The sequence below is a fragment of the Mesorhizobium sp. M7A.F.Ca.US.011.01.1.1 genome, assembly GCF_003998295.1.
In the GTDB taxonomy this organism is placed as follows: domain Bacteria; phylum Pseudomonadota; class Alphaproteobacteria; order Rhizobiales; family Rhizobiaceae; genus Mesorhizobium.
The window spans coordinates 1-86,702 of record NZ_RZRT01000024.1; the positions used below are offsets into that span (position 1 = coordinate 1).

At 62.2% G+C, this 86,702-nt stretch carries 85 protein-coding genes, 1 tRNA gene and 3 pseudogenes; 37 read left to right on the plus strand and 52 right to left on the minus strand.

What is annotated here, in order from left to right:
- Nucleotides 1-776 precede the first annotated feature (776 nt).
- From EOA13_RS20830 to EOA13_RS20865, 8 genes are all read right to left on the minus strand, one after another.
- Nucleotides 777-1,079 (minus strand): DUF982 domain-containing protein, encoded by a 303-nt coding sequence (locus EOA13_RS20830; RefSeq protein ID WP_127295490.1) that lies wholly within the window; start codon nucleotides 1,077-1,079, stop codon nucleotides 777-779.
- Nucleotides 1,080-1,217: 138 nt separating this feature from the next.
- The gene (locus EOA13_RS20835; RefSeq protein WP_245490439.1) at nucleotides 1,218-2,216 is read right to left on the minus strand and encodes a dipeptide ABC transporter ATP-binding protein; all 999 of its coding nucleotides are present in this window, start codon (nucleotides 2,214-2,216) and stop codon (nucleotides 1,218-1,220) included.
- Nucleotides 2,213-3,172: an ABC transporter ATP-binding protein gene (locus EOA13_RS20840; RefSeq protein WP_127295492.1), complete on the minus strand. Its 960-nt coding sequence runs from the start codon at nucleotides 3,170-3,172 to the stop codon at nucleotides 2,213-2,215. The genes EOA13_RS20835 and EOA13_RS20840 overlap by 4 nt, the downstream gene beginning before the upstream one ends.
- Complete coding sequence (locus EOA13_RS20845; RefSeq protein ID WP_023813929.1) at nucleotides 3,169-4,140, minus strand: ABC transporter permease; 972 nt, start codon at nucleotides 4,138-4,140, stop codon at nucleotides 3,169-3,171. The genes EOA13_RS20840 and EOA13_RS20845 overlap by 4 nt, the downstream gene beginning before the upstream one ends.
- Nucleotides 4,140-5,156 (minus strand): ABC transporter permease, encoded by a 1,017-nt coding sequence (locus EOA13_RS20850; protein ID WP_127295494.1) that lies wholly within the window; start codon nucleotides 5,154-5,156, stop codon nucleotides 4,140-4,142. Before EOA13_RS20850 ends, EOA13_RS20845 begins: the two co-directional genes overlap by 1 nt.
- Nucleotides 5,157-5,195: 39 nt before the next feature.
- Entirely contained in the window at nucleotides 5,196-6,857 is a 1,662-nt protein-coding gene (locus tag EOA13_RS20855) for an ABC transporter substrate-binding protein (protein ID WP_127295496.1), read from the minus strand.
- 17 nt (nucleotides 6,858-6,874) lie between these two features.
- Entirely contained in the window at nucleotides 6,875-7,780 is a 906-nt protein-coding gene (locus EOA13_RS20860; protein WP_127295498.1) for a proline iminopeptidase-family hydrolase, read from the minus strand.
- 54 nt (nucleotides 7,781-7,834) lie between these two features.
- A complete protein-coding gene (locus EOA13_RS20865; RefSeq protein ID WP_127295500.1) occupies nucleotides 7,835-9,349 on the minus strand; it encodes a leucyl aminopeptidase in 1,515 nt (504 codons plus the stop codon).
- Nucleotides 9,350-9,595: 246 nt separating this feature from the next.
- On the opposite strand from EOA13_RS20865, the gene EOA13_RS20870 reads away from it, so the two are divergent.
- Complete coding sequence (locus tag EOA13_RS20870; RefSeq protein WP_127259028.1) at nucleotides 9,596-10,498, plus strand: LysR substrate-binding domain-containing protein; 903 nt, start codon at nucleotides 9,596-9,598, stop codon at nucleotides 10,496-10,498.
- 244 nt (nucleotides 10,499-10,742) lie between these two features.
- Nucleotides 10,743-12,200: pseudogene (locus tag EOA13_RS20875) on the plus strand (NCS1 family nucleobase:cation symporter-1).
- Nucleotides 12,201-12,238: 38 nt separating this feature from the next.
- Here EOA13_RS20875 and EOA13_RS20880 read toward each other — a convergent pair.
- From EOA13_RS20880 to tpiA, 5 genes are all read right to left on the minus strand, one after another.
- On the minus strand, nucleotides 12,239-12,775 hold the full coding sequence (locus EOA13_RS20880) for a DUF1697 domain-containing protein (RefSeq protein WP_127295502.1): 537 nt from the start codon (nucleotides 12,773-12,775) through the stop codon (nucleotides 12,239-12,241).
- An 18-nt stretch (nucleotides 12,776-12,793) separates the two neighbouring features.
- Nucleotides 12,794-14,431, minus strand: a complete 1,638-nt coding sequence (locus EOA13_RS20885) for a CTP synthase (protein ID WP_127295504.1) — start codon at nucleotides 14,429-14,431, stop codon at nucleotides 12,794-12,796.
- A 137-nt stretch (nucleotides 14,432-14,568) separates the two neighbouring features.
- Nucleotides 14,569-15,696, minus strand: coding sequence for a L,D-transpeptidase (locus EOA13_RS20890; RefSeq protein ID WP_127295506.1), 1,128 nt, complete (start codon nucleotides 15,694-15,696; stop codon nucleotides 14,569-14,571).
- A gap of 211 nt (nucleotides 15,697-15,907) precedes the next feature.
- Nucleotides 15,908-16,378: a preprotein translocase subunit SecG gene (secG, locus tag EOA13_RS20895; protein WP_127295508.1), complete on the minus strand. Its 471-nt coding sequence runs from the start codon at nucleotides 16,376-16,378 to the stop codon at nucleotides 15,908-15,910.
- Nucleotides 16,379-16,548: 170 nt separating this feature from the next.
- Nucleotides 16,549-17,316 (minus strand): triose-phosphate isomerase, encoded by a 768-nt coding sequence (tpiA, locus tag EOA13_RS20900; protein ID WP_127295510.1) that lies wholly within the window; start codon nucleotides 17,314-17,316, stop codon nucleotides 16,549-16,551.
- Nucleotides 17,317-17,461: 145 nt separating this feature from the next.
- On the opposite strand from tpiA, the gene EOA13_RS20905 reads away from it, so the two are divergent.
- From EOA13_RS20905 to glp, 5 genes are read left to right on the plus strand one after another with little or no spacing between them, the layout of a single operon-like run.
- Nucleotides 17,462-19,354, plus strand: coding sequence for a SurA N-terminal domain-containing protein (locus EOA13_RS20905; RefSeq protein ID WP_127295512.1), 1,893 nt, complete (start codon nucleotides 17,462-17,464; stop codon nucleotides 19,352-19,354).
- The gene (gene trpD / locus EOA13_RS20910; RefSeq protein WP_127295514.1) at nucleotides 19,351-20,361 is read left to right on the plus strand and encodes an anthranilate phosphoribosyltransferase; all 1,011 of its coding nucleotides are present in this window, start codon (nucleotides 19,351-19,353) and stop codon (nucleotides 20,359-20,361) included. Before EOA13_RS20905 ends, trpD begins: the two co-directional genes overlap by 4 nt.
- Before the next feature lie 10 nt (nucleotides 20,362-20,371).
- On the plus strand, nucleotides 20,372-21,184 hold the full coding sequence (gene trpC, locus EOA13_RS20915; RefSeq protein WP_127295516.1) for an indole-3-glycerol phosphate synthase TrpC: 813 nt from the start codon (nucleotides 20,372-20,374) through the stop codon (nucleotides 21,182-21,184).
- Between the two features lie 2 nt (nucleotides 21,185-21,186).
- Nucleotides 21,187-21,669, plus strand: a complete 483-nt coding sequence (moaC, locus tag EOA13_RS20920; RefSeq protein ID WP_127295518.1) for a cyclic pyranopterin monophosphate synthase MoaC — start codon at nucleotides 21,187-21,189, stop codon at nucleotides 21,667-21,669.
- Nucleotides 21,669-22,874: a gephyrin-like molybdotransferase Glp gene (glp, locus tag EOA13_RS20925; RefSeq protein WP_127295520.1), complete on the plus strand. Its 1,206-nt coding sequence runs from the start codon at nucleotides 21,669-21,671 to the stop codon at nucleotides 22,872-22,874. The genes moaC and glp overlap by 1 nt, the downstream gene beginning before the upstream one ends.
- 45 nt (nucleotides 22,875-22,919) lie before the next feature.
- Here the strand turns inward: glp and EOA13_RS20930 are convergent, their stop codons facing one another.
- Entirely contained in the window at nucleotides 22,920-23,750 is an 831-nt protein-coding gene (locus EOA13_RS20930; protein WP_127295522.1) for an alpha/beta hydrolase, read from the minus strand.
- A gap of 310 nt (nucleotides 23,751-24,060) precedes the next feature.
- On the opposite strand from EOA13_RS20930, the gene EOA13_RS20935 reads away from it, so the two are divergent.
- From EOA13_RS20935 to lexA, 4 genes are all read left to right on the plus strand, one after another.
- Nucleotides 24,061-25,686, plus strand: a complete 1,626-nt coding sequence (locus EOA13_RS20935; RefSeq protein ID WP_127295524.1) for an AMP-binding protein — start codon at nucleotides 24,061-24,063, stop codon at nucleotides 25,684-25,686.
- A complete protein-coding gene (kynA, locus tag EOA13_RS20940) occupies nucleotides 25,683-26,519 on the plus strand; it encodes a tryptophan 2,3-dioxygenase (protein WP_027036649.1) in 837 nt (278 codons plus the stop codon). The genes EOA13_RS20935 and kynA overlap by 4 nt, the downstream gene beginning before the upstream one ends.
- An 82-nt stretch (nucleotides 26,520-26,601) precedes the next feature.
- Nucleotides 26,602-27,849, plus strand: a complete 1,248-nt coding sequence (kynU, locus tag EOA13_RS20945) for a kynureninase (protein WP_127295526.1) — start codon at nucleotides 26,602-26,604, stop codon at nucleotides 27,847-27,849.
- A 408-nt stretch (nucleotides 27,850-28,257) separates the two neighbouring features.
- Nucleotides 28,258-28,998: a transcriptional repressor LexA gene (gene lexA, locus EOA13_RS20950; RefSeq protein WP_013531746.1), complete on the plus strand. Its 741-nt coding sequence runs from the start codon at nucleotides 28,258-28,260 to the stop codon at nucleotides 28,996-28,998.
- Here lexA and EOA13_RS20955 read toward each other — a convergent pair.
- A pseudogene (locus EOA13_RS20955) lies at nucleotides 28,992-31,441 on the minus strand (ComEC/Rec2 family competence protein). The gene lexA and the pseudogene EOA13_RS20955 overlap by 7 nt on opposite strands.
- Before the next feature lie 102 nt (nucleotides 31,442-31,543).
- On the opposite strand from EOA13_RS20955, the gene gltX reads away from it, so the two are divergent.
- A complete protein-coding gene (gltX, locus tag EOA13_RS20960; protein WP_127295528.1) occupies nucleotides 31,544-32,968 on the plus strand; it encodes a glutamate--tRNA ligase in 1,425 nt (474 codons plus the stop codon).
- A gap of 185 nt (nucleotides 32,969-33,153) precedes the next feature.
- Nucleotides 33,154-34,482 carry a citrate synthase gene (gene gltA / locus EOA13_RS20965; RefSeq protein WP_027036654.1) on the plus strand — a complete coding sequence of 443 codons (1,329 nt, stop codon included), beginning with the start codon at nucleotides 33,154-33,156 and terminating at the stop codon, nucleotides 34,480-34,482.
- A gap of 59 nt (nucleotides 34,483-34,541) precedes the next feature.
- On the opposite strand, the gene lpxB is transcribed toward gltA, so the two are convergent.
- The 13 genes from lpxB to EOA13_RS21030 all read right to left on the minus strand — a co-directional run bounded on the left by lpxB (nucleotide 34,542) and on the right by EOA13_RS21030 (nucleotide 47,658).
- Entirely contained in the window at nucleotides 34,542-35,720 is a 1,179-nt protein-coding gene (lpxB, locus tag EOA13_RS20970) for a lipid-A-disaccharide synthase (protein ID WP_127295530.1), read from the minus strand.
- Nucleotides 35,713-36,630: an LpxI family protein gene (locus tag EOA13_RS20975; protein WP_127295532.1), complete on the minus strand. Its 918-nt coding sequence runs from the start codon at nucleotides 36,628-36,630 to the stop codon at nucleotides 35,713-35,715. Before EOA13_RS20975 ends, lpxB begins: the two co-directional genes overlap by 8 nt.
- Nucleotides 36,602-37,435: an acyl-ACP--UDP-N-acetylglucosamine O-acyltransferase gene (gene lpxA, locus EOA13_RS20980; RefSeq protein WP_127295534.1), complete on the minus strand. Its 834-nt coding sequence runs from the start codon at nucleotides 37,433-37,435 to the stop codon at nucleotides 36,602-36,604. The genes EOA13_RS20975 and lpxA overlap by 29 nt, the downstream gene beginning before the upstream one ends.
- A gap of 13 nt (nucleotides 37,436-37,448) precedes the next feature.
- A complete protein-coding gene (gene fabZ / locus EOA13_RS20985) occupies nucleotides 37,449-37,916 on the minus strand; it encodes a 3-hydroxyacyl-ACP dehydratase FabZ (protein WP_013531753.1) in 468 nt (155 codons plus the stop codon).
- The gene (lpxD, locus tag EOA13_RS20990) at nucleotides 37,909-38,967 is read right to left on the minus strand and encodes a UDP-3-O-(3-hydroxymyristoyl)glucosamine N-acyltransferase (protein ID WP_027036658.1); all 1,059 of its coding nucleotides are present in this window, start codon (nucleotides 38,965-38,967) and stop codon (nucleotides 37,909-37,911) included. The genes fabZ and lpxD overlap by 8 nt, the downstream gene beginning before the upstream one ends.
- Nucleotides 38,968-39,042: 75 nt before the next feature.
- Complete coding sequence (bamA, locus tag EOA13_RS20995; RefSeq protein WP_127295536.1) at nucleotides 39,043-41,412, minus strand: outer membrane protein assembly factor BamA; 2,370 nt, start codon at nucleotides 41,410-41,412, stop codon at nucleotides 39,043-39,045.
- Nucleotides 41,413-41,629: 217 nt separating this feature from the next.
- Nucleotides 41,630-42,772, minus strand: a complete 1,143-nt coding sequence (gene rseP / locus EOA13_RS21000) for an RIP metalloprotease RseP (protein WP_023812928.1) — start codon at nucleotides 42,770-42,772, stop codon at nucleotides 41,630-41,632.
- A 104-nt stretch (nucleotides 42,773-42,876) separates the two neighbouring features.
- Complete coding sequence (locus tag EOA13_RS21005; protein WP_127295538.1) at nucleotides 42,877-43,692, minus strand: phosphatidate cytidylyltransferase; 816 nt, start codon at nucleotides 43,690-43,692, stop codon at nucleotides 42,877-42,879.
- Entirely contained in the window at nucleotides 43,689-44,423 is a 735-nt protein-coding gene (locus tag EOA13_RS21010; protein WP_127295540.1) for an isoprenyl transferase, read from the minus strand. The genes EOA13_RS21005 and EOA13_RS21010 overlap by 4 nt, the downstream gene beginning before the upstream one ends.
- A 34-nt stretch (nucleotides 44,424-44,457) precedes the next feature.
- Nucleotides 44,458-45,012 (minus strand): ribosome recycling factor, encoded by a 555-nt coding sequence (frr, locus tag EOA13_RS21015; protein ID WP_013531759.1) that lies wholly within the window; start codon nucleotides 45,010-45,012, stop codon nucleotides 44,458-44,460.
- 100 nt (nucleotides 45,013-45,112) lie between these two features.
- The gene (gene pyrH, locus EOA13_RS21020) at nucleotides 45,113-45,835 is read right to left on the minus strand and encodes a UMP kinase (protein WP_013531760.1); all 723 of its coding nucleotides are present in this window, start codon (nucleotides 45,833-45,835) and stop codon (nucleotides 45,113-45,115) included.
- A gap of 148 nt (nucleotides 45,836-45,983) precedes the next feature.
- Complete coding sequence (locus EOA13_RS21025) at nucleotides 45,984-47,090, minus strand: aldo/keto reductase (protein ID WP_127295542.1); 1,107 nt, start codon at nucleotides 47,088-47,090, stop codon at nucleotides 45,984-45,986.
- 40 nt (nucleotides 47,091-47,130) lie between these two features.
- The gene (locus EOA13_RS21030; RefSeq protein ID WP_127295544.1) at nucleotides 47,131-47,658 is read right to left on the minus strand and encodes a nuclear transport factor 2 family protein; all 528 of its coding nucleotides are present in this window, start codon (nucleotides 47,656-47,658) and stop codon (nucleotides 47,131-47,133) included.
- Nucleotides 47,659-47,774: 116 nt separating this feature from the next.
- Between EOA13_RS21030 and EOA13_RS21035 the strand changes: the two genes are divergently transcribed.
- Complete coding sequence (locus tag EOA13_RS21035) at nucleotides 47,775-48,701, plus strand: LysR family transcriptional regulator (RefSeq protein WP_127295546.1); 927 nt, start codon at nucleotides 47,775-47,777, stop codon at nucleotides 48,699-48,701.
- Between the two features lie 21 nt (nucleotides 48,702-48,722).
- Here EOA13_RS21035 and tsf read toward each other — a convergent pair whose 3' ends face one another.
- The 5 genes from tsf to EOA13_RS21060 form a co-directional block, all read right to left on the minus strand.
- Nucleotides 48,723-49,643 (minus strand): translation elongation factor Ts, encoded by a 921-nt coding sequence (gene tsf / locus EOA13_RS21040; protein WP_023812936.1) that lies wholly within the window; start codon nucleotides 49,641-49,643, stop codon nucleotides 48,723-48,725.
- A gap of 109 nt (nucleotides 49,644-49,752) precedes the next feature.
- Nucleotides 49,753-50,541 carry a 30S ribosomal protein S2 gene (gene rpsB / locus EOA13_RS21045; RefSeq protein WP_023812937.1) on the minus strand — a complete coding sequence of 263 codons (789 nt, stop codon included), beginning with the start codon at nucleotides 50,539-50,541 and terminating at the stop codon, nucleotides 49,753-49,755.
- A gap of 202 nt (nucleotides 50,542-50,743) precedes the next feature.
- On the minus strand, nucleotides 50,744-51,022 hold the full coding sequence (locus EOA13_RS21050) for a DUF4031 domain-containing protein (RefSeq protein ID WP_127295548.1): 279 nt from the start codon (nucleotides 51,020-51,022) through the stop codon (nucleotides 50,744-50,746).
- A gap of 59 nt (nucleotides 51,023-51,081) precedes the next feature.
- Nucleotides 51,082-52,380, minus strand: coding sequence for a hypothetical protein (locus EOA13_RS21055; protein WP_127295550.1), 1,299 nt, complete (start codon nucleotides 52,378-52,380; stop codon nucleotides 51,082-51,084).
- 113 nt (nucleotides 52,381-52,493) lie between these two features.
- Nucleotides 52,494-53,321: a cell envelope integrity EipB family protein gene (locus EOA13_RS21060; protein ID WP_127295552.1), complete on the minus strand. Its 828-nt coding sequence runs from the start codon at nucleotides 53,319-53,321 to the stop codon at nucleotides 52,494-52,496.
- A 138-nt stretch (nucleotides 53,322-53,459) separates the two neighbouring features.
- On the opposite strand from EOA13_RS21060, the gene EOA13_RS21065 reads away from it, so the two are divergent.
- The 4 genes from EOA13_RS21065 to EOA13_RS21080 all read left to right on the plus strand — a co-directional run bounded on the left by EOA13_RS21065 (nucleotide 53,460) and on the right by EOA13_RS21080 (nucleotide 56,465).
- A complete protein-coding gene (locus tag EOA13_RS21065) occupies nucleotides 53,460-53,924 on the plus strand; it encodes a RidA family protein (RefSeq protein ID WP_023812941.1) in 465 nt (154 codons plus the stop codon).
- Between the two features lie 14 nt (nucleotides 53,925-53,938).
- Nucleotides 53,939-54,667 carry a glycerophosphodiester phosphodiesterase gene (locus EOA13_RS21070; protein ID WP_127295554.1) on the plus strand — a complete coding sequence of 243 codons (729 nt, stop codon included), beginning with the start codon at nucleotides 53,939-53,941 and terminating at the stop codon, nucleotides 54,665-54,667.
- Nucleotides 54,668-54,717: 50 nt separating this feature from the next.
- On the plus strand, nucleotides 54,718-55,932 hold the full coding sequence (locus EOA13_RS21075; protein ID WP_127295556.1) for a GNAT family N-acetyltransferase: 1,215 nt from the start codon (nucleotides 54,718-54,720) through the stop codon (nucleotides 55,930-55,932).
- A 98-nt stretch (nucleotides 55,933-56,030) separates the two neighbouring features.
- Complete coding sequence (locus tag EOA13_RS21080; protein ID WP_127295558.1) at nucleotides 56,031-56,465, plus strand: HIT family protein; 435 nt, start codon at nucleotides 56,031-56,033, stop codon at nucleotides 56,463-56,465.
- Nucleotides 56,466-56,467: 2 nt separating this feature from the next.
- Here the strand turns inward: EOA13_RS21080 and EOA13_RS21085 are convergent, their stop codons facing one another.
- The 5 genes and pseudogenes from EOA13_RS21085 to EOA13_RS21105 all read right to left on the minus strand — a co-directional run bounded on the left by EOA13_RS21085 (nucleotide 56,468) and on the right by EOA13_RS21105 (nucleotide 61,604).
- Nucleotides 56,468-57,463, minus strand: coding sequence for a phosphatase PAP2 family protein (locus tag EOA13_RS21085; RefSeq protein WP_245490440.1), 996 nt, complete (start codon nucleotides 57,461-57,463; stop codon nucleotides 56,468-56,470).
- A 90-nt stretch (nucleotides 57,464-57,553) separates the two neighbouring features.
- A pseudogene (locus tag EOA13_RS21090) lies at nucleotides 57,554-58,093 on the minus strand (chloramphenicol phosphotransferase); the annotation flags it as partial.
- A gap of 79 nt (nucleotides 58,094-58,172) precedes the next feature.
- Nucleotides 58,173-60,641, minus strand: a complete 2,469-nt coding sequence (gene clpA / locus EOA13_RS21095) for an ATP-dependent Clp protease ATP-binding subunit ClpA (RefSeq protein WP_127295562.1) — start codon at nucleotides 60,639-60,641, stop codon at nucleotides 58,173-58,175.
- A 6-nt stretch (nucleotides 60,642-60,647) separates the two neighbouring features.
- Nucleotides 60,648-60,977: an ATP-dependent Clp protease adapter ClpS gene (gene clpS, locus EOA13_RS21100; protein ID WP_023812950.1), complete on the minus strand. Its 330-nt coding sequence runs from the start codon at nucleotides 60,975-60,977 to the stop codon at nucleotides 60,648-60,650.
- Nucleotides 60,978-61,274: 297 nt separating this feature from the next.
- Nucleotides 61,275-61,604, minus strand: coding sequence for a phasin family protein (locus EOA13_RS21105; protein ID WP_013531776.1), 330 nt, complete (start codon nucleotides 61,602-61,604; stop codon nucleotides 61,275-61,277).
- 285 nt (nucleotides 61,605-61,889) lie between these two features.
- Here EOA13_RS21105 and EOA13_RS21110 point away from each other — a divergent pair, with 285 nt between their 5' ends.
- Nucleotides 61,890-63,299: a D-alanyl-D-alanine carboxypeptidase gene (locus tag EOA13_RS21110; protein ID WP_127295564.1), complete on the plus strand. Its 1,410-nt coding sequence runs from the start codon at nucleotides 61,890-61,892 to the stop codon at nucleotides 63,297-63,299.
- A 46-nt stretch (nucleotides 63,300-63,345) separates the two neighbouring features.
- On the opposite strand, the gene EOA13_RS21115 is transcribed toward EOA13_RS21110, so the two are convergent.
- The 4 genes from EOA13_RS21115 to EOA13_RS21130 form a co-directional block, all read right to left on the minus strand.
- Nucleotides 63,346-64,044, minus strand: a complete 699-nt coding sequence (locus tag EOA13_RS21115) for a DnaJ domain-containing protein (protein WP_127295566.1) — start codon at nucleotides 64,042-64,044, stop codon at nucleotides 63,346-63,348.
- On the minus strand, nucleotides 64,044-64,775 hold the full coding sequence (locus tag EOA13_RS21120; RefSeq protein ID WP_164780220.1) for a VWA domain-containing protein: 732 nt from the start codon (nucleotides 64,773-64,775) through the stop codon (nucleotides 64,044-64,046). The genes EOA13_RS21115 and EOA13_RS21120 overlap by 1 nt, the downstream gene beginning before the upstream one ends.
- An 84-nt stretch (nucleotides 64,776-64,859) precedes the next feature.
- Nucleotides 64,860-65,297 carry a DUF1489 family protein gene (locus tag EOA13_RS21125; RefSeq protein ID WP_013531780.1) on the minus strand — a complete coding sequence of 146 codons (438 nt, stop codon included), beginning with the start codon at nucleotides 65,295-65,297 and terminating at the stop codon, nucleotides 64,860-64,862.
- A 76-nt stretch (nucleotides 65,298-65,373) separates the two neighbouring features.
- Nucleotides 65,374-66,777 carry an L-serine ammonia-lyase gene (locus tag EOA13_RS21130; RefSeq protein WP_127295570.1) on the minus strand — a complete coding sequence of 468 codons (1,404 nt, stop codon included), beginning with the start codon at nucleotides 66,775-66,777 and terminating at the stop codon, nucleotides 65,374-65,376.
- A 179-nt stretch (nucleotides 66,778-66,956) separates the two neighbouring features.
- On the opposite strand from EOA13_RS21130, the gene EOA13_RS21135 reads away from it, so the two are divergent.
- On the plus strand, nucleotides 66,957-67,670 hold the full coding sequence (locus EOA13_RS21135; protein ID WP_027161543.1) for a DUF599 domain-containing protein: 714 nt from the start codon (nucleotides 66,957-66,959) through the stop codon (nucleotides 67,668-67,670).
- Here the strand turns inward: EOA13_RS21135 and EOA13_RS21140 are convergent.
- From EOA13_RS21140 to EOA13_RS21165, 6 genes are all read right to left on the minus strand, one after another.
- On the minus strand, nucleotides 67,649-68,440 hold the full coding sequence (locus tag EOA13_RS21140; protein WP_127295572.1) for a YdcF family protein: 792 nt from the start codon (nucleotides 68,438-68,440) through the stop codon (nucleotides 67,649-67,651). The genes EOA13_RS21135 and EOA13_RS21140 overlap by 22 nt on opposite strands.
- Before the next feature lie 125 nt (nucleotides 68,441-68,565).
- Nucleotides 68,566-70,131: an amidase family protein gene (locus EOA13_RS21145; protein WP_023812956.1), complete on the minus strand. Its 1,566-nt coding sequence runs from the start codon at nucleotides 70,129-70,131 to the stop codon at nucleotides 68,566-68,568.
- Complete coding sequence (locus tag EOA13_RS21150; RefSeq protein ID WP_023812957.1) at nucleotides 70,131-70,586, minus strand: GNAT family N-acetyltransferase; 456 nt, start codon at nucleotides 70,584-70,586, stop codon at nucleotides 70,131-70,133. Before EOA13_RS21150 ends, EOA13_RS21145 begins: the two co-directional genes overlap by 1 nt.
- A gap of 8 nt (nucleotides 70,587-70,594) precedes the next feature.
- Entirely contained in the window at nucleotides 70,595-70,882 is a 288-nt protein-coding gene (gatC, locus tag EOA13_RS21155) for an Asp-tRNA(Asn)/Glu-tRNA(Gln) amidotransferase subunit GatC (RefSeq protein ID WP_023812958.1), read from the minus strand.
- 118 nt (nucleotides 70,883-71,000) lie between these two features.
- On the minus strand, nucleotides 71,001-71,417 hold the full coding sequence (locus EOA13_RS21160; RefSeq protein ID WP_127295573.1) for a hypothetical protein: 417 nt from the start codon (nucleotides 71,415-71,417) through the stop codon (nucleotides 71,001-71,003).
- A gap of 24 nt (nucleotides 71,418-71,441) precedes the next feature.
- The gene (locus EOA13_RS21165; protein ID WP_127295575.1) at nucleotides 71,442-72,149 is read right to left on the minus strand and encodes a metal-dependent hydrolase; all 708 of its coding nucleotides are present in this window, start codon (nucleotides 72,147-72,149) and stop codon (nucleotides 71,442-71,444) included.
- 121 nt (nucleotides 72,150-72,270) lie between these two features.
- Between EOA13_RS21165 and ruvX the strand changes: the two genes are divergently transcribed.
- Nucleotides 72,271-72,777, plus strand: a complete 507-nt coding sequence (ruvX, locus tag EOA13_RS21170; protein WP_127295577.1) for a Holliday junction resolvase RuvX — start codon at nucleotides 72,271-72,273, stop codon at nucleotides 72,775-72,777.
- On the opposite strand, the gene EOA13_RS21175 is transcribed toward ruvX, so the two are convergent.
- From EOA13_RS21175 to EOA13_RS21185, 3 genes are all read right to left on the minus strand, one after another.
- The gene (locus EOA13_RS21175; protein ID WP_127295579.1) at nucleotides 72,695-73,036 is read right to left on the minus strand and encodes a DUF6105 family protein; all 342 of its coding nucleotides are present in this window, start codon (nucleotides 73,034-73,036) and stop codon (nucleotides 72,695-72,697) included. The genes ruvX and EOA13_RS21175 overlap by 83 nt on opposite strands.
- Nucleotides 73,036-73,605: a hypothetical protein gene (locus EOA13_RS21180; protein WP_127295581.1), complete on the minus strand. Its 570-nt coding sequence runs from the start codon at nucleotides 73,603-73,605 to the stop codon at nucleotides 73,036-73,038. The genes EOA13_RS21175 and EOA13_RS21180 overlap by 1 nt, the downstream gene beginning before the upstream one ends.
- Before the next feature lie 194 nt (nucleotides 73,606-73,799).
- The gene (locus EOA13_RS21185; RefSeq protein ID WP_127295583.1) at nucleotides 73,800-75,428 is read right to left on the minus strand and encodes a DNA alkylation response protein; all 1,629 of its coding nucleotides are present in this window, start codon (nucleotides 75,426-75,428) and stop codon (nucleotides 73,800-73,802) included.
- Between the two features lie 193 nt (nucleotides 75,429-75,621).
- On the opposite strand from EOA13_RS21185, the gene EOA13_RS21190 reads away from it, so the two are divergent.
- From EOA13_RS21190 to EOA13_RS21210, 5 genes are all read left to right on the plus strand, one after another.
- Entirely contained in the window at nucleotides 75,622-76,581 is a 960-nt protein-coding gene (locus tag EOA13_RS21190) for an aspartate carbamoyltransferase catalytic subunit (protein ID WP_127295585.1), read from the plus strand.
- Nucleotides 76,578-77,864, plus strand: a complete 1,287-nt coding sequence (locus EOA13_RS21195) for a dihydroorotase (protein WP_127295587.1) — start codon at nucleotides 76,578-76,580, stop codon at nucleotides 77,862-77,864. The genes EOA13_RS21190 and EOA13_RS21195 overlap by 4 nt, the downstream gene beginning before the upstream one ends.
- Before the next feature lie 57 nt (nucleotides 77,865-77,921).
- Nucleotides 77,922-78,509, plus strand: coding sequence for a glycerol-3-phosphate 1-O-acyltransferase PlsY (gene plsY, locus EOA13_RS21200; RefSeq protein ID WP_127295589.1), 588 nt, complete (start codon nucleotides 77,922-77,924; stop codon nucleotides 78,507-78,509).
- A 17-nt stretch (nucleotides 78,510-78,526) separates the two neighbouring features.
- Nucleotides 78,527-79,666, plus strand: a complete 1,140-nt coding sequence (gene dprA / locus EOA13_RS21205; RefSeq protein ID WP_127295617.1) for a DNA-processing protein DprA — start codon at nucleotides 78,527-78,529, stop codon at nucleotides 79,664-79,666.
- A 247-nt stretch (nucleotides 79,667-79,913) separates the two neighbouring features.
- A complete protein-coding gene (locus tag EOA13_RS21210) occupies nucleotides 79,914-80,384 on the plus strand; it encodes a nucleoside deaminase (RefSeq protein ID WP_164780222.1) in 471 nt (156 codons plus the stop codon).
- 68 nt (nucleotides 80,385-80,452) lie between these two features.
- Here EOA13_RS21210 and EOA13_RS21215 read toward each other — a convergent pair.
- Nucleotides 80,453-80,519: transfer RNA gene (locus tag EOA13_RS21215), tRNA-Lys, on the minus strand.
- Between the two features lie 126 nt (nucleotides 80,520-80,645).
- Between EOA13_RS21215 and EOA13_RS21220 the strand changes: the two genes are divergently transcribed.
- From EOA13_RS21220 to EOA13_RS21265, 11 genes are all read left to right on the plus strand, one after another.
- Nucleotides 80,646-81,851, plus strand: coding sequence for an integrase family protein (locus tag EOA13_RS21220; RefSeq protein WP_127295593.1), 1,206 nt, complete (start codon nucleotides 80,646-80,648; stop codon nucleotides 81,849-81,851).
- The gene (locus EOA13_RS21225; RefSeq protein ID WP_127295595.1) at nucleotides 81,848-82,384 is read left to right on the plus strand and encodes a hypothetical protein; all 537 of its coding nucleotides are present in this window, start codon (nucleotides 81,848-81,850) and stop codon (nucleotides 82,382-82,384) included. Before EOA13_RS21220 ends, EOA13_RS21225 begins: the two co-directional genes overlap by 4 nt.
- Before the next feature lie 66 nt (nucleotides 82,385-82,450).
- Nucleotides 82,451-82,648, plus strand: coding sequence for a hypothetical protein (locus EOA13_RS21230; protein WP_127295597.1), 198 nt, complete (start codon nucleotides 82,451-82,453; stop codon nucleotides 82,646-82,648).
- Nucleotides 82,648-82,836, plus strand: a complete 189-nt coding sequence (locus tag EOA13_RS21235; protein ID WP_127295599.1) for a hypothetical protein — start codon at nucleotides 82,648-82,650, stop codon at nucleotides 82,834-82,836. Before EOA13_RS21230 ends, EOA13_RS21235 begins: the two co-directional genes overlap by 1 nt.
- A complete protein-coding gene (locus EOA13_RS21240) occupies nucleotides 82,837-83,205 on the plus strand; it encodes a hypothetical protein (RefSeq protein ID WP_127295601.1) in 369 nt (122 codons plus the stop codon).
- Nucleotides 83,205-83,987 carry a helix-turn-helix domain-containing protein gene (locus EOA13_RS21245; protein ID WP_127295603.1) on the plus strand — a complete coding sequence of 261 codons (783 nt, stop codon included), beginning with the start codon at nucleotides 83,205-83,207 and terminating at the stop codon, nucleotides 83,985-83,987. Before EOA13_RS21240 ends, EOA13_RS21245 begins: the two co-directional genes overlap by 1 nt.
- Before the next feature lie 216 nt (nucleotides 83,988-84,203).
- The gene (locus tag EOA13_RS21250; RefSeq protein WP_127295605.1) at nucleotides 84,204-84,545 is read left to right on the plus strand and encodes a hypothetical protein; all 342 of its coding nucleotides are present in this window, start codon (nucleotides 84,204-84,206) and stop codon (nucleotides 84,543-84,545) included.
- A gap of 58 nt (nucleotides 84,546-84,603) precedes the next feature.
- Nucleotides 84,604-85,125: a hypothetical protein gene (locus tag EOA13_RS21255; RefSeq protein ID WP_127295607.1), complete on the plus strand. Its 522-nt coding sequence runs from the start codon at nucleotides 84,604-84,606 to the stop codon at nucleotides 85,123-85,125.
- A gap of 6 nt (nucleotides 85,126-85,131) precedes the next feature.
- Nucleotides 85,132-85,761 carry an ATP-dependent Clp protease proteolytic subunit gene (locus EOA13_RS21260; RefSeq protein WP_127295609.1) on the plus strand — a complete coding sequence of 210 codons (630 nt, stop codon included), beginning with the start codon at nucleotides 85,132-85,134 and terminating at the stop codon, nucleotides 85,759-85,761.
- Nucleotides 85,758-85,925 (plus strand): hypothetical protein, encoded by a 168-nt coding sequence (locus EOA13_RS37960; RefSeq protein WP_164780224.1) that lies wholly within the window; start codon nucleotides 85,758-85,760, stop codon nucleotides 85,923-85,925. Before EOA13_RS21260 ends, EOA13_RS37960 begins: the two co-directional genes overlap by 4 nt.
- Entirely contained in the window at nucleotides 85,922-86,680 is a 759-nt protein-coding gene (locus tag EOA13_RS21265; protein WP_164780226.1) for a hypothetical protein, read from the plus strand. The genes EOA13_RS37960 and EOA13_RS21265 overlap by 4 nt, the downstream gene beginning before the upstream one ends.
- Nucleotides 86,681-86,702: the final 22 nt, after the last annotated feature.

Here is an 86,702-nt window from a genome sequence, read left to right on the forward strand (position 1 = left end):
TTCGCGAAGATCCATCGAATAAGGCTTGCCCATCCATGCTGACCTCCTTGCCCAGCATGAAGGTTGAATCAGATTTGCACGCCTAAGGGAATCCCAAGCCGATTCAGTCTCATTTCATCCCGCTCTAGCACAACCTCAAACCGACCTTCGGTATCGGCCACGTCCGCTTTCAGGCGGCGGCTGCGGGTCTTGGACGGCCGAGATCGGGCGCAAAGCGGTCGCTCGCTCTCGTCCGAAGGTGTTTCGACTTCGGGCAAGAATCTCCCGCCCCACCATATTTTGATGCACGCAGAAAGGTGCACACGCCCAACACCGAAGCAAATATCTCGGGACCCTGCGAGTGGGGGAAAGGCGGTAGCGCTCTCCCGACTCGAATCTCCGATGGCGAGCGAACTTTTTCGATGATCACGTTTGTCCCTCAGCGTGACCGGGCGTCCCAATTCTTTCATAAGCACGCGCACTGAGGAGTAAGACAGAACGTTCGAACTTCCAAGAACCAAGAACCCGTTAGGCAAACCGAACGCGGCGGCGGACAATGAGGGTCATGGATATCTCGGCGGACATCCGCGGGGGCGGTCAATATCGTCGGCAGAAGAGCGTCGAAAAGGGCTGTCGGCGGCTCCGTTGAGGGAACGAAAAAAGGAAGAGAAGCAGAACTTTCAAGTGCGATTTTTGCACACAGCCTCCCGCAACTATCTGATTTCCTTCACATAACGCGGCACAACGGTCCCGCGCCCTGCAGCGCGGGACCTTGTGGGGACCGTCAGGACAACAGCCTATCGCCGCAACGCGTGTACGCTTGCCTTGCTTTCGCCGGGCACCGGCAACGCCATGTCGTCATCGAGAAGACGCGTGATGCGGGCAAAGCCGGTGAACGCTTTCCTTGCTTCCTCGGCCGACATCTGGCCCGACAAGGCGGCCGAGCAACAATTCAGCGCGCACTGATAAACCGGACCGCGCCGTCCCGTCGGCCATTTCCGCAAGAACATCATGGCTTCGGCAACACTATCGATTTCTTCCACAGGGTGTCCCTGCCCGCGCGAAATCCGCACGGGCGAAAAGAAATGCAATTGATCCATCGTTTCCTCCCGGTCGACCGCAATGCGCTCGATCGAACCCCACCAAACGCGCCAATAGCCGGTTGGTTCCAGGCAAAAATGGAATTTTTTAGAAATTTGTCAGGCGAAGGCGATCACCCGTGCGGTGGTGAGTGTCGCCTACATCGTGGGGAAGTGGCAGGCGACTTTGCGACCGGGCCGGTATTCCCGTAACTGCGGCCGCTCCGAACGGCAGCGCTCCGCCGCGATCGGGCATCGGGGATGGAAACGGCAGCCGGTTGGAGGGTTCAGGGGGCTCGGTACGTCGCCGGTGAGGATGATGCGCTTGCGCGTCCCACCGGGCGTCGTCTCCACGACGGGAACCGCCGAGATCAGCGCCTGGCTATAGGGATGGGCTGGTGCTGCAAACACTTCTTCCGCCGACCCTTCTTCGACGATCGAGCCGAGATACATGACCGCGATGCGGGTTGAAACCTGACGTACCACAGACAGGTCGTGGGCGATGAAGATGTAAGTGAGGTTGAGCTTCTCCTGCAGATCGGCAAGCAGATTGACGATTTGCGCCTGCACCGACACGTCGAGCGCGGAGACGGGTTCGTCCAGGACCACGAGGTCCGGGTTCAGGGCAATAGCCCGCGCGATGCCGACGCGCTGGCGTTGTCCGCCGGAAAATTCGTGCGGAAACCGCATGACGTGATCCGGCAGCAAGCCGACAAGGTCGAACAGTTCCGCCACGCGTTTGGTGATCTCGCTCGACGAGAGCCTGCCATGGATGCGCAGCGGCTCGGCCACCAGGTCGCCGACGCGCCGGCGCGGATTGAGCGATGCCGACGGATCCTGGAAAACCATTTGCAGGCGGCGCCGCAGCGGCCTGAGTTCAGACAGCGACTTCGAGGTGATGTCGTTGCCTTCGAACAGAAGCTCGCCGTCCGATATGTCGTAGAGCCTCACTAGGCAGCGCGCCAGCGTGGACTTGCCGCATCCGGATTCGCCGACCAGCCCGACCGTCTCGCCGCGCCACACGGTCAGGGAAACATTGTCGACCGCATGAACGGTTCGCTTGCCCTCGGCGGAAAAGCGGCTGCCGATGGAAAAGCGCTTGCCCAGCGAACGCGTCTCGAGGATTGGGCGGTTCTTGTCGATCATCGGTCCGCTCATGCCTGTGTCACCCTGAAGCATGCCGCGGCATGGGTGCCGCTCCCGAGGTCGGGCTTGCCGGCCTCGCAGGGCTCGTAGTGAACCGGGCACCGCGGACCGAACGCACAGCCCTGCGGCAATCGCAGCAATGACGGCGGCGAACCGGGAATGGCCGGCAGGCGCCGTGGTTTTTCGCCGGTCAGCGGCGGGATCGAACCCAGCAGCGCGCGCGTATAGGGGTGTCGCGGATCGGAAAACAGCTCCGCGCGACTGCCGCGCTCCACCACGCGGCCGGCATACATGACCATGACCCGGTCGGCGAGTTCGGAGACCACGCCCATGTCATGCGTGATGAAGACGACCGCCGACTTGTGCGTCGCGCGCAGCTTGCGCACCAGATCGAGAATACCGGCCTGTACGGTGACGTCGAGCGCCGTGGTCGGTTCGTCAGCCACCAGCAGCGCCGGATTGCAGGACAAAGCCATTGCGATCACCGCCCGTTGACGCATGCCTCCGGACAGTTGGTGCGGGTAGCGCGACATTGCCTCGTGCGGGTTGGGAAAATTCACCTCGGCCAGCAGTTCCTCGACGCGCTCCATCGCCTTGGACTTGCTGATGTTGCGATGCGCGCGGATCTGTTCGGCGATCTGCCAGCCGATCGTGTAGACAGGCGTCAGGGCGGTCATCGGATCCTGGAAGATCATCGCGATCTCGTTGCCGCGCAGCCGCCTGAGTTCGCGCGCGGGCAGTCCCACGAGTTCGCGGCCCTTGTAGCGGATCGACCCTTCGATGGTGGCGTTGGGATCGGTGATGAGACCCATGACGGCCAGCAGCGACACGGTCTTGCCGGAACCGGACTCGCCTACGACGCCGAGGATTTCGCTCTCCTCGAGGTCGAAGGAAACGCCATCGATGGCCCGCACCAGGCCATCATTTGTGCGGAAGGAAACCCTGAGGTCGCGCACCGACAGTATCATGATGTCCTCAGGCGCGGATCGAGAAGGATGTAGACGAAATCGACGACCGCATTGGCGATAACCACGAACATGGACGCATACATCACCGTCGCCATGATCATCGGCAGATCGAGATTCTGCAGAGCGTCATAAGTGAGCTTGCCGATGCCGTGCAGCCCGAACACCACCTCTGTGAGCAAGGCCGAGCCTCCCACCAGCGCGCCGAAATCCAGGCCGAACAGAGTGACGAAGGCGATGAGCGACGTGCGCAAGGCATGGCGCAGCAGGATGCGGGTTTCCGACAGCCCCTTGGCCCGGGCCGTGCGGATATAGTCTTCCTGCAGCGATTCGATGATTGCCGCGCGCAGCACGCGCCCGTAAATGCCGATATAGAGAATGGACAGTGTGATCCAGGGAATGACCAAGGTCAGAAACCAGCCCTTCGGATCGTCGGAGAAATTCTTGTAGCCGAGCGGTGGCACCCAGGAGAACGCCCAGCTGTCGTGGTAGCGGCTCTGGGTGATCAGGTTCATCACTTCGCCCAGCCAGTACACCGGCATCGAAATACCGAGCAGCCCCAGCGCCATCAGCAGCTTGTCCAGCCAGCTGCCGCGCGTGGCGGCGGCGGCGATGCCGATGATGATGGAGACGACCACCCACAGGATCGCCGCTCCGAACACCAGCGAGAGTGTAACCGGGATCGAATCCATGACCGCCGGCACCACCTTCCAGCCACGATTGACGAAGGAGGTCAGATCGCCGGTGACGAAGATCTTCTCCATCATCGTCACATATTGCACGTAGAGCGGCCGGTCGAAGCCGAAGCTGTGGCGTACCGCCTCCAGCACTTCGGGCGATGCATTGCGGCCGGCGATGCGCGCAGCCGGGTCGGCGCCCGGCGTTGCGAAGAAAATCAGGAAGACGATGACCGAGATGCCGAACATCACGAACAGCATCTGGCCGAAACGGCGCAGGATGGCGTAGATCATCAGTCGCGCCCCAGCCGAACCTTGGAGCGCGGATCGAGCGCGTCGCGCAGGCCGTCGCCAAAGACATTGAGCGCCATGACGGAAACCGCGATCGCCAGCCCCGGCACCAGCGCCACCAATGGCCTGGTGTAAAGCAGCGCCTGCCCGTCCTGGATGATGGTGCCCCAGCTCGCGGCGGGCGGCTGCACGCCGATCGACAGGAAGGAGAGTGCCGATTCCGTAAGCATGTTCAGCGCCATCATCAGCGGCACGAAGACGATGAGCGTGGTGGTGACGTTGGGCAGGATGTCGCGCCACAGGATGCGCCACCCCGGCACGCCCAGATTGATCGCGGCCAGCACGAACTCGCTCTTGCGCAGCGCCAGAACCTGCCCGCGGATTGGGCGGGCCACATAGGGCACGTAGACGATGCCGATGATGATGACAGGCAGCCACAGACTGCCGGACTCGATCTGGATCGGTCCGATCGTGATGCCATGCGCGATGGTGACGATGGAGAGCGAAATCGCCAGCAGATAGATCGGGAACGCCCACAGTATGTCGAGGAACCGCGACAGCACCGTGTCGGTGACGCCGCCGAAATAGCCGGCGATCAATCCCGCCGCCGTGCCCAGGATCAGGGTGAAGATAGTGGCTGCTCCGGAGATCAACAACGAGCTCAGCCCGCCGTAGAGCATCCTGGCCATGACATCGCGGCCCTGGCTGTCGGCGCCGAGGAAATAATTGCCCAGCCGCCAGGTCGGGCCGAGCGGTGTGTAGCCAAGCCCCAGCCCTTCCGTCGATTGTTCCATCACCGGAACGTCGGCACCGTCGATCTGGATGACGGCGTCGAGCGTCGAGGCGAAGGGATCCACGCCTGCCCATTTCGCATAAAGAGGCGCACTGAGGCAGGCAAGGACGATGAGGAGGAACACGGCCAGCGACGCCATGGCAGCCCTGTCCCTTGCCAGCTTCGTAAACGCGACGGCCCAGGGCCCTCGCGTCTTGCGCGGCGCGGCGACAGCTACGTTCGACACGGACGTGCCCCTCCGCGGTTCGTTACTGCACCCAGGCCATTACTGTACCCAGGATTGGGTGATCATCCAGTTGAACTGCCGGTTGAACTTGAAATTGCCGAGACGTTTGCTGACAAAGTCAAGCCGCTTCGGCGTGAAGAGGCCAACGGCGGGTGCCTTGTCGGTGACTTGCCTGTCGATTTCAGCCCACATTTTGTCGGCGGCTTTCTGGTCGGTGACGCCGAGGTCCAATGCTTTTTGCATCTTGGCGTCGATTTCCTTGTCGCAGAAGCCGGCGATGTTAATCGAGGCATCCGAGCCTTCACGGAAGGAGGCGCAGCTGAACAGGATGTTCAGGAAGTCCGAAGCCGCAGGATAGTCCTTGTACCACTGGGTGACGGACATCTGCACCTTGTTGTTGGTGTTCTGGATGTAGGTGAACTGGATGTTCGACGAGATCGGCTTGACGTCGGCGACATAGCCGATGCTGGTCAGCACGCTCTGCAGATAGACGCCGATGGAGCGTGAAATGGCGGTGTCCTCGACGATAATGGTCACCTTCTGGCCCTTGGTGCCGGAGTCCTCGACGAGCTGCTTTGCCTTGTCGAGGTCGGGGGCCGACCATTTGGCGCCCGGATTCTTGGTGAAGGGGCAATAGTCTTCATGGCCGGGGAAGTCCGGCGGCAGGACCTGGCAGACCGGCGAGGCCAACACCTTGCCGCCGAACAGCTTGACCAGCGTGTTGCGATCGATCGCGTAGGCAACGGCCTGGCGGGCTTTTTCATTGTCGAAGGGTGCGAGACGGTTGTTCAGCGGCGCGTACCACCAAGCCGAAAGCGGTGAGATGTGCAGCTGGTCCATGGATTTGCTGCCGAGTTCGCCGAGGCGGTCGCTCGGCAGAGCGTCGAACATCCAGTCCGCTTCGCCGTTCTGGATCGCGGTGACGGCTGCCTCTTCGGACAGGCCGAAATCATATTGGACGACATCCGGATAGCCGTCCGGCTGGGCTTCTTCGCTCCACTGCTTGAAATTGGGGTTGCGGGAAACCGTCATGCCCTTGTTGGGGTCGAAGGCGGAGATCATGTACGCGCCGGTGCTGGGAATGGGCTTGGAACCCATGTCTTCGGCGGGCGTGTCCGCCGGCAGGACCACGGCATGCGGCAATGCCAGCTTGTAGAGCAGCTCGGCATCCGGCTTGTTGATGTTGATGGTGATGGTGCCGCCCGCTTCGTCGCCGACAACGCCGCCTTCCAGCGTGCAGCTCTTGGTGTCGGCCAGGCATTTGTCGGCACCGACGATACCGGCATAGAACGTGCCGGAGGTGGGTCCGGAAACCTTGAAGATGCGCTGGAAGGAAGCGACGACGTCCTTCACGCCAAGATCCTGGCCGCTGGAGAACTTGATGCCCTTGCGCAGCTTGAAGGTGAAGGTCTTGCCGTCATTGCTGACCTGCGGCAGGGCCTCGGCCAGATCGGGAACGATGGTGAAGCCGTCCATGCCCTCGGCCTTGCGGAAGGCCACCAGGCCGTCATAGATCGGCTGGTACATCTGCCAGCCCTGGTCTGTGTAATTGATGTGCGGATCGAGCGTTCCGGCCGCGGAGCGGGCCAGCAGGCGGATGGTGCCGCCTCGGTGCTCCTTGAGATATTCGGCCTGTGCCGGGGCCAGCCATGTACCGGCCAGCAATGCCGCGGCTGTTGCCGCCAGAAGCAGTTTCTTCATGTCTTGATTCCCCTTTTTCAGTTATCGTTGTGATCCAGGAAGTCTCCCACCACCCGCATGCACGCATCTTGCTCTTCGACATGCGGCATGTGGCTGGAATGCTCGAATATCTCCCAGCGAGACCCCTTGATGCCGTCCTTGTAGGGCTGCACGGTCGCGGGCGTGGCCTCGTCGTGACGTCCGGAGATGATCAGTGTGGGAACATCAATGGCCGGCAGGCGCTCGACGATGCTCCAGTTCTTCAGCGTTCCGATGACATGGAACTCGTTTGGCCCATTCATCAGATTATAGACGGTCGGATTGCGAACGACCTGGGCGAAACTTTCCGTGACTTCCGGCGGGAAAGGCACGACGCGGCAGACATGCCGCTCGTAGAACACCATTGTCGCCGCCTGGTACGCCGCATCGTCGGTCGTGCCGGCCTGCTCGTGTCGGGTCAGAGTCTCCTGCACATCGGCAGGCAGATCGGCACGCAACCGGTTGGCCTCTTCGACCCACAGCGTCATGGACGCCGGTGAGTTGGCAATGGTCAGCGACTTCAGACCCTGCGGCCGCGTCACCGCATATTCGGCGCCCAGCATGCCGCCCCAGCTCTGGCCGAGCACGTGGAAGCCCGCCCTAATACCGAGGTGGTCGACCAGGTTTTCAAGCTCGTCGATGAACAGCCCAGGTGTCCAGAAATCGGCGCCTTTCTCAGGCAGCAAGGTGGAATTGCCGCAGCCCAACTGGTCATAATGAATGACGGCGCGATCCCTGCGCGCAAGAAGCTTGTAGGCGTCGACATAATTGTGGGCGACGCCCGGTCCGCCATGCAGGATCACCACCGGCGCCTTTTCGCCACCGAGTTCGCCACTGACCCGATACCAGGTCTCGTAGGCACCGAAAGCGCCCCGTCCTTCCATGCCGATGATCTCAGATGACATCCCAGTTCCCAGTGCGGTTGAAGGCATCTTGTATTTGTCCGTGACGACGGGCGCCTAACTCATGTTGCGGGTGACCTGCACCCACTCTTCCAGCATCTGCACGCCAAATGCCGTGGCGCCTTGCCTGCCGAGAGGCCGATCGGTGTCGGTCAGTTCCTTGCTGGCGATGTCGAGATGCACCCAGGGGCGATCTTCCGTGAAATGGCGCAGGAAGGCCGCGGCATAGGGAGCGTCGCCATCTTCCATGTCCTTGGCATGATGCCTGAGGTCCGCGAACGGCGATTGCAGACCCTCATCATAGGCCCGGTCGAGCGGCAGCCGCCAGAACCGTTCGCCGACCGCTTCTCCGGCCGCGATCATCTGTGACGCGATGGTATCGTCGGTGCTGAACAGGCCGGCGAATATCGACCCCAGGCCACGCGTCACCGAATAGGTCAGCGTCGCCAGATCGACGATCACCGAAGGGTTGAAGCGCGTGGCTGCATAGTGGAGGCAGTCGGCCAGAAGCAGGCGTCCTTCCGCGTCCGTGTCGAACACTTCCACGGTCTGTCCCGAGGCCGTGGTGATGATGTCGCGCGGTTTGAGCGCGGTGCCCGATGGCATGTTCTCGGCGATGCCGAGAACACCGACAACGTGTACCGGGCTGCCTTGCCGGGCGAGCGCGATCAGCAGGCCGACCACAGCGGCCGCTCCGCCCATGTCGGCCTTCATGTCGAACATCTGCGCTCCGCCTTTGATGCAGAGGCCTCCCGAATCGAAGCAGACGCCCTTGCCGACGAAAGCGAGTGGTTGGGCGGGAGCACCCTTGCCCCGGTAGCGCAGGACAGCGACCCGCGGCGGGCGCGCCGAGCCCGATCCAACAGCAAGAAGCGCGTTCATGCCGAGCTCCTTCAGTTGCGCGGCATCGAGCATTTCGATGTCGATGCCGGCTTCACGCAACGGCTCCAGATGGTCATGGAAATTGTCGGGGTGGAGATGGTTCGGCGGCAGGTTGACCAGGGTGCGTGCATATTCCACGCCGTCGGCGATGGCATTGATCCGCGCCAGCGCCGCGGTCAGATCCGGGCCGCCGGCCCCGACCAGTTTCACCCGCAAGGTTCGATCCGCTCCTGCTCCTTGCCGCCGGTTGCGCATGTCGAAACGATAGCGGCGCAGCCGCATGCCAAGCGCGACACGCGCCAGGATTTCGGCTCCGGGCAGGTCAACGCCGGCGATGGGGTCCAGGACCAGGGTGGCCGCGCATTCTCCCTTGCCCTCCAGATGCGCGGCAAGCAGACCGCCGGCGCGTGCCAACGACAGGGCGGTTACGACTTCAGCTTTGCCCAAGGCCAGGACGACCACGCGCTTGGTCGATACGGCCTGCGGAGCAATAAGATCGATGCAGGTGCCGGATTCGGCCAAGGCGGCCGGGTCGGAGCAGGCGCGAGAGAGAATTCCGCTCATCTCGGCATCCAGGGCGACTGCCCGCGGGCCAAAGCCCGTGTGGGCAGTTTGCAAAATCACGACGACAGAGGCTTCGGCGGAAATCTCGTCCGCGGTCTCGAAAACCGGCGCTGGCGATTGAGGCATAGGCTGGCGCTCTCTCCAATTGCGGCAATACCAGCCGGTAGCGAGCAACGCTTCGCTCGCCCCGGTGGAGACTGGTCAAGCCGGTCTCCGCCATTCGTGGTATAATGCCGGTCCCCAAACAGTCGCTTTCTTGAGACGACTTAATTGCTCTTGTCTTCTGGGTATCCCCTAACGGGGCAGGCGATCAAACGCGAATTCTGCCCATGTCGATTGACAAAAACTCAACTGACAATTCATGATCGGCCAATGGCCCTTCCCTCACTCAATGGCATGCGCGCTTTCGAGGCCGCCGCTCGCCTCGGCAGCGTCAAGGACGCGGCGGAAGAACTGCATCTGACACCCTCGGCTGTCAGCCGCCACATCCGCGCGCTTGAACGAAATCTCGGCCAGGACCTGTTCGAACGCGGTTTTCGCCAGATAACGCCAACCATCAGGGGCTCCTACTATGCACGCAGCCTCTCGGAGGCGTTCGAAGCCATCTGGCGCGCCACCGATGACGTCAGCCTCTCCGAGGGGTCGCGCCACGGCAAGATCCAACGGGTCCGGGTCTTGTGCGTGCCCACCGTTCTGAACCTTTGGCTGGCGGACCGGTTGCCGAACTTTCGCCGGTTGCATCCGTCGGTGGATCTGGAGATCTCCACTTCAGGCAAGCGCGCCAACTTCGATTTGGCCATTGTCGACGAGTTCGTCTACAAGGCCGGCCCGGCTTTGACGCTGCTGATCCCGCTGCTTTTGACGCCGGTCTGTGCGCCTTCGCTTCTGGAGGGGCCCGTGCCGCTACGATCGCCGGCCGATCTGGTCAATCATCATCTGATCCATGAATGCGAAACCATGAGATGGAAGCGTTGGCTGGAGCAGGAAGGCGTTCTGGAAACGACGCCAAAATCCAGCACAACACTTGATGATTGCACCTTGATCATGCGCGAAGCGATCAATGGGGCGGGAATAGCGCTCGCGGACACGATCATGGCGCAAGATTTTCTGCAGCAAGGCAAACTGGTCGCCCCGTTCCATGCCCGCCACACATATCCGGCCGGCATCTACCTGCATCAGCGTCGCAGCATCGGCAACAAACCAGGCACCGGCCTGTTTCAGGATTGGCTGCTCGCCGAAGTCGCGGACCACAAGCAGGTGATGGCCATCGCTTAGATGGCCCCCTACCGAAGGTGTCGGCAGCCACCGCTTCAGATTGGAAGCCCAGCGTCGAACTTCGAATCATCCGTGCCGGGTTCAGCGATGACCCACCATCGCCTTGCATCGATAATCGCAGTTCTCATTGAATATCTTTAAGGCCAAAGCCGGCAAATAGGTTGCTTGTCGGTTCCCCTGCGGCAGGCTTAACCTGCACGCGGCCAACGCGTGAGGGCGCGTGCTGCAAAAGGGGAACATTGCCATGACAATACAGGGTGCTTCACCTGATCTGTACAACGAGGATCTGGCTCCGGCCAAAGTTCGAAACTGGGGACCATTCTCGATCTTCAACGTCTGGACGTCGGACGTCCACAGCCTTTGGGGCTACTATCTTGCCGCCAGCCTGTTCCTGTTCTGCGGCGGCTTCGTCAATTTCATCATCGCCATCGGCATCGGATCGCTGATCATCTACGCGCTGATGAACATGGTCGGCTATGCCGGCGTGAAGACGGGCGTGCCCTACCCCGTGCTTGCCCGCGCCTCTTTCGGCATCTGGGGCGCCAACATACCGGCACTGGTGCGCGCCATCGTCGCCTGCTTCTGGTACGGCGCGCAGACGGCCGCCGCCTCGGGCGCGATCGTGGCGCTGCTGATCCGCACGCAGTGGTTCGCCGATTTCAACGCCAGCACGCATTTCCTCGGCCATACCGGCCTGGAGGTGATCTGCTTCGTGGTTATCTGGGGGCTGCAACTGCTGATCATCCAGAACGGCATGGAAACGGTGCGCCGTTTCCAGGACTGGGCCGGCCCCGCGGTGTGGGTGATGATGCTGATCCTGGCGATCTATCTCTGCGTCAAATCCGGGAGATTTGCCTTCACCAGCGACATCCCGATGGACGTGTTGCTGGACAAGACGAAGGACGCGGGCGTGCCCGGCACGCCCGGCTCGTGGACTTCGCTGTTTGCGGTGGCAGCAATCTAGGTCACCTATTTCTCGGCGCTCTATCTCAACTTCTGCGATTTCGCCCGTTACGCGCCGGACAAGGCATCGCTGCGCAAGGGCAACATCTGGGGCCTGCCGATCAACCTCATCCTGTTCTCGCTGGTCGCCGGCGTCACCACCATTGCCGCCTTTGACGTCTATGGCGAAGTGCTGCTGCATCCCGACCAGATCTCGGCGAAATTCGACAGCTGGTTCCTGGCGGCGCTCGCAGCCCTGACCTTTGCGGTTGCGACCCTGGGCATCAACGTGGTCGCCAATTTCGTCTCGCCGGCCTTCGACTTCTCCAACGTCTTCCCCAGGCAGATCGACTTCAAGAAGGGCGGCTATATCGCGGCCGTCATTGCCCTGCTGCTCTATCCCTTCGCGCCATGGGAAGGCAGTGCCGCTTCCTTCGTCAACATCATCGGCGCGACGATGGGGCCGATCTTCGGGGTGATGATGGTCGACTACTACCTGATCCGGAAGGGTGAGGTCGACGTTGAGGCGCTTTACCGCGAAAACGGCGAGTTCCGTTTCCAGGGCGGCTGGCACGTCAATGCCTTTATCGCCGCCGGCATCGGCGCCATCTTCTCGTCGATCCTGCCCAACTTCACCAACTGGCTGCCGTCCTGGTGGGGCGTCTATGGCTGGTTCTTCGGCGTGGCGATCGCCGGCATCATCTACTACGTGCTGCGCACCGCCGCTTTGGGCGCCGGCGCCAGGACCGCGAAAGCCTGACAAGGTGAATTTTGGGGCGGCGAGAGCCGCCCCAAAACCTACCCGAGCATCTCGGCCAATCTGCGCACTGTGTTCCAGTTGCGCGACGTGCCCGTGCCCATGCGCTTGTGATTCATCGCCGCAAGCAGCCGCGAGCTTGGCCTCTCGCGTGAAAAGACGACCCAAATGTCGCCGCCGACCGAAGTCACTTTTTCATCCTCGCCGGCATAGGCTTGGAGCCCCTTCACGGCCTCCACGGGCGCAGGCTTGCGCATCACCCGTACGGCCGCCTGATCGCCTGCTTTAGCCGAATCGGCCGGGAACGGATTGCTGGCGGCAAGCTTCAGCCAGTCCTCGGCACCGCGCACGAGGATATCGACATGGCGGCCGAAGGTTTTTTCAAAGGCTGCCTCCAACCACCGTTCGAGGTCGGCGATATCAGTTGCCGGTGCCTCGAAGACCAGATTGCCCGTCGCCACCAGCGTGCGCGGGTTGTTCAGCCCGAGCTCTTCGGCCATGGCCTTGAGGTCGGCCATGACGACCCGGCGGCCCTCGCCCAGGATGATGCTGTAAAGCAGCGCGACATAGGTCTGCATTGCCGCCCGACCTGATCGCTACACCAACCGGCTCTGCTCCACCGCCGCCTCGATGAAACTGGCGAACAGCGGATGCGGGTCGAGCGGCCGGCTTTTCAGTTCCGGATGATATTGCACGCCGATGAACCAGGGGTGGTCTGGATACTCGACCGTCTCCGGCAGCACGCCGTCGGGCGACATGCCGGCAAACACCAGGCCGCAATCTTCGAGCCGCTCCTTGTAGTCGACATTGACCTCGTAGCGGTGGCGATGGCGCTCGAAAATCTGTGTGTCGCCGTAAATCTCGGCGATCTTGGAGCCCTTGGCGAGTTCGGCCTGATAGGCGCCGAGCCGCATCGTGCCGCCGAGATCGCCGGTTTCGCGGCGCTTCTCCAGCATGTTGCCTTTCAGCCATTCGGTCATCAGGCCGACGACCGGTTCCTCGGTCGGGCCGAACTCGGTCGAAGACGCATGCTCGACGCCGGCCAGCGACCGCGCCGCCTCGATGCAGGCCATCTGCATGCCGAAGCAGATACCGAAATACGGCACTTTTCGCTGGCGTGCGAATTTCGCCGCCAGGATCTTGCCTTCGGAACCGCGCTCGCCAAAGCCGCCGGGAACCAGGATGCCATGCACCTTTTCCAGCCAGGGCGTCGGATCCTCCTTTTCGAAGATCTCCGATTCGATCCAGTCGAGCTTGACCTTGACGTGGTTGGCCAGGCCGCCATGCGACAGCGCCTCGATCAGCGATTTGTAGGCATCCTTGAGGCCGGTATATTTGCCGACCACGGCGATGGTGACCTCGCCTTCCGGATTGTGGATGCGGTTGGACACCGCCTGCCAGGGCTCCATGCGCGGCTTCGGCGCCGGATCGATGCCGAAAGCGGCCAGCACTTCCGAATCGAGCCCTTCCTTGTGATAGGCCATCGGCACATCGTAGATATGCGGCACGTCGAGCGCCTGGATGACCGCACTTTCGCGCACATTGCAGAACAGCGACAGTTTTCTGCGCTCTTCCTTGGGAATGGCGCGGTCGGCGCGGACCAGCAGGATGTCGGGCGCGATGCCGATGCCGCGCAGTTCCTTGACCGAATGCTGGGTCGGCTTGGTTTTCAGCTCACCCGCCGTCGGGATGTAGGGCATCAGCGTCAGATGGACGTAGACGGCGTTGTTGCGCGGCAGATCATTGCCGAGCTGTCGTATAGCCTCCAGGAACGGCATCGCCTCGATGTCGCCGACCGTGCCGCCGATCTCGCACAGCACGAAATCATAGTCGTCATTGCCGTTGAGAACGAAATTCTTGATCTCGTCGGTGACGTGCGGAATGACCTGCACGGTTGCGCCGAGATAATCGCCGCGCCGCTCACGCTCAATGATGTTCTTGTAGATGCGGCCGGTGGTGATGTTGTCCTGCTGATTGGCGGAGCGGCCGGTGAAGCGCTCGTAATGGCCAAGATCGAGATCGGTTTCCGCGCCATCATCAGTGACGAAAACCTCGCCATGCTGGTACGGCGACATCGTGCCCGGATCGACATTGAGGTAGGGATCGAGTTTTTTGATGCGTGCGCGATAGCCTCGCGCCTGCAGGAGAGCCCCAAGGGCCGCTGCGGCTATGCCTTTTCCAAGTGAGGAAACCACGCCGCCTGTGATGAATACATATCGCGCCATGGGAGTCATCGCTTAACGCGGCCGGATTGATTCCGCCAGAGAAAAAACCACCGCGAAGGTTTTTTCCCAAGAAGGCGCTCGGATCGTGAACAGGGCAAAACAAAAGGGCCGGCTGAGCCGGCCCTTTCGGCAGGATGACGAAAACGTCAGATGATGACGACCTTGGTGCCAACCCTGACGCGGCTGTAGAGGTCCATGACGTGCTCGTTGATCATGCGGAAGCAGCCATTTGAGGCGCTGGTTCCGATCGACTGCGGCGCGATGGTGCCGTGGATGCGCAGATGCGTGTCCTTTTTGCCGTCATAGAGATAGATGGCGCGCGCGCCGAGCGGATTCTGGCCACCGCCGGGCATGCCGTCCTTGTACTGGCCGTAATGCTTCGGCTCACGCTTCTGCATGTCCAGCGTCGGGATCCAGCGCGGCCATTCCTGCTTGTCGCCGACCGCAACCGTACCCTTGTACTGCAGACCCTCGCGGCCGACCGCAATGGCGTAGCGGCGGGCGGTGGAGGACGATTCGACGAGGTAGAGGCGCCGCGCGCTGGTGTCGATGACGATGGTGCCCGCATCGTAACCGCTGAATTCCACGTCCTGCGGCACGAATTCCGGCTTCACCTTGAACTGCTTCTTGGCTTCCCTCTTGGCGAGCACCTGGTCGAGAGCCCGTGTCTCAGGGAGATAGCTTATCGAAGACCCGGACGAGGTGCCGCCGAAGAGACCGGCGAACAGACCACCGCTGCTCGGCTGCTTCTGGCCGATGACCTCGCTGCGCAGCTCGCCATTGTTGCCGGTCAAGGCGACGTTCATCGCCTCTGCCGGAAGCGGCTCTGCCGACTGGATCGGCGCGATCGGTTCGATAGGCTCGATGATCTTGGCAACCTGCTTCTTGGCCGGCTTGGCATCGGCCACCTCGGTCGCCGGCGCGCTCTTGCCCTTCTTGGCCAGGAACGCCTGCCGTTCAGCGTCGGCCCTGGCCTTGGCCGCCTCCCGCATCGCCAGTTTCCTGGCTTCGAGCGCCTTGGCTTTGGCGGCCTCCTTGTCGGCAACGATCTTGGCCTCGATCTTCTTGATCTGGGCGAGGTCGTCGGGCGTCGGGTTTTTCTTCTTCTTGAGAAGCTTCAATTGCGACGAGTCACTTTTGACGGCGACGTTGATGGCGGAGGTTGTTTCAACCGAAGGCTGTGCGGCCATATTGGCCGGAACGCCAGCGAAAGCGGGGGAACTGATGCCGATTGCGGCACAAAGTCCCAGGAAAATGAAGCTGCGAAGCTGCATGGCGAAGATCCGATCGTTCTATGCTTGTTGCCCACGGCGTCGCCCAGCGCCCCCCAAGGGCGCCGGAAGTGCCGCGCGCAATCTATAGTCGAATAAGCGCGGGGGCCTCAAGCGCGAGGCCCCGCCTCACCCAGTCGAATCTTTGTGATCTCGCTGCATTTGCCGCGACTGTGTTCAAACGAGCACAGATCGCGGCTTCAGCCGCCGAAGACTACTGGTTTGGAACCTGCGGGGTCGCCGGCGCGGCGGGAGCCGTGCCGTTGGTCGCCGGCGACGTCGAACCGGCGGCAGGCGCCGTGGCCGGGGCAGTCGCCGGAGCCGCGGCGTCGTTGCCGGACGGCGGCGTCGGCGTGGTGCTGCCGGCGGGCGCCGGGGTGGTCGTGCCGGGCAACTGGTTGAGCACGCCTTTGCCTGCACCGTCCGATGTCGCCGGCACGCGGTCGAGGATATCGATCGGCTTCTCGCCGTAGCGGGCGACGATCGACAGGGTCAAGGACGTGGCGAAGAAGGCGGCCGCCAGGATCGCCGTCGCACGCGTCAGCGCATTGGCAGCACCACGCGCGGTCATGAAGCCGGATCCGCCGCCGATGCCGAGGCCACCGCCTTCGGAACGCTGCAGCAGCACCACGCCGACAAGGGCGAGCACGACCATGAGATGGATGACGATCAGTACGGTTTCCATAGTTTATCCTGGCAAGGCCTTGCCCGGCCGCGGACACGACCGGTGAATTGGAGGCGGCTCAATACAATGCTTTGACGGCATTTCCAAGCCCGTGGCCGGAATATGGGAAGCAGCCCGCCCTTTGCAACGATTTCCGGCACCGGAAGCCCTGTCCGGCGTGACGAATGTCTTCAACCGATATTGCGATAAGCCTCGGCGATGGCGAGAAAATCCGCCGCTTTCAGGCTGGCGCCGCCGACCAGTGCACCGTCGACATTCCTGACGCCGAGCAGTTCGACCGCGTTGGAGGGTTTGACCGAGCCGCCATAGAGAATGCGCACCTTCGCCGCGACGCCGCCGAGCTTTTCCGACAGCCTTTCGCGGATATGTGCGTGTGCTTCGGCAACATCGGCCGCGGTCGGCGTCAGGCCGGTGCCGATCGCCCATACCGGCTCATAGGCGATGATGGTGTTGGACGGGGTGGCGCTTGGCGGGACCGAACCATCGACCTGCCGCGACAGCACGTCCAGTGTGGCGCCCGCTTCACGCTGTTCATGCGTTTCGCCGACGCAAATGATGGCAACAAGCCCGGCACGCCATGCGGCGGATGCCTTGGCCTGGACTGTGGCGTCATCCTCGCCGCGCTGCTCGCGGCATTCGGAATGGCCGACGATGACATGGCTCGCACCGGCATCCCTGAGCATTTCCGCAGAGATGCAGCCGGTGTAGGCGCCGCTCTCCTTGGTATGGCAATCCTCACCGCCGGCATGCACCGGCGTGCGTGACAGGATCTCCGCGGCGTGGGCAAGCAGGGTTGCGGGAACGCAAACCAGGGCTTCGGTCTCCGCATCAAGTCCGCTCATGAAACCGTTGCCGATCATCCTGAGCTCGTTGAGCGAGGCACTGGTGCCGTTCATTTTCCAGTTGCCGGCGACGAGCGGGCGAATTCCTGGCGTCATGGGTTTGCTTCTCCGGGCGATATCGGGGCTCTGGCCCTCACTACCAAAATCAGGCCACAAAGCAATCGACAGTGGGCCGGAAGGGCGCTATTGCGCTTGTTTCAGACTCGGCGCATGCGAAAATGCGCATAAATCGGAAGTAAAAATGCTTGGTATATTGAGAAGCGCGGCAGGCACCTGGGTCGCGAAGGGACTGTTGGTGCTGCTGGTGCTCAGCTTTTTGGTCTGGGGCGTTTCCGGACGGCTGATGGGCGGTTTGGCCGGCCATGATTCGGTCATAACGGCTGGCGGCACCAAAGTGTCGATCAACGAATACCGTCTCGCCTACGATCGCCAGCTCGCCGTCATGTCGCAACAGTTCGGCCAGCGTCTCAGCCACGAACAGGCAAAGGCGCTCGGCGTCGACAACCAGGTGTTGGCTCAGCTCGTCTCTGGTGCCGTTCTCGACGAACAGGCCCGCAAGCTGGGCCTCGGACTTTCCAAGGACCGACTGGCCGAGCTGACACGCGAAGACCCGGCCTTCAAAGGCCCAGGTGGCCAGTTCGACCGCAGAACGTTCGAATATATGCTGCAGCAGATTGGCATGCGGCCCGAGGACTATCTGAAGAACCGTGCCCAGGTGGCGGTGCGCCAGCAGATCGTCGAGGCTGTCTCGGATGGCCTCAAGGCTCCGGACACTTTCTTCAAGGCTGTTGCGCTCTATCGCGGCGAAGACCGCACCATCGACTATTTGACGCTGCCCAAGGCACTGGTCGAGCCGATCGCGGCACCGTCCGATAGCGTGCTCTCGGCCTATTTCGAAGCCAACAAGAAGACATATGCGGCACCCGAATACCGCAAATTCTCCTATGTCCGCCTCGAACCTGTCGACATCATGGATACGACCGCCGTCACCGACAGCCAGGTCAGCGACGACTACAACAAGAACAAGGCGCGTTACACCACGCCGGAACTGCGCACCGTCGAGCAGCTCGTGTTCAAGACGCCGGATGCGGCCAAGGCCGCACTCGATTCGCTCAAGGCCGGCGCTACTTTCGACAAGCTGGTCACGGCGGAAGGCAAGACGCCGGCCGACACGCTGCTCGGCACGCTTGCCAAGGACAAGATCGCGGACAAGGCGGTCGCCGACGCGGCCTTTTCGCTCAATGCCAATGAAGTCAGCCAGGTCGTGCAAGGCGCCTTCGGTCCGGTGCTGCTGCGCGTCACCGAGATTAAGCCCGAGGTGGTGAAGCCGCTGGCCGAGGTGTCCGATCAGATCCGCAAGGATCTGGCGCTGGGCGAGGCAAGCCGCATCCTTCTGGACGTGCGCGACAATTACGATGACACCCGCGCCGCCGGCAGTTCGCTGGCAGAGGCCGCGGCCAAGCTGAAGCTGAAGGTCGTCACCATCGACGCCATCAATCGCAGTGGGCTGCGGCCAGATGCAAGCATCGTCAAGGACCTGCCGCAATCGCCGGAGCTGATCAAGGCGGTCTTCGACGCCGAACCCAACACGGAAAACGATGCCTTGACCACAGCCGACAACGGCTTCGTCTTCTATGAGGTGGCGTCCATCACGCCGGCTCGCGACCGCACGCTGGATGAGGTTCGTCAGAAAGTCGTCGCCGACTGGACGGCGGCGGAAATAAGCAACCGGCTGGCCGCCAAGGCTGACGAGCTGGAAAAGCGGCTCAAGGCCGGCGCAACGCTCGATGTCATCGCCAGCGAACTGAAGCTCGAAAAGCAGACCAAGCGCGGCGTCAAGCGTGAGGCTGACGACGTCGACTTCGGTAAGGAGGGTGCGGCAGCGATGTTCGGCGTTGGCGAAGGCGGCACCGGCCTGATCCCCTCGCCCACCGGCGACGGGCAGATCCTGTACAAGGTCGCCGAAGTGTTCGAGCCCGCCGGGGCCGATGCCAGCTCGGTGCCGGACGATGCGCAGAAATCCTTCACCTCCGGCATGTCGGATGATCTGCTCGATCAGTTGGTGGCGCAGTTGCAGACGCAGTACGACGTTCGCATCGATCAGGCCGCCGTTGCCCAAGCCTCGACAAGATGAGCGCGCTGAAAACCCATATCGCCAAGATCGCGACCGGTAGCGCGCTTTCCTTTGAGGAAGCGCGCGAGGCCTTCGACATCATCATGTCGGGTGACGCGACCCCCGGCCAGATCGGCGGTTTCCTGATGGCGCTGCGCGTGCGCGGCGAGACGGTGAGCGAGATTTCCGGCGCCGTCGCAACCATGCGGGCCAAGATGCTGCACGTCGACGCGCCCACCGATGCCGTCGACATCGTCGGCACCGGCGGCGACAATTCTCACAGCGTCAACATTTCGACGGCATCGGCCTTCGTCGTTGCCGGCAGCGGCGTGCCGGTTGCCAAACACGGCAATCGCGGCCTGTCGTCGCTGACGGGGGCAGCCGACGTGCTGGTTGCGCTCGGCGTCAAGATCGACATCTCGCCCGAATTCATCGGCCGCTGCATCCACCAGGCAGGCGTTGGCTTCATGTTCGCGCCCGCGCATCATCCTGCGATGAAGCATGTCGGCCCGACCCGCGTCGAACTCGGCACCCGCACCATATTCAACCTGCTCGGGCCGCTCTCCAATCCGGCCGGCGTCAAGCGGCAGCTGGTCGGTGTGTTCCTGCCGGAATGGATCCTGCCGGTTGCCGAGACGCTGAAGGCGCTGGGCGCCGAGCATGCCTGGGTTGCCCATGGCGACGGCTATGACGAGATCACCACCACCGGCGAGACGCAGGTCGCCGAACTGATCGGCGGCGAGATCCGCAGCTTCACCCTGACCCCTGAAGCGGTTGGGCTGGCGCGCCACAGCAAGGACGAATTGCGCGGCGGCGATGCGGACTACAACGCCAAGGCCTTGCGCGATATGCTGGGCGGCGCTGCCGGCGCCTATCGCGACACCGTGCTGATGAACGCCGGTGCCGGACTGGTTGTGGCCGGCAAGGCGACGACGCTTGGCGACGGCATCGCGCTCGCCGCGCAAGCCATCGACAGCGGCCGGGCCCTGCAAGTACTCGACAGGCTGGTCGAGATTTCGAACGGATAACGGATAGAGCGTGTCTGACATTCTTCGCAAGATCGAGGCCTACAAGCGCGACGAGATCGCGGCGGCAAAGGCACGCGTGCCGTTGGCCGAAATCAAGGTCCGGGCAAAAGATGCCGACGCACCGCGCGGTTTTCTTGCCGCACTGGAAGCGAAGCGCAAATCCGGCGCTTTCGCGCTGATCGCCGAGATCAAGAAAGCGAGCCCCTCCAAGGGTCTGATCCGTGCCGATTTCGATCCACCGGCTCTGGCGCAGGCCTATGCCAAGGGTGGTGCTGCCTGTCTTTCGGTGCTGACCGATGCACCGTCCTTCCAGGGTGCGCCTGAATTTCTCACCCGGGCGCGAGCCGCCGTCGTGCTGCCGGCGCTGCGCAAGGATTTCCTGTTCGATCCGTATCAGGTCTACGAAGCCCGCGCCTGGGGCGCGGATGCCATCCTGATCATCATGGCCAGCGTCGACGACGCCCTGGCGAGCGAGCTCGAGGTGACGGCGTTCGAACTCGGCATGGATGCACTGGTCGAAGTGCATGACGAGGCCGAGACGCAACGCGCGCTAAAATTGTCGTCGCGGCTGATCGGCATCAACAACCGCAATCTGCGCACATTCGAGACCAGCCTCGACACTTCAGTGCGGCTGGCGACGATGGTTCCGGCCGACCGCTTGCTGGTCAGCGAGAGCGGTATTTTCTCGCATGACGACTGCCTCAGGCTGCAAAAGAGCGACATCGGCACTTTTCTTGTCGGCGAGAGCCTGATGCGGCAACAGGACGTCACCGCGGCGACGCGCCTGCTGCTGACAGGCAAGGCTTTGGCCGAGGCTAGCTGACGATGGTATCAGGCCTTACCCATCTCGGCGTGCAGGGCGAGGCCAACATGGTCGATGTCGGCGACAAGGCGGAGACGACGCGCACGGCGATTGCCGAAGGCTTTGTCGCGATGCAGCCCGAGACGCTGAAGATGATCCTCGCCGGCAACGCCAAGAAGGGCGATGTGCTCGGCACCGCGCGCATCGCCGGCATCATGGCGGCGAAGAAGACGCATGAACTGATCCCGCTCTGCCACCCGCTGCTTTTGACCAAGGTTTCCGTCGACATCGAGCCCGACCATGCTTTGCCGGGCCTGAAGGTCACCGCGCTGGCGCGCGTCACCGGCAAGACGGGTGTCGAGATGGAAGCGCTGACCGCCGCTTCGGTAGCTTGCCTGACCATCTACGACATGGCGAAAGCAGTCGACCGCGCCATGGTCATCACCGGCATCCGCCTGGTCGAAAAGACGGGTGGCAAGTCGGGTGACTACAAGGCGAGCGCCTGATGGCGCTGGTTCCTATCGCGGAGGCGCTTGAACGCCTGCTTGATGGTGCGGCACCTTTAGCCGGCGAAAGCGTTCCTCTGTTCGAGGCGGTGGATCGTGTTCTGGCGGAACCGGTCGTTGCACTTCGCACCCAACCTCCTTTCAATGCTTCCGCCATGGACGGCTATGCGGCGCGCGCCGGCGACGTCACGTCGGTCCCATCCAGGCTGTCGGTGATCGGCATGGCGCCGGCCGGGCGTGGCTTTGACGGCACGGTCGGCAAGCGCCAAGCGGTGCGCATCTTCACCGGCGCCCCGCTGCCCGAAGGCGCCGACACAATCGTCATCCAGGAGAATGTTCGGGATCTCGGCGGCGGTGATATCGAAGTGATCGAGCCCACCGCGGAGTGGCGCAACATCCGCCGCATCGGCCTCGACTTTTCAACAGGCGATGTGCTGCTGGAAAAAGGCCGCGTGCTCGACCCGGCGGCACTGTCGCTGGCGGCATCGGCCAACCACCCTCGGGTCAACGTGGTGAAGCGGCCGCTGGTCGCCATCATCGCCACCGGGGACGAATTGCTGCCGCCGGGCAGCGACCTAGGCCCGGACCAGATCATCTCGTCCAATGCCTATGGCGTGGCTGCGGCGGCGCAATCGGTCGGCGCCCGCGCGCTCGATCTCGGCATTGCCGCCGATCGCAAGGAGGCTATCGCTGCCCTGATCAGACAAGCGGTCGCGGCCGGTGCGGATGTCATCGTGACGCTTGGTGGCGCCTCGGTCGGCGATCACGATCTGATCCACGAGGTGCTGATCGGCGAAGGCATGACGCTCGGCTTCTGGAAGATCGCCATGCGCCCCGGCAAGCCCCTGATGTTCGGCCGCCTCGGCGACATCAGGTGCATCGGCCTGCCCGGCAATCCGGTGGCAAGCCTGGTCTGCTCGCAGTTGTTCCTGAAGCCGCTGCTGGCGCGGCTCGGCGGCCGCAATCATCGCCAGGACGTTCGCCAAGCGCGATTGGGCGCCGCAATGCCGGCCAATGATTTGCGCCAGGACTATGTCCGAGCCGTGGTCAAGGAAGATGACGGCGTGCCGGTGGCGACGCCGTTCGGTATCCAGGATTCCTCGATGCTGAGAATGCTGGCCGACGCCAACGGGCTGATCGTGCGGGCGCCGTTTGCCCCTGCAGCAGCCGCTGGCGAGGCTTGCAGCGTGCTTATGCTGCGCTGAGGAATCCAAGACAACTTCATAACACACAAGAAAACGATCTCGGCGCTATTCCGAGATCAAGGCGCGTGTCAGCGGATGCGCCGAATCGGCAAGGCCATCGACAATGCTGTAATGATGCCGGTCGGGCTCGACCACGACGCTGGTGGTGGCGCCGAGGCCGGTCCAGATGTTGGCAAGCAACGCATTCTGACGCAGGAACTCGGCGCGCTCGCCACCGCCGACCCAGCAAGTGATGCGGGCACCATCCATCGGCCGCAGCAGCGCCGGGCTTTCAGTCAGCGCCTCGTGCTCGTCGATGGCCAGCGCCGCGTTCATGCCGGTGCGCATGAGCGGACGCAGGTCATGCAGGCCTGAAATCGAGACGACATGGCGTATGCGCCGCGCCACATCGGCGGCCAGCGGCGTGCTTGTCGTCACCATCCGGGTGGCGAGATGGCCGCCGGCCGAATGTCCGGTCAGCATCAGCGGTCCCCCGACCATTGCCGCTGCCTCGCCGATTGCCGCCCCAATCTCCCTGACGATGCCGGCGATGCGTATGTCCGGGCACAGCGTGTAAGAGGGCATCGCCACGGCGAAGCCGCTGCCGACCGCGCCATTGGCGAGGTGCGACCACAAGCTCTTGTCGGTCTCCAGCCAGTAACCGCCATGGATAATCACCACCAGCCCTTTGGGCGCGGCCCTGGGAAGGAAAAGATCGAGCCGATTGCGCGGCCCGTCGCCATAGGCGACGTCGAGCCGCGCCCGGCCCTGCGCCGACAGCGCATCGCGGAATGCTTGCGCCGGCTCCGCCCACGCAGACGGCCAGCGATCACTGCCCGCGATGTTGGCGCCGTTGGCATAGGCATCATCCCAATCGACGATGTGACGTTCGAACATCTGCGCCCTTCCCCAAGACGGCATCGCTACTTGCTAGCAATGGCCACCGCCATGCCATGCGTCAATGCCCTGAGCAAAAAACATTTTAGGCTTGAAACAAATTTCGACTGGTGCGATCCTGCCCCAACGAACAGCCGACAATGGGAGGTCTGCTGTGCTGCCCGAACCTGCAGATGTTCACCCTTTCTGGGCGCATCCCAGCAGGTGCGATGGGTAGTACGAAGCTTCCTCAGAGCAGGACCTTAGGATCCACTACATCTGGCCAAGGCGCATCGCGCACTGGCCAGGCAGCAGACGGGAGAGCGGCGACATGCTTGGGCCTTCAGCGCATATCGACACGTTCACGCGCGATCACCTGCCACCGCCGGAGCAATGGCCCGATATCCTGCTCGAGGGCTTCGACTATCCCGAACGCCTCAACGCCGGTGTCGAACTGACCGACAGGCTGGTCGAAAAAGGTCTCGGCGACCACACCGCTCTCATCGGCAATGGCCGCCGCCGCACCTACAAGGAACTGTCCGACTGGACGAACAGGCTGGCCCACGCGCTGGTCGAGAATTACGGAGTCAAGCCGGGCAACCGGGTGCTGATCCGCTCGGCCAACAACCCCGCCATGGTCGCCTGCTGGTTGGCTGCCACCAAGGTCGGTGCCGTGGTCGTCAACACCATGCCAATGCTGCGCGCCGGCGAACTCGCCAAGATCATCGACAAGGCGGAAATCACCGTCGCGCTCTGCGACACAAGGCTGATGGACGAGATGACCGTTTGCGCCAAGGACAGCGCATTCCTCAGGAAGGTCATCGGTTTCGACGGCACCGCCAACCATGATGCCGAACTCGATCGTGCCGCTCTCGACAAGCCGGTGACGTTCACCGCAGTCGACACCGGCCGCGACGATGTCGCCCTGCTCGGCTTCACCTCGGGCACGACAGGCGTTCCGAAGGCGACGATGCATTTCCACCGCGACCTCCTGATCATCGCCGACGCTTACGCCCGCGAAATCCTGGAGGTGACACCGGACGACATCTTTGTCGGCTCGCCGCCGCTGGCCTTCACCTTCGGCCTTGGCGGGCTCGCTATCTTTCCCCTGCGCTTCGGTGCGGCGGCGACGCTGCTGGAACAGGCGACGCCGCCCAACATGATCCACATCATCGAGACCTACAAAGCGACCATCTCCTTCACCGCACCGACCGCCTACCGCGCCATGCTGAAGGCCATGGATGAAGGGGCCGACCTGTCATCGCTGCGCGTTGCCGTTTCGGCCGGAGAAACCTTGCCCGCTCCGGTTTTCGCGGAATGGACGCAAAAGACCGGCAAGCCGATCCTCGACGGCATCGGCGCCACCGAAATGCTGCACATCTTCATCTCCAACCGCTTTGGCGACATGAAGCCCGCGTCGACCGGAAAGCCGGTAGGCGGCTACGAGGCGCGCATCGTCGACGACGAGATGCGCGAGCTGCCGCGCGGTGCGACCGGCAGGCTGGCGGTGCGTGGTCCTACCGGCTGCCGCTACATGGCCGATGCCAGGCAGAAGGAATACGTGCGCGACGGCTGGAACATCACCGGCGACACCTTCACGCAGGACGAGGACGGCTTCTTCCATTTCGCCGCACGCTCCGACGACATGATCGTCAGCGCCGGCTACAACATCGCCGGTCCCGAGGTCGAGGCGGCGCTGCTGGCGCATCCGGACGTCGCCGAATGCGCGGTGATCGGTGCAGAGGACGCCGAACGCGGCCAGATCGTCGAGGCGCATGTCGTGCTGGTGCAGGGCGTCGTGCCCGACGCCCTCACCACCAAGCGCCTGCAGGACCATGTCAAGGCAACGATCGCGCCCTATAAATATCCGCGATCGGTAAAATTCATCGCCGCTCTGCCCAAGACCCAGACCGGAAAGATCCAGCGCTTCCGGCTGCGCACGGAGAAAATCAATTGAGCGAACCGTACGATCCGGCGTCCGAAGGCGCCCAGATGTCGTTCAAGGAGCGCATGTCCTACAGCGACTATCTCCACCTGGAGAAAGTGCTGGAGGCCCAGACGCCGCTGTCATCGGCGCATGACGAGATGCTGTTCATCATCCAGCATCAGACCTCTGAACTCTGGATGAAGCTTGCTCTGCACGAGATTGGCGCCGCGATCCGCTCCATCCGCGCCGACCGGCTCGAGCCAAGCTTCAAGATGCTGTCGCGCGTTGCGCGCATCTTCGAGCAGCTGAACAATGCCTGGGACGTGCTGCGGACGATGACGCCCAGCGAATACACCGAGTTCCGCGACGCGCTCGGCCAGTCCTCGGGCTTCCAGTCCTGGCAGTATCGCGCCATCGAGTTCATGGCCGGCAACCGCAACCTCGCCATGCTCGGGCCGCACAAGCACCGGCCGGACCTGAGCGGAAAGCTGGAGGCGATCCTGGCCGAGCCGTCGCTCTATGACGAGGCACTGCTGCTTTTGGCGCGCAACGGATTCGACATCGGTGCCGATGCCAGGCGCACGGACTGGCGTGAGACCCGAACCGAGAATGAAGAAGTGCTGGTCGCCTGGCAGACCATCTACCGCGATCCGCAGCGCTACTGGATGTTCTACGAACTGGCCGAGAAGCTGGTCGACTTCGAGGACTACTTCCGCCGCTGGCGCTTCAACCACGTCACCACGGTGGAGCGCATCATCGGCCTGAAACGCGGCACCGGCGGCACGTCGGGTGCTTCGTATCTGAAGAAAATGCTCGAGGTCGTGCTGTTCCCGGAACTGTGGACGGTCCGCACCCGGCTCTGACATCATCGAAATGAGAACAGGCACATCGAGGGGACGCGCTGTGGCGGAAAACCCTTCGCGAACAACCGGGGACTGACCGACCATGAGTGGAATTCCTGATCTCGCCGCAGTCGAAGCGATGGATGCCACGGATCCGCTGCGGGCCATGCGCGACCGTTTCATTCTGCCGGAGGGGATGATCTATCTCGACGGCAATTCACTGGGGGCAGCGTCTCATGCCGTTTTCAGCGAGCTGCAGCAGGCGGCGACCCAAGAATGGGCCCAGGATCTCATCCGAGCTTGGAACACGGCCGGATGGTTCGAGATGCCAATCGAACTCGGCGACCAGCTCGGACGCCTGATAGGAGCCGCGGCCGGCCAGACCGTTGTCTGCGACACGACATCGACCAACATCTACAAGGTGCTGCACGCGGCGATGGAGATGCGGCCCGGTCGGTCGGCCATCGTCGCCGAAGGTGACAGTTTTCCCACCGACCTGTACATCGCCGAAGGCGTGGCCTCGACCCGGGATGGCGTCCTGCTGCGCCTCGCGGGTGTCGACGCGCCGACCATCGAAGAGCTGATCGACGAAAACGTCGCGGTGGTGCTGGTCAACCACGTCAATTACAAATCGGGTGAACTGCGCGACATGGCGGCGCTGACGCGCAAGGCTCATGCGGCCGGAGCGCTGATCGTCTGGGATCTATGCCACACCGCGGGCGCTCTGCCGGTCGAGCTCGACCGCGCAAATGCCGATTTCGCTGTCGGCTGTACCTACAAATACCTCAATGGCGGTCCGGGCGCGCCAGCCTTCATCTATGCCGCCCAGCGCCATCACGGCGAGATCAGCCAGCCACTCAGCGGCTGGTGGGGGCATGCACGGCCCTTTGCCTTCGAACGGGGCTATGTGGCCGGCACCGGCATCCGACGCTTTCTGTGCGGCACGCAGCCGGTCCTGTCGATGCGGGCGCTCAAAGGTGCGCTTGCGATCTGGGACGACGTCGACATGGCGGCATTGCGAAAGAAGAGCGTCGCCCTGACCGAACTGTTCATCCAGCTCGTCGAAGCCAGGTGCGGCGCCTATGGCCTCGCGCTGGAGACCACCCGCGACGCGACCAGGCGCGGCAGCCAGGTGTCGTTCCTTCACGATCACGGCTATCAAATCATGCGGGCGCTGATCGAGCGCGGGGTGATCGGTGATTTTCGTGCGCCATCGACCATCCGTTTCGGCTTCACGCCGCTCTATGTCGGCTACAAAGATGTGTGGCTGGCGGTTGAGGTGCTGGAGGATATTCTGCGCACGGGCGCATGGAAGGACCGCCGTTTCGCGGTCAAGGAAGCCGTTACCTGACGCAACGATCCCCGCGATCCGCCGCCGCCGCCCTCACTGCCTGGCAGATGACGGAGAGCTGAATTTCCAGCCACAAATGCCAACAGACGTTGGCGTTTTGGCTCCGTTTCGTTCACGGCAAACGAACGTCCCGAAGATTGATCGTCCTTTGTGGAGGTCGATAGACTGATAATGCCAAGCCTTGGGTCGAGGATGAGCCACAGGTCATTAACCATAATAATTTCAATGTGAGCAGGCGCATCGCCGTGCTTGGCGCCTGTGATCGCGACCCGCTGGCAAGCGCCAAATAATTTCAGCAGCCTTAACAAATTCATTAAACTTTAAACGGTTGCAGAACACAACTGGAACAGATAGGGTTTGTTCTGGGTTTGTTTTTCGATTCTGGTTTCAGGTAACCTGGGGGCCGCCATGCTGACGCGCAAGCAACATGAACTGCTGATGTTCATCCATGAACGCCTGAAGGAGAGCGGCATTCCGCCATCCTTCGACGAGATGAAGGAGGCGCTCGACCTTGCCTCCAAATCCGGGATTCATCGGCTGATCACCGCACTTGAGGAGCGCGGCTTTATTCGCCGGTTGCCCAACCGGGCACGCGCGCTGGAAGTGCTGCGATTGCCGGACTCGATCGCGCCCGGCCTCAACGCGGCAAAGAAGTTTTCGCCAAGCGTCATCCAGGGCAGTCTCGGTCAGGGTGGTGCCCTTGGCCGGCAGATCAAGCCGGCGCCTTCGCGGATGCCCTCGCCCGGCAATGATGACGATGCGGTCTCCGCCGTGTCGATCCCGGTCATGGGCCGTATCGCCGCCGGTGTGCCGATCGATGCCATCCAGCATCAGACGCATTCGATCTCGGTGCCGCCGGACATGATCATGGGCGGCGCCCACTATGCGCTGGAGGTCAAGGGCGACTCGATGATCGAGGCCGGTATCTTCGACGGCGACACCGTCATCATCCGCAATGCCGACACGGCGAGCCCCGGCGAGATCATCGTGGCGCTGGTCGATGAAGAGGAAGCGACGCTGAAGCGGTTCCGCCGCAAGGGCGCTTCGATTGCTCTCGAAGCCGCCAATCCAGCCTATGAAACCCGTATTTTCGGCCCGGACAGGGTCAAGGTGCAAGGCAAGCTCGTCGGCCTGATCCGCCGCTACTGAGGCGGCTGTGGGTTGGCCGCTGGCTTCTCCGGTTTCTTGAAGGGTGCCAGCCCCCTCGCCTCACGAGAGTATTTGCGTTGCGTGTGCCAGGGCCGATATGGGCTGTCCACCGCGAAGCTGATCGTCGCCGGCGTGGTCGCCGATTGGCGATCGAAGAAGACCGCGGCACTGCCTTTGCGAGCCAGTTGCCGCTTGGTGATGACGAGGACCAGCGGATTGTGACAGGCGTCATACGCGGTGGCGTCATTGATGACGATCAGCTCGGCGAAGCCGCAGGCTTTCCAGGTGTCCTTGCGGTCCTCGACATACGCAATGATCGCACCGGACATGTGCCTGGCCACGCAAACGCCTGAGGAGCAATAGAACGGGGATCCCAGCGGCAGATCAACGGCATCCGCGACATCGAATTGCCCATCGCTGTTGTCGAACACCTCTGGCACGACGATGGTTTCTGATGTCAGGGCGCGTTTCCAGTTGTCGACGGTGAATTCGTTCGGCCGCTCCCGGCTGACGGCAAGCTCACCGCCACCGATCGGCAACGCCACCAGCCGGGCGTCTTCCGAGATCAGCACATCCGGCGTGCGCGTATCCGAGACGGTCAGCAAGCCTGCCAGCGCGAATGGCAGAGCAGCGAGCCGCAGCCAGGTTGTCGCCATCGTCGCGATGACCAAAGCAATTGCCACCAACAGGACCGACTGTTGCGAAATCAGCCCGACCCCGTCGACAGGCGAACGCTCGGAGATCCAGCCGGATATGGCGATCATCATCGTCAGGCCCTTACCCATCAGGTAGAGAGCCGGCCAATCCAATCCGAAAGGCATCAGCAGCGCGCTGGCGACGGCCAGGAACATGACGACGGTGACGATCGGCATAACCGCGAGATTGGCAAACAGGCTAAGCGGCGAGACACGCTGAAAATGCCAGATGGCAAACAGCGTCGTCGCGCTTCCCGCGATGATCGAGGTCATGGCAAGGCCGGTTGCCGCCAGCAGGAATTTTCGCGTCAGGAAACCGGGCATGGATCGCTTTGGCGGCGGCGGTCTTGCTCTTCCCGCGCGGTGATCCGCCCAGCCGGCATAGGCGCCGACCAGAGCCGCGGTCGCGGCGAACGACATCTGAAAACTCGGGCCGACCACCTCATGCGGCGACACCACGATGACGGCGATCGCCGAGATCGCCAGATTGCGCATGGTGAGTGCTGCTCGATCGAACAGCACGGCAATCAGCATCACCGCCAGCATGATGAAGCTGCGCTCGGCGGCAACGACGACTCCAGAGATGATGAGATAGGCCGCGATCGAGAACAGCGCGGCGGCAGCGGCATACTTCTTGACCGGGCGACGCGCGGAAAAGTCGGGAAACAAGGCGAAGGCGCTGCGCAGCAATCCCATGATGGTGCCCGCGACCAGCGCCATGTGCAGTCCCGAAATGGAGATGATGTGGTAGATGCCGGTACGTCGCATCGCCTCATTGATCTCATCGGGAATGCCGGCGCGCACGCCGACGATGAGCGCCGCGGCGATCTCGCCTTCGGCGCCGCCGACGCTCGCCCTGATATGGTCGGCGATGCCTTCACGGGCTTTTTCCACGCTAGAGGAAATTCGGGCCGGCAGCGGCATGTCGCCATCGTCGCTAACGACAAGCTTTGGATTGCCGAGAAAGAATCCGCTGCGCCGATGCCGGCAAAATAGCTGTCGAAGGAGAAATCATAGCTGTCCGGCCGCACCGGCCCGGTCGGCGGCAAAAGCTTGGCATATCCGGTGATGAGGGAGCCGGCGGTCACGTCAGCCGGGATCTTGCGTGCCGAAAGCCGCACCCGTTCCGGCGCATAGCGCAGTTTCGGCCGGGCGGTCGAGGTCACGTCGATGGTCAGCCGGATACGGCCGCTCTCCATGCGGTCGAGCGAAACGACGCGGCCGGTGATTTGCGTCGAAATTTCCGAGCCCAACATTTGTGTGCCCGCACGCCACGTCTCGACCTTGGCAGCAAGCAGTCCTAGGGCGCACAAAAGTGCCGCCATGAAACACAGATGGGTCTTTGGCCATGAGCGCGAGACCAGCGCACAGATCCCCGTCAGAATGACAACCGCGACAGGTCTCGCAAAGTCGGGTTCAGCCGTCAGCGAAAAATAGCCGATCGCTCCGATCGCCAGGCAGACCGGCACCAGCAGGAAGGCCACGCCCCGGTCGAGTTCCAGGCTCGCCGCCATGTTCACGCTGTGGCGCAGGCGAGGCAGCGATGTCAGGCTGATTTGCCGGCGCACGCGAACGATCCTGCCGGTTTCGGCAACAGGAACAGAGGCGGCGACATCCGCTTGTAACGGCGCTTGGCCGGGATCCGGCAGGAGGGGCGACGGCAATGGCCGAGGCGCAAACAGGGACCGTTCGCTGACGCCAATGGCAGCGTCCTCGCCCTGATCCGAGCCCCAGCCTCGTCCAGCCATCAGGTCTGCCCCTTGCGCCCTCGACACCCTATGCTACATGAACGCGCAAAGCGCGAAAGTCCGCGCGACCGCACCCCGCTTCAGATGGTTTCCGAGAGTTCCATGTCCGACAAGGTCGTCACCCGTTTTGCCCCTTCGCCCACCGGCTATTTGCACATAGGCGGCGCGCGCACGGCGCTGTTCAACTGGCTGTATGCAAAGCACACCGGCGGCACGATGCTGCTGCGCATCGAGGACACTGATCGCGAACGCTCCAATGAAGCCGCGACGGCTGCCATCCTCGACGGGCTTTCCTGGCTTGGCCTGAGTTGGGACGGCGAGCCGGTGTCACAGTTCGAGCGTGCGCCGCGCCACCGCGAGGTGGCCGAGGAACTCGTACGCATGGGCAAGGCCTATTATTGCTACGCCACGCCAGCCGAATTGGAGGCAATGCGCGAGGCCGCCAGAGCCAAGGGGCTGCCACCCCGCTATGACGGCCGCTGGCGCGACCGCGACCCCTCAGAGGCGCCCGCAGGCGCCAAGGGCGCCATCCGTATCAAGGCGCCGACCGAAGGCGAGACCATCGTCCATGACCGTGTCCAGGGCGACGTGCGCTTTCCCAACAAGGATCTCGACGACTTCATCATCCTGCGTTCGGACGGCAATCCCACTTACATGCATGCCGTAGTCGTCGACGATCATGACATGGCCGTCACCCACATCATTCGCGGCGATGATCATCTGACCAATGCCGCCCGCCAGACCGTCATCTACAACGCCATGGGCTGGGACGTGCCGTCCATGTCGCATATCCCGCTGATCCACGGCGCCGATGGCGCCAAGCTGTCGAAGCGGCATGGCGCGCTTGGCGTCGAGGCCTATCGCGCCATGGGCTACCTGCCGGAGGCGCTCCTCAACTACCTGGCGCGCCTCGGCTGGAGCCATGGCGACGACGAAATCATGTCGATCAAGGATATGATCTCGTGGTTCGATATCGGCGATGTCAACAAGGGCGCGGCGCGCTTCGACTTCGCCAAACTGGAAGCGATCAACGGCGCGCATATGCGCCGTATGAGCGATGCCGAGCTGTTCGATATCTTCATCGCCACCCTGCCCCATCTCGAAGGTGGCCCGGCGATTGCCGCACGCCTGGACGACAGCACCAAGGCGCAGTTGCTGGCAGCGCTTCCGGGCCTGAAGGAGCGCGCCAAGACGCTGGTCGAGCTCGTCGACGGCGCAGCCTTCCTGTTTGCCACGCGACCGCTGCCGATCGACGACAAGGCGGCCCTTCTGCTCACCGACGATGCCCGCAAGATCCTGCGCAGTGCTCACGAAGCTTTGAACGGGCTTGCGAGTGACTGGACAGCCGCCTCGGCGGAGGCGGCGATCCGTGAGGTGGCAGCGGCCGGCAGTCACAAACTCGGCGCGGTGGCCCAGCCTTTGCGCGCCGCTTTGACCGGCAAAAGCACCTCGCCGGGCGTGTTCGATGTGCTCGCCGTGCTCGGCCGCGAGGAAAGCCTGGCGCGCATCTCAGATCAAATCGATTAGGAGCAAACTGGCCCAAGAAGATTGGCATTGAAAGGCGGGTTTCGCAGTGCAACATTAGGCCTTGGCCCAATCTGGCACGCACCTCCTGAAATGCGGTGGCGAATACGCGCATTGCGGTGATTTTCGACGTGTCGCTCTGCAGAATTTTGCCTTTGCCGGCATGAGGAAACAAGAAGGAGTTTGCAATGACCGAAGCTGCGAAAAAAATGGATTTGGGCGGCAAGACCCAGGAGGCCACGGCAACGCTTGCATTCGCCGGCAAGACCCATGAATTCAAGGTGCGAAGTGGTTCGGTCGGGCCTGATGTCATCGACATCGCCTCGCTCTACTCCACCACCGGCGCTTTCACCTACGATCCCGGCTTCACCTCGACGGCAAGCTGCGAGTCCGAAATCACCTTCATCGACGGCGACGCCGGCATCCTGTTGCACCGCGGCTATCCGATCGACCAGTTGGCCGAACACGGCGACTTCCTCGAGGTCTGCTATCTCCTGCTCTACGGTGAATTGCCGACCAAGGCGCAGAAGGACGACTTCGACTACCGCGTGACGCGCCACACCATGGTGCATGAGCAGATGTCGCGCTTTTTCACCGGCTTCCGCCGCGACGCGCATCCGATGGCGGTGATGTGCGGCGTGGTCGGCGCGCTGTCGGCCTTCTACCACGACTCCACCGACATCTCCGACCCCTACCAGCGCATGGTTGCCTCCATGCGGCTGATCGCCAAGATGCCGACGATCGCGGCGATGGCCTACAAATACCACATCGGCCAGCCCTTCATTTACCCGAAGAACGAGCTGAACTTTGCCGCCAACTTCCTGCATATGTGCTTTGCCGTGCCGTGCGAGGAATACAAGATCAACCCGGTCCTGGCGCGCGCCATGGAGCGCATCTTCATTTTGCACGCCGACCACGAGCAGAATGCCTCGACCTCGACCGTTCGTCTCGCCGGCTCGTCGGGCGCCAACCCGTTTGCGTGCATCGCAGCCGGCATAGCCTGCCTGTGGGGACCCGCGCATGGCGGCGCCAATGAAGCGGCGCTCAACATGCTTGGCGAGATCGGCCATGTCGATCACATCCCCGAATTCATCGCCCGCGCCAAGGACAAGGACGACCCGTTCCGCTTGATGGGCTTTGGCCACCGCGTCTATAAGAACTACGATCCGCGCGCCAAGATCATGCAGAAGACGGCACATGAGGTTCTGGGCGAACTCGGCATCAAGGACGATCCGCTGCTCGACATCGCCATGGAGTTGGAAAAGATCGCGCTGACCGATTCCTATTTCATCGAGAAGAAGCTCTACCCGAATGTAGACTTCTATTCCGGCATCACGCTGAAGGCGCTGGGCTTCCCCACCACCATGTTCACCGTGCTGTTCGCGGTCGCCCGCACCGTCGGCTGGATCGCGCAGTGGAAAGAGATGATCGAGGATCCGCGCCAGAAGATCGGCCGCCCGCGTCAGCTCTATACCGGCGCACCCGAGCGTGACTACGTGCCGATCGCCAAGCGGTGAATTGGGAGTAGGATTGGGCAGTAGGCAGTAGGCAGTAGGCTGGTTAACTTCCCTACTCCCTACTGACTATTCCCTCTCTTGATATACCGCATCACCACCTGCGCGGCGATCTCGCCGGACGGTCTATCCGTCGCCATGCGCCGCGTGATCTCTGCAAATCCATTCTTCTGCCAGGCGCGCATGCCGCTGTCGGCGAACAGGGCTTCCAATTGTCGGGCCAGATTGTTCGGCTTGATGTAGCCGTCGTAGAATTCCGGAATAAGCGCTCGATCCGATATCAGATTGGGCAGCAGCGCCGACCAGACGGAAACGAGGTACGGCGCCAAGACGCGCGCGACCGGGTCGAGCCTGTAGCAGGAAATCATCGGCACGCCGGCCAGCGCCAGTTCCAGCGATACCGTCCCGGACGCGATCAGCGCCGCATCGGCTTTGCCGAAAGCCTGCCATTTGCGCTGGGGGTCGACGATGATCTCAGGCTTTTCATCCCAGCGGTTGACGGAGGATTTGACGAGGTCGGCGACATGCGGAACGGTCGGTAGCAGCAGCCGTAGGCGGTGGCCACGCGCACGCAGAATCGACACCGTCTCGCCGAACGGGTCGAGCAGCCGCCGTACCTCGCCACGCCGCGAACCGGGCAGGACGAGCAGGGTCTTGACGCGATCAGGAGAAAGGTCGCGCGGCAGCTCCTGCGCCTTGGCTGCGGCCAGCAAGCCCGCATCGTGGGTCAGGCGATGCCCGACATAAGTGCCCGGTGGCCCGCCGAGCCGCTCGAGCTCCTTGACCTCGAAAGGCAGGATGCAGAGGATGTGGTCGACATAGGGCTTCATCGCCGCCGCCCTGCCCGGCCGCCACGCCCATACGCTCGGGCAGACATAGTGGATGATCGGAATCGACGGGTTGGCCGCACGCACCTTTTTGGCGACGCGCAACGAAAAGTCCGGACTGTCGATGGTGACAAGGCAGTCCGGCTTTTCGTCGGCAACGGTCTTGGCCAGTTGGCTGATCCGCCGTATCAGGCGCGGCAGGTCGCGCAGGACGGCACTGAACCCCATGAGGGCGATCTCACCGGCATCGAATGGCGAGACCAGTCCCAGCGCCTGCAAATGACGGCCGCCGAGGCCGACGAGTTGCACCTCGCGCCCGGCCGCCTGCCTGAGCGAGCGTACTATGTCGGCGCCGAGCAGGTCGCCGGACTCCTCTCCGGCAACGATCGCGATCTTCAATGCCCTGTCAGCCATTGCGCGGCTCCGTGGCGATAGGCAGGCCAAGGACGAACAGGCCGAGTGCATTGGCGCGTGCGATGGTTTCAGGACCTTCGAGGATCAGCGAGCGTCCCGCCTCGACGGCAATGCCGGCGAGCCCGGCCGCGTGCGCTGCCTCGACCGTCTGCGGACCGATGGATGGAAGATCGGCGCGCAGTTCCTGACCAGGCTTGGCGCACTTGACGAGGACGCCGCGGGTCTTGCCCGCAATACGGCCGTGGCCGCGCAGCAGCTTCGCACGATCAAGCAGGCCGGCTGTTCCTTCGATGCCTTCCAGCGCGATTGCCCGGCCGCCAACGGCGATCGCCGCCTGGCCGACATCCAGCGCCCCGATGGCCTTTGCTGCCGCAAGGCCCGCCTCAATATCGCGCCAGTCCAATTTTCGCGGTTCGGCCTTGGTCAGCACGCCTTCGGCGGCGACAAGATTCGGCACGACTTCGTGGGCGCCAACGACCTTTATTCCACGCGCTTCGAGGCCCCGTGCCAAGATCTTTAGAAGACCATCATCGCCACGCGCGAGCGCCATGACGACCAAAGGAATCACCGCGAGCAGGCTGAGACTGGGGCGCAGCGCAAGCAATCGCGGCCGGCGCTTGATCTCGCCTGCAAGCACCAGATGGGTGATCCGGTGCCGCCGCAGCAATGGGACGAGCGAGCCTATACCTTCCAGAGCGAGGTTTTCGTGATCGTATCGGGAGAGTTCCGCGATGCGGTCGACTTCGCCTTCCATCAGGATGACGAAGGGCGGATAACCTTGTTCAGCCGAACCGGCCGCGACTTCGACCGGCAGACTGCCGCCGCCGGCAATGATGCCGACCCTGGAGCCCGGCGGAAGATCAAGACGCGCTGCCGCTGTCTCAGTCTTCGTCATCGACATCGTCGCCATCGCCGCCCTTGAGCGACGGCACAGCATAGTGCCGCTTGCCGCGACTGGTGATGAAATCGATGATCTTCATGGCGGTCGGCGACGACGCGAACTCCGCTTTGGCGAATTCGATGTTCTCGCCAACGGTGCGGGAACGATCGAAGATCATCCTGTAAGCCTTGCGCAGCACAAGGATTTCGGACCTCGGCAGGCCGGAGCGCTTGAGGCCGATGATGTTGAGACCGCGCAGGCTGGCGCGGTTGCCGACCGCGATGGCAAAGGGGATGACATCGCCGACGATCGCGGAGCAACCGCCCAGAAAGGCGTTGTCGCCGATGCGGACAAACTGATGCACTGCGGTCAGGCCGCCGATATAGACATTGTTGCCGACCTCGCAGTGGCCGCCCAGCGTTGCGCCATTGGCGAACGTCGCATTGTTGCCGACGACGCAATCATGGGCGATATGGGCGTAGGCAAGGAAATTGCCGTTGTCGCCGACCGTCGTTTCGCCGCGGCTGGAATCGGTGCCGAGATGAATGGTCACGCCTTCGCGGATCGTGCAGTTCCTGCCGATGACCAAGGTGGTGCGGCCGCCCTTGTGCTTGGTGTTCTGCGGCGGTGCGCCCAATGTCGCCATCGGATAGACCTTGGTCGAGGCACCGATCGACGTCGCGCCCATCACCGAGACATGACTGACCAGTTCGACGTCGTCGCCGATCACCACATCGGCGCCGACATGGCAGAACGGCCCGATGCGCGCGCCTTGGCCGATTTGGGCGCCTTCCTCGACAATGGAGGAAGCATGAATGGATGTCTTGATTTTCATAAGCACTCGATCGTCAGTCGCTGGTGACCATCATGGCTGAAATCTCGGCCTCGGCCGCCTTGGCGCCGTCGACCATGGCTTCACAAGCGAATTTGAGCAGGTTGCCGCGTTTCTTGATTTTCTTGACATAGATCTTCAACTGGTCGCCGGGAACGACCGGTTTGCGGAATTTGGCGTTGTCGATGGTCAGGAAATAGACCAGCGACGGCTTTTCGGTACCCAGGCTGCGGATGCAGATGGCGCCGGCCGTCTGCGCCATCGCCTCAACGATGAGCACACCCGGCATGACCGGCTGCTCAGGGAAATGGCCCTGAAAATGCGGCTCGTTTATGGTCACGTTCTTGATGCCGATGGCGGATTCGTCGCCATCGATGTCGACGATACGATCGATCATCAGGAACGGATAGCGGTGCGGCAGGAGCTTCATCAGCCCCATGATGTCGACCGCTTCCAGCGTCGTCGACGCGATCATGTCAGCCATTGCCTCCCTCGCCCTGTTTGCGGGTCCTGGCGAGCTTGCGCAGCATGGCTATCTCCCGCATGGCTTCCGCCATCGGCTGTGCCGGATAGCCGCCCCAGATCTCGCCTGCAGGGACATTGCTCATAAATCCACTTCTGGCGGCAAGCTTGGCCCCTGTCCCTATGGTCAGGTGATCCGCAAGCCCGACGCCGCCGCCCATGGTGACATTGTCACCCACGACCACAGAACCCGAAATACCCGAAAGCCCGGCTATTATGCAATTGCGGCCGATGCGGACGTTATGAGCGATCTGCACGAGATTGTCGATCTTGGTGCCTTGACCGATGATCGTATCGGACATGGCGCCGCGATCGACGGTGGTGTTGGAGCCGATCTCGACGTCGTCCTGAATAACGACACGGCCGATCTGCGGCACGCGTTCGGGACCCTTGGCCCCACCAACGAACCCAAAACCATCCTGGCCTATCCTGGCTCCGCCGTGAATGATGACCCGATTGCCGATCAAGGCATACTGGATGCTGGCGCCTGGACCGACATAGCCGTCGCGGCCGATCTGGCAGGATTGTCCGATGACCGCATTTGGAGCGATGACAGTACCGCTGCCGATCGAAGCACCTGGCCCGATAACCGCGCCGGCCTCGATGACGGCACCGGCTTCGACATGCGCGGTCGCATCGACATGAGCGTGCGGCGAGACGCCGGTTTCACTGGTCATCGGCCCTGGTGTCGCCGCCCTCGGAAACAGCAGCCGTCCGATCAGCGCGAAGGCCTGTTGCGGACGCGGATGAATGAGAACGGCAACGCTTGCCGGCGCCTTGCCGGCAAATTCCGCCGGGCACAGGACCGCGGCTGCCCGCAGCGACGGCATCAGCGCGGAATTGCGCTTGCCGTCGACAAAGACGAGCGCATTCTCGCCGCCCTCGCTGGCCGGCGCGAGCGCTTCGATCGAAATATCGGAGTGGCCGGAATCGACGAGCACCGAGCCGGTCAGATTCGCGACTTCGCCCGCCGTATACCGGCGTGATGGCGCGAAGAACACCGGATCGGTCATTCCAGAAGCTATATCCAGCTAGGTCGGAACATTTCCCCCGGGCCTGATAGACCCGGGAGCATCGTTAACCGCCGATCAGAAGCGGGTCGATATGCCGAAGTTGAATTCCTGCACGTCGTCGCGCGCTTCCTTCTTGACCGGGATCGCATAGTCGATACGGATCGGACCGAACGGCGACGCCCACATCAGGCCGAGGCCGACCGAGGCACGCAACTTCATGCCGACCGAGTCCTGAACGACTCCAGCGGTGTCGACCTTGCTGCCATAGAGCGTTGCCGCATCCGCGAAGACGGCGCCACGCAGGCCGAAGCTCTCCGGCACGACCGGCAACGGGAACTGGGCTTCTGCGGAGGCATTGAAATAGGTCGTGCCGCCGAGATGGTCGCCCGTATCAGTATCGACAGGACCGATGCCGCCATAGGCGAAGCCACGGATCATGCGATCGGTGCTCTGGAATTGATCGAAGATCCGCAGACCATCGCTGCCGTATCCTTCAACATGGCCAGCGCCACCTGAAACGAGCCCGACTAGGTCGTACTGCTCCGACAGCGTCTGGTAGATGCTGCCGCGCCCCGTGACCTTCACGAACTTGGCATCACCGCCGAGGCCTGCGACTTCCACCGTCGTGGTGGCGTAGATACCCTCGTGCGGGCTCTTCATATCGTCGATGGTGTTATAGACCAGCCCGAGGCTGACCGACGACTTGATCCAAGGGCTTTGTTCGATGCCGTCGAGGATAGCGGTGGAAACATCACAGCCGGCATCAGGAACCCCGTCGCCATTTGCATCGCAACTGTCATCCAGCTCATATTTCTCTTGCGAGATGTTATACGCCAACTGGGTCGAGATGCTGTCGGTGATCGGCAGACCGAAGCGCACCGTCGCACCCGTGGTATCGCTGTCGTAGTTGTCGTATTCCCTTGTCGATTTGAAAATGTCGAAACCGGCGGCAATGCGCCGTCCCAGGAAATAAGGCTCGGTGAAGGACAGGCTGTAGTCGCGTGAATTCTTGCCACCGCCCGCCGACAGCTTGATGAACTGGCCACGACCGAGGAAGTTGCGCTCGGTCACCGAGCCTTCGACCGACGGGCCGGCCGTGTCGCCACCGGTCGAATAACCAGCGCCGACCGAGAACTCGCCGGTCGATTTCTCGACCACATCGACCACCAGAACGACCTGGTCAGGCTGCGAGCCCGGCACGGTCGAGATGTCGACTTTCTCAAAGTAATTCAAGTTTTCCAAACGCTTCTTTGCACGCTGGATGAGAACCTGGTTGAAAGCGTCGCCTTCGCTGACGTCGAACTCGCGGCGAATGACATAGTCACGCGTGCGATCGTTGCCGCGGATCTCGATGCGTTCGATATAGGCCTTGGTGCCCTGGTCGATCGTATAGACCACCGAAATGGTGTGGTTCTCGAAATTGCGGTCGCCGCGCGGCGTGACCTGCGCGAAGGCATAGCCGGAACCGGCCACCTTTTCGGTCAGCGCGATGATGGAATCCTCGACGTTCTTGGCGTTGTAGACGTCACCCTTGTGGGTCTCGATCACCGATTCCAGCGACTTGCCGTCGACTTCAGGGATCGAGCTCTCGACGCTGACATCACCGAAGGTGTAGCGGTCGCCTTCCTGGACGGTGATGGTCACCGTGTACTTGTTCGTCGCGCTGTCGAGTTCACCGACAGCGGACACGACCTGGAAGTCGGCATAGCCGTGATTGTAGTAGAAGCGGCGCAGCAGCTCCTGGTCGGCGCGCAGCTTGTCGTCGTCATAGACGTCGTCGCGCAGGATGAACGAAACCCAGGACGAACGCTTGGTGTTGATGATATCCGACAGGCGGCGGCTGGAATAGGCGCTATTGCCAACGAAATTGATCGCCGCGATCTGCGTGCGATCGCCTTCAGCGACGTTGAAGACCACGTTCACGCGGTTGTCGCCAAGCTGCATGACCTGCGTGGTCACGGTCACATCGTCGCGACCAATGCGTTTGTAGGCTGCCTTGACCGATTCCACGTCGGCATCGAGCGTCGCCTGTGAGAACGTTCCGCGCGGCTTCAGCTGCACCGCCGCCGCAAGCGCATTGTCCTTGAGCTTCTTGTTGTTCTGGAACAAAACCTGGTTGACAACCTGGTATTCGGCAACCTTGACCACCAGCGTCGAGCCGACCTGGTTGATCTGCACGTCCGAAAACAGGCCTGTGCCGAAGAGCGCCTTGACCGCACCGTCGATATCGGAACTGGAGAAAGCCTTGCCCGGCTTGATGGTGATGTAATTGCGGATGGTCTCAGCGTCGATACGCTGGTTGCCGCTCACTTCGACTCTGCTGACGACAGCGGCTTCAGCCGCCGATGTGGCAACGAACTGCACTGCGAGCGCGCCTGGCACGACCATGGCCGCGGACAGGGTCACCGCGGACGCGGCGCTTAGAAACTTGGATGCTGCCTTCATCGGGCTTAATAACCTTTTCTCGTAGTCCCCACGGCGAGAAAACCGGACGTGCGGTAATTTCCCCTACCGTATTAACCGGATTTTCCCTACACGCAAGGCTTCTGGTTAATTTGTATTTACTTAACCCTGCGGCGTGGCTTTCGCGTCACTCATATCCCCTTGCATGGTAAACGGCGTCTCAACATCGTCCATGCAGAAGCCAAATTTCTTCATGATTTCAGCACCCAAACAGATCGTTCCAAAAAACGAACCCCATGAAGCACAGCACCAGAAGCAACCCGGCCCGATAGGCCATTTCCATCATCCGTTCCGACACTGGACGGCGAATGACAGCCTCCACCCCGTAGAACAAGAGGTGACCGCCGTCGAGGGGGGGAATCGGCAAAAGGTTCAGAATTCCGATGCCAACGGATAGCAGTGCAACCAGCTGCACGAGCCATTCGAATCCCAGTTTCGCAGCCCTGCCCGCCATGTCGGCTATCTTCACCGGACCGCCCAGCTGACATTTGTCTTCGCGCCCGACAACAAAGCGCTGCAGGAACTGGCCGGTGCGCTGGATGACGTGACCGGTTTCCTCGACCGCCGCCGCGACCGCTCCGACCGGCGTGTAGGTGATGAGCCTCGGCTGGCCGAGTTCCTTGTTGTTGACGACACCGATCACGGCGACCTTGACCTTGTTGCCGAGCGCGTCTTCCTGTTCCATCAGCCGCGGCGCCGCGGTCACAGTGACCTCCTGGCCGTCGCGCAGCATGACGAAGGTGATTGCGTCGTCGGCACGGCCCGAGACCAGGCGTTGGACGTCGCCAAAGGTTTCGACCTTGTTGCCGTCGACGCTGACGAATCGGTCGCCGGGAAGAATGCCGGCCTTCGCCGCCGGGCTGTCGGCGGTCACCTCTGCCACCATGGGCTCGGCGACATAGCGGCCATAGGCGGTGAACAGCACGGAAAAGACGACGATCGTCAGCAGGAAATTGAACAACGGTCCGGCCACCACCGTTGCCGCGCGCTTCCAGATCGGCTGCGTGTGGAAGGCGACCTTGCGCTCTTCCTCGGTCAGCGTTTCAATTTCTTCCGACGTGGGCTGGCTCGATGTAGCGTTCATGTCGCCGACGAATTTTACATAGCCGCCAAGCGGTATCGCACACAGTTTCCAGCGCGTGCCGTGGCTGTCGTTGAAGCCGAAGAGTTCCGGGCCGAAGCCGATCGAGAAGGCCCTGACGCCGATGCCGCACCAGCGCCCGACAAGGTAATGGCCCATTTCATGGACGAACACGACCACTGTCAGCACGAAGAGGAATGGCACCAGCGTGCCCAGGACAAAGCCTTCTGTGCTGAAAAGCGCGTGAAGAATCTCGTTCAAGACAAACCCTCAAATTCTTCCACGGCGCAGACTGCGCCGTGACTGTGACACCAATCCGGGCGAATCCAAGGCGCACCGCGCAAAGGACCCTGAAATGACATCGCTCAAACGGGAAACAGACCCTGCGCCGGATGATCGGCGTTCGCCGAAATCCAGCCGATGACGTATAGGGCGAATGCCGCTGCGACAAGCCCGTCGATACGATCCATGACGCCGCCATGGCCCGGGATGAGCGCCCCCGAATCCTTGCGGCCATGGCGGCGCTTGATCCAGGATTCGAACAGGTCGCCTGCCTGCGAGACAATCGACAGCACGAGCGCGACCAAGCCGAGCAATACCAGATTGCCGACACCGGCAGCTGCGGCGAGGACCAGCCCGGCGACGACGCCGCCGACAGCGCCGCCGAGTGCGCCGCTGCGCGTCTTGCCGGGCGAGATAGAGGGCGCCAGTTTCGGGCCCCCAACGGCTCGGCCAACGAAATAGGCAAGGATATCGGTGGCCCAGACGACAGCGAACAGGAACAGGATGGCAATGAGGCCTGAATGATCGCCATCTCGCAGCAAGGCGAGCGACAGGCCTGAAACCGCGGCATAGGCAAGGCCGCTCGCATCCCATTGTCCGGTCTTGCGAACCGAGGCGGCTATCGCCGTTGCGGCAACAATGGCCGCCACAAGCGGCAGCAGCCAGGAGGCGGCCAACCCGCCAATCAAGGCGCCAATGAAGACAACCAGCAGGGCTTCCGGCAGGAAACCCAGACCCGTTGCCCCGGTTGGCCGCGACATGCGGGTCCATTCATAGAAGATCGCCGCTACGATCACGGCACACAGCAGCCGGAACGGCAAACCGCCGATCCAGGTCAAGCCGAGAGTGATGATGGCGAGCACGATCGCCGAAACGATACGCAGTTGAAGATTGCTCATCCCGCGGCCGGTCGCGAAGCGACGTCCTGGCCTCCAAGTCCGCCGAAACGGCGTTCGCGGCCAGCAAACTCACGCAAAGCTTCCGCAAGGTGCTCGCGGCTGAAGTCGGGCCAATAGCAAGGCAGGAAGACGAGTTCGCTATAGGCGGCTTGCCACAGAAGGAAGTTCGACAGCCGGAGCTCGCCGCTGGTGCGGATGACCAGTTCCGGGTCGGGAATGCCTTGCGTATCAAGCGCGCCGGCAAAGCTTTCGGCTGATATCGACTCGGCGTCGAGTTCGCCACGCGCCACGGCCGCCGCAAGCTTTTGCGCCGTGCGAACGATTTCGTCTCGTCCGCCATAGTTGAAGGCGATCACCAGCGTCAGCGATTCGTTTGCGGCCGTCAGCGTTTCGGCCTCATCGAGCAGTCCCCTGATATCAGACTGCAGCCCTGCCCGGTCGCCGATGATTCTAACTCGCACACCGCTCTGGTGCAGTTCGGCAAGGTCACGGCGGATGAACATTTTCAAGAGGCCCATCAGGTCGCTGACCTCGGACTTCGGCCGCGACCAATTCTCCGACGAGAAAGCATAGACGGTCAGGTAGGAAATGCCGAGCCCAGGTGCCGCGCGCACCGTCTTGCGCAGCGCCTCGACACCGGCACGGTGGCCCGCAAGACGGGGCATGCCTCGCGCCTTGGCCCAGCGTCCGTTTCCGTCCATGATGATCGCGACATGCGCGGGCGTTGCCATGTTCTCGCTTTCGGGTCAGCCGGCGGCCATGACCCTAAACCTGCATGATTTCAGCTTCCTTATCGGAAAGCAGGTGGTCGATGGTGCTGATCGTCTCGTCGGTAAGTTTCTGGACCTGGTCCGAGCGCTTGCGCTGATCGTCTTCGCTGATGTCGCCGTCCTTCTCCGCCTTCTTCAGGAAGTCCATGCCGTCGCGGCGCACATGGCGCGCGGCGACACGGGCGTTCTCGGCGTAGGTGTGCGAGATCTTGACCAGTTCCTTGCGGCGCTGTTCGTTAAGTTCGGGAAGTGGAATCCTGAGATTGGTGCCGTCCACGATCGGGTTGAACCCCAAATTGGATTCGCGGATCGCGCGGTCGACCGCGCCAACCATCGACTTGTCCCATACCGATACCGAGATCATGCGCGGCTCCGGCACCGAGACGTTGGCGACCTGATTGATCGGCATGGTGGTGCCGTAGGCCTGCACCTGGATCGCATCGAGCAGATTGCTGGAGGCGCGACCGGTCCGCAGCGAGGCCAGATCATGCTTGAACGCGGCAATAGCCCCATCCATGCGCCGCTTGAGATCGTCGTACTCACCACTCATCTTTATCTCCTCGACCCGTCTAATGCGGGCTCACTGCTTCGGGGCCGTCTTCGAATCGAACTTTCGAAAACCGGCTTCCCTTTTCGGGTCAGGTCGCCGATCAATCGTCCGCGACGACCGTGCAGCGGCCGCCGCCCCTCAGAATATCGCCGAAACCACCTTTTTCGTGGATCGAATAGACGATTATCGGAATGTTGTTTTCGCGCGCAAGTGCAATCGCAGCAGTATCCATGATGGAAAGGCCGCGATTTATGACTTCGCCATGGCTGATGCGCTCGAAACGCGTCGCATTCGGGTCCTTCTTCGGGTCCGCCGAGTAGACGCCGTCGACCTGAGTGCCCTTGAACAGCGCGTCGGCGCCGATTTCAGCGGCGCGAAGGGCTGCGGCCGAATCAGTGGTGAAGAATGGATTGCCGGTGCCGCCGGCAAAGATCACCACCTTGCCCTGGTTCATGTAGGCGGTCGCCTGGCGCTGCGAAAAGCTCTCGCAAAGTTCGGGCATGGCGATCGCCGAAAGCACCACGGCGTCGACGCCGATCTTGTTCAATGACGTGCGCAGCGCCAGCGAGTTGATCACCGTGGCCAGCATGCCCATGTGGTCGCCGGTGACACGGTCGCCGCCCTTGGAGGCAACGGCCACGCCGCGAAAGATGTTGCCGCCGCCGATGACGACGCCGACCTCGATGCCCAATGCGCGCGCCTCGGCGATGTCGCCGGCGATGCGATCCACCACTGACACGTCGATGCCGAAATGCTGCTCGCCCATCAACGCTTCGCCCGACGCTTTCAGCAAGACACGTCGGTAGAGGGGCTTCACCGTCATCTGGGCCTCTTCATTTTGCGTGTGGCGCGTTCCAGGTGGCTACCCTCGCGCTAGTGCCGCCTCGAAACAATGGCGTTCCGATACACGAAGGGCGCCGCGATGTCACGCGGCGCCCAAACGGCAAATTGCCGGTTTCCCGTACCATCAATCAATTGGTGGACACGCTGGCCGACTCTCCTTCGATAAGCACCGGTGACGCGTAGTTGGAGGGCTTGTCGCCGGTTGTCGCGCCGCCGGTAACGCGCGCCTGTATCTGCGAACCGAAATAGGAATAGGGAAACGGCGCTGGAGTTCTGCTGGCTCTCTCCAGCCGGTCGCGATGCGCTTTCGGAATCTCGAAATCCAGCGCGCCAAGATTGTCATGCATTTGGCTGAGCGTCGTCGCACCGAGGATGACGGTTGCGATCCCCGGCTGCGTCGCCACCCAGTTGAGCGCGACCTGAGGCATGCTGCGGCCGATCTCGGATGCGACCTTCTCGAGTTCGGCCACGATAGCCCAGTTGCGTTGCGTGAACTTTTGGAAACCCGGATGCGTCGAGTTGCGAAATCCGTCGAGGCGGCCGTTTCCGGTCTGGGCCGGTCGATACTTGCCGCTCAGCAAACCGCTGGCCAGCGGGCTCCACACCATGATGCCGGCGCCATGGCGCGTGCCGAATGGCACGAACTCGTTCTCGATCGCGCGTTCGGCCAGCGAATATTCGAGCTGTAGCGCCGAAACCGGCTCATATCCTCGCAATTCGGCGATCGCCTGTGCGCGACCCGCGTACCAGGCGGGCACATCGGAAAGTCCCACATGGCGAATCTTGCCCATCCGAACCAGGTCGTCCAGCGTGCGCATGACCTCTTCAGCCGGGGTCAGCCTGTCCCAGACATGCATGAGATAGAGATCGATATAGTCGGTCCCCAACCGTTTCAGCGAAGCATCGACGGCCCGCATTATGTTCTTGCGGCCGTTGCCGCCAGCATTCGGATTGCCGGGCTGCATGTTCATGGTGAACTTGCTGGCGATCACCGCCGTGTCGCGCAGCCCGCGCTCGGCGATGAATTCACCAAGCCAGGCTTCGGCCGTGCCGTCTGTGTAGAGATCCGCCGTGTCGAAGAAATTGCCGCGCGCCTCGACATAGGCGTCGAAAATCGCCCGCGCCGTATCCCTGTCGGCTCCCCAGCCCCATTCCTTGCCGAAAGTCATCGTGCCCAGTGCCAGTCGGCTGACCCTGAGGCCGCTGTTGCCAAGAGTGTAGTAGGTCATGGTCATGATCGTCTTCCAATGCTTGGTGATAGATACCCCCCGCGCGTCACTGGCCCGGAGTGTTCTTGACCCAGGGATTGCCGCGCTCGTGTGTCATGTGGAACGCGAAGCCATCGACCTTCCAGCCATCCGCAAAACGCGTCAGGTGATGCTCATAGGTGCCCCAGACCTCCCAAAGCGGGTCGCCATTGCCTTCCATCCGGTTCCAAGCATAGCCGTTCGACAGGACAGTCGCCGTGTCCGCCTTGAGAACGATCTGGTGATTGGTGCGCAGATGCAGGCTTGTCTTGTTGCCCTTGAGGTTGGCCGCCCAAGCGCCAATCAGATCGTCGGAGGCGATGTTGGCCGCTGGCTGTCCGGAGAGACTGCTGAAGTCGGCGGTGATCCGATCCGCAAAATAGCCGCGTGCAAGTTTCCAGTCCTGGGCGTCGACGGCCCGGTCGATGGCATCGGCAATGCGAATGACCGCGCGTTCGTCTGCGAGGGCCCGCCAGTCTGATGGCTCCGTCCCACCGGCATCCATCGGCGCCAACGCCATGCCTGCCGTGAAAGTTACGTGCTTTAACGTGTTCATGTCTCGTCTCCTCAGTGCCATCAGCCGATCGCCGGTGAGTTGGCGACAATGTGGACCACCGCCTTGGCATCGATAAGGTTGCATTGTTCGCAAAGACCATGCGATATCATTCATGAATGGATCGCGATCTGCTCAGCCATCTTCCGGTCGTGGTCGCCGTTGCGCGGCGTGGCGGCTTCGCGCTTGCCGCCGCCGAACTCGGCATGAGCCCTTCGGCGGTCAGCCATGCGGTGCGCATTGTCGAAGAGCGGATCGGCCAGCCCTTGTTCGCCCGCACGACGCGCAGCGTTTCGCTCACCGAGGCCGGCAAGGCGCTGGTGGAAACGGCGGCTCCGGCCCTCCAGGATATTGCCGAGCGGATGGACCGCATCCGCAGCGTCAAAGGCAGGCCGTCTGGCCTGCTCAGGATCAACGCCTCCAACATAGCGATACCATTGGCGGTGACTCCGGTGGTCGCGGCGATGGCCGAGCGCTATCCGGAGGTTACGGTCGAGGTCTTCGCTGACCAGGGTCTGGTTGATATCGTCGGCGAAGGCTTCGATGCCGGCGTCCGGCTTGGCGAGATGATCGCTCAGGACATGGTTGCGGTCCGGCTGACGCCGCCATTCTCCGTCGTAATCGTCGCCTCGCCCGCCTATATCGGAAGGCACGGCCGTCCCGGCGGCGTTGCCGACCTGGCGAACCACAATTGTATCGGCTACCGGCTCGTCCGCTCCGGCGCACTCTATCGCTGGGATTTGATCGAGGATGGCAAGGACATCGCCATGGAGACGCGGGGCAGCGTTGTCGTGACGGATTCGCTCGCAGCAATCGATCTTGCGCTTGCAGGCGTCGGGCTTGCCTATGTGTTCGAGCCGCTGGCGCGCGCCGATCTTGCCGCGGGCCGCCTCGTCCAGGTGCTGCCGCAGACGGCGATCGAGGAACCGGGGCTATTCCTCTATTTCCCTCGCCGGGCGGCGATGGCGCCGAAGCTCAGGGCCTTTATCGACACCGCACAAGAAATCGGCCGGGCCTCCTTGCGGACACCCGGCCGAGTTGCCTGAGTTCGTGAGCCCTGGAAAGGGCTATTTCTTGACCGCTGCAGCGACTTCCGCGGCGAAATCGGTCTCTTCCTTCTCGATGCCCTCGCCCAGCGCAAAGCGCAGGTAGGCGGTGATCTTGGCCGGCGCACCGATCTCCTTCTCGGCATCCTTCAGCGCCTTCTCGACAGTGATGTCGGGATTGAGCACGAAGGCCTGCTTCAGGAGCACGACTTCCTCGTAGAACTTGCGCAGACGGCCCTCGACCATCTTCTCGATGATCGCTTCCGGCTTGCCGGACTGGCGCGCCTGGTCGGAGAAGATCGCCTTCTCGCGTTCGACCGCGGCCGGATCGATCTGCTCTGCGGTCAGCGCCAGAGGGTTGGTGGCGGCAACATGCATGGCCACCTGGCGGCCAAAGGCGTTGGCGGCATGCTCATTGCCCGTGGTCTCGATCGCGACCAGCACGCCGAGCTTGCCAAGGCCGTCGGCAACCGCGTTGTGAACGTAGGTAGCGACAGCGCCGTGCGGAACGGTGAGCTTGGCCGAGCGGCGGAAGCCCATGTTTTCGCCGATGGTGCCGACAGCGTCCTTGATGGTGTCGGCAACCGACTTGTCGGACCCCGGATACTTTGCGGCGGCCACAGCCTCCGTCGTGCCATAAGCCAGCGCAACCTTGGCAACGTTGGCGACGATTTCCTGAAACGCGGCGTTGCGGGCCACGAAGTCGGTCTCGGAATTGACTTCCACGACGGCAGCTTCGCGCACGCCATTGTCGACGCCGATCAGACCTTCAGCCGCGGTGCGGCCAGCCTTCTTGTCGGCCTTGGAGATACCCTTCTTGCGCAGCCAGTCGACGGCCTCTTCCATGTTGCCGTTGGTCTCGGTCAACGCGGCCTTGCAATCCATCATGCCCGCGCCGGTCAAGTCGCGGAGTTCTTTGACCTGTGCAGCCGAAATGCTCATTGTCGCCTCTTTGTTTTAAATGCACCGACGCACCATCGGTATTCGATGGTGCGTCTGTTTAGCGTGCCAGAATATGAGAAAGATGAAGGCCGCAACCGGCCTTCGATTATCAAGCTTCGGGAGCTTCCGACGCCGGGGCCGGAGCCGGGTCGAGCGCGGGTTCGACCGGAGCTTCGACCGAAGCGCCGATGTCGACGCCGAGCGCGCCCTGCTGGCGGGCGATGCCGTCGATCGCAGCCTTGGCGATCAGATCGCAATAGAGCTGGATGGCGCGGGCCGCGTCGTCATTGCCGGGGATCGGGAAGTCGATCTTGTCCGGATCGCAGTTCGAATCGATGATGGCGACGACCGGGATGCCGAGGCGCTTGGCCTCGAGGATGGCGATCGCTTCCTTGTTGGTGTCGATGACGAACATCAGGTCGGGCGTCGAGCCCATGTCCTTGATGCCGCCCAGCGCCTTGTCGAGCTTCTCGCGCTCGCGGTCGAGGTTCAGGCGTTCCTTCTTGGTCAACCCTTGCGCCTCGCCGGCCAGCATCTCGTCGAGCTTGCGCAGGCGTTGGATCGAATTCGAGATCGTCTTCCAGTTGGTCAGCATGCCGCCGAGCCAACGCGAGTTGACATAATACTGAGCCGAACGCTGTGCCGCGTCGGCGACGATGTCGGAGGCCTGGCGCTTGGTGCCGACGAACAGCACGCGGCCACCCTTGGCGACGGTGTCGGAAACCTGCTTCAGCGCCTGGTGCAGCAAAGGCACCGTCTGCGACAGATCGATGATGTGGATGTTGTTGCGGGCGCCATAGATGTAGGGCGCCATCTTCGGGTTCCAGCGGTGGGTCTGGTGGCCGAAGTGAATGCCAGCTTCCAAAAGCTGGCGCATGCTGAAATCAGGCAGTGCCATTCAAAGTTCCTTTCCGGTTAGCCTCCACGGACACAGGCATTTTTGGACTTTGTCCTCGAACGCCACCGGAGGTTTCAGCCGGATTTCTCCCGGGCAGACACCAAAGTCCGTGTGTGGAATGAGCGCGCATATAGAGGGGATGCGCGATAAACGCAAGCGCCGCGGGATCCGTGGTGCTGCGTGCGACGATCCGCGCCCTGCGTCAGCGCTTTATCTTCCCGTTCGGCACCCGCACCCGCCGGAAGACCGCGACGATCTCCTCGCGGTTGCATTCGATGGCGCCGAGCCGCACCGCACGATCACGCTCGAAGCCCGTTATGTCATAATGCGGCGCCGAAGTCTTGGGCGGTCCCTGGTACGATGAACGCTTGACGCCGAGCCGGGCGGCAAAGCGATGCAACTCGTCGGTGTCGTCGGCCAACAGATGGCACCAGCGATGGCCGGCCCAGTTCCAGATCGCTGCGTCGACATAGACTGCCATGAGGCTTGCTGTCTGCCTTCCATCCTTCACGACAGTCGGCCACATGGCCCGTCCGTCCGTCAGTGACGATAGAATGGATTCGGATAGAAAATGAAGCTGCCTTTGGCCGCAAGCTCGGTCACGGTGCTGGTGACGGTTTCCTGCATACGACGGTGCAGCTCGGCAACCGCATCGTCGATCGAGCCCGGATATTCATGCAAGCCAAGTGGATCGGGCACCCGGATATGGGCGCAACGCGGTCCGGCCGGCTGCGGAATGAACCGGTTGATCGTGTCACGCAGTCCGCCCCGGCAATAGTCGTTGCGGACCCGCTTCAGATGTTCGGCGGTCTCCTCCTGGGTGATGCGCGGGTTGGCCGCGGCCCAGGGCCCGACGCGTTGCAGCCTCTGAATTGTGTCGGCGAGCGCGCGGACCTGCCTTTGCCGTTCCGGATCGTCGGTGTTTTCGCGCTGCCAGCGACGCGCATGCCGCAGAAGCTCTGCGGTGTCGGTGATGGCAGCGTCGAATGAGATGCTTTCGCCGAGTCGGCGGCCAAGTTCAGCAACCAACGCCTGCCGGCGCTCGGCATAGGTTGCGCCTTCGTCGGATGGCATGCCCGATGCTGCTTCATCGCGGGCCAGCAGCGTCGAATAGACATGGTGGATGCGCTGCGGCAGCGTATCGGTCGCCTGGCGTTCTATTTTGAGGTTTTTCTCGACATAGGCGCATTCCTTCGCCAGCGCCGCTTCGACATTCCCGGTGAAGGCCAGCTTCCAGACGACTGGCGCGATCCAGACCTTGAAATCGGGATCCGTGGCCCGACCGCGCTTGAGGGCCTCCAGCCCCATCTCGACGGCACCCGGCAGCAGGGGCGCAACGACATTGCTATGCCAGCCGACGCCACCTTCGGGATGCAGCAGCACGCCATGGCCTTTCAAGGCCCAGGCGACGGAGTGTTCCTTCGCTGCCCCGCTGTTGCCGGGAATCTGGGCGATCAGATTGTTGGCCAGCCAGAACTTCTGCATCAGCCGGCCAAGGCCGTTGACGACACCGTTCGTCGCCCATGAGGCGGTGAGCGGGCTGACCTGCGACACAATCTCCTTGTCGATCATCCAGTCGGTGAAGAACTCGGGATGATTGGGCGTGATGAAGGTCGCCTTCTCTGCCCCGCAACTGGCCTTCAGCCGCTCAAGATCGGCGTGGGGAAGGTCGATATGGCGGACATTTGAGACGCCGCGCAGACCGGCCAGGCGATTGAACGGCAACAGATCCCGAAATCCGGGAACTCCGCGCAGCATGACGATCCGGTTGACGGATGTCATGGCCCTGATCAGTGCCGGGTTGGGCCGCGGCGCCACGAATGTATCGATCCTGCTCAAGCTGATCCCCCTCGCGCCTGGACGCTGGGAGAGGTTGAGAGACGATTGCGGCACGTTCAAGTCGATCGTTATGACCACGCCGTGTCGTGGTAAATCAACTGCCTAGACCGGCACTATTTGGCGGGACAGGGTTTCGTCTGGTCGAACAGCGACAGGTTGACCAGCTTGCCGGTCATCGAGAAGTCGCCATAGTCCATGACGAGATCGCGGGTGATGCCGTTCTCATGCAGCTTGAAGCTGATACGGTATTCCGGCACCTCTTCGCCCGTCTTGTTGGTGTCGTCGAAATAGGCGATGTCGACCGGCCAGTATTTGTCGGTGGCGAGCTTTGCCAGCGCCGAAGCTTCCGGGTCGGCCTTATCGGCATCGGTTTTCTTGCCGACCACGACGGTGGTGGTCATCACCTTGTTGGCGTCTTCGGAACCATCGAACAGGTTCGTTTCGTAAAAATTCTCGCCCTTTTCGGCCTTGCCGATCAGCTCGACCAGATGCTGGGTCGGGAATTGGGTTGTCGCCAGTTCGACGCTGTTCTTTTCAGGCTTGTCGATATCGACCTTCAGGCCCTTGGTCTCTTTCGTGGCGATGCCCCTGACCTCCTTGTCGAGATTCTGGTCGACGAAGGATTTTGTCACGAACGAAAAAGTCTTGCCTTCGGCGTCCTCGAAAGTGGTCGTCTGCTGGTCGGTCAACCTGGTGTTGTCGGCGGTGACGATCTGGGTGACGAAGCGGAATTTCACCGTATAGCCTTCGCAGGCCGAGCCATTGAACTCATAGACCATGCGGCCGGATATGCCCGTGATGCCGGACTGATCGGACGCTTTTTTCAGGGTAAGATCATAAACGGCGCGGTGGGCTTGCAACGCCGGCGCTGCGAAGGCAGGGCCTATCGAGAGGGCTCCCGACAACAGGACGGCATGGAATGCGAGGCGCGTTGCGCGCATGAGGTACTCCGATCGTCGCGACTGATGGCAGGCCGCAGGGAAAGATGGTCCAGCTTAAAAAAAGTCGTGGCGGAAGCGAGGCAAAAATAGCAATTTCGGCCCGGCCGGCGCGGCGTCACCAAGCAATAGGGAAATACCATGAGTGAAACAATCGAAAAGCGGCTAAGCGATCTGGGTGTGACGCTTCCCGTCGCCGCCGCGCCCGCCGCCAACTACGTGCCCTACTGCCGGACCGGCAATTTGCTGTTCACCGCCGGGCAATTGCCGCTCAAGGACGGCAAGCTGCAGGCGAGCGGGCTGTTAGGCCGCGATCTCGATACCGCGGGCGGCAAGGACGCGGCAAAATACTGCGCGATCAACATCCTGGCGCAGGCCAAGGCAGCACTCGGCGACCTCGAGAAGATTAGCCGTCTGGTGAAGATCACCGTTTTCGTCGCCTCGGCACCTGAGTTCGTCGAGCAGCATCTGGTTGCCAACGGCGCCTCCGATTTCCTGGTGGCGGCCCTTGGCGAACGTGGCAAGCATGCGCGCTCCGCCGTCGGCACCGCCTGCCTGCCGCTTAATGCCGCAGTGGAAATCGAAGCCGTCTTCGAAATCGAATGAGCCAGGGGATAGATATGACCGACCTATCCTGGCTGACCGCCCGGCCCGTCGCCCATCGCGGCTTCCACGACATGAACAAGACGCGCTGGGAAAACACGCTGTCGGCCTTCGCCGCGGCCGCCGAGCGCGGCTATGCCATCGAATGCGATGTCCACCTGTCGTCCGACCGCGTTCCAGTCGTCATTCATGACGGTGATCTCAAGCGCCTGACCGGCCAGGATGGTTTCGTCTGGCAGCGTACCGCAGCTGAACTCGCGGCGCTCAGGGTCGGTGGCACGGCGGACCATGTGCCGACGCTGCAGGAAGCGCTCGACCTGGTGAACGGCCGCGTGCCATTGGTGGTCGAGTTGAAAGGCACGCCCGGCTATGACGAAGGCCTGGTGGCAAGCGTCGGCAAGATGCTCAAGCGCTACAAGGGCAAAGCGGCGATCATGTCGTTCGACCACTGGCTGGTCCGCGATTTTCCGAAGGACGCGCCGGGTATCCCAGGGGGGCTCACCGCCTACGGCAAGGACGTCGGGCTGATCGAGGCGCATTTCGCCATGCTGGCGCATAAGATCGCCTTCACCTCCTATGCCGCAGGCGACCTGCCGAACCCATTCGTCAGCTTCGTGCGCGAAAAGCTGAAAATGCCTGTTATCACCTGGACGGTGCACGACCAGCCGGCGGTCGACCTGACCTTCAGATATGCCGACCAGATGACGTTCGAGGGGTTCGAGCCCGATCTGGTCAAAGTCGCATGAGTGTCTGAAACGTGACTTGTACCAGGCCGGACGGAGCTTAAATAAGCCTCATGGATCAGGGCGACGAGGGCGACGGACAAACGGCCAATGCGGACTATTCGATCCGCGTCGCCGCTGGCATTGGCGCCTTCACCTGTGATGAATGGAACAGCTTTGCCGGAACCGCGCGCGGAGATTCAGAAACCAGTTACAATCCTTTGGTTTCCTTCGCTTTTCTAAGTGCGCTCGAAGATTCTGGATGCGCCGTGCGGCGTACCGGCTGGCAGGGCCATCACCTCAGGCTGGAGGACGGGCAAGGCAGATTGCTGGGCGCGGTGCCCTGTTATCTCAAATCGCACAGCCAGGGCGAATATGTGTTCGATCATGGCTGGTCGGATGCCTTCGAGCGCGCCGGCGGCCGTTACTATCCCAAACTGCAAAGTGCCGTGCCGTTCTCCCCGGTCACCGGCCCTCGCCTGCTGGTCAGCAAAGGCGAGGACAGCGCCAAAGTCAAGGCCGCTCTCGCGGCGGGCCTGAAGGCAGTGACGCAAAAACTCGGCGTCTCTTCCGCGCATGTCACCTTCGCGCAAGAGAGCGATGTGGAGGTGCTGGAAGCGGCAGGCTTCCTGCACCGCACCGACCAGCAATTCCATTTCTTCAACGAAGGCTTTTCGACCTATGACGACTTCCTCGCCACCCTTGCCTCGCGCAAGCGAAAGGCGATGAAGAAGGAAAGGCGTGAAGCGCTTGCCCCAGGCATTTCGATCGACCGGCTGACCGGCAAGGACCTCACGGAGAAGGCCTGGGACGATTTCTTCGCCTTCTACATGGACACCGGCAGCCGCAAATGGGGTCGGCCCTATCTCAACCGTCAATTCTTCTCGCTGATCGGCGAGCGCATGGCCGACGACATCCTGCTGGTGATGGCCAGGCGCAATGGGCGCTATATCGCCGGCGCCATCAATTTCATCGGCTCCGACGCACTCTATGGCCGCAACTGGGGCTGCATCGAGGACCACCCTTTCCTGCATTTCGAGGTCTGCTATCACCAGGCGATCGACTTCGCCATCGAGCGCAAGCTGAAAGTGGTCGAGGCGGGCGCGCAGGGCGAGCACAAGCTGGCGCGCGGCTACCGGCCGGTGACCATGCATTCCGCGCACTACATTGCACACCCAGGCCTGCGCAATGCCGTCGCCGATTATCTCAGGCGCGAACGCCACGAGGTGGAGCGGATGAGCGAATATCTCGAGGGGCACACCCCGTTCCGCAAGGATCTCGAGGAGTAGCAACAGGGCTGCCTGACGAGCAGGGCTGACTTCGCCCGATCGTCTTGTCGATTTTCCACCGTTTCGCTACACGAAAGGCACAATCCGGAGCGTTCACCATGACAGAGGCCGCCTACGATACCGACAACATCTTCGCCAAGATCCTGCGCGGCGAAATTCCTTCGCACCGCGTCTACGAAGACGAAGCGGTCATCGCCTTCATGGATGTGATGCCGCAGGGGCCAGGCCATACGCTCGTAGTGCCGAAGGTGCCGTCGCGCAACCTGCTTGACGCCGATCCGTCAATTTTCGGTCCGCTTTTCACGGTCGTTCAGAGGATAGCACAGGCGGTAAAAAAGGCCTTCAGTGCCGACGGCGTCACCGTCATGCAGTTCAACGAGCCGGCCTCGGGGCAGACCGTGTACCACCTGCATGTGCATGTGATCCCGCGCTTCAACGGCGTCCCGCTGAAGCCGCACACGGGCGAGATGGAGAAGTCGGAGGTGTTGGCCGAAAACGCCGGTAAGATACGGGCGGCGCTGACGACGAATTGACGTCAGGTCTCGATCGCCGGCACGGCGTATCCAAGCCGAGGCAGACGGCGATCTTGTGCTTCGAACACCCGCAGCCCGAGCCACCAGGATATCACCGTGATCACGGTTCCGCCGAGCACATCCATGAGATTGTGCCCGCCATGGATCAGAATAGCCGGCAGCAAAGCGGTGTTGACGAGAATCAGCGCGAGACGCGCAAGCCTGTACGGCCAGATTGCGATTAGAGACATCAGCGCCATCACCGTGTGAAATGAAGGGAATCCCACAAGCCCCGTCACCTGCAACTCTGAAATGTCTGTGACGCCCTCAACCAGCAGCCGATTCAATTCCGAACCGTAAGCTGAATTGACCACCGGCCGAACGATCCGGTCGATTTCAGGCGCCAAGGTCCAATAGGCGGACGCCCCGCTGGACGGAAACAGCGCCCAGCAAAAGATGGTGGCCAGAGATCCGAATACCGTCGCCAAGGCTGCCGCGTGCAGCCGCCGTCGATCGTTGGCCATACCCAGGAAGAGAAAGGCAAACAGGATCTGGGCCAGCGTCAGGGTATAGACCTGCCTGAGAATGTCCGAGAGGCGTGGATAACGGGAAATCCATGCACAGGCATCAGGCCAGGAATAGCCGAGCCAAGCATCCATCCGCACGAGCGTAGCGTCGATCGGCGCGAAAGGCCGCGGCAAGAGCAGAAGGTTGAAAAGCGCGGCCGGCACTGAATAGAAAACAAACAGGGCCAGAACGTGTGTGGAGAGCGCGATCCGCTCAGCCTTGCGAACACGACGGTAGAATTGGCCAATGGCAATCATCACAACCGCAAAGCCGACGGAAAAACCATAACCGTCAAGCGCGAGGGTAACGTTCTTGTCCCAGGCAAGGAACATGCAAACGGCAACCAGCGCCAACGCGACAGTCAGGATCGTCCGTTCTGCGGGAAGTAATACCATTGTCGAAAAATGGCCGGATGGCGTTAATTTGGAGTGAAAAAAGCCGTCGGATGGCAATTCTGACCCAGGACGACCGATGCCATAACAAGGACGGGTCCGAAAGCCTTTGAAACGCCGTCAACTCCGCCGCCCCGAAGAAAGCCACAGGCGGATCGCATCCGCGCATTGCACAGGGTTCAGGAGCGAGGTGTCGACCTCCAGATCGTATATGCCTGGCCGGTGAACCTCTTCCTGCCACAGACGCACGGGCAATGGCACGGGATCGTCGGGCGAGCCGGTCACATATCTCTTGTCCGTCGCGCTCACCGCTCGCCTCTCCATGATGATTTCGATCGGACAGCGAACACCGACAAGCAGCACCGGCAGGCCGGCGAGACGGCGAGCGCAATCGGCCACAATGTGAAGTGGTCTCGAATAAGCATCGTGATGGCCGACATCCGCAACGACATTTAGCTCCAACCGGCTATGAGCGGCTATCGATTCGTAGAGCGCGGCGTACAATCCGGGCACGGAGGCCTCAAGGTCCGGACGCTCGCCGCCAGGCCGCAATCCTATCCCAGGCCGATAGCGTGGCGGCGTGGCCTGCTCGTAGACGTCGACACCGAGATTGAGCCAGACACCGTCGAAGCTCTCCTGAATAGCCCTCGCGATGCTTGATTTTCCCGATCGCGGCGCGCCGTTCAGGATATGATCTGCCCGGCCATGCGTCCTCCCGCTCCAATGAAAAAAGCCCCGTTTCCGGGGCTTTTTTCGACTTTCGTCAAGGTCAGTTCTTTCGGGGCAGTTGCGGCACGAGGCTGCGCTTGCCGCCGTCCTTGCCCTTGGCTTCGGGCTTCTGCGCCACCAGCTTCTTGGCCGCGGGCTTTTTCGTCACGGCCTTTCTGGGCTTCGGCGTTTCTTCCGGCTCTTCCTTCTTCGGCTTCACCGGCGCCTCGTCGGCGAGCGATTCGAGCTTCAGGCCGGTCTCGCCGGTTTCCTTCTTCTCGACGGTGACGCGCACCGTGCCGCCCTTCTTGAGCTTGCCGAACAGCACCTCGTCGGCCAACGGCTTCTTGATGTGCTCCTGGATCACACGGCCGAGCGGCCGCGCTCCCATGCGCTCATCATAGCCCTTGTCGGCGAGCCAGGCGATCGCATCCGCCGACAGGTCGAAGGTGACGCCACGCTCGGAAAGCTGGGCCTCGAGCTGCATGACGAACTTCTGCACCACCTGATGAATGACCGGCACCGGCAACGAGCCGAAGGGGATGATCGCATCGAGACGGTTGCGGAATTCCGGCGTGAACAGCCGGTTGATCGCCTCGACATCGTCGCCTTCGCGCTTGGTCGAGCCGAAGCCGATCGCCGCGCGCTGCGCATCCGACGCGCCCGCATTGGTGGTCATGATCAGGATCACATTGCGGAAGTCGATCTGCTTGCCGTTGTGGTCGGTCAGCTTGCCATGGTCCATAACCTGCAACAGGATGTTGAACAGGTCCGGATGCGCCTTCTCGACCTCATCGAGCAACAGCACGCAGTGCGGATGCTGGTCGACGCCGTCCGTCAAAAGACCGCCCTGGTCGAAGCCGACATAGCCGGGAGGCGCGCCGATCAGCCGCGAGACGGTGTGGCGTTCCATATATTCCGACATGTCGAAGCGGATCAGCTCGACGCCGAGCGACGCGGCCAACTGCTTGGCCACTTCGGTCTTGCCGACGCCGGTCGGGCCGGAGAACAGGTAGGAGCCGATCGGCTTCTCCGGTTCGCGCAGGCCGGCACGTGCCAGCTTGATCGCCGAGGTCAACGCGGTGATCGCGGTGTCCTGGCCATAAACGACGCGCTTCAGCTCGATATCGAGACCCTGCAGCACCTTCTCGTCATCGGCCGAAACCGTCTTCGGCGGGATGCGGGCCATGGTGGCGATCGTCGCCTCGATCTCCTTGATGCCGATCGTCTTCTTGCGCTTGGCTTCCGGAACCAGCATCTGCGAGGCGCCGGTCTCGTCGATCACGTCGATCGCCTTGTCCGGCAGCTTGCGGTCGTTGATGTAACGTGCCGACAGCTCCACCGAGGCCTTGATCGCCTCGTTGGTGAACTTCACCTTGTGGAACTCCTCATAATAGGGCTTGAGGCCCTTCATGATCTCGATGGCGTCCGCGATGGTCGGTTCGTTGACGTCGATCTTCTGGAAGCGCCGCACCAAAGCACGGTCCTTCTCGAAGAACTGGCGGAATTCCTTGTAGGTGGTCGAGCCGATGCAGCGGATCGCACCCGATGACAGCGCCGGCTTCAACAGGTTGGACGCATCCATGGCGCCGCCTGAAGTAGCCCCTGCGCCGATGACCGTATGGATCTCGTCGATGAACAGCACGGCACCGGGATAGTCCTCGAGCTCCTTGACGACCTGCTTCAGCCGTTCCTCGAAATCGCCGCGATAGCGCGTGCCGGCGAGCAGCGTGCCCATGTCGAGCGCGAAGATGGTGGCGTTGTGCAGCACTTCGGGAACGTCGCCCTCGACGATGCGCTTGGCCAGACCCTCGGCGATCGCCGTCTTGCCGACGCCGGGATCGCCGACATAGAGCGGGTTGTTCTTCGAGCGGCGGCACAGCACCTGAATGGTGCGGTTGATCTCGGACTCGCGGCCGATCAGCGGGTCGATCTTGCCGGCCTTGGCCTTGTTGTTGAGATTGACGCAATAAGCCGTCAGCGCATCCTGCTGCTGCTTCTTCTTGCCGCCTTCCTCTTGTGGCTCGGCGCCGTTCTGGCCGCCCTGCTCGTCATCGGCACCGCGCGGCGAGCGTGTCTCCGACGCGCCCGGACGCTTGGCAATGCCGTGCGAGATGTAGTTGACCGCGTCGTAGCGGGTCATCTGCTGTTCCTGCAGGAAATAGGCGGCATGGCTCTCGCGCTCGGCGAAGATGGCGACGAGGACGTTGGCGCCCGAAACCTCCTCGCGGCCAGACGACTGCACATGGATCACCGCGCGCTGGATGACGCGCTGGAAACCGGCGGTCGGCTTGGAGTCCTCGTCGTAACCGGTGACGAGGTTGTCCAGTTCGGTGTCGATATAGGTGAGAACGGTGTGCTTGAGCTCATCGAGATCGACATTGCAGGCGCGCATGACGGCGGCCGCCTCGGTGTCGTCGATGAGCGCGAGCAGCAGATGTTCTAGGGTTGCATATTCATGATGCCGCTCATTGGCGAGCGTCAGCGCCTGGTGAAGCGCCTTTTCCAGGCCTTGGGAGAAAGCCGGCATGTTACCTCACTTCTTCTCCATCACGCATTGCAGCGGATGCTGATTCTGTCGGGCGAAATCCATGACCTGGGACACTTTGGTCTCGGCCACCTCGAATGTATAGACCCCGCACTCGCCCACTCCATGATTGTGAACATGAAGCATGATGCGTGTGGCGGCTTCGCGATCCTTCTGGAAAAAACGCTCCAGCACGTGAACCACGAACTCCATCGGAGTGTAGTCGTCGTTGAGGATGAGGACCCGATAAAGGCTGGGCTTCTTGGTCTTGGTTTTGGTGCGCGTGATGACGGCCGTCCCACGGCCGGCCCCATTGCCGTTACCGTCGCCGTCTTGCATCCGCACCACTCGTCTCGTGGCAGTCAAACCGATCGTCACGTATTCCTGCCTCTTTCGATTCCCCATGCGAGTTCGACATGTAGGTGTTCGATGTACGATTTTAAGCCCTTCTGGTTAGCTGACAATATGGCTAGGTCACCAAACTTGGACGATTTTCGCAATCGTGAAGGGGCGCGAGGCTCTGGAACGGAAATTGACACGAAAAAGCCCGGCCGCGTTTCCGTGGCCGGGCTTTTTCTCGGGTTCAAAGGCTGAATCTGGGGTCACGTCAGGCGAAATCAATTCGCCCGGGCAAAATTACTTTGCCTTGGCAACGATCGATTCGAATGGCTTGTAAGCTTCCTTGGCGAGTTCGGCATAGAGATCGCCGATCTTGGTGGCCTCGGCGACGAACGCCTCATAGGACTGCTTGGCGTAGTCCGACTGGATCTCGATCGCCTTTTCCAGCGACTTGGCTGAAAACAGCTTCTCCACAGTGGCGCTGCCGGTTTCAAAACTCTTCTTGGTGTATTCACCAGCTTCGGTGGCAATCGCCTGCGCGCCCTTGGACAGCGACGCAAAGCTCTTCAATCCGGTGTCGGCGAACTCTTTGCCGTATTTGCTGAAGTCCTCATAGGTCTGGGTCATTTCACGATTCCCTTGACGGTTGAAGCGTCCTTCTTCGGGGCGCCCTTGTGCAATGCAAGATAATATATTGTGCGCCGCACAAAAGTCAAGATTTCGGGGGCTTGCGGACCCGCCTGCGCAGCCAATGGCTAAAAATCGAATAAAGAGAGCTTCAAGCCCGAAGAAAATGGTGAACGCGGCGGTTACCATAAACGGATTGGTAACACTGCGCCGGTAGCTTGACCGGAAGCGAGGCAGGACCCTTTGCCGCCTCCAACGCAACGAAGAAATCCAAGGGAAGTACCAGTGCGTAAGGCGTTGTTGGGCATCGTTTCAAAATCCACCTCCCCTCTCAAAACGATGATCATCATCGCCCTGGCGATGACATTCGTTTTTGGCGACGTTGCCTCGTCGCTGGCGGCCAGGCAGGCGGCCATCGTCGTGGATGCCAAGACCGGCAAAGTGCTCTACTCCGCCGACGCCAACGGCAGGCGCTATCCGGCTTCGCTGACCAAGATGATGACGCTGTATCTGACCTTCGAAGCGATGGCGAAGGGCAAGATCAGCAGGAACACGCCAGTGGTGTTTTCCGCCAAGGCCTCCGCCGAGGCGCCGACGAAACTTGGCGTGAAGCCGGGCGGTTCCGTCACGGTCGAGACCGCGATCCTGTCGATCGTCACCAAGTCGGCGAATGACTCGGCCACCGCGCTCGGCGAAATGCTCGGCGGCAATGAAACCACTTTTGCCCGCATGATGACCGCCAAGGCGCGTGCGCTGGGCATGAACGGCACCGTATTCCGAAACGCCAATGGCCTGCCCGACCCCGGCCAGTTCACCACCGCGCGCGACATGGCAACGCTCGGCATCGCACTGCGCGAGCATTTTCCCCAGTATTACGGCTACTTCTCGCAGCGATCCTTTCTCTACGGGCGCCAGCGCATCAACGGCCACAACCGTCTGCTTGGACGCATCAAGGGCGTCGACGGCATCAAGACGGGCTACACCCGCGCCTCCGGCTTCAACCTCGTCTCATCGGTTTCCGATGGCAATCGCCGCATCGTCGGCGTGGTCATGGGCGGCACCTCGGGCGGCAGCCGCGACAATCAGATGGCCAGCTTGATCAACACCTATCTGCCGAGGGCGTCGACTCGCGGTGGCGGCGATCTGGTCGCCAAGGCCGGTGGCAACAACCCGATCACCGCCCTTGCCAAGGTTCTCCTGCCCAAGCATGACGCTCCGACACCGGACGACAAGCCTGTCATAGCGCAGGACGATGCCACCGTTGCCGAGGACGCCACGGTCGCGGAAGACGATACCGCGCAGGCCGAAGAAGCAGCCCCCGTCGTCAAGACCAGAAAGGTCAAGACCGTCATCGTTTCAGCCCCCCAAGTCGCGACGGCCCAGGTTGTAGCGGCCTATGCCGAGCCGACGCCGGCGGCTGTCGACCCGGTCAACACCGCGTCGGTGCCTTCGGGTTGGGCCATTCAGGTCGCCTCGTCGCCCAAGCAGTCCGAGGCCCAGGCCTTTCTCGACAAGACCACCAAGGAGGCGCCCAAGGTGCTGGCGGACGCTTCCGGTTTCACTGTCGCCTTCGACAAGGATGGCGTCACCTACTACCGCGCCCGCTTCGGTGGCTTCGGTTCGAAGACCGCCGCCTGGAAGGCCTGTACCGCTTTGAAGAAGAAGAACATCGAGTGCTACGCCGTCCAGCAGTAGGACGGCGTGCAAGCCATCTCCCGGAAAAATTCTGCGTCGAAGGAGACTAGTTGTGATTGGAGAGCAAGACGTCCTTGGCTTCGTTGATCCGCGCCGCCAGGAAAGACGTGCCGCCGACATCGGGGTGCAGGCGCTGCATCAGGCGGCGGTGCGCCTTGCGGACATCCGCCGCGGCGGCCCCCGCTTCAAGACCAAGGACCTTGTAGGCCTCCTCCTTAGTCATGGCGCCCGGACCTGGCGCAACACCCAGCCCTTCGCCACCGTTCGTCTCAGCGTTTTTGCGCCAGACGGGAAATCTGCCGTCAAGATACGTCTCTAGCAGCTGTCGGCTCTCCGGATCGCCGGAGAGTTCGCGGTAGAGGTGTTGCAATTCCGCCAGCCCCATCGCGCCAAGCATCTTGCCTTCGTGGCGGCCAGCCAGGACCAGTCCTTCGAGGCCGCCAGTATCGTGATCGAGTTCCATTTCCAATGCCGCTGTGCGCACTGTCGAGCGTTTGCCCGGTGCAAGCCCGGCCGGCTGGCGTTTCATGCGCATGGAACCATACCAGGCAATTGCGCCGGTGAGAATCATGCCGCCGATGCCTTCCCGGCCGACCACAAGCACGGCGACGCCGACAAGTGCCAGAAGAGCCGGCCCGAGCGTTCGCAGCGTGCTCGCCAGTTTCGCCGGCTCGGCACGCAGAAAGATCGTCACCGCGCCGAGGAGCAGCAGAAGCAACGCTACAAAAGCGATGATCGCGCCCATTATTTTCCGCCGACCCGCAGATACTCGATCATCAGCCGGTCTTCCGGCCTGCCCCTGGCTTCGAGCGCCTTCAACCCGCCTGTCGCAAACACGGCGACGGCCGAAAGCAGTCCTGCCAGGGTCGCGGCAGCCCGCCGATCAAATCTAAACCAAGCCCCCTTGGACAGCCGCGCAATCTCTTTGAACGCCTTTTCTGCGCCGGAATCATGGCCTTCCTGAAACACGAAGACGGGAACGCCATGAAGGCCGAGGCTGCCGGCCTTTTCGGCCAGATCGTCGATATTCTCTTCCATCGCATCGCCGATGTAGACCAGCGCATTGACCTTGGCGGCCGCCGTCTGTTTCAACGCATGCGTCAGGACCTTGCCGATCTGGGTGTGGCCGCTGCGGCATTCGATCCGCGTCATCAGCTGCTTCAAGGCATTGGTGTCGCTCACGAAAGCGGACGAACGGCACTCGCCGAGACCACGAAAATAAACCAGTTGCACGCTTAGGGTTCCGGCCTTGCCGACAGCGTCGAACATCTGGCCTTGCAGCTCACAAGCCAGATCCCAGGTCGGCTGGCGGCTCATTGTTGCGTCGAGAGCAAGGATCAGCCTGCCCGAACCGGTCGCCGACGCGGCAAGTGTCCTCGCCTGACGAATGAAGGCGTCGATCTCGCCGGCGTTGGATTGAGGCTTGATCGGCGCAGGATTGGTCCTCGCTGGCACAGGCTGCTTCTTATCGCTCATGAAAAACAAGATGTGGCGTTGCCACATCGCTTGCAAGCCCCACATCGGGCAGTGCAAAGGGCCAGGCGGTGATGCCACCTGGGGTCAGAGCAGACCGAGATCGGCCAGCTCGCGCCTGAGTTTCGGCGGCATCTCGATCAATCCGGCCTTGCCCTTACCCAGATCGAGCGGCGCGTCCGCCGGCTTCAGGTAGCGCCAGCCCTGAAAAGCCCGGCGCGGCTGCCAGTCGGTGCGTACAACCTCGGGGTCGAGTATCAGATGGCAACGGCCTATGCCTTCACTGTCGGTGAACGGCCGGATTTCGGTGATCAACTGGCGGCACTGCACATTGCCTTTGATCACCCAATAGAGCGAACCGCCATCGGTAACCTCGGCGCCGCGCGTCGGCATCATACGGGTGGTGTGATACTGCTCGACCGGCTCACCGGCGCGCCGCCGCTCGTCGAGGCGGAAGGCGATCCACTCTTCGAGATCCTCGACGCTGTCGCAGCCGACACAGAGTTTTATGAGATTGAGAGACATCGCTTAAGGTTAGTCCTGCACGCGAACGCGTCAACGACCGGATCGACTTCTCCACAGTGGCGGTTTAGGCCAGCCTTCAGCACTCCACGACGTTGACTGCAAGCCCGCCAAGGCTGGTTTCCTTGTACTTCTCGTTCATGTCGAGGCCGGTCTGGCGCATGGTCTCGATCGCCGCATCGAGCGGTACGAAATGGATGCCGTCGCCCTTGATGGCCAGTGACGCTGCGGTCACCGCCTTGACCGCGCCCAGCGCATTGCGCTCGATGCACGGCACCTGCACCAGCCCGCCGACCGGATCGCAGGTCATGCCGAGATGATGTTCGAGCGCGATCTCGGCGGCATTCTCGACCTGCTCGGGCGTGCCGCCCATGACGGCGCACAGGCCGGCCGCCGCCATCGCCGATGCCGACCCGACCTCGCCCTGACAGCCGACCTCGGCGCCCGAGATCGATGCGTTGGTCTTGATGATGCCGCCAACGGCGGCAGCCGTTAGCAGGAAATCACGAATGCTCGGCTGGTCCGCCTCGGGATGGAAATGCAGCCAGTAGCGCAGCACCGCCGGCAGCGTGCCGGCAGCGCCATTGGTCGGCGCGGTGACGACGCGGCCGCCCGCGGCATTTTCCTCGTTCACGGCCATGGCGTAGATCGACAGCCAGTCATTGGCGAGCAAAGGATTGGGCTTGTTCTGCTGCCACTGCTCCTGCAGCTTATCGTGCAGCATGCGGGCACGGCGGCGCACCTTCAGCCCACCCGGCATGATGCCATCCTGCGACAGGCCACGGTCGATGCAGCCCTTCATGGCGCTCCAGATTCCGTCGAGGCCGGCGTCGAGCTCCTCGCGCGTCATCTGCGTCTCCTCGTTGACGCGTTTCATGTCGGCGATGGAAAGGCCGCTTTTGCCGGCCATGGCCAGCATCTCGACCGCATTCTTGAACGGATAAGGCACTTTCTTGCCTTCGGTTGTCACCGAACCCTTGGCTTTCATCCGCTGCAGTTCTTCTTCGGAAACCACGAAGCCGCCGCCGATCGAATAATAGATGCGCTTGAGCAGCAGGCGGCCGCCGGAATCATAGGCGTAGAACGCCATGCCGTTGGCGTGACCGGTGAGCGGCGTTTTGCGGTCCAGCACCAGATCGGTGGCCGGATCGAAGCGATAGGCGGGATGGCCGGGCGGCGAAATGCGCTTTTCGGCGGCGATGCGGCTGGCAATGCCATCGGCCTGGTCGGGATCGACCGTCTGCGGCGTCAGGCCGGCAAGGCCGAGCATGACGGCGCGATCACTGCCGTGGCCAATACCGGTGTAGGCGAGTGACCCGTGCAGACTTGCGCCAAGCCGGTCGACCTTGACGCCCGCCGGACGCGGCCAGTCATTTCCCGCGACCTCGTCGAGAAACCGCGCAGCGGCGGTCATCGGCCCCATCGTGTGCGAACTCGAGGGTCCTATGCCGATCTTGAACAGGTCGAAAACCGAAAGGAACACGCGGCGTTGTCTCCTGGCGTCAGGTCGATGACTACATATAGGAATTCCCACGATGTTTCCGCTCTTTTGGAAATCGCGGCGCTGCATCCGCCGACCTTGTTTGCTCCGGCAGCGACATTGGTGCCTATCGCTGTAGGCGGACATCGAAGCGATCGCGCTGAATGTGCTAAATTCAGGCCATGGGCGATTCCCTCGATCTTTCGACAGCCGATCTCGCGGCGCTGGCCTTCTTCCTCGTCGCGTGGCTGCTGCACACGTTCGCCTCCGACGGCAAGCTGGTCAGCCGCATGTCGCTGACGACGGCGATGAATGCACAGCGGCAAGCCTGGATGCGGACCATGGCCGAGCGCGAGATCCGCATCGTCGATACCGCCATCATGAGCGGTCTGCAGCAAGGCACCGCCTTCTTCGCCTCCAGCTCGCTGATCGCCATCGGCGGCTGTTTTGCCCTGCTCGGCGCATCCGACCGGGTTCTTGAAGTGCTCAGCGACCTGCCCCTAGGTGGCGCGCCGTCGCGCGCGGCCTTCCAGATAAAGGTGTTCGGGCTGGTGCTGATCCTGGCGTTTTCGTTCTTCAAATTCGGCTGGGCGTACCGGCTGTTCAACTATTGCACGATCCTGATCGGCGCCGTGCCGATCCCGCATGGCGAAGCCTCACGCAATCCGGTCACCGAAACGGCGGTGTGGCGTGCGGCGCAAATGAACATGCTGGCCGGAAAGCACTTCAACTCCGGCCTGCGCGGCGTGTTCTTCTCGATCGGTTATCTCGGCTGGTTCGTCGACCCAATGGTGTTCGTGTTGTCGACGCTGTTGCTGCTGGCCGTGCTGGTGCGGCGCCAGTTCTTCTCGGCCGCCAGGCAGGCGGTGATCGGTCAGCCGCCTGGAAAAGGTTGATCGATCCGACCTGACAGCCAATAGGCAAAAAGCCCGATCCATTCGCGGATGGCCATGGTGGTGGCCTGCAGCGAATCGGCTGGATTGTCGCGGAACAGCCCGATGCCTTCTTTGCCCGAGGTGCGATAGTCGACCGGCCAGGGAACGGTGGCGAAGCCGGCCTTGTCGAACAGCGCCTTGGCGCGCGGCATATGGAAGGCCGAGGTCACGAGCAGCCAGGTCTCGCCGGGCTTCGGCGTTACAAACTCCTTGGTGAAGACCGCGTTCTCATAGGTGTTGCGGGACTTGTTCTCCAGGATCAGACGATCGGCGGCCACGCCAAGCGCGGTGAGCAGGCGCGGCGCGGTTGCGGCATCGCCCTCGCCATCGAGAAACAACGCGCCGGTGCCGCCGGAGACGACCACCTTGGCGGTAGGAAAGCGCCGGGCCAGAACTGCGGTCTCGACCATCCGATCTCCGCTGCTGTTCAACTCATAGCCGCCGCGCGCCAGATTGATGGCGCCCTCGAAGCCGCCGCCGAGCACGACGATGCCGTCGACCTTTGCCGGCAGCGGCGGGCGCGCGAAGCGCTCTTCCAGCGGATTGAGCATCATGGCGCCGAGCGACGTCCACGCTGACAGCGCAAGGACCAGAAATGCCAGCACGCTGCCGGTAGCCGCCAGCCGCCGGCGCCCGATCATGGCCGCGAGCAATCCCGCCAGCAGCAGGAAGATCGCCAGGTTCAGCGGCTGGATGAAGAACCAGAAAATCTTGGACAGGTAGAAGAACATCGCTCACCCCATTGCAGCGCCGCGCGGGCGTGGGCGCTCAAAGGACGCTAACACTTTGATTTCGCGCAGGATCCTTTCGAAAATCGATTCCGACTTTCAGGGCACGCGCTAGACGAGCGACGTCCCTACCACCACTTCTCCGGCTGGAACGTGCCTGCGGCCTGCTCGATGACGGCAGCGGTCTGGAACAGGGTTTCCTCATCGAACGGCCGGCCGATCAGCTGCAGGCCGAGCGGCAGGCCCTTGGCGTCGAGCCCGGCGGGCACAGCGATGCCCGGCAGGCCGGCCATGTTCACAGTGACGGTGAAGATGTCGTTCAGGTACATCTTGACCGGATCGGCAGCCATGTCCTCGTCGGCGATGCCGAAGGCGGCGGACGGCGTTGCCGGGGTCAGGATGACATCGACGCCGGCGGCGAAGACAGTCTCGAAATCCCGCTTGATCAGATTGCGCACCTTCTGCGCCTGCAGATAGTAGGCGTCGTAATAGCCGGCCGACAGCACATAGGTGCCGATCATGATGCGGCGCTTGACCTCGCGGCCGAAACCCGCGGCGCGGGTCTTCTCATACATGTCGACGATGTCCTTGCCCGGCACGCGCAAGCCGTAGCGGACGCCATCATAGCGGGCGAGGTTGGACGAAGCCTCGGCCGGCGCCACGATGTAATAGGCGGGCAGCGCGTATTTTGTATGCGGCAGGGAAATGTCGACGATCTCGGCGCCGGCGTCTTTCAGCCAGGCAATGCCCTTCTGCCACAGCGCTTCGATCTCTTCGGGCATGCCGTCGACGCGGTATTCCCTGGGAATGCCGACCTTCATGCCCTTGATCGGCTTGCCGATCACCGCCTCATAATCCGGCACCGGCCGGTCGACCGACGTCGTGTCCTTCGGATCGACGGAGGCCATCGATTTCAACAGGATCGCGGCATCGCGTACGTCGCGCGCGATCGGGCCGGCCTGGTCGAGCGACGAGGCGAACGCGACGATACCCCAGCGTGAGCAGCGGCCATAGGTCGGCTTGATGCCGACCGTCCCGGTGAAGGCGGCCGGCTGGCGGATCGAGCCGCCAGTGTCCGTCGCGGTCGCGCCGGCGCATAGGAAGGCGGAGACTGCCGTGGCCGACCCGCCAGAAGAGCCACCCGGCACCAACTGCGCATTGTCCAGGCTGCGCACGGTCCTCGTGCCGCCGGCCGAAACGAAGCCGCCGTCGCCCTGATGCGTCGTCGGCATCACCGCAGTATCGAGGCGCGAGCGCCGCCACGGATTGATGACCGGGCCATAGTAGGACGTCTCGTTGGACGAGCCCATGGCGAACTCGTCCATGTTGAGTTTGCCGAGCATAACGGCGCCGTCGGCCCACAGATTTGACGTAACGGTCGATTCGTAGCGCGGCTTGAACCCGTCGAGCACATGGCTGCAAGCCTGCGTGTGGACGCCTTCGGTGCCGAACAGGTCCTTGATCCCCAACGGAATGCCTTCCAGCGCACCGCCCTCGCCCTTGACCAGCCTGGCGTCGGACGCCTTGGCCATGTCGCGCGCCTTGTCGCCGGTCACGGCGACATAGGCATTGAGCGCCGGATTGGCGCGCTCGATAGCGCCGAGATAGGCCTCGGTGATCTCGGTCGCGGTGATTTCCTTGTCGCGCAGCTTGGCGCGGGCCTGTGAAATCGTCAGCTGGGTCAGGTCGCTCATCAAAGGCTCTTTTCGTAAAACACCGACCACTCAGAATCGGGATAATCCAGCACCGGGCCGCAGCGCGAAAACCCGGCGCGTTCGTAGACTGTCCACGCCGCGGGATGACGATCGCCCGTCTCCAGCACCAGGCGCTTCAGCCCCTCGTTGCGCGCCAGCGATTCGACCCGCTCAACGATTTTCGCGCCGATCTTCTGCCCGCGATGCGACGGCCTGATATACATGCGCTTGACCTCGCCAATGGCGCCGTCATGACGCTTCAGCGCGCCGCAGCCAATGGCCAGGCCATTATCGCGGGCGATGAAAACCGTCGTGTCCTCACCGGCCATCTGCTCGACCGTCAAATGGTAGCAATGCTCCGGCGGCGTCAGTTCGAGCAAGGTCTCGTTGAGTTCCGTGACCAGCCTGCGCACGTCGTCCTGGAGCGGCTTCTCAATGGCGATCTCGATTGCCATCGGCCGACTTACTCCACGACCTTCGGCACGAGGAAGAAATTCTCTTCGGTCGCCGGCGCGTTAGCGACAATGTCGGCCGCCTTGCCGCCGTCGGTGACGACATCGCTGCGCTTCTTCATGTCCATCGGCGTCACCGAGGTCATTGGTTCGACACCGGAAACATCGACCTCGTTCAGCTGCTCGACGAAGCCCAGAATGGCGTTCAGCTCGCCGGTCATCCGTTCGGCATCTTCTTCGCTCACCGCGATGCGGGCGAGATGCGCCACGCGCTTCACTGTCTGAAGATCTACGGACATGTTTTTGCCTCGGGGAAAACCAGTTCGGGCTATAGCGGCGCCGCGCGCGCTGCGCAACATGCATCGTGCGAGAGACCAGGCTGTGCCGGCGGCCCGCCCGTGGGCCCTCAGAATACGTCTATGGCGGAGCAACGCCTTCGCACAGATAGTAGCTGCCGCTGTTGCCGCTTGCTTCGCTTTCGTCGTCGACGGGCCGAACCGACACGAGATCGATCTGCTTGGCGTTCATTTGCGTCACGGAGAGAACGTCGGGAAAGACATAACCCGGTTCCTGGCAGATGGCCGTCACCGCCCAGCTCGGCGAAGCCGTGGCCTTGCTGATCTGCAGAAACTCGCAATTGTATTCGACGCTCTGCAGGCCGTGCGCCGAAAGCACGATGTTGCCTGCGTCGATCAGCGTTTGCAGCGTGTCCTTTTTGGCCTGTTTGCAAAGCTCCTCGGATTGCAGGTAGAGGCCCTCGATGAAATCATCCGCAGCGAGCGCGGGCGACGCCGCGACCAACATCGATACACAAAGAGATTTCCTCAAAGCCATGGTCTTATTCCGCTTTCGCCACGCCTAGATCGTAATCGTCTCACCGATATCAGGCGATGCCACCGTCACGCCGGACCCTTCCATGCCGGCCTCGAACTTGTCGGCGGTGGGGTCGATCATCGGAAACGTGCCGAAGTGACAGGGAACCACGGTATCGAATTTGAAGAAGCGCCGGCAGGCAAGTGCAGCCACAGCGCCGCCCATGGTAAAGCGGTCGCCGATCGGCACCAGGCCGACCTTGGGTTCATGCAACTCGTTGATCAGCGCCATGTCGGAGAAGATGTCGGTGTCGCCCATGTGATAGAGCGTCTTGTCTTCCGGGAAATGCAGCACGAGGCCGCCCGGATTGCCGAGATAGGTGTTCTGGCCGCCCTCGCCCGGGAACGAGGATGAGTGCAGCGCCTGGACAAAAGTGGTGGTGAAGCTGCCGCAATCGACGGTGCCGCCGATATTGCCCGGGTTGATCTTCTCGTCGCTGACACCCTTGCCGACCAGATACATGCAGATCTCGAAATTGGCGACCAGTTGGGCGCCGCTTTTGCCGAGCACTTCCACCGCGCCGCTGATGTGGTCGCTGTGGCCGTGCGTCAGCAGCACATGCGTGATCCCCTCGGCTGGTCCTTCCCAGCCGCCGGTCCAGGACGGATTGCCGATCAGATAGGGATCGATAAGGATCTTGGCATTAGCGGTCTCGATGCGAAAGGCCGAGTGGCCGTACCAGGTCAGTTTCATGAACGCATTCCTCGATTTTTGGCTTGCCAAAGGATAGAACGCCGATGGCCCCGAGATCAAAGGGTACTTGTCCGCCACGCGTTTGACAAAACACCTGGTGGTGAAAGGCAAAGGACGGCCGGTGGGCATTATCACGATCGAAGAATTGCCGGCGCGGTTGACCGGCGGCAAGACGCTGGCGGGGCTTGACCTCGGCGACAAGACGATCGGCGTCGCGGTCTCGGACCAGAGGTTTTCCTTCGCCCATCCGCGCCCGGTGATCATGCGAAGGAAATTCTCGCTCGATGCGGCGGCGCTGCTCGCCTTGCTGCACAAGGAGAATGCCGGCGCGGTGGTGATTGGGCTGCCGATCAACATGGACGGTTCGGAAGGTCCGCGTGCGCAGAAATCGCGCGCCTTCGTCCGCAACATGGCACAGATGAGCGACCTTCCCTTCGTGCTCTGGGATGAAAGGCTATCGACGGTCGCGGCCGAAAGGACGCTGATCGAAATGGATTTCTCGCGCCGCAAGCGCGCCGGCAAGATCGATTCGGCGGCAGCCGCGTTTATTCTGCAGGGAGTTTTGGACCGGCTTCAGTCGCTCCACGCATCCGCTCGAACGGAACCGGACCCGCCCAGCGCTGTTTGACCCAGACGGCGATTTCGCGGCGACGGCGGAAGGCCCAAAGCGCCATCAGCAGAAATCCATCGAAGACGCACGTCTTCGCCACCATGCCGGGAATGATCGCCGGATCGATGCCGAGCATCTGGCCATAGAGTTGGAAAAAGAAGTCGTGCATCTGTCGGGTGAGCATCGTGTAGCCGAAATTGATGTCATTGGCCGACAGATAGAACCAGCCCCAGAAAATCGCCATCGGCGCCGCCCAAAATCCGAAGATGTAGCGCATCAGCGGCCTCCCCTGGGATTGGAGCCGGTCTTGGAGACCGTTCGGCCTGATATGAGTGAAAGCAGCGAATTGTGGGCCGCGGCTTTTGCCATGCCATGCGCGACGGCATGGATATCGCTTTCGCCGGAAGCCACTGCCGCAACCACGGACCGCCGCTCGGCAAGCATGGCGACATAGGACGCCAGAAGTGCCGCCAGTTGCACGGCGACAGCCATGAACAGCCCGTTGATGCCTTGCGCGGCGCCACCGACGACGATCAGCGACAACACGCCGGACGCGCAGATGAAGGCGATGCGGGCGACGCTGTCGGCGCCCGCGCTGGTCGCGTCGTTGACCAGGGCTTCGACAAAGGTCCAGAAAAACAGAACCGCGACGACAAGCAATGCGGTGGCGAGCGGCGCCACGACGACGAAATTGTCGAGGTCGACGAAGCGGGTACCCTCGATTGTGGCACCCAGCACGCCGAGCGCCGCCGCCAGACCCCGGTTTCCGTCGATGCAGATGAGCGCAAGCAGGGCGAAAACAATCGCCCAGTGCAAGGCCAGAAAAGAGGTCAGTACCTGTCGCATCGGCGTTCCTGCTTCGCAGAGCAAGAGACGGCCAATCTGAACCATTCCCTGCTTGTACTGGGACAGTGGGCCTTGCCGTCCGCCATCGCAACGGAAACCATTTGTTAAGGTTAACGGCGATTAGCCATACGCGTGAAGATGCCCGCCAACGCGTCAAAACTGTGGATGGCGCCGGTTTTTGCGATGCTCGCGGCTCAGTTCACAGGCGGATAGAGCGTGTCGATGATCATGCGTGCATCGTGGCGCGAATCGATCATGCCATAGGTGTTGCGCCATTGGCCGGCCAAACGCGTCTCGACGAAAGCGTCGGCGATCCGCCCTGCCCCCAGACGGCGCAATTCCGCCGCCGCAGCCGACAGCGCCAGCTGCTCGGTCAGCAGCCGGGCAGAACCTTCGTCGGTTGAAGCAACCTGCATCGCCGCCTTCAGCACGCCGATCGTGCCGCGTCCGCCGGCGCCGAGATCACGGTCGATGCCCGCCAGCACATCCTCGAACAGGCCGGGCGCACGGCCGAGCACGCGCAGCACATCAAGCGCCATGACATTGCCCGAGCCTTCCCAGATCGCGTTGACCGGGGCCTCGCGATAGTAGCGGGCGAGTGGCGCCTCCTCGACATAGCCATTGCCGCCGAGGCACTCCATAGCCTCATAGAGCAAAGGCGGTGCGATCTTGCAGACCCAGTATTTGACGACCGGCGTCATGGCGCGGGCAAACGCCGCCTCGCCGCGATCGCTGGCCGCCTCGTCGAAGGAGCGCGCCAACCGGAACGACAGCGCGGTGGCGGCGGCGACATCGAGCGCCATGTCGGCCAGAACGCGCTGCATCAACGGCTGCTCGATCAGGGTCGAACCGAACACCTGGCGGTGGCGGGCATGGTGAACGGCCTCTGCCAGGCCAGCGCGCATGATCGCCGACGAGGCGATGGCACAATCGAGCCGGGTCAGGGTGACCATGTCCATGATGGTCTTCACTCCGGTACCGGGTTCGCCGACCATCTCGCCGATGGCATTGACGAATTCGACTTCGGAGGATGCGTTGGAACGGTTGCCGAGCTTGTCCTTCAGCCGCTGGAAGCGGAAGCCGTTGCCCGAACCGTCACCGAGAACGCGCGGCACGAGGAAGCACGATAGCCCCTCAGGCGCCTGCGCCAGCACCAGGAAGGCATCCGACATCGGCGCCGACATGAACCATTTGTGCCCGTTCAGACGATAAAAACCGCTGCCGGCGCGTTCCGCCCTCGTCACATTGGCGCGCACATCGGTGCCGCCCTGTTTCTCGGTCATGCCCATGCCGAGCGTCAGCCCGGTCTTCTCGACCGGCGGCTTCTGGCTCTGGTCGTATTTGCGCGTCGTCACGCGCGGCGCCCATTCGCGAAACAGTTTCGGGCTGGCCATCAAGGCCGCCAGCGAAGCGTTGGTCATGGTGATGGGGCACAGATGCCCGGTCTCGAGCTCAGCCGTCAGATAAAACCGGGCGGCGCGGACCTGATGGCGGCGGCCGATCTCGGTGTCGCCGTTTTCCCACACCGAGGAATGCAGCCCGTTGGCCACAGAGCGGCGCATCAAGGCGTGATAGGCGGGATGGAACTCGACCACGTCGATGCGCCGTCCCTGGCGATCATGCGTCCTGAGCTTCGGCGTCTCGACATTGGCGAGGCGCGCCAATTCCTGCGCCTCCTGCGTCAGCACAAAGCGGCCGAGACCGTCGAGATCCTTGCGCACCGGATCGGAAAAACGCTCCGCTAGCTGGATCAGCAACGGATCGCCCCGCCAGGCGTTGCCGCCCGTCAGCGGCGGCGGCTGGTTCGTCACGTCGTCGGTCACGCCCAATCCTTCTATCGTCAGAAAGCCACGAATCCGAGGCTGTCGGCTAGATATAGCCAAGCCATGCAGCGCGCGCGATGAAAATACCGGCCGATACAATCGGCCATCTACACGAAAAAATTGAGGAGAACGGCTGCAATGCAAAGCTGGCGCTTGCAGCCGCAAAGTCTCCACCCTATAGCAGCGCCTTGAGATGACCGACGCTTCGTCCCCCTATCCTCATCGCCATCTTCTGGGCATCCGCGACCTTTCCCCCGCCGATATCGAGCTGTTGCTCGACAGGGCGGACCGGGCGGTCGCGATCTCGCGGCAGTCCGAGAAGAAAACCTCGACGCTGCGCGGCCGCACACAGATCAACCTCTTCTATGAAGCCTCGACGCGCACGCAGTCGTCGTTCGAGTTGGCCGGAAAGCGGCTTGGCGCCGATGTGATGAACATGTCGGTGGCAAGCTCTTCGGTGAAGAAGGGCGAAACGCTCATCGACACGGCGATGACGCTGAACGCCATGCGGCCCGACATCCTGATCATCCGCCACCAATCGGCCGGTGCCGCCGCGCTTCTGGCGCAGAAGGTCGGTTGCTCGGTGGTCAATGCCGGCGACGGCGCGCATGAACACCCGACACAGGCGCTGCTCGACGCGCTGACCATCCGTCGCGCCAAGGGTCCGCTGTCGAAGCTCATCGTGGCAATCTGCGGCGACATCCTGCATTCGCGCGTGGCGCGTTCCAACATCATGCTGCTCAACGCGCTCGGCGCGCAGGTGCGCGTCGTCGCACCGTCGACGCTGCTGCCCACCGGCATCGAGAAAATGGGCGTCATCGTCACCCGCTCGATGGCCGAGGGCCTCAAGGACGCCGATGTGGTGATGATGCTGCGCCTGCAGCGCGAGCGCATGGAAGGCGCCTTCGTGCCTTCGGTGCGCGAATATTTCCGCTATTTCGGCCTCGATGCGGAGAAACTGAAGGCGGCCAAGGACGACGCGCTGGTGATGCACCCCGGGCCGATGAACCGCGGCGTCGAGATCGCCTCGGAAATCGCCGACGGTCCGCAAAGCGTCATCCAGGAACAAGTTGAAATGGGCGTTGCTGTGCGCATGGCCGTCATGGAAGCGCTGCTCGATCCGCGCCGCAACCACGAGGGCCGTGGGGCATGAGCATAACGGTCTTTGAGCGCGCTCGCATCGTCGACCCCTCGCGCGGCATCGATGAAGTCGGCGCCGTCATCGTCGATGGCCGCAAGATCGTAGCCGCCGGCAAAGCAGCGCTGAACCAGGGCGCGCCCGAGGGCGCCACCGTTATCGACTGCGCTGGCAAGGCGATCATTCCAGGCCTGATCGACGGCCGCGTCTTCATCGGCGAACCGGGCGGCGAGCATCGCGAGACTATCGCGTCGGCAAGTGTCGCGGCGGCGGCCGGCGGCGTCACCTCCATCGTCATGATGCCCGACACCGATCCGGTGATCGACAATGTGGCGCTGGTCGAATTCGTGCTGCGCACCGCCAAGGACACGGCCATCGTCAACGTCTTTCCGGCTGCGGCGATCACCAAGGGCCTCGACGGGCGCGAAATGACCGAGTTCGGCCTGCTGCGCGAAGCCGGCGCCGTCGCCTTCACCGATGGCCGTCACACCATATCGAGCGCGCTGGTGATGCGCCGCGCGCTGACCTATGCGCGCGACTTCGGCGCCACCATCGTGCATGAGACGCAGGATGCGGACCTCGGTTCATCCGGCGTGATGAATGAAGGCCTCTACGCCAGCTGGCTCGGCCTCTCCGGCGTTCCGCGCGAAGCCGAATCCATCCCGCTGGAGCGCGATCTGGCCTTGGCCCGGCTGACGCGTGGTTCGTACCATGCAGCAAAGATCTCGACGGCGATGGCGGCAAACGCCATAACGCGTGCGAAAGCCGACGGCGCGACGGTGACGTCAGGCGTGGCGATCCACAATCTGTCGCTGAATGAAAACGATGTCGGCGAATACCGCACCTTCTTCCGCCTGACGCCGCCTTTGCGCGCCGAGGAAGACCGGCTGGCGATGATCGAGGCGGTCAGGGACGGCACGATCGACATCATCGTCTCCTCGCATGATCCGCAGGATGTCGACACCAAGCGCCTGCCCTTCGCCGATGCGGCGGCCGGCGCCATAGGGTTGGAGACGCTGCTGGGCGCCGCACTGCGGCTCTACCACAATGGCGATGTGCCGTTGCTCCGGCTGATCGAAACCCTGTCCACCGCTCCCGCAAAACTGTTCGGCCTGCCCGGCGGCACGCTGAAGCCGGGCGCTGTCGCCGATCTTGCGCTTGTCGACCTCGACGAACCCTGGATCGTCAGCGAAAGCGGCATTCGTTCGCGGTCGAAAAACACCTGTTTCGAAGGCGCGCGACTGCAAGGCAAGGTCTTGCAAACGCTGATTGCGGGCCGCACAGTGTTTTCCGCCTGAACCGGCCACGGCGCACCGCGCCTGATCCGGCCGAACTGGGGAAATGCGGGGGAAACAATGATTTACAGCCTCATCCCAGCGCTCGTGTTCGGCTATTTGCTTGGCTCGATTCCGTTCGGGCTCCTGCTCACCCGCGCGGCTGGCCTTGGCGATGTGCGCAAGATCGGCTCCGGCAATATCGGCGCCACCAACGTTCTGCGCACCGGCAACAAGGGCCTTGCCGCCGCGACGCTGCTACTCGACGCGCTGAAGGGCACGGCCGCCGTGCTGATAGCAGGCCATTTCGCGCCTGACTTGGCGATCTGGGCCGGTCTCGGCGCCTTTCTCGGTCATCTCTTCCCGGTCTGGCTCGGTTTCAAGGGCGGCAAGGGCGTCGCCACCTATCTCGGTGTGCTGATCGGCCTTGCCTGGCAGGTGGCGCTGATCTTCGCCGTCGCCTGGCTGGTGATGGCATTCCTCTTCCGGTATTCCTCGCTTGCGGCGCTGACAGCGGCGGTCATCGTGCCGATCGCCCTCTATGGGCTGAGCACACCACAGAATGCGGCCTTGTTCGTGCTGATGAGCATCATCGTTTTCATCAAGCACCGGGAAAACATTTCGCGCCTGCTTACCGGCACCGAAGGAAAGATCGGAGCCAAGGGTTGAGCGATCACGCCACCGTGGTGAGTGGGCCGACCGCCGGGCCGCGGCTCAGCGACCGGCAGCGGCTGAGCTGGCTGCGGCTGATCCGCACCCAGAATGTCGGCCCCGCATCCTTTCGCGACCTCATCAACCGTTTCGGTTCGGCCGAGGTGGCGCTGGAGATATTGCCGGAACTGATGATTTCGGGCGGCGCCATCCGGATCGCTCGCATCCCTTCCGTTGCCGAAGCCGAGGCGGAACTGGAACTAGCCGGAAAGGCCGGCGCCCGCTTTGTCGGGATCGGTGAGACAGACTACCCACCCCTGTTGCGCAACATGGACCATCCGCCGCCCCTGCTGGCGGTAAAGGGCAACGCAGCTGTTTTCCGGCTGCCGGGTGTCGCCATCGTCGGGGCACGCAACGCGTCGCTGGCCGGCATCAAGATGGCACGCATGCTGGCGGCCGACCTCGGCCGCGACGGCTACGCAATCGTCTCCGGCCTGGCGCGCGGCATCGACACCGCGGCGCATCAGGGCAGCCTGGCGACCGGCACGATCGGCGTGCTGGCCGGCGGCCTCGACCTGCCTTACCCGCCTGAAAATGCCGGCCTGTGCGAGGAAATCGCCGAGCGTGGCGCCATCATTTCAGAGATGCCGTTCGGCTGGCAGCCGCGCGCCCAGGATTTTCCGCGCCGCAACCGCCTTGTTGCGGGTGCGGTCCTTGGGCTGGTGGTGGTCGAGGCAGCGCAACGCTCCGGCTCACTGATCAGCGCCCGGCTTGCGGGAGAAATGGGCCGGCTGGTCTTCGCCGTGCCGGGCTCGCCGCTCGATCCTCGCGCCGCCGGTACCAACGGCCTGCTCAAGGATGGCGCCACCCTGGTCACCGAGGCATCGGATATTTCCAGGGCAATCGCCCCGCTGACCGGCATGCGAGCGCCCGACGTGCCGCCGTTCGAAGAGCCGCCCGATTTCTCGGCCACACCACCGCCCGGCGAAAGCGACCGCGCCCGCGTCATCGAGGCGCTCGGCCCGACGCCAGTGGCGGTCGACGAGATCATCCGCCACACCGGCCTGCACCCGGCCCAGGTCTTCATGGTGCTGCTGGAACTCGACCTCGCCGGCCGGCTCGAACGCCACGCCGGAGGCCATGTATCGCTGGTGTTCGGGGAGCCTTCCGTCTGAGGCTGTTCGCATCTCGCGCCGCCAAACTGCTTCGAGAAGCTCGGCGAGGATGGCCTTTCATCTGGCTTTCCGCTTTGCCGCGCCTGCGCTCATCTGTTCGACGCCGGTCGGCGATTATAGGCAAAGATCTGACATCCCGACGCAAAGGCCTCAAGCGGCGGTTTGCTCTTGCCACTCGCTTTCGTTGGCAGCAATCTTCGTCCAAAGAGCCGCTATCGGTTGGATGCCGGCGTCGCAGGATTTCGCCATGACACGCGATCAGATGCTCGCCCACCTTCGCTCCGCCGACGCGGTCGCGCGCGAGGCGGCGACGCATGGGCATCATCCGTTCGGTTGCGTTCTGGTCGGACCGGACGACCGCGTGCTGATGCGGCAGGGCAATCTCGACACGGTGCGCCACGCCGAGACGGAGCTCGCCCGGCGCGCCGCGGCAGCCTACGAGCCGGAGTTCTTATGGCAATGCACGCTGGTCTCAACCGGTGAGCCCTGCGCGATGTGCACCGGAACGCTCTACTGGGCGAATATCGGCCGGCTGGTCTACGGCTTCGAGGAGACCGAGCTGCTGGCGCTCACCGGGGATCACGCAGAGAATCCGACGATGAGCCTCTCTTCGCGCACCGTCCTCGACTCCGGCCAGAAAAAGATCGAGGTCTTTGGCCCCTTCCCCGAAATCGCCGACGAGATGCTCGCACCGCACCGCGCTTTCTGGAAGCGTTGACGGCTTCCCCACCGGTTGTGGTGTGCCCTTCCCGAGAGATGGGTGACAGTTTATCGCGTGGATTTGGTGAGCGCGATGGGATTCGAACCCATGACCTACTGATTAAAAGTCAGGCCCTCACCTCTAAGGTGCGCTAAGCAGGGCTAACGCGACCGTTGCATAACATACTGAAAAGGCATATTACTTCATTCCAGCTTAGCTGACTTTAGTTGTCCTTATCGGCACCGATTGTTAGCCAGCCGTTAGCCGGAAGGAAGTCCTATGACCCGCAGGCGCAAGTTTTCCGATACCGGCGTTGAGGCGCTGAAGCCAAAGGCGGCGCGGTATACCTCCCCCGATCCCGAGTTGCGCGGGCATTACGTCCGCGTCATGCCGTCCGGGGCGAAGTCGTTCGTTGCCGTGGCGCGCGACCCGAACAGCAAGCAGGTCTGGGCAACCATCGGCGCCGCCGACAAGATGGGCATTGAGAAGGCGCGCACGCTGGCAAGGGACGCCATTGAGCGCATCCGCCAGGGTTTGCCACCCGTCGAACAAAAGGCCGCTCCGGTGACCTTCAATGACGTTTCAGACGGCTATCTCAAACGCCACGTTGTCGCCAAGGGTTTGCTCTCAGAATATGAAATCCGCCGCTGCCTTGACGTGTATGTCATCCCGCAGTGGGGCAAGCGGGAATTCGTCTCGATCCGGCGCGGCGACGTTGCCGCCCTGCTCGACAAGATCGAGGACGAGAACGGCGCCCGGCAGGCGGATTCGGTGCTGGCGATCGTTCGCGGTGTCTGCAACTGGTTTGCCGCTCGCAACGATGATTATGTCTCGCCGATCGTCCGGGGAATGCGCCGCACGGTTCCGAAGGATAGGGCTCGCGAGCGCATCCTTACCGACGATGAAATCCGCGTCATCTGGAAACATTCGGAAGGCCCTTTTGGCGCGATGATGCGGTTTGCCCTCGCGACCGCTCAACGCCGCGAAAAGCTGATGACGATCAAATGGGACGACGTTTCCGTTGATGGAGTCTGGCACGTGCCGAGCGACGACCGCGAGAAGGGAACGGGCGGCGACCTCAAGCTCTCGGCCCTCGCCCTCGAAATCATCCGCAGTCAAAGCCGCATGGGTAAAAACCCCTACGTCTTCGCTGGTCGCGGCGACGACGGCCATTTCAACGGCATGTCGCGGGCAAAAATCAACTTCGACAAGCGAGTGAAGGAAGCGCAAGCGAAGCTAGCGCCGTGGGTGATCCACGATCTTCGGCGCACGGCGCGCTCTCTCATGTCCCGTGCTGGCGTCCGACCCGACATCGCCGAGCGTGTCATGGGCCACGTGATTGCCGGCGTTGAGGGGATCTATGATCGCCATGCCTACCGTGACGAGAAGGGCGATGCTCTGGAGCGTCTCGGCGCCCTCCTCGATACCATCATCAAGAACGACCCTAGCGCCAACGTGGTGCCGATCAGGAAGGCAGCACAATGAACCACCAAGAGTTCTATGACGGCTACCTCAATGGATGGAAAAAACATTGGGAAGAAACCGGTTTGCTTCCGATCCTTTTCAGCGCTGTCGGGATGTGCGGCGAATGGAAAATTCCGCTGCCTGAATGGGCATCGGTGGCGGTTCTCAACCTGATCATTGACAACTTCAACACAAAATCCATGCCAGGGGTTAAAGGCCCTCACGCCCGCCTTAAGAGCCGGATGACAAAGGACTATGCGCACTATCTCCGATGGTCGGCTGTAAGAAGCTGCCTGTTTCTTGCCGGGCTCGATGAGCTGCCAGAGCCGGCCAAAAAGGGCCGGCCATCTATCAACAGCAAGAGTGACGGACCGACCAGAGACAGCCTGATCAAGGAAGCAATGCAGTTGCTCAGCAAAAACAAATATGCGCAATCGGTGACGCGGGAAGCCGTTGAGGAGAGTTACACCACCGTGAGCGATTCAAGGGCCGCTGGCGAAGACCGCTTTCGCTTCGAAGACTTCCAATTAATTGCGCCTCAAAGCGCTACTTAAAGCTTTTTATTTTCCGCTAAGACCGACGTATCTGGGTGGCCTCTCGCTCAACCAAAGAGGCACCAGATGACTACGTTTCTCCGCTTCAAAGACCTTCAATCGCGCGGCATCGTCCAAAACTGGCCGACCCTGCTCGACTGGGTCAAATTCGAAGGCTTCCCTCCCGGCCGTTATTTCGGCGCTAACACTCGCGTCTGGGCTGACGACGAAATCGAAGCCTGGGTAGCGTCACGCCCCCTCGCCAACAACGGCGAGGCCGCATAATGACCAGCGGCATCGATCACGAGAACACGGCGTTGATTGGCGAGGCCGCTCTATGGCTCGCCACTACGCCGAAGCAAAGCCGCCCCCGCCCCGCAATTGTCGACATCAAAGAGCGGTTCGGATTGACCGCTCTGGAGGCAATCCAAGCCATCCGTGAAGCCGACCTCATCAAAGCGAGGGCGAGCTAAATGGATCAGCAAAACGAAAAACCGGCGGCGTGTGCAACCACGCTCACCGGCTTCGAAACGTCATCAACCTACCCGGCATGTGACGCTTCGGAACATAGCAAACCTACCCTTAAACGGCAAGCACCAGACACGCCGCAGGGAAGGTGGAAGGCCGCCAACCAATGGGCTGTCTGGTGCCATTCCGCCCTCGATGCCGCCATTCGCCGGGGCTTGGTGAAGCGGGAGCCGTGCCGGATCTGCGGCGAACCGAAAACGGACGGGCACCACGCCAACTATAGGAAGCCTGCCGATGTGGATTGGCTGTGCCGCAAGCATCACAAGCTCGTCCACCGCCGCGCGTTGAAGGTGAAGCCGGGAGGCCGCTCTTAATGGCCGCCGCTCCCAAGCAAACTTACTCGCCTGTGCCGACGCGTGCGATCGGCGACAAGACACTCAACCGCGAAGATTTTCGGGTGTTGATCGCGCTTGCCGCTCACGACCGTTTTGGCGCCAATGGTGTCGGCTGCTATGCCAGCCATCCCCGCCTGGCAACCCTTGTCGGTTGCCATCTCAAAGCATTGTCGCGGTCGCTTGGCGTGCTCGCCGGCCGAGGCTACATCACTGCCAAACAGCACCCCTTAAACCGCCGACTCAGGGTCTATTCGATCGTCTATACCGAGTTCGACGCGACCTATCTCAAGGGTGGGATAGGTAGCGGTCCCGTTACCAATGATGACGCCATAGGTAGCGAGACCGTTACCCATGACATGCCGACAGGTAGCGGTGCCGTTACCGAAATTGCCCCGATAGGTAGCGGCAATTTTGGGAATAGTGAACAGGATCAATCACTTCCTGAGGTAAATATATTAGGTGAAACCTATAATAGATCCCGTGAAACGATCTTAATAGATCCCGTAGAAACGGCGTCATCGACGCAGGCGCCCTTCGAAAAAGGGGCAAGGAACGCGGTGAGCACGATCAGCGTTGGCGCCATGCTGGCGATGGCCGAGCGTTCGATGAAGAACGGGGCCGACAGTTCAAGGCTGCGCTACTGGCTCGACTGGCTGGACGGACTTGTTGGCGAGCGTGCCACGCTGAACAACAACGATCCTAACTTCGGTCGGGCGCGTCGACTGCTCGATGAGATCGGAGGGCACCTCGATGCTGCATGACACCTTGACCGCTGTCATCCACCAGATTGCTCAGGGCCTCCTCGACCTCCTGCGCTGCCAACTCGATGACCTCGAACTGTCTGATGAACTGAAATCTCAGAAGCGCGAGCCTCGCAGCGCGGTAAATGGGTCCGCTCCACGCGATTTCGGGGCTCAAGTTCGGGGTAGAATTCGCCAGTCTGCCTTTCGTTCCGGTGCAAACTACTGGGGGGCCGTATGACGGCCGCCGCGCGTTCAATCGCAATCCTTTCCGACGACGAAGCCAACCGGCAGCGTTCACTATGGCGTGCTGCACAAGATCGCAGGCGTTCGCGAGAGAAGGCCAAAGAATCGGTTTTTGGTCTCAGCCTCAATCCGGATCTCGTGGCTGCTGCCATCCTGGCCAAGTACCCCGACATCGACAGCGCCAAGCTCGCCAGCCGAAACATATGCGAGGGCGCGCTGGCTCTGATCGTTACCCAGGAGCTTGTCTCAATCGTTCGCTCATCTGCTGAGCCCGTCCTCAGAGAACGGGAGCTGATGGCCGCCATCAAGCGGAAAGATTTTAGTCATGCATGACGGGTCAAGCCGGATGCCGGCGCGTAGATTCACTGTGACAGAAACCACGGAGCGCCGCATGCTTGCCCGCCTGAAATCTGCGCCTGCCACAGACTTCGAGAAATTGCTTGTCGTGCCTCAGAGGCCGCCCTCGATCGCCGAAGCCGAGGCTGCACTCCGAAACGCCACCGCAGCGCGTGAGGAAGGCCAGCAGCGCCATATCGAGGCAGGCCGGCGCCTCCAGAACCAACCTCTCGGGCAACCTCCGTCGATCACCCATGCCGAAGTCGAAGAACTCGGCCAGGCGCTGGCGCCATTGTTCGAAGCCGAGGCTGCAGCGAAAGCTCGACGCGACGAAGCGGTCCGCGCCTACGAGGCGAGCATCGCGCCTGCACTGGCCGAACCGATCGCGCAGCTTCGCGAGGCCATCGAAGAGTCGATCGAGAATCTGGAAAGGCTGCTCGGCTACGGTGCGGCATTCCGCGCCCGAGCCGGTAGCCTGGACCTCGCCAAGATCAGCCGTCTTCCGGGTGTCTGCGCCCCTGCGATCGAACGCCTTCGCCTCGTCCGCGCGGCGCTACAGCACGCCGATCGGAACTGATCCCATATGTTTATCAAAATGCTCGCAGATCCTGGCGATCAGCCTGGTTGGTTCGGAACCTCATCGGTCGAATTGGCTGAGATGCGGGAAGAAGCTTCCAGAGCCCGCGCGAATGGTTCTGCCGGACCTGACCACATCGACATCGACATTTATGGCGACATCACCCGTGAGACCTTCGAACGCGTCAAAGCCAAGCTCGACGCAGCACCCTTCGCCAAATCGATCGACATACGTATCGACAGCCGAGGCGGAGAATGTTTGCCCTCCGTCGACTTGTTCGTTGTGATCGAACGACACCCGGCCGACAAAAAGGTTGCGATACTTAAGCAGTGCGCCAGCGGTGCGGTTCTCGTCGCCATGGCCGCCGATATCAGGCTAGCCGCTCCAGGCTGCGAAATCTTGCTCCACCCATCGTCGATGGTCCTGGTGGACGATGGAAGGCGGTACACAGCCGAAGAACTGCAGCGTCAGGCTGATTTCATGCGCAAGGTTGATACCGACATCCTGACCGTGATCGCTCAACGATCGGGCGCCGATCCTGCGATTCTTGCAGCCGAAGCCGCAACGGAATTGCCGTCGACATTGGCTTGGTGCCAGCAGCGCGGCATCGTTCATGAAATCGAGGAAGCCAAATGATGACAAACAAACGGGTCCGGCAAGTGGCGCTCAAAGGCACTCTACCGCCGAAGAAGGAAGTCTCGGTCAGCCTCAACGAGACGGAAGCCGAGCGCAAGCGTCGCCGGAGCATGGAGCGCTATCGCCATGAGCGCGAACTCGCCGGATGGAAGCGTTCGAAATGACCAAGCGACCCGTCATTGTCGACCAGCGCCAAGCCGACTTGAGAAAGATCGACGTCGAGATTGAACGCCTCGAAAGGCAGATCGCCGAGAAAGAGGCTGCGCTGGATGCCGATGCCAAGAAGCATCTGGCCGAGATGGACCACAACCTACAGCAGCGCCTCGGTCAGCAGATCGTTGCGCTCCGCAGCCACCTCAAAAAGCTGCACGACGATCGCTTCAATGTCGAACTCGGTGACTTGGCGGAGCCCAAGCAAAAGGCGGTGGTTGCAGCGGCGCCTGTCCAGCGGCGGGCTTGGGATATCAACGAAAAGGTTCTCAAACGCGGGCCCCCAGAATACCCCGACATCATAAGGGGCAGCCACGCCGATAAGGATGACGTGTTTTTCAAGGAGTACGACCGCTCCGTTGATTATTGGGTCGCGAAGATTCAGGACGGCTTTAGGCAAGATGGCCTCCATCCCGACGTGAAGGTCGGGCTGGACTTCCTGGCCGCGATGATCGGAGCGCAGAAGGCGAGCTTTCTATGGCTGTCGCGTCGATGCATGTCCTTGGAGACGCGCCTCGCCGAGATCGAGAGCCGCCCTCAGCTTGAATATCGCGGCGTCTGGAAATCAAGCGACGCCTACAAGCGCGGTGATCTGACCACCTATGACGGATCAATGTGGCATGCCCAAGTCGGATCTCAGGGCTTGGTGCCGGGACAGGGCGAAGGCTGGCGGCTCTGCGTCAAGAAAGGCAAGGACGCCAGGTCATGAGGACGTTCGCCAATGACAACAC

Bases quoted from the DNA above. Each gene is read 5' to 3' on its own strand.
- lpxB (WP_127295530.1), bottom strand. From the start codon at position 35,720: ATGGCTGACAGGGCATTGAAGATCGCGATCGTTGCCGGAGAGGAGTCC.
- EOA13_RS21150 (WP_023812957.1), bottom strand. From the start codon at position 70,586: ATGGCAATCGAGATCGCCATTGAGAAGCCGCTCCAGGACGACGTGCGC.
- secG (WP_127295508.1), bottom strand. From the start codon at position 16,378: ATGGAAACCGTACTGATCGTCATCCATCTCATGGTCGTGCTCGCCCTT.
- EOA13_RS20890 (WP_127295506.1), bottom strand. From the start codon at position 15,696: ATGCAGCTTCGCAGCTTCATTTTCCTGGGACTTTGTGCCGCAATCGGC.
- EOA13_RS21065 (WP_023812941.1), top strand. From the start codon at position 53,460: ATGAGTGAAACAATCGAAAAGCGGCTAAGCGATCTGGGTGTGACGCTT.
- tpiA (WP_127295510.1), bottom strand. From the start codon at position 17,316: ATGACGCCAGGAATTCGCCCGCTCGTCGCCGGCAACTGGAAAATGAAC.
- EOA13_RS21080 (WP_127295558.1), top strand. From the start codon at position 56,031: ATGACAGAGGCCGCCTACGATACCGACAACATCTTCGCCAAGATCCTG.
- EOA13_RS21195 (WP_127295587.1), top strand. From the start codon at position 76,578: ATGAGCATAACGGTCTTTGAGCGCGCTCGCATCGTCGACCCCTCGCGC.
- frr (WP_013531759.1), bottom strand. From the start codon at position 45,012: ATGAGTGGTGAGTACGACGATCTCAAGCGGCGCATGGATGGGGCTATT.
- tsf (WP_023812936.1), bottom strand. From the start codon at position 49,643: ATGAGCATTTCGGCTGCACAGGTCAAAGAACTCCGCGACTTGACCGGC.
- EOA13_RS20865 (WP_127295500.1), bottom strand. From the start codon at position 9,349: ATGCCTCAATCGCCAGCGCCGGTTTTCGAGACCGCGGACGAGATTTCC.
- rpsB (WP_023812937.1), bottom strand. From the start codon at position 50,541: ATGGCACTGCCTGATTTCAGCATGCGCCAGCTTTTGGAAGCTGGCATT.
- fabZ (WP_013531753.1), bottom strand. From the start codon at position 37,916: ATGGCTGACATGATCGCGTCGACGACGCTGGAAGCGGTCGACATCATG.
- glp (WP_127295520.1), top strand. From the start codon at position 21,669: ATGGCGCTGGTTCCTATCGCGGAGGCGCTTGAACGCCTGCTTGATGGT.
- EOA13_RS21135 (WP_027161543.1), top strand. From the start codon at position 66,957: ATGGGCGATTCCCTCGATCTTTCGACAGCCGATCTCGCGGCGCTGGCC.
- EOA13_RS20975 (WP_127295532.1), bottom strand. From the start codon at position 36,630: ATGGCGACGATGTCGATGACGAAGACTGAGACAGCGGCAGCGCGTCTT.
- EOA13_RS20835 (WP_245490439.1), bottom strand. From the start codon at position 2,216: ATGAGCGGACCGATGATCGACAAGAACCGCCCAATCCTCGAGACGCGT.
- EOA13_RS21145 (WP_023812956.1), bottom strand. From the start codon at position 70,131: ATGAGCGACCTGACCCAGCTGACGATTTCACAGGCCCGCGCCAAGCTG.
- EOA13_RS21210 (WP_164780222.1), top strand. From the start codon at position 79,914: ATGACACGCGATCAGATGCTCGCCCACCTTCGCTCCGCCGACGCGGTC.
- EOA13_RS21075 (WP_127295556.1), top strand. From the start codon at position 54,718: ATGGATCAGGGCGACGAGGGCGACGGACAAACGGCCAATGCGGACTAT.
- EOA13_RS21115 (WP_127295566.1), bottom strand. From the start codon at position 64,044: ATGGGCGCGATCATCGCTTTTGTAGCGTTGCTTCTGCTGCTCCTCGGC.
- EOA13_RS21140 (WP_127295572.1), bottom strand. From the start codon at position 68,440: ATGTTCTTCTACCTGTCCAAGATTTTCTGGTTCTTCATCCAGCCGCTG.
- EOA13_RS21175 (WP_127295579.1), bottom strand. From the start codon at position 73,036: ATGCGCTACATCTTCGGATTTTGGGCGGCGCCGATGGCGATTTTCTGG.
- EOA13_RS21235 (WP_127295599.1), top strand. From the start codon at position 82,648: ATGACCAGCGGCATCGATCACGAGAACACGGCGTTGATTGGCGAGGCC.
- EOA13_RS20860 (WP_127295498.1), bottom strand. From the start codon at position 7,780: ATGTCATCTGAGATCATCGGCATGGAAGGACGGGGCGCTTTCGGTGCC.
- EOA13_RS20930 (WP_127295522.1), bottom strand. From the start codon at position 23,750: ATGTTCGAACGTCACATCGTCGATTGGGATGATGCCTATGCCAACGGC.
- lpxD (WP_027036658.1), bottom strand. From the start codon at position 38,967: ATGACCGATCCGGTGTTCTTCGCGCCATCACGCCGGTATACGGCGGGC.
- EOA13_RS21245 (WP_127295603.1), top strand. From the start codon at position 83,205: ATGGCCGCCGCTCCCAAGCAAACTTACTCGCCTGTGCCGACGCGTGCG.
- EOA13_RS21060 (WP_127295552.1), bottom strand. From the start codon at position 53,321: ATGCGCGCAACGCGCCTCGCATTCCATGCCGTCCTGTTGTCGGGAGCC.
- gatC (WP_023812958.1), bottom strand. From the start codon at position 70,882: ATGTCCGTAGATCTTCAGACAGTGAAGCGCGTGGCGCATCTCGCCCGC.
- EOA13_RS21240 (WP_127295601.1), top strand. From the start codon at position 82,837: ATGGATCAGCAAAACGAAAAACCGGCGGCGTGTGCAACCACGCTCACC.
- gltX (WP_127295528.1), top strand. From the start codon at position 31,544: ATGTCCGACAAGGTCGTCACCCGTTTTGCCCCTTCGCCCACCGGCTAT.
- EOA13_RS20845 (WP_023813929.1), bottom strand. From the start codon at position 4,140: ATGATCTACGCCATCCTGCGCCGTTTCGGCCAGATGCTGTTCGTGATG.
- EOA13_RS21030 (WP_127295544.1), bottom strand. From the start codon at position 47,658: ATGAACACGTTAAAGCACGTAACTTTCACGGCAGGCATGGCGTTGGCG.
- EOA13_RS20885 (WP_127295504.1), bottom strand. From the start codon at position 14,431: ATGACTCCCATGGCGCGATATGTATTCATCACAGGCGGCGTGGTTTCC.
- EOA13_RS21260 (WP_127295609.1), top strand. From the start codon at position 85,132: ATGTTTATCAAAATGCTCGCAGATCCTGGCGATCAGCCTGGTTGGTTC.
- moaC (WP_127295518.1), top strand. From the start codon at position 21,187: ATGGTATCAGGCCTTACCCATCTCGGCGTGCAGGGCGAGGCCAACATG.
- EOA13_RS21220 (WP_127295593.1), top strand. From the start codon at position 80,646: ATGACCCGCAGGCGCAAGTTTTCCGATACCGGCGTTGAGGCGCTGAAG.
- EOA13_RS21265 (WP_164780226.1), top strand. From the start codon at position 85,922: ATGACCAAGCGACCCGTCATTGTCGACCAGCGCCAAGCCGACTTGAGA.
- EOA13_RS20905 (WP_127295512.1), top strand. From the start codon at position 17,462: ATGCTTGGTATATTGAGAAGCGCGGCAGGCACCTGGGTCGCGAAGGGA.
- EOA13_RS21050 (WP_127295548.1), bottom strand. From the start codon at position 51,022: ATGGCAGTCTATGTCGACGCAGCGATCTGGAACTGGGCCGGCCATCGC.
- EOA13_RS20880 (WP_127295502.1), bottom strand. From the start codon at position 12,775: ATGCAGACCTATGTCGCGCTGCTTTACAGCATCATCCTGGGCGAGGGC.
- bamA (WP_127295536.1), bottom strand. From the start codon at position 41,412: ATGAAGGCAGCATCCAAGTTTCTAAGCGCCGCGTCCGCGGTGACCCTG.
- clpA (WP_127295562.1), bottom strand. From the start codon at position 60,641: ATGCCGGCTTTCTCCCAAGGCCTGGAAAAGGCGCTTCACCAGGCGCTG.
- EOA13_RS21125 (WP_013531780.1), bottom strand. From the start codon at position 65,297: ATGTCTCTCAATCTCATAAAACTCTGTGTCGGCTGCGACAGCGTCGAG.
- plsY (WP_127295589.1), top strand. From the start codon at position 77,922: ATGATTTACAGCCTCATCCCAGCGCTCGTGTTCGGCTATTTGCTTGGC.
- EOA13_RS21160 (WP_127295573.1), bottom strand. From the start codon at position 71,417: ATGGCTTTGAGGAAATCTCTTTGTGTATCGATGTTGGTCGCGGCGTCG.
- EOA13_RS21250 (WP_127295605.1), top strand. From the start codon at position 84,204: ATGACGGCCGCCGCGCGTTCAATCGCAATCCTTTCCGACGACGAAGCC.
- EOA13_RS21010 (WP_127295540.1), bottom strand. From the start codon at position 44,423: ATGGCAACGCCCGCGCATGTCGCGATCATCATGGACGGAAACGGACGC.
- EOA13_RS21120 (WP_164780220.1), bottom strand. From the start codon at position 64,775: ATGAGCGATAAGAAGCAGCCTGTGCCAGCGAGGACCAATCCTGCGCCG.
- EOA13_RS21025 (WP_127295542.1), bottom strand. From the start codon at position 47,090: ATGACCATGACCTACTACACTCTTGGCAACAGCGGCCTCAGGGTCAGC.
- EOA13_RS20935 (WP_127295524.1), top strand. From the start codon at position 24,061: ATGCTTGGGCCTTCAGCGCATATCGACACGTTCACGCGCGATCACCTG.
- EOA13_RS21165 (WP_127295575.1), bottom strand. From the start codon at position 72,149: ATGAAACTGACCTGGTACGGCCACTCGGCCTTTCGCATCGAGACCGCT.
- EOA13_RS21035 (WP_127295546.1), top strand. From the start codon at position 47,775: ATGGATCGCGATCTGCTCAGCCATCTTCCGGTCGTGGTCGCCGTTGCG.
- EOA13_RS21225 (WP_127295595.1), top strand. From the start codon at position 81,848: ATGAACCACCAAGAGTTCTATGACGGCTACCTCAATGGATGGAAAAAA.
- clpS (WP_023812950.1), bottom strand. From the start codon at position 60,977: ATGCAAGACGGCGACGGTAACGGCAATGGGGCCGGCCGTGGGACGGCC.
- EOA13_RS21190 (WP_127295585.1), top strand. From the start codon at position 75,622: ATGACCGACGCTTCGTCCCCCTATCCTCATCGCCATCTTCTGGGCATC.
- EOA13_RS21230 (WP_127295597.1), top strand. From the start codon at position 82,451: ATGACTACGTTTCTCCGCTTCAAAGACCTTCAATCGCGCGGCATCGTC.
- lexA (WP_013531746.1), top strand. From the start codon at position 28,258: ATGCTGACGCGCAAGCAACATGAACTGCTGATGTTCATCCATGAACGC.
- EOA13_RS20870 (WP_127259028.1), top strand. From the start codon at position 9,596: ATGGCCCTTCCCTCACTCAATGGCATGCGCGCTTTCGAGGCCGCCGCT.
- EOA13_RS20855 (WP_127295496.1), bottom strand. From the start codon at position 6,857: ATGAAGAAACTGCTTCTGGCGGCAACAGCCGCGGCATTGCTGGCCGGT.
- gltA (WP_027036654.1), top strand. From the start codon at position 33,154: ATGACCGAAGCTGCGAAAAAAATGGATTTGGGCGGCAAGACCCAGGAG.
- EOA13_RS21105 (WP_013531776.1), bottom strand. From the start codon at position 61,604: ATGACCCAGACCTATGAGGACTTCAGCAAATACGGCAAAGAGTTCGCC.
- EOA13_RS21005 (WP_127295538.1), bottom strand. From the start codon at position 43,692: ATGAGCAATCTTCAACTGCGTATCGTTTCGGCGATCGTGCTCGCCATC.
- kynU (WP_127295526.1), top strand. From the start codon at position 26,602: ATGAGTGGAATTCCTGATCTCGCCGCAGTCGAAGCGATGGATGCCACG.
- trpD (WP_127295514.1), top strand. From the start codon at position 19,351: ATGAGCGCGCTGAAAACCCATATCGCCAAGATCGCGACCGGTAGCGCG.
- EOA13_RS21180 (WP_127295581.1), bottom strand. From the start codon at position 73,605: ATGCGACAGGTACTGACCTCTTTTCTGGCCTTGCACTGGGCGATTGTT.
- EOA13_RS21255 (WP_127295607.1), top strand. From the start codon at position 84,604: ATGCTTGCCCGCCTGAAATCTGCGCCTGCCACAGACTTCGAGAAATTG.
- EOA13_RS20840 (WP_127295492.1), bottom strand. From the start codon at position 3,172: ATGATACTGTCGGTGCGCGACCTCAGGGTTTCCTTCCGCACAAATGAT.
- EOA13_RS20830 (WP_127295490.1), bottom strand. From the start codon at position 1,079: ATGGATCAATTGCATTTCTTTTCGCCCGTGCGGATTTCGCGCGGGCAG.
- lpxA (WP_127295534.1), bottom strand. From the start codon at position 37,435: ATGAAAATCAAGACATCCATTCATGCTTCCTCCATTGTCGAGGAAGGC.
- EOA13_RS37960 (WP_164780224.1), top strand. From the start codon at position 85,758: ATGATGACAAACAAACGGGTCCGGCAAGTGGCGCTCAAAGGCACTCTA.
- EOA13_RS21070 (WP_127295554.1), top strand. From the start codon at position 53,939: ATGACCGACCTATCCTGGCTGACCGCCCGGCCCGTCGCCCATCGCGGC.
- pyrH (WP_013531760.1), bottom strand. From the start codon at position 45,835: ATGACGGTGAAGCCCCTCTACCGACGTGTCTTGCTGAAAGCGTCGGGC.